Source organism: Morganella sp. B601 (assembly GCF_051172335.1).
GTDB lineage: Bacteria > Pseudomonadota > Gammaproteobacteria > Enterobacterales > Enterobacteriaceae > Morganella > Morganella morganii.
The window spans coordinates 173,014-288,356 of record NZ_JBPIZE010000004.1 but is presented as its reverse complement, the minus strand read 5'-3'; the positions used below and the strand labels follow the sequence as shown (position 1 = coordinate 288,356).

Here is a 115,343-nt window from a genome sequence, read left to right as displayed (position 1 = left end):
TTAATACCGCCATAATGGCAATCAGCAAAGGCCCCAGCCATTTAAACAAGGCCTGCAGCCGCTCTGCTTTTTTTATTTTCTCTGCAATATCTGCGGCATCTTTATCTGTTTTGGTCTGCAACGCCAACTGCTGTAATTGTGCCAAGTCCCGGTCATTTTCCAGTTTCTGCTGTGCTATTTTGTCACGCAAATCAGCTAGTTTTCCCATCAGAACCGCGAGTGAATTATTATACTCAAGCGTATTTTGATTATTCGAATTGACCAGCGATTGTGCCAAAGACAGACACTCTCTCGCTGAAGACAGTGTTTCAGCCGTATTTTGTAATATATTCAGCTCTGATTTTAGTAGCGCCAATTCCCGGGGATCAATTACCCACGCCTGATCTTTTGCTTTTGGCAGGCTGATAATATCATCAAGTAATTTTTTGATTAAATTTGTTTTATCCTTACAATCACCGGTATTCTCCGTCATAATTTCCCGGAGAGCATCCATACCCAGTTTTTTACAGAAAAAAACCAAAAATTCTTTTTTATCACTAATGGTGATATTTTCATCTCCGGTGAAAAAAAACCTGATGTTATCATTATCCTTACTCTTGTTATTAATAACGTCAAAGTAATAGTCTGATATTTTATCAATCCGTTCAGATAGCACATTGAAATAACTGACAATATTTTTATCTAACTCACATTCTTTACTTTGAGACCATATATTTTTTAAAAAATTACTATTAATGCCTGAGTTTACACCTGAATTTTTAATCTGCTCTTCAATAAGATCGTCAGAGAACCGTGCAAAAATTTCATTAATTGACATCTTTTTCGCTGATGCTTTTTCGTCATGTTGTTTTACTGCCTGATGTCCTTTAAGCTGCGGTTTTTCTTTTTTACTATTTTCCTTGTCATATCTGTCACTCAGCTCTTCAATGATTCTTTCAGAAAAAAATATCGCATCTTGTTGGCCAATAACATTATTTTTTCCTGCTTCATCAACCTCTCCCGGCAAAGTCCCCGAAGTGATTATTTTTGTTGTTTTAATGCCTGATACATCCATGTATTCACCTTTATTTCAAATCCGTAAAAAACCTTTCAATTCCTGAGTCAGTTCACTGATCATTGTGGTAATGACTCTGAGCATATTATCGTAATTACTATTGATAGAGTTATATCGCTGAGAAAATTCATCAAGAGTCATTTGCAGTTCTTTCTTAATCCCATCAATAATAGTATTATATGAATTAATTTTACCCTGATCTAACGACCATTCTTCATTTCTTCCTGATTCTGCTTTTTTAAAATAACTTGAACTTAATTTTTCTTTAAAAAAATCACTGGTTTTTTTTAATGCATCCTCATACAAAGAAGATACCAATGAGTAGTCATCATTAATATGATTAAAATTTTTTAATTTATCCATTGACTGATCAAAAAAAGAATTTATTTTATCAAAATCTTCTTTTTTGATAGAAAAATCAAGCCATCTAAATAATGCTTCGGGCATTACCATAACGTCAACCATTCCGGTTATTTTTACCAGATTACCGTCACGGTCTGTTTCTGTATTTATTTTTTTAATTACCCCAGTGCCTGATACCGGCTTTCTCATTACGGAAAAGAAATATTCCATTTTCTTTATAGCATCGCCATAAGTAACATTCGAATCAATGAGTTCGCCATCAACATAAATTGAACAGTTATTTACCCCATTCTTTGTATCTATTTCAAACCGCCCTTTATATATTGCGCAATCTTTTCCCGCATCGTTTTTTAAGTTACCTGTCACCGGATAAAATTTCATTAATACCATATGCAGATCATAGTAAAATGCATTTTGTCTGAACTTTGTTTTTTTACCGTCATCTATTACACCGGCAGAATACTCGCCATACGAGCTTAATAATTTTGATAGTGTTTTATAAAACTCCGTATACTGACTAAATCCATCCCGGTAACATTTAACACTTAAATCATGTCCATACTTAGATGCAATATCCATTTTGTCAACAAAATAACCAAAGGTGACCATCTCTTTTTTTATAAAGTAATACTCTATAGACTCCTGTATATCTTTTATTTTATATAAAATCTCACTTTCATGAGATAATATGAGTTCTGAAAATTCGGATCTTTTTATTAATTTATTATATTTATCCAACTCTTTTAGCGCTTGTTCTTCTGTTATCACCAGGTTTGACAAGATTATATTTATATTATTTAATTCATCATAAAAATATGAAAGCAATTCGATATCATTTGGCACTTCCGCTAACAGAGACTTCTCTCGTATATCGTAAATATGAGAATGTGTATCCTGTGCCACAGGTGAAACATTATGATGTTCAATTATATTCATTTATCATTCTCCAGCATTGAGATGTAATTTAATGATTTCTCTCTTTCATTTTCATCGCATGCCATTGAGAGACACTGTCTGAAACTCGATACAGCCAATTCTTTCGCCCCGGAAAACAAATAGCACTGGCCAATATAAAAATAACAGGATGCATCATCTTCATTCAGACTGATAGCCAGAGAATAGAGGTTGATAGCTTTCTGATATTGTTTCTGTACCTGCTTTACGGCTGCCAGCCCGAGTAAATAATTAATATTATTAAAATCATATAAACATAACGACCGGAAAATTTTTTCAGCCTGTTCAATTAACCCCTTATCATAATAATCACAGGCTAATGAATATACACCACTAAAATCACTGGGTTCCTGTGGTGAAAATATTGTTAATATAGTCCCGTTTTCAAGATGAGAAAAAATATTCTCTATCAATGATTTAATATCATTGTTTATATTATCATCCATAACAATACTCCTTAATAATATCCGATTATCAAGTCAGGCCATACTATCTGATTGCACTGATAATCACTTTCATAAAATACGCCTCAGCACCATCCTGCTGATACATATTAGTGCGGTTCACTATCGGCAAGTGCAGCCTGCTCTGCGTCATTCAGCCATAGTAAGAGATCGAGAAACTTATCCAGATCATCATCAATAATGGTGTCAAAGACATGGTATTTCCGGAATAATGTCCGCGCCAGACGGATGTCCCGGGCCACCGGTACTTTATGTTTTTCAGCATACCGGCGGATAGCCAGTGCGTATTCACCTTTCTCTTTCACGGTAATCAGCGGCATAACCCCATTTTCCGGATCAAGATAGATAGCAACGGCAATATGCGTCGGGTTAACCACCACGACATCCGAGTTCTTTATCAGTGCTTTGGTTTCCGCATTCAGTAATTCCCGGTGCTGCTGTTTGCGGGCTGATTTTATCTCCTGATTACCTTCGCTATTTTTATACTCTTGTTTAACTTCATGCTTTTCCATTTTCATTTCATTAAAAAAGAAAAAATATTCAACGATGTAATCAATCACCAGCAGTGGCATCAGCAGCAGGATAAAAATAAAGATATAGCGGCCGGTGAAATAGAGAAAGCTCTCACTAACCTCAGAGAAAGGTGCTGTAATTAACTGATAAATATCACCGGTATACAGAGAAATAAAGGTATAACCGGCAGATAAATATACAATGAGTGAAATCAGTGCTTTTACCAGATTTTTCAGGGATTTTTTGGTAAAAATCCGTTTGAATCCGGCAATGGGATCAATTTTCTTTAAATCAAATTTAATCGCTTCCGTCGCAACAGCAAAACGGGTCTGCATCAGAGAAACAAAGCTGACACTCAAACCACATAACATAATCAGCGGTAATACCATCTGAAAAAAAATCTCTGACAACATCTGTATATAGACAGAGAGTGACAAGTGATTCACATTACGTAATACCGTCTGATAAAAGCGGGAGAATGCTGACCAGTCAGCAACATAAAGCAGATACGCAATACCTGTCACATAGCCGGTCGTGGAGAGCAGTTCTTTATATTTGAACGTATTCCCTTTTTTTGATTCATCCTTCAGTTTTTTACTGGTGGGTTTTTCGGTTTTTTCAGCCATTATTTCCTCTCAAAAAGTGAGTCAGAGGGGAAGTATCAAACAGCACTGTCACATCCGTCATTGTTGTGCTGCGAAACAGCAGCAGCGCCAGCAGAAAGGCAATAATACTTTTTATTGAAAGTGATAAGGAAAACGGATTCAGTTGTGAATTGTACAGCGCCAGAATGCCCAGGCTGACTTCAGAAATAAATAAGATAATCAGTACCGGCATACAAAACAGCAAAGAGAGTGACAGGCTGTTTGTCAGCCAGTCAAAGACCGGCACATAATGTATTTCCGTCAGTAATGTGCCCGGCGGTAATAACCGGAAACTGTCCTGAACGGATGTCATCAGTAATACAAGGCCGTTATTGAGTAAAAAAAACGAGACAGAAAACAGATTCATAAAGGTGGAAAACGGTGACGCATCGGTCCCTGTTGTCGGATCAGCGGTATCACTGATATTCGCTCCGCGCTGGTTATCAATATATTCACCGAAGGCGGCAAAAATAAAAAACGGTGTGCTGTAAACCAATCCCATTACCGTGCCGGTAATGATTTCACTCAGCAGACTGACCACAGAGAACTCTGCCGCCGGGTAATGTTCATTTCCGCTGAGACACAGTGCCATAAGAAAAACAATAATGCCCCGCGTGCTCCGGCTGAGAATAAATTTATCATTCAGAAACGGCAGAAAAGCGAACGCCGCAAATAACCGCACACTGCTGAACAGCGCGCTCTGAAACAGGTCATGAAACCAGGAGAATAACGGCACCGGGAATTAACCTGCCGCTGTCGCGCTGAGCGCCAGCGAGAACATTTCGCGGGCATAACTGAGCATCGAATCCCCCAGCCAGCTGAGCTGCATCAGGATACAGACAAACACGGCAATCAATTTCAGCCCGAAGGGCAGTGTCTGCTCCTGGATCTGCGTGACAGTCTGCAGCAGGCCGACCGTCAGACCCACGACGGTCGCCACACTCACCGGCAACAGCGATAACATAATCACCAGATAAATCCCTTTATCTGCCGCATAAATCACATCCATGTTATATGTCCATAAGTTCGAGATACTGAGACACCAGACTGGTGGATAACAGCGACCAGCCATCAAGGGCAATAAATAAGATCAGTTTGATCGGCACCGAGAGCGTGACCGGGCTCATCATCATCATCCCCAGCGCCAGCAAAACACTGGACACCACGAGATCAATCACAATAAACGGCAGATAGAGATAGAAGCTGATCAGAAAGGCTGATTTGATTTCTCCCAGCGCATAGGCCGCCAGCAAGGGAAAAAATGCAATATCCCGGGCATTATTCAGTTCCGGATCGGTATCTTCATCAATATCTGTTTGCGCAAAAAAATACAGCAGAGGTTTATCGGCATAACGGAAGAGATAGTCCCGGTAATCCCGTAACCCCTCATCCGCAAAACGCGACAGTGATTCCGGCTGAGATAATTCCACCGGATTTTCATTAACATAAGCATAGGTTTTACTGACCAGCGGAAACATCACCACCATCGCCAGAATAAACGCAATCGCGTTGAGTACCATATTTGACGGCACCTGCTGAACCCCCAGAGCATTGCGTACCATCACAAAGACAATGGAGAATTTGAGGTAGCAGGTTCCGGCCGCCAGAATAAAGGGCAGAACGGATGCCGCAGCCAGCATCAGCATCATCGAAACAGCACTGTCAGTCATCATTCACCCTTATGAAAGATATGATGAATTTCCACGGCGTATTGTTCCCCGATACGTACCAGTTCCCCCTGTGCAAAACGCTGCCCGCTGATTTCCAGCGTGATCAGGTGATTATCCGCCGCCGGCAGCGGCAGTGTATCGCCCGGTTGCAGCGCCATCAGTTCCGATAACGGAAACACTCTGCGGTACTGCAGAAAATCCACCTGAACCGGAACCCGGCGGCTGTCAAAAACTGCCGTTTCCGCTGTGGTAACCGGCACTTCCGGAATAATTCCGCGTCCGGTGATAACCGTGTCGTCCTGCTCCTGTTTCAGTGTCATCTGAAAATAGCCTCCTGCTCTCAGAAATCGCTGGTTTTGTGTAATAAAAAGGATATCGCCTTCATTGATTTGCTGAATCACACCAGTGAATGTCCGGGTTGAGCCGATATAAATCCCGGCATTCACCGGAACAGAAAGATCCGGCGTCAGTGGCGGGCCATTAATATCAAACCGGCCCCGGGCGCCAATCAGAGTAAAATCAATATTTCCCTGACGGAAAGCAAGTTTATGGGTTGGATTAACAGCGATATTTTCCGTCCGGAACTCAGGAAAATAACTCTCTGCTGAAAAAAACGGCAGCCGAATCTCTTTCTTATTTTCATTTATCAGGTCAATAAGATAATTTTCAGGAACGATTTCCCAGGGGATCGTATTTTCACCAATCAGCTCAGAAAGAAAGGATTCAACATCAATTAAAACCTCCAATATGTTTTGAGTATTAATTAAATGACATTTAATCGCTCGTTTGGTATTTTCTTTTTTTTCCGGCAGATAACAGCTCAGATAGTCCATTATCTGATGGGTATCATAATGCATTTATTTCATCCGTTTATATTATATCAATATTATCAATTCCATTTATATTTACTGCTGATTTCAGACGTCGCCTCAGAGACTCTGAATCTGTTTCCAATTTAAATATTCCCGGATTATCTCTGTAAATATGAACCGGTTCCGGTGGCTGATATTTCTGTCTGAAATGGTAAGAGCAATAATAATCAGCTCTGCTGTACGCCGGAGATAACGCATTTTTCTCCGTATGGTAAACCATCAGCGGTATTTTTTCCCGGGTACCCCTTCCCTGCTCACAATGCCGCAACGGCTGATTTTTTACTTCCGTCTTTATCCCCGGCGGCGGATGGTTCAGAAAAAACGGTATTTCCGGTAACTCAATCGTTGCACTGCCTGCCGGTATCTTCTCTTCTGCTGAGATATCAGCACCTGAATAATCTTCCTCCTCTGCCGGAACGTTTTTTGGTTTATCCGCAGATAGCGTATTGTGTATGATATCACCGGAAGGTTCCGTGATAACATTATTCCTGAACATGCTGTTCTTTATTTTATTCTTTTCCGGACACACCAGCATAATATCATGAACTTTCCGGTGATTATTGTTATGACCTTTCATCATCACCCCGGAATTTAATATATCACCATAATAACATTTGTCATTATACGGACAGAACAGTGAATTAATCCCCGGGATAGCACTGACATGTTTATTTTCTTTTTTCTTTTTTGTCATTCCGGATAAAAAATCAGTCACCTGCTGATTAACATAACCTTCCGGAAAATCTTGCTCAGGTTCCCGGCAACAACGATTAATATTCATTACAGCATCCTGCTTATATTTAAAAAATAAATTCATTGTTTATTATATTGTTCAAACTTAATAAGTTTCTTTTTCAGATTATTTATTGTTTTATTACTCTCAGCAATATCATCCGAGATTTGCGCCAGCTGAAGGGATGATTCATCCACTCTGGCACGGACATCCGGGATCTGTTTACGGTAGATTGCCTGTTTGCGCCTGAGTTCATTCAGTGCGGTGTAAGATAATAATCCGCGGCATTCAAACTCAAGGATCTGCTGTTCTAATCCTTTGATTAACAACAATAGCTTATCTTTATTTTCCTGTTCCTGCCGGTAGCGCTGGTGCAGCTGTGCCAGTGCCGCCCGGACACTGCGCTCTTTCAGACTGAAATGCGCGATCAGTTGCTGTAATTCATTGTGTGAGCTGTTCAAGTAATCTGCCTGTTTCATCCGCCGCAACGGATTCCGCCGGTGACTGACACAAAAAATGGCGCATCGGCAGAGTGAGCTCAACCGCTTTATCACTCTCCGCATTCAGCCCGGGTTTATATTCCCCCAGCTCCACCAGCAGTTTCAGCTCATTCTGTTTCGCCAGCAGTGTCCGGAAACGCCCGGCAGCCGCCAGATGCTGCGGTGAAACAATCTGCGACATGACACGGCTGATACTGGCCGGGATATCAATCGCCGGATAGTGATTCTGCATCGCCAGCCGCCGGGAGAGATAAATATGTCCGTCGAGAATGGAACGGACTTCATCGCCAAAGCCGTCCGGCTCATTTTCACTATCAAGTAAAACAGTATAGAAAGCCGTGATCACACCGGTTTTCGTCGCCCCCGGGCGCTCCAGCAGTGCCGGTAACTGCTCAAATACCGATGCCGGATATCCCAGGCGGACAGGCACTTCCCCGGCACTCAGCGCCACATCCCGCAATGCTCTTCCGTAACGGGTCAGCGAATCGACAAAGAGGATCACCTCTTTTCCTTCATCACGGTAATATTCCGCCAGTGAGGTTGCCACCAGCGCCGCGTTACAGCGGTCAACCGCCGGTTTATCGGATGTCGAGCAGACCAGGATACATTTTGCCGCCTGCGGGCCGTTGCGCAGCTCATCAATCAGTTCGCTCACTTCCCGGCCACGCTCGCCAATCAGGGCTATCACAAAAATATCGGCTTGTGCATGCTCAATCAGCATATTCATCAGCACGGTTTTACCACACCCGGCACCGGCAAAAATCCCCAGCCGCTGGCCTTTTCCGCAGGTCAGCAGAGCATCAATGGCTTTCACGCCGGTCGGCAAAATCTCCGTGATACGCTGCCGGGAGAGCACATCCGGCGCCTCCCCGCTGACGGGGCGGATGATACTCCGGTTATCCGGCTCTGTTATCTCACTCAGACGGGCCAGGGTATTACCGGACGGATCAATCGCCGAGCCCGGAATTTGCGGTGTGAATGTCAGTGTTACGGCACTCCCCGTCGGCGCGATAACCGTTGTCAGTGTCAGCCCGGCGGCCTGTCCGATCAGACTCAGCAGCGTGTTGTGTTCATTAAAGCCCACCACCTGAGCCCGGCCGAGCAGTACGCGACAGGTAAGATCCTGCCATAACAGACAAATTTCACCGATAAAGACATCCGGCAGCGGCGCTTCCAGGTAATATCCGCGGATATGCACCGGAAATGCCCGCTGACTGAGCAGTGCATTCAGCATAGTCAGCCTCTGAGGATCAGTGTGTGACACTGCTGACTGAGGCGGACAAACTGATCCAGCGCCTGCACAAAAGGTTCCGCGCCGCTGACAGCATTGTGACTGAAACACCCGACCAGCTCCGCGCCGTTATCTGTCTGCCGCAGCGCCGGTGAGCCCGGATAAAACAGAGGGGCGGGTTCTTCTGTCAGGATATCCAGCAAACCGCCTTTTACCTCCGGCCGCAATGCCGGTAAATCAGTCTGCAACGGCATCCAGATAACCGGATATTCATCAACCACCGCAATATGAATGACCTGCTGTTCCCCCAGCGATAATGATATTGTTGAATGATTATCCAAAGCCGCTGTCTCCGGCACCAAATCGCCGCGTCCGATAAGCTTCATTCCTTCTGTAACCAGTGTTGCAAGATCCATCTTCAGTTTCCTTGTTATGACATTAAACAGAATCAATCACCGACACCTGTGCCGACGGAACAATTTCAGAAAATGACAGCACGGCAATACCCGGATAGTGCATTTCAGTCAGTTTCCGGACAAAGCGGCGGACATCCATTGCCGTCAGAAAAACAATATCCCGCCGGTGCCGCAGCGGCGTCATCACCACTGACATCGCATCATAAAAATGATCCAGCTGCGCCGGTTCGAGATTGATAAAAGTACCTCCGGCGGACTGGCGGATCCCCTGACGGATCATCTCCTCCAGCGGGTTTGACAGCACCACTGCCCGCAGAACCTGATCACAGGCAAAATGCGCTGAGATGTAACGGGCAAGGTGGCTGCGGACATGCTCAACCAGTACCAGCGGATCTTTTTCTTTCTGCCCCCACTGCACCAGTGCGCCGAGGATAATTTTGATATTACGGACAGAGATCTGCTCAGCGATAAGCCGCTGAAAGACATCCGCAATACGCTGAACAGATAAATAGCGGTAACACTCTTTCAGCAGCTCCGGATATTTATTTTCAATATTATCCAGCAATGTTTTGGTTTCCTGGATACCAAGCAATTCCTGAATATTTTGTGTCATTATCCGGCTGAATTCATTGAAAAATACCATAACACCGGGTTCTGTTCCCATCCCGGCGGCCCGGCATACCTCATCGTGTTTTTTATCCGTCCAGACGGTTTTTTCCCCGCCTTCAGGCTCAATCACGACCGGTTCAATATTCAGTGACTCAAAAGCATCATTTATTTCTGTCACTTTGTATTTATCCGGATAGCTGTAAATCACACCGGACTGAATCTCATTAATTAAGATCACCGATTTATTTTCCGGTATCTCACGGCTGTAATTGATAATGATACCGGGTAAAAAGAAACCGAAACGGAAGGCAAATTCCTCCTGCAACCATGCCGTCATCTTCTGTTTTTCAAACATAGCCTGATAACAGGTGTGGAGGGTGATAATCAACGGAATGGCTTCATTATTTTCTGCCGACAGTCCGCGCGGCGCAAAATCCCCCGCCGGTGATGCGGACGATGCAGCCACTGCAGAGCGATTGTCAGTGCCGGCTTTTCCGGTCCCTGATTTCTGCCTGTTCTGTCTGAGACGCATACCGTAAAACAACATCAGTCCGGCGGACAGCAGGCCGAAAACACCGGCCGGAAATCCCGGTAACATCCCCATACACAGCGCCAGGACAGCGGTCACTATCAGGGTAAAGTCATGAGAAAACAGCTCCCTGACAATATTGGCCCCTAAGTTCTGATTGGTGCCGCTGACCCGGGTGACAATAAACCCGGCGCTGATGGCAATCAGCAACGCCGGGATCTGCGCCACCAGGCCATCCCCGATGGTCAGCAGAGTATAAGTATTCAGCGCCTCACTGAACGGCATCGACATTTGCGCAACACCGATACCAATTCCGCCGGCAAAATTCACGAAAATGATGACAATTCCGGCGATTGCATCCCCTTTGATAAACTTCATCGCGCCGTCAAATGCACCGTACATCTGGCTCTCCTGCTCCAGTTCTTTACGGCGTTTGCGCACTTCTTCATTATCAATCAGGCCGGATTTCAGATCCGCATCAATACTCATCTGCTTGCCGGGCATACCGTCGAGGGAGAAACGTGCCGCCACTTCCGCCACGCGCTCCGATCCTTTGGTGATGACAATAAACTGCACCACTGTGACAATGGCGAAAATCACAAATCCGACCACAATATTTTCGCCGATAACAAATTCACCGAAGGACTGAATGATATTCCCGGCATCCGCATCCAGCAGGATCAGACGGCTGGTACTGATGGACAGCGCCAGCCGGAACAGTGTGGTGATCAGCAAAAGTGCCGGGAAAGAGGTAAACCCCAGAATCCGGGTGATATAGAAAGAGAGCAGTAACATCAGGATAGAAATAACGATGTTCAGCCCGATCAGAAAATCGACCAGCATTTTCGGCAGCGGAATGATCAGCATGGCGATCACCATCACCATAATCAGCAGTACTGCGATCTCCGGCCTGCTTTTGATCGCATTAATAAAAGTTGTCAGCATAGCAATCCATTGCCGGTGAAAGTTATAAGATATTAATAATTTTGCTCATAAGGGCTTTCAAAAAAGAAACTACCTGCTCTTTGCCTGCATCCTGCAGAAAAAGGACATCCGGTATCTCACCAAAAATCACAATCAGGCGCTGTAAAATAAATGGTCTGTTTTTGTCATTTTCTGCCGCCGCCAGCAACGATTCTGTTTCTGACTGAAATGCCTCCGGGTCACCCAGCCCGGAAATCAGCAGCTGGTTCAGCCGCTGCTCATCCGCCAGCACCGGTTCCGTACAGTTCAGGGAGGAAATTTTCTGATAAAACATATCATTCAGGGAAATCAGCTGATTCAGGGTATGCAGACGGGTTGTCAGTTCCCCGAACTCACTGTGATGGCTGCAACTGGGCAGTGCTGCCGCCATATCACATACCAGCGAGTCACGGACATAACACAGCAGGCTTCTGACCCGGCTTTTCCGGTACTGCTCCAGCCACACTTTCCACAGATACAGTATGTCGAATTTCCAGCTGATATAACTGCGGTATACCATTCTCAGTTGCGCACAATCCAGTTGTGTTACCGGCGCATACTGGCGGATTTTTAGTGCGATATTGATCCCTGCACGGGTTTCCTGTGCAAATTCTCCGTAGAGTAACTGCTCAATTTCCGCATCAATTTCGGCGGCTTCCTCCGCAGAAAACGGCAGTTTGCGCAACAGGGAACGCAATGCCATGACATAATCACTGGGATCCGGAAACAAATTGCGCACATAATCGAGAAACTCACGAACTGAGCGCCCGGAAGCAGCAAACCACTTAACGACCCGGCCCAGTTTTGTTTCCGCACCCTCAGCACTGTTTTTCTGCTCTGATGCCGGTAACTGGCTGATGTGATCCTCTTTTCCGTACTGCCGCCGGTTAAACTGCGACAGTGCCATGGCCATATCATCCATCACATCCATCATCTGCTCGGCATGGTTTTCCGTCTGGTTTTCCGCCGGGCGCTGCTCTGCTGCAGCATTATTCTGTTGTTTCTGTGGTGCCGCAGACGGACTGAACGCCGGTGCGCCGGGTAAACCATTTATCATATCAATAGTCCTGCTTCAGTTTTTGAATCATCTTAATACCTTGTTTATTCTTATAATTAAACGGAATATGTCCGGTAATTTCTGTGTCGCTGAAAAAATCCTGTTGCAGAATACGGGGCTGCAACAAAAAAAGCCGGACCATTTTTTCTGTCTTCACTGATTCAAACTGAAACAACCGCCCTGCCAGCGGGATATCGCCCAGCAGCGGAATTTTATCGTTATGGCGATGGGTATTTTCCCGCGTGTAGCCGCCAATCAGCAGTGTATTTCCCTGTGCGACCCTGGCTATTGTGCTGATATTCGTGCGGTTAATCACCGGCAGGGCATCTTCACCACCTGCTCCGTCAGCGTCCTTTTTCTGTGCGCCGTCTTCAAGCTCAATAATCATCTCCACGGATTTCCGCTGATTGGCAATCCGCGGTGTCACACTCACCTTTGTGCCGTAAGTGATGCTTTCCAGAGATGATGTTCTCTCGCCCTGTAACTTGCTGTAAAATGTGGTGTTATTATCAAAAATCGCCGGGGTGTTATCCTGAGTCAGAATAATCGGACGGGACACCATATTGGCTTGTCCCTTTGCGGACAATGCTCTGATCTTGCTGAAAAAAGAAAAACCGGTGAACTGATTAAGCTCACTGAAATTAAAAGCTACTTTCATTTTTCCTGTACCGTAATCTGCCTGCCAGTTGATCCCCAGCTGGTCAGCTTCATTTTTTGATACATCAATAATCCACAGTGATAACTCGATTTGCGGTTTGGCAGTATCCAGTTGCCTGATCAGCTGATTGATTAAGTGCAGTGCATTACGGTTCCCTTTTAACAACAGGCTGTTTTCCCCCTGCAGCGGCACAATCCGCACCCGCTCTCCGCCCAGCCAGACAGTTTCAGCCGGCTGAATATCGTCCTGTTCAGCGTCCTGCGGTACCAGTCCGGTTTTTGCCGCAGGTCCGGAATCCAGTAACTCCCGCAATGCGGACGCCACTCCCGGGAGTATCAGGCTTTTCCCCCGTGAGGTAATTTCCCGGTCCTGCACAAAACTATGTTCCAGCTTAACCAGCTGAATATGCTCATCTTCCGGCGTAATTCCCTGCTCCTGCACACTGTACTGTGCCTCCAGTGCGTCCGCCGCAGCACGGATCAGTGCCAGATAGCGCGGGGGAGCCATTACATACAAAATCCGCTGCTGCCGGTCAGATGTCAGCGGGTATTGCGCATCAAACAGCCCGGTTTGTTTCAGAAAAGCCGTCAGTTCATTGCGGGTTACCGCATTCAGCGTCAGCATGGAAGATTCAACTTCATTGCTGCTGTAAATATAGAGTGTGCGGTTTTCCCGGTATGACACCAGCGCCATGGTTTTCAGCATCTGCGACAGCGCCGCCTGCGGGTCGGATAAATCAAAAGTGCCGGAGATCTTCTTCTTTTTCACCGCATCAGACGAAATAATCATGACATCCAGCTTTCCTGCCAGCGCATCAAAAAAATGATCCAACCGTGTTTCTTTCGCCACATACTGCGCCTGTTGCGGTGGTTTTTTTTCGTATAACAGTGTTTGTTCCGCCATGACCGGCAAAGAAAACAGGCAGAAAAAAAGGCAGAACACCCCCCCGGTGCTATTTTTTAACCGCATGATTTAAATTCCTTATTTTCCGGGGAGACATACCAAATAATATTTTGATTTCATTTGAGAAATGCGATGCCGAGCAGTAACCGTTATCTGCCGCGATCCGGGTCAGTGAATGCTCTTTTACCAGGATATCCAGCACTGATGCCACGCCGCGCCAGTGACGTAACTGGTATTTACTCTGATTGCCGATATAGCGCTGGCACAGGCGTCTGAAGTGAGTGCCGGATAACCCGTAACGCTGACTGATATCCCTGATATTACTGTTTTTGCAATCCGCTGCGCTGATCAGGTGTTTCACCAGCCAGTAATGCTCAGAGTGGCGCAGTGTATTAAAAAATGTTTTTATTACACTATTTTCATTCAGCATTTCACAGACAATCCGGTATTCCGGATTGTCTGCATCCCCCTGAACCGGAAAAATAATCTCATAATCAGGACAAACCTTGTTATCCGCAACTTCATTATTATCTGCCCGGGATAAATGATAATGGCAATCTATAAATGCCAGCAGTTTTATACATTTCGATAGCGGAAAACAGTAGTCAGCCTGACTATTTTCTCTGCATCCATTCACTTTATATATATCATTATAAATATATATCTTCCTTTCCTTTTCCATATAAATTAAACCATCCTTGCATCAGCATAGATAATAACTATCTGTAAAACAGTAAACTGTTACTGAACGAACTAAAATTTAGTGATGAATTTAAGACATTACACTATCTTTTACTACCATTTTTTTATAAAACTAACTACCATTTGAATACCAAGAATACACTACAAAATTAAATTATTATACTTATGATTTAATAACCGGGATACTCTGATGCAAAACCTTTATACTCTGATAACAATTTCCGATGAGGAATCAAAGGAAGAAATAACCATTCCATCCGGAAGATACTGCATCAACAGTACAATTAATCATGACGACGACCTGATTAACCTGAATCTCACAGGTGCAGAATCACTACCTGAAAAAACAGAAGCAGAGCTATATGAAAACAATTATCACGTCTCTTTTAAAACCTGTGATGGTGAATTAGTAATACAAGAAATCAGTTACAACACCCCCTTTATTTTTCAGGGAAAAGCCTTTTTCGCCATAAAAAAACAGCAGGATAAATGGTGTAAAAACATCATGTTATATGAGAAAACAACAAGGCGCGCTGTCCCGCGCTATCTTCTGTCTGTAATACTTTTTTTATTTATCATACCGGTAACCGGATTTATGCTCTTTCAGTACGATAGCAATAAAAATGGAAATCCGGCTGCTATAGATAGCAAAAATATTATAAGTCAGTACATTAAAGACAATAATTACATCATTAACGGAAATGACATCCTTATTTTATCCTCTGATGAAAAATTAATTAATATCATCAGAAATAAAATGCCTGGCTATAAAATTCACATAATAAATAAATCAAAATTAAAAATAAATGATGGTGATATCATCCTGATTAATGTTCTTCATCATAAAAAAGAGATTACATATATACACCGTGATGATAAAAAAACGCTATTAACCATCCCGGATATATTCAGAAAAGACATTGCCATACAACATTTTTCACTCAATGATATAATCAAGTTAATAAATAACAGATTCAGCCATCTATTAATCAGATACTCTGTAGAAAAATCAGGTAACAACATTATCATTTATGGCGAAAAAAGGAGAGATAAGGAAACAGACAATATTATAAAGGATATCAACACCACGATATTCTCAGCGCCGGGAAACACGCTGGTACAGTACAGGGAAATACCATACCGTGATACACCGCCGGGAGTATATGGCTCAGTAAATTATATTCACCTGTCTGATAGTCATACACAATTCACCTCTGACTAATAAATAAGGATATTTATGCCTGATATAGCAAATAAAAATGATGCAATAACATTTACCACCCTGCTAAAACAATTCAAATCACCGATTCATGAAGATAATGTGAAATTGAATACGCTGATGAATAATTTACAGTCTGGCAATAAAGACACGGCCAATGCCTACGATATGGCAATACTGCAGGCCTGTTCCTCATCGCTGAATATAAAGTGCTCGGCACTTTCAGCAATGATCCGCCAGCATAAAGAAAACCTCTCAACACCAATCGGCAATATGCGCTGATTTATGACGTAAAAATGGCAGGTTACCCGCCTGCCATTAACCATAACAAGGATTGTATGATGTCATCATTTAACCGGATTTTACCTGTCACAACGATCACCGGGATCACTGAATTACTGGCTGATCTCAATGACCGTGAGCAGTCAGCTCATCAGAATTTGATATTACCGGGAACCGCAAAAAAAGACCTGCGCCGGAAAACACAAGCACTGAGCACGGGAAAAACAGCCCCGGCCACCAGTGATGTCATGATGATGCTGGAAAACCAGGCCGTAATGGCCAAATGGCATACCGAGATCAGTTTTTATTCCCGTATGCTGCATCTGACCCTGAATGCTGCAGATACCGTAATTAAGGGTCAGTGATGCACAAGATAATATTTATATTAATAATAAGCGGAATAAGTCTTCTGCTCGGCGGCTGTAAAGAAGGTACGATTCTGTCATCGCTGAATCAGCGTCAGTCGAATGAAGTGCTGGCTGCACTGCATAAACACCAGATTCAGGCAGTAAAAGTCCCGCAGGGAAAAGGGCTGTTTACCATTTCAGTACCGGAAGAGCAGAGCCGTCAGGCCATTCATATTTTGCAGGAATATCACCTGCCCAGTAATGAGCGGATTGAGATTGCCGGGATCTTTCCGTCAGATTCACTGATTGCCTCCCCGCAGTCAGAAAAAGCCCGCCTGATTTCGGCCATTGAACAACGGCTGGAGCAATCGCTGCTCTCATTTGATGCGGTTACCGGAGCCCGTGTTCACCTCAGTTATCCGCTGTCCGGCCCGGGAAGCCCCCGGAAAAAACCGGAAACACCCCGCGCCTCCGTGCTGATCTACCATTCCGGTATTGAAGATGAGACACAATTCACCAGGGATATTCAGACATTTGTGATGAATGCCTTTAACGGGCTGACGGAAGATACCGTTTCGGTGCTTCTGTATCCCGGGAAACCGGTTATTGAACTGCCGCCTCAGCCGGAAGCAGCCGGGCTGTCTCCGCTTTTTCTGCTGTTTCCGGCAGGAATAATGCTGGCAGCAGCCGGTTATTTCCGCCGCGCACAACTACGGGTATTTCTGATGCAGCGGAAGGCAAAACAGCATGAATAGCCGGTTTGATATACAAGGCGCGGTCACGCGGGTGATGTACCAGCCGGCGGATTATCTGCACAGCAGCCGCTTATTCAGCGGATTGCCGCCGGTAGCGCAATCGGCGTCTTATCGCAGAATGCAGAACGCAGCTATTATGGATCACTACCGGCTGCCGCGAGAGAGAGATTTTGACCTGCTCTCCCCGCTGATTATCCCGCTGATGCGCCACTGGCAGCAGCTTCCGGCCGTCAGCCGCTACCTGGATATGTTCATCCGCCATGCTTATGGCCTGCCGGATAATACCGTGCCGGATTTATCACAACAGGCATTTTTATCTCTGAGCCCCGTACTGCGACTGCCGGAGTGGCCGCAAGCACACAAACAGCCGGATATTCCGGCAGTCCTGCCCGGCCAGATTACCATGACACAGTTATTATCCGGTTTTTCTCCTGCGCTGGCAGCCCGCTTTCAGCTGATGACGGATGCATCCTTGTCACCGGCAGACATCCGGCTTCCGCATCTGCCCGATTCACTTTTACCTTTGGTATTACATTATGTGCCGTTCACTGCCTGATTCCCTGCTGTCACATATCAGACACGGTGTGCTGATTAAAGATCGCCATGTCTCTGCCCTCTGCCGCCTCAGTAACCTGACCCGGCAGGCAAACCAGCACGCGACCCGCCTGATAAAACAGGCGGAAGATACTGCTGAACAACATCGAAAAACCGGATTTGATGCCGGTTTCCGGCAGGGGCTGGCACAGGCAATGCCGGAACTGATGCGCGTGGTGAATGAGTATAAATCTGTCATTCACCAAAACCTCGCCGTTGCAGTTTCCGGTCTGGAAAAAGAGCTGACTGCATTTTTTGATGATACAAAAATACGTTTTCAGCTGATGCATCAGTTGCTTGAACAGTTTGCCGCGGAGAGTGAATGTGAATTAATCCTGCCGGCTGAGCTTAAAAAAGAAATGACTGAATATCCGGATTTCACTGTACCGGTTTCTTTTCATTTCAGTCGTAACATCATATTACGTACCGGAAAAAAATTACTTTATCTGACACCGGAAACGTTTGCCCGTGAAAAAATAACACAAATAAATGCCCGTGTTGTTCCGGATAGCCCGGCGGATATCTCCGGTGAATATTTATAATTATACAAAAAAGGACAATAAATATGAGAACAGAAATGACAACCGGAAAGGCGGATATTAACCCTGACGAAAATAATGAAAAAGCCAAACGATTGCATGACTGGCTTATGACTAATTATAATAAAAAGGAAGATATTTATCGGGGAATGGGGTTAGTAGGTATTGATGGCTACAATACCGGAAATAATATACAAGAAAAAATAAAGTTATTAATTGCTGTTGAAAATAAGTTAATTAAAAATCCGGAATATTCTGATACGGAAATGTGCAAATCAGTAAGCCAGGTTGGCGCCGAAGCTGTGAACTATTATGCCTTTTACCAACAATACCTTCTTAAGATGGTGAATCAAAAACAGCTGGGATTAGCACCGGATGTACTTTCCGCTGATTTTGACCAGAATAATAACAAAGATGACTGGCTTACTGCGTTTAGCTGATAATGCCTGTCGTATCAGAATTGATAACAACAGAAACAATATCTTGATTTAAATAAATTGTTTGCCGTTCAGTAATACTGTTTCTGCTCTGAACTGATTTGAACGCATCTGAATATGCGGTTCATGCGGATGTTCTGATGCTTCAGCTTTACCGCTGAGAAACCATTCGACCGGCGCATCCAATAATTCAGATAATTCAATAAGATGATGCAGACTGATTTTACTGACACCGCGTTCGTAACGGTTAAATTGCTGCTGACTGATATTCAGTTTTTGCGCTAATTTAACCGTAACAATCCCGAGTTCTTTACGTCTTGATTGGATTCTGTGGCCTAAGACTGCATAAAAATCGGAAGTTTCCATAATGTCTACCTATTTTCTCTATAAGTCGTGAATTCAATTAAGTAAAATTACTTAAAAGATATATTTTTTATGTATTAAAATTTCAAATAAAAGCAAAGTATTTCTCGCGAAATACTAAAAGTTATGAATAATTTAGTTTTAATTATGACGTAATATTTAAATTTAGTTTAATATCAAAGTCACACTTCACAAAAATTTCATTACATCTGTCAGGAATAAACAGATTTATCTGAACTTCAGTGAGAATACTTAACCAGGTTTATCTATTTAACTAATTAAAAAATTAAGCGCCACAGAAAAACGTGAGAATTTTTATTACGATATCAAAATTTAAAATCACTCTGCATATTTAAGACTATTCCCTAAACAAAATAAGACCGGGATTACTAACTAGCCACATAAAGATAAGTAATGTTTTAGTATAATTACTTAATCATTTTGTGATTAATTCGTCGCCCTGTCTTTTTTATGCTATCCGTAGCATCAGCCGAAATAATGAGAGAATGTAAATCAGGATGTCTGATTATATACTAATCCATCCGCTAACTATGATTCTTTGATCTAGCCACATAAAAAGTGAAATAGATCACATTCAACAAAATATCTTTCATTGCCTTACATCAATTCAGTGATATATATCGCAATTTAATCGCCATTATGCCTAAAACACCAGCTATATGACGAAAAAAGACTCAGCAACTGACCAATCCGCCATCCGAAGGATGAATTGATTGAAAAACCAGTAACAAATAATGGTATTTATAATTACCCATTTACACATTACTTAGTCACTTTCGTAATTATAATCATCTAATTATTTTTAGATAGGCATCAGTTATGCTGCCAGGAGAAAAAACCATTAAAATCTGACATTCACAGTGAGTAAGTGTTTCATGCTGCACCATGAATATTTTATTTTAATTTCAAGTTTTTATTCTCAACAAAAAAAGATATCCAGCATGATATTGCAGCTTCATTGTTGCATTTTGTAACCTATTTGTTGTATTTGTAATTTTTTATTTGTTAATTTTCACATCACTTTTCGCTTAAACCAGGATAACTTAAATCGGCACCCTTATACATCAATGTATTAGATAATAATTGACTTAAAACAATTAGTTGAAATGATTATAAATCCACATTGTGACAGGTGTCATTTATGTTTTTTCTATAAACCGCTTTATTGATTCAATCACTGTTTAATAATTAAAAACATTTTTGTTTAGCTGCTTATATATCATTGCAATGAAACTATTTAGGTTATGTCACTTTATTGCTGGCATAAAAAAAGCACCCGAAGGTGCTTTTTTTAGCGTCAGTAAAACTAACGACCGGCTTTCAGCTTCTGATAATAGCTTTCATAGAGCACGCTGGCGTCACCCACATCATCCTGCCACTGTCCTTTGCGGATAGTTTCCTCATCCGGATAAAGTGATTTGTCATTCACAATCTCAGCCGGGAGCAGTTTTTTCGCTGCCAGGTTCGGGGTCGGATACCCGATAGTCTGTGCAACCTGTGCTGCAATTTCCGGACGCAGCAGGAAATCAATCAGCTTATGTGCGCCTTCCGGGTTTTTCGCATTAGCAGGGATAGCCAGGCTGTCCATCCAGAAGATACCGCCTTCCTCAGGCCAGACAACATCAATATTCAGGCCGGACTGACGCGCCACATAAGCAGAGCCGTTCCAGATCATCCCGACATTCACCTCCCCTTCCATAAACGGGTTGGCCGGGTTATCGGAGTTAAACGCTAAAATATTCGGACGCAGTTTTTGCAGCTCTTTATAAGCCTGCTCAATTTCAGCCGGGTCGGTGGTATTTGCTGAATAACCCAGTTTGCTCAGGGCAATCTGGAATACTTCGCGGGCATCATCGGTCATCAGCAGGCTGTTTTTGTACTCTGGTTTCCACAGATCGGCCCAGGAGGTCACAGATGACGGATCTATCTCGTCACCGTTAATACCGATAGCAGTTGCACCCCAGATATACGGGATCGAATAATCATTTTCAGGATCGAACGGTTTGTGCAGCAGATTCGGATCCAGATTATCAAAGTGACTCAGCTTTGATTTATCGATCTTCTGCAGCATCCCCTCGTGGCGCATTTTGGCGACAAAATAGGTTGAAGGCACCACCAGGTCATAAGCCCCGTCTTTATAGGTCTTCAGTTTGGTGTACATGCTTTCGTTGGATTCATAGGTGGAGTAAATCACCTTGATTCCGGTCTCTTTGGTAAACTGCTCTAATAACCCCGGCGGAACATATTCCGTCCAGTTATAGAAATAGAGTGTTTTACTGTCATCTGCTGATGCTGAACTCAAGCCCGCTGCCAGAATGCCGGCACCAAGCAGTAAGGACCACTTTTTCATTTCAGTGTTTCCCTCAACCCGGGTTAATCAGTGAATATCACAGGCGGTAACGCCCCCTTTGTTAATTACGCAGAGCAATTATAAAAGCGGAAAAGCGGGGGGTAAAGCAACGATTACGTCATAAAACGGTAACAGAATTGAAAATTCTGCGGCAATGCAGGTTTATTCACAAAATAAACCGGCGGATCCGCTGAAGACCGCGCCGGTAACAGAAAGGTTACTGCTGTTTGTGTGAGCGGTCACGCAGCACAAGCTGACTGATGATGACCATAAACAGCGAAAGTGCCATTAAAATCGTGGCCAGCGCATTCACTTCCGGTGAAACCCCGACTTTTACCATCGAGTAGATTTTCAGCGGCAGAATTTCATAGCTCGGCCCGGTAACAAATGAGGACACCACCACGTCATCCATCGACAGGGTAAAGCTCAGCAGCCAGCCCGCAATCACCGCCGGTAACGCCAGCGGGAGAATAATCTTGCGCAGAATGGTGAATTCCCCGGCCCCCAGATCCCGTGCCGCTTCCAGCATTTTCACGTCAAAATCTTTCAGCCGCGAATAGACCGTGACCACCACAAACGGCAGGCAGAAGGTAATGTGCGAGAACAGCAGTGACCAGAAACCGAGCGACACCCCGAGGATCATAAACAGCACCAGCAGGGAGATTGCCATCACGATATCCGGTGACATCATCACCACAAACAGCATACCGCCGACAAAGGGCTTTCCTTTGAACCGGTAGCGGTACAGTGCCACCGCTGTCAGTGAACCGATAACCGTGGCAAATGTGGCAGACAGAATCGCCATCGTCAGTGAATGGCCCGCCGCCTGTAACAAGCTGTCATTATTGACCAGCGTGCTGTACCAGTCAGTCGTGAACCCCTGCCAGTTGATCCCGAAACGGGATGAGTTAAAGGAGTTCACAATCAGAATGACAATCGGGATGTATAAATAAGCATAGATGATGGTCATAAAACCACCGCGTAACAGGCGTCCTATCATTCCAGTTCACCCTTCTTATTTAACATTTTTGCCGCACGGTAATAGACATACAGCAGCAGCCCCATCGCTGCGGTCAGGAAAATGCTGGTTGCCGCGCCAAACGGCCAGTCACGGATGTTCAGGAACTGGCTTTTTATCACGTTCCCAATCAGCAGGTTTTTCGCCCCGCCCATCAGATCCGCCACATAGAACAGCCCCATCGCCGGTAACAGTACCAGCAGACAGCCGGCGATAATGCCCGGCATGGTCAGCGGCAGAATAATGCGGAAAAAGGTCTGACATTTATTTGCCCCCAGATCCCGCGCCGCTTCCAGATAAGATTTGTCGAGCTTTTCAATACTGGAATAGAGCGGCATCACCATAAATGGCAGCAGAATATAGATAAGCCCGAGCACCACTGCTTCAGATGTATACATCAGCTTAAAGGGTTTATCGATAAGTCCGGTCCATAATAAAAACTCATTCATATAGCCGCGCGTGCTGAGGAATATTTTCAGCCCGTAAATGCGGATAAGCGAGTTTGTCCAGAACGGAACTATCAGCAGGAATAACATCAGCGGCCGGTACTTCTGCGGCATCCTTGCAATAAACGCCGCAAAAGGATAGCCGATCAGCAGGCAGCAGACCGTGGCAATCACCGCCATATTGAACGAGTGCAGCATCACCTGTGCATACATCGGGTCAAATAAGCGGCGGTAATTATCGAGGGTAAAGACCATATCGACCAGATTCGCGTCATTGCGTGTCAGGAAACTGGTACCGATGATCATCAGATTGGGCAGGAAAACAAACAGCAGTAACCAGGCGACAATCCCCGTGATCACGATAGTCTGGAATGGTTTACGCGTCATTTTCATCGCCCAGCACCACCTCCCAGCTTTCAACCCATGTCACGGCGATTTTCTGATTCAGCGAGTGATCCACATCCGGATCATCCTCATTAAAGAACTCACTGACCATCACCCGTTTGCCGTTTTCCATCTCCACTTCGGAGTCCAGCGTCATTCCTTTATAGTTGCGCTCGCGGACATAGCCGATAAGCCCAGCAATCGGCTCATTATCATGGATCTCTTCAACGCGCAGATCCTCCGGACGCAGCAGCACATGAACCCGCTGCCCCGGTGTGACATCCAGGGTGGTGTAAATATCACACTCGTGCCCCTCGACATTTGCGCGGATCCGCTGTTCATCGATCCGGTGCAGAACATCCGCATCAAAGATATTTATCTCGCCGATAAACTGCGCCACAAACAGGTTTTTCGGCTCTTCGTAGATTTCACGCGGTGTGCCGTCCTGCTCGATCCTGCCGTCACGCATCACAATGATACGGTCAGACATGGTCAGCGCCTCTTCCTGGTCATGGGTGACAAACACAAACGTGATCCCCAGCTGACGCTGAAGGGCTTTCAGTTCACTCTGCATCTGTTTGCGCAGTTTGTAATCCAGCGCGGAGAGGGATTCATCCAGCAGCAGCACTTCCGGTTTATTCACCACCGCACGGGCAATGGCAACACGCTGCTGTTGTCCGCCGGAAAGGTGGCCCGGTTTGCGCCCGGCGAAATCTTCCAGCTGCACCATTTTCAGGGCTTCTTCCACGCGCTGTGTGATTTCATTTTCCGGGGTTTTCTGCATGCGCAGCCCGAACGCGACGTTTTCAAAGACCGTCATGTGCGGAAACAGGGCATAACTCTGGAAAACAGTGTTGATATGGCGCTGTTCAGCGGGGATATGGGTAATATCCTGGTCGCCGAGCATAATAGTGCCTTCATCCGCATCCTCAAGCCCGGCGATTAACCGTAAAACCGTGGTTTTACCGCACCCGGACGGACCCAGAATGGTGACGAACTCACCATGATTAATTGTGAGGTCGAAATGCTTAATTATGTTCTTGTCATCAAAGCTTTTGCTCAGCCCTTTCAGGGTGACAAGTGGTGTCAGAGAGGTTGTCTCAGTCATTTATGCTATTCACTCTATCCCGGAGGTCATGCAGATAGAACCGTAACTGAAAAAAGACTGTTAAAGCAGATTGGTCTACTTATGGCCAATGCCCAAAACCAGTTACGCCGTCAAAAAAAGAAGAGGGCATAATAAACACAGCGACCTTAAAATGAAAGCTGAAACGTCATCACGCCACTAATTTTTTGTTCATCTTTATTCATACATATCTTAACAATCATCCCCCTGATTGAATGCATTTTCAAACAGGAATGCGATCTTATTGTCCGTGCGCAATATCTGCCGTTTTGGCGCTGTAAGCTATTAAAATAAACCCATCGTTAGATAAAACCTATCACATCGATAGCAGCAAGCCATTGGCCTCCCGGCACCGCTTCCCGTATTGTTATTTTCAACGAAACAGGAGGAATCATCTATGTCTTTAATTAATACCCCAATCAAACCTTTCAAAAACATGGCATTCAAAAACGGTGAATTCGTTGAAGTCACCGAAAAAGACACCGAAGGCAAATGGAGCATTTTCTTCTTTTATCCTGCTGACTTCACCTTTGTCTGCCCGACTGAGTTAGGCGACCTGGCTGACCATTACGACGAATTCCAGAAAATGGGCGTGGACATCTACTCTGTCTCCACTGACACCCATTTCACCCACAAAGCATGGTACAGCAGCTCAGAAACTATCGGCAAAATCAAATATGCCATGATCGGCGACCCGACCGGCGCACTGACCCGTAACTTCGAAAACATGCGTGAACTGGAAGGTCTGGCTGACCGCGGTACATTCGTTGTTGACCCGCAGGGTATCATCCAGGCGATTGAAATCACCGCTGAAGGTATCGGCCGTGACGCATCTGACCTGCTGCGTAAAGTAAAAGCGGCTCAGTATGTTGCCAGCCATCCGGGTGAAGTCTGTCCTGCAAAATGGAAAGAAGGTGAAGCGACTCTGTCTCCGTCACTGGACCTGGTCGGTAAAATTTAAGACCCCCTCTCCGTCTTCTTTCTTATTTACTGTTATCGGGTGCATTGCACCCGATTTTTTAAGGGAATAATCATGCTCGATAACACAATGAAAGCGCAGCTTAAAGCGTATCTCGAAAAATTAACCCGTCCGGTTGAGCTGGTATCAACCCTTGACGACAGTGCTAAGTCCGGTGAAATCAGAACATTATTACAGGAAATCGCTGAGTTATCGCCGAAGATTACTGTTCGCGAAGATAACAGCGCGTCTGCACGCAAGCCGTCATTCCTGATTGTAAATCCGGGACAGACTCAGGGTATCCGTTTTGCCGGTTCCCCGCTGGGTCATGAATTCACCTCACTGGTGTTAGCACTGTTACAAGTCGGCGGTCATCCGTCGAAAGAAGCACAGGAATTACTGGATCAGGTGCGTAATCTGGAAGGTGAATTCCATTTTGAGACCTATTATTCACTTTCATGCCATAACTGCCCGGATGTGGTGCAGGCACTGAACCTGATGGCGGTGCTTAATCCGGATATCACACACACGGCCATTGACGGCGGTCTGTTTCAGAATGAGATCACCGAACGCAATATCATGGGCGTGCCGGCGGTTTTCCTGAATGGCAACGAGTTCGGTCAGGGCCGTATGACACTGGCGGAAATCGTCAATAAAGTGGACAGCAACGCCGGTAAACGCGCAGCCGATGCGCTGAATCAGCAGGCGCCGTATGAAGTGCTGATTGTCGGCAGCGGCCCTGCCGGGGCATCCGCTGCCGTGTATGCCGCCCGTAAAGGGATCCGTACCGGACTTATCGGTGAGCGTTTCGGCGGCCAGGTGCTGGATACCGTGGATATTGAAAACTATATCTCCGTACCAAAAACCGAAGGCGCGAAACTGGCGGCGGCACTGAAAGTGCATGTGGAAGATTACACTGCAGATGTGATTGATAACCAAAGCATCACAGCGCTGATCCCGGCCACGGAACAAGGCGGCCTGCATCAGTTACAGACCGCGTCCGGTGCAACGCTGAAAGCGCGCAGTGTCATTATCAGTACCGGTGCCCGCTGGCGTAACATGGGTGTTCCGGGCGAGCAGGAATACCGCACCAAAGGGGTGACTTACTGCCCGCACTGTGACGGCCCGCTGTTCAAAGGAAAATCTGTGGCGGTGATCGGCGGCGGTAACTCCGGCGCGGAAGCGGCTATCGACCTGGCCGGTGTGGTGGAACACGTCACCCTGCTGGAATTTGCCCCGGAACTGAAAGCCGATGCGGTGTTACAGCAGAAATTACGCAGCCTGGCAAACGTGGATATTATTGTGAATGCCCAAACCACCGAAGTGCTCGGCGACGGCAGCAAAGTAACCGGCTTACAGTACAAAGATCGCGTATCCGGTGAACTTCACACACTGACACTGGCGGGGATTTTCGTTCAGATTGGCCTGCTGCCGAATACGCAGTGGCTGAAAGGAACACTGGATCTGAACCCGATGGGTGAGATTGTGGTCGATGCCCGTAACGAAACCAGCATTAAAGGGGTGTTCGGTGCCGGTGACTGTACCACCGTTCCGTACAAACAAATTATTATCGCGGCAGGCGAAGGGGCCAAAGCATCACTCAGTGCCTTTGATTACCTGATCCGCACCAGTACCAGAACCGCTGAATAGCCCGCTGTTCAGTTGTTGTACCCAAAGGCATCCGGGGGCGGATGCCTTTTTTTATTCCCCGGTAAATGCCTTCATACACCGGCGGATACATCAGCACAATCCATAAACTAAAAATCACATATTTAAGTATCACACTATCCCCGTCAGAAAGTCATCTGCGGGATTGTAACTATCTGTTTTTCCTTACCCTACTGATGATTGGTAAAAGGCTGTTTTCCGTTTTGGAAAAGACTGTTTCCTGTCGCGACATAACAGAGCACGGCGGGAAAATATTTTTTATTTACTCAACAGCAAAATACCGGTTATATATATACTATGATGCTTATTATCACTCTTATAAAGTGTATGTAATTATATCCTCTGCACCCGGCATTACTTATATTGCGTCACGAAAAATTTAATAACAAAAAATATAACTACCGGTATATTTATCGCCAAAACACCCAATGAAAACACGATAATATTATGTTTATTTCGTCACACTCTATTCATATACAAACACCGCAGACATACTTTAATGTATAGCCCTCTCTGTTCTTAAAATCAGATAAAATATATACCCGCCAGAGGAGTTATCATGAGTTTTAAAACATTAATTCTGATTTCGGGATTACTGACCACATTGTCCGGCTGTACCACCCCATCACGGCAAATGTCCTCTCAGCCCGCACAACCTGAGGTCGTTCCGGTAAAACTGCTCCCTGCTCCGGCACAGAATTCCACCAGCGACAGCTGTATTGATGATATGTATCTGCTGCGTAAAACGAATGCCAATGATTACCGTGTATTATCCGGAAAATACAGTGAAGTGATGAATGAGTTTAATTTCCTGCGGGAAAATGAAAGCATCATGGACAATGATATTAAAGTTTATATGAAAAACAGCCTGACGATAAAACTCGGAAAGGTATGCAGTGATATCAAACTGAGCGCATTCCGCTCAATCAAGAAAAAATCCAGCCTGAATGCCGGTTCATAAATAAAAAAGGCTTGCAGTTAATACAAGCCTTTTTCGCCTCTGTTTATTATCAGTCAGGATTCTGTTCAATAATATCCAGGCAATACCCGGAAAGCAGATTAAGAAATGCAAAATAGTTCTTTTCATTATAATACTGAAGTGCCAAAAAACGTTTTGCATCTGAATCGCCTTTTCCGGCCGCAATAAGCAAATAATACTTTCCCTTTTCAATATCTTTGTTCACACCATAACGCCCGGTGAGATACAACGTTCCCAATAAAAACTGAGCATTTGTCTCTCCCTGTCCTGCTTTGATACTCAGCAGCTCAACATTTTGCGGCGGCGTCCCCGCAGAACAAAGTAACGGGATAAAAAGCAGCACTATCAAAATCCGGGAATATATTTTCATTTTTCCTTTATCCGTTAACAGTGTGCCGGGGTAAAGATTATTTTTGATTTATTGTCTTTTCTTTACCGGCAACAACGATATCAGGGTTTACTTTATTACTCTTATAAGGTTCGGACTGGCCGGTAAAACGCCCGCCGGTAATAATGGAAAATGCTTCAGCGCGGCACACGCCATTAAGTTCGCCCTTTTGTAAAATTTCCGTATTTTTAGCACAGCAGGTGCCCATCATAAGACCATTGATTGAAACATGCTCCGCAGTCACATCGCCTTCAATAACGCCTTTTTCCATAACGGAAACTTTAAAAGCACCGGCATTGATATTCCCTTTTACTTTTCCGTATATTTCAATATTCCCCCCGGGAGTCATATCGCCGGTTATTTCACAGCCGGTTCCCACAATAGTAATACTTTTACCGGCGGGTTCATTTTTTACCGGCTCTGCTTTTACCGGTTCCGCTTTCACGGTTTCTGCTTTATCTTTTTTATCGTCTTGTCTGAATAATGCCATAAAAAAACGCCTTCCTGTTGTGATGAAAAATAATACAAAGAGAAGCAAAAAATAGATGCTCATATGAAAATACAATTTTCTCCCGGAAGAGATAATCGCTATCAGTACTCCTCCCCAGAGAAACCAGAGACTGTATAAATACAAATGTATTTTCATTCGTTCAGCGTCTTTATGCTTACTGGTATACCGGCACATCACTGATACAATTTATATTGATCTGGATATGCACACCATTCTCTTCATCGATATAAAACACGACGTTATCACCGTCATAGTGATATTTAATATCACAATCCTGTTTAACAAATTTTTTCATTATATTTGCCAAATCAGTTTTCATATCATCAAAAATCATAGTTCCTCCTGATGTTCAGGTTTAAAGTGGCAACAAATACATCTGAACAGAACTGCATAAGATAAAGCTATGGTTTTTCATCATAGATAACCATATAACTGCTGGTATTTAATAAGTTATTTTTTTGATTATTTTTCAGATCTTTTTCCAGGTCACCGCCGAATCCGGTTTGTACATCGTACCCGTTATTATCGAAGAATGCCTGCCAGGCACCGGCGATCTCATCCGAGTAAAACTGATCACCGGATTCATCGCGCTGCACCGGAACCGCCGGTAATGTACTGAACACATCACTGTGCGGGATCCGGCTGCCGGGCGGCAGTTTTCCGGCTGGTTCCGGCAGTGTGGTCAGATCCATCGGAAACGGCATGCCCCGTCTGCCGGATAAAAAGCGGTTTCTGAGATCATCCGGAGACACGGCGACAACTGCCCCGATACCCTCTATTGTTTCCGATATTACCGGCTCAGATTGTCTGACCACCGGTTTTGATGCAGAGGATACTGCGACTGAAACCGGAAAAATAAATGGTAAGGAAAACAGCAGATATAATCTTATTTTTTTCATATTAAATTTTTTATATGACATAAACATAAATATGTCCCGGTCCCGGATTTTCAGAGTTAATGATGATAAAATAATTTATCAATAAGTACCGACGATATCCCCATCATAATGGTTTTATGCATTATTTCTGTATAAATATACTTTATTATTGTTTAAATCATTTTCCGTAATCATTATAGTACGATTGTTCTATTCTTCCTTCATGCTCTCCGACCTTATGATGGTAATAGCTTCCTAATACCGAAAATAAATTATTAACATCGTTTGGTGTCATTTGAAGAGCAGCAAAATAGCGCATAAGCATATCCAGGTTAAAACAATTCACGCCTCTTTCATAACGGGAGATCTGTTGCTGACTGATACTTAAGATTTTTGAAAGTTCAATACCGGATAACCCGAGCTGTCGGCGTTTATTTTTAAGAGCCTGGCCTATTACGCTGGAAATAGGATGAATATTTTTAATCACAAATCCTCCTGACGACTACATTACACTCTGACTACTATTTATTATAAATAAAACAATATACATTCTGTTTTATATGCCATGTGAAATAATGATAATCACTGAAAAGATAACCTAATATACTGCATTCCTGTTTAAGACACCCCCTTCTTCAGTTAAAAAAGATAAGCATGATAATACATTTTCACTCCACGCGAGAGTAAAAATGTTATTCTCAGCATTCATTTTGTTAAGTAGTTAACTATTTTATTGATAACAATATCAGAGCGGCAGAGATTAATGCTCTCTGCTATCCCGTGTACGGATAAACATTATCGTCACTGATATGTCAGCTGTATTTCTTTTTCTTATCGCCGGGAAAATTGGTATTACAAGACGATCACAAAGATCATTTTGTCGCCATTTACCTGTTATCGTTAATAACCTTCTTTATATAAGTTATTTTATTTTCATGTAAAGAGTAAATGACTTATGGCGGTGTGTGCAAATTTTTATTCACCTCTCCATTCAAATCTAACAATAGATTAAACCTATCAATAAAAATTTATTCATACCCGAAAAATAGCATAATAAGTCAAATTTACTAATTACATCAGTAAGTTAAATTGAAGTGACTGTTTTTACACAATAAATACGATTTATCCTAAATATTCCCCCCACTCCTCTCGCGATTACGTTTGAAGCACTCTGTTACAAAATAAGCATTTTTTATTACCTTTACACCAAAACAGAACACTAATTAATAACATATTTTTAAAATTTTATCCCTTAAAATAATACTAAATCAGACGACAAAACCAGACGATTATTCAAATATATTAACCATACCCAACATTATTAACCATAATCATAGTGTTATTGCAAAATAAAGAAGCCACAGACATTTCTGCCTGTGGCTTTTATTATTGTTACTAATTAATAGTAACCTTTCTTATTTAATTAGGTTGATTTGCATCTACTGTTCCTCTGGTAACCACCTGCACCTCATTATTACTGTCAACAATGATATCAAACACAATCCATTGCGCTTTGGTATCGACGACTAAGTCCGGTGCACTGAAACTCATTGTTCTGGATGTTCCCGGTTTCAGTGTCAAATCCTTATTCAGGAAGATTTGCACCTTCGCAGTTGACAATTTAGCATTCGGACCGGCGAAGTTCTGTACATAATAGGTATAAGTTCCCTTATGTGACTTCGTCATCGTGATCGTTTCAATACCCGGAGCTGTTGTCTGATCCTTATCAAGGGAGGCATCTGCACCTGACGGTGTTTTGTTCTGATAGTTAACCTTAATTCTGCTGCCGCTGCCTGATGCTGGCGGAACAAGCAGGTAAGAGTCCAGATCTCTCGGGTTTTCACTCCACTGCAGAATAATACGACCGAACTCTGTGCCCAGCGCCGGAGATAACGCAAACTTAAAGTTGGTATCCGCGCCGCTCTTCACGTCCATAAAGTCATCGTAGTCGTCGTAATTATTCGCCGTGATCTTAACTGCGTACTTCCCGCCAACCAGATCAACCTTAAACTTACCGGTTGCATCCGTTGTTGTCTCATACAGCAGTTCTGATCCGTCTTCCGAGAAGATCTTAACGTGTGCGCCGTTAACCGGCTTATCTCCGGCTGCAATCGCGTCAATAACCAGCACTGACGTTGAGAACAGCTCTTCAAAGGAGACTTTCTTATCAGCATTAACCGCAGCCTGACTTCCCTGTGCGGCACTGACCACAATGTCATAGACCGGTGTTTTGGTACTGGTCAGTTTGACAGTCGCGTTACCCGCTGCATCTGTCTGCTTTGAAGTCGCAGATAATACAGCTGCACTACCGGCAGTACTGGTCCAGTTAGTCGTCACACCACTGACCGGGTTACCGTTCGCGTCACGGACTTCGGCAATAAATTCAAAAGAATCCGTACCGTTGGCAATCTTCCGTGCCAGCGCACCGTTGAGCTTCACATTCGTGATAGTCGCTGTTGCGGCATCACCTGTCAGCGTGACGGTCACACCCGCAACCGGCAGTTCAGTTCCGTTAACGGTTACTGTCAGCGGAGCATCACCGGCGGTTTTCCCTTTCAGGGTCGCGGTATAAGTACCGTCCTGGTTATCCGTCACGCCACTGAAGGTGGTACCACCGAGCGTGGTACTGAACAGCACGGTCTGTCCGGCAACCGGGTTATCGTTGGCATCTTTCAGGGTCAGCTTCAGTGCTGAAGTCGCCGTGTTATTTGCCACGATAGTCAGCGGTGTTGCTGTCAGCACGGATTTATCCTTATCCAGATTACTGCTGTCTGCCGTCAGTTTCACCGTAACCGGTGCCACTTCCAGTGCATTACCGCCCACAGTGACTTTAATCTCTGCATCACCGGCAGTTTTACCTTTCAGGGTTGCGGTATAGGTACCGTCATGATTATCCGTCACCGTACCGAACGTGGTGTTGGCCAGCGTGGTGCTGAACAGCACGGTCTGTCCGGAAACCGGGTTGTCATAGGCATCCTTCAGGGTCAGCTTCACCTCAGAGGTCGTGGTATTGTTTGCCACGATAGTCAGCGGTGTTGCTGTCAGTGAGGATTTATCCTTGTCCAGATTACTGCTGTCCGCTGTCAGTTTCACCGTGACCGGAGCCACCTCCAGCACAGTCCCGTTGACGGTCACTTTCAGTAACGCATCGCCGGCTTTGGTTCCTTTCAGGGTTGCCGTATAAGTACCGTCATGATTATCCGTCACCGTACCAAACGTGGTGTTGGCCAGCTCAGTACTGAACAGCACGGTCTGTCCGGAAACCAGGTTACCGTTGGCATCTTTCAGGGTCAGTTTCAGCGCGGACGTTGCGGTGTTGTTTGCCACAATAGTCAGCGGATCTGCTGTCAGTGCCGATTTATCCTTGTCCAGATTACTGCTGTCTGCAGTCAGTTTCACCGTTACCGGTGCCACTTCCAGCACAGTCCCGTTGACAGTCACTTTCAGTAACGCATCACCGGATTTAGTGCCTTTCAGAGTCCCTGTATAGGTACCGTCCAGGTTATCCGTCACCGTACTGAAAGTTGTATCAGCCAGACCGGTACTGAACAGCACGGTCTGTCCTGTAACCGGGTTGTCATTGACATCTTTCAGTGTCAGTGTCAGCACGGACTCTGTAGCACCATCCGCCACGATAGTCAGCGGTACTGCGGTCAGCGAGGATTTATCCTTATCCAGTTTGCTGCTGTCCGCTGTCAGGGTAACCGTTACCGGTGCCACCTCCAGCGCATTACCACCGACAGTCACTTTGATAACAGCGGCCCCGGCTGTTTTACCCTGCAGGGTTGCCGTATAGGTGCCGTCCTGATTATCGGTTACCGTACCGAACGTGGTGTTGGCCAGTGTGGTACTGAACAGCACCGTCTGCCCGGTCACAGGGTTATCGTTGATATCCTTCAGGGTCAGTTTCACCAGAGACGTCGTGGTATTGTTTGCCACGATAGTCAGCGGATCAGCCGTCAGTGCTGACTTATCTTTGTCCAGGTTATCCTGGTCGCCGATCAGTTTCACTGTCACTGGTGCAACAGCCAGTTCAGCACTGTTCACCGTCACTTTCAGTAACGCATTCCCGGATTTGGTTCCTTTCAGGGTCGCGGTATAAGTACCGTCCTGATTATCCGTCACGCCACTGAAGGTAGTATCAGCCAGGCCGGTACTGAACAGCACGGTCTGTCCCGGAACCAGGTTACCGTTGACGTCTTTCAGTGTCAGTGTCAGCGCGGACTCTGTTGCACCATCCGCCACGATAGTCAGCGGTACTGCGGTCAGCGAGGATTTATCCTTATCCAGTTTGCTGCTGTCCGGTGTCAGGGTGACAGTGACTGATGTCACTTCCAGCGCATTACCGCCCACTGTCACTTTAATCTCCGCAGCCCCGGCAGTTTTACCTTTCAGGGTCGCGGTATAGGTGCCGTCCTGATTATCTTTCACTGTACCGAAAGTCGTGTTGGCCAGTGTGGTACTGAACAGCACGGTCTGACCGGAGACCAGGTTACCGTTGACATCTTTCAGTGTCAGTTTCACCGTGGATTCCGTTGCGTTATCCGCCACAATACTCAGCGGCGCTGCTTCCAGGACAGATTTATCTTTATCCAGGTTTGAGCTGTCCGCTGTCAGTTTCACCGTAACCGGCGCAACTTCCAGTGCATTACCGCCCACAGTGACTTTAATCACTGCATCACCGGCAGTTTTCCCTTTCAGGGTCGCGGTATAGGTACCGTCCTGATTGTCGTTCACTGTACCGAATGTGGTGTTAGCCAGTGTGGTACTGAACAGCACGGTCTGACCGGAAACTAGGTTACCGTTGGCATCCTTCAGGGTCAGTTTCACCTCAGAGGTCGTGGTATTGTTTGCCACGATAGTCAGCGGTGCCGCTGTCAGTGAGGATTTGTCCTTGTCCAGATTACTGCTGTCCGCCGTCAGGGTGACAGTGACCGGCGCCACTTCCAGTACTGCACCATTGACAGTGACTTTCAGTAATGCGTCACCGGCTTTGGTCCCTTTCAGTGTTGCGGTATAAGTGCCGTCCTGATTATCTTTCACCGTAGTGAAGGTGGTGTCTGCCAGGTCAGTGCTGAACAGCACAGTCTGACCGATCACCGGGTTGTTATTCACATCTTTCAGTGTCAGCGTCAGTGACGAGGTCGCGGTGTTGTTTGCCACGATGCTCAGCGGTGCCGCTGTCAGTGAAGATTTATCCTCATCAAGATGATCCTTATCCCCGATCAGTTTCACGCTCACCGGTGCCACTGCCAGTTCCGTACCGTTTACAGTCACTTTCAGTGCCGCTGTACCGGATTTGGTCCCTTTCAGTGTTGCGGTATAGGTACCGTCATGATTATCCGTCACGCCACTGAAGGTCGTATTTTCCAGATCAGTGCTGAACAGCACAGTCTGTCCCGGAATCAGGTTACCGTAAGTATCTTTCAGGGTCAGTTTCAGTGAAGACGTTGTGGTATTGTCCGCCACGATGGTCAGCGGAGACGCAGTCAGTACTGACTTATCTTTATCCGGATTAGCGCTGTCCGGTGTCAGAGTAACCGTTACCGGTGCCACTGCCAGTCCGGTACCGTTAACAATAACCGTCAGCGGTGCAGCACCGGATTTAGTGCCTTTCAGGGTCGCGCTATAGGTGCCGTCCTGATTATCCGTCACGCCACTGAAGGTGGTATCTGCCAGTGTGGTGGTGAACTGCACAGTCTGTCCGGAAACGAGGTTACCGTTGACGTCTTTCAGCGTCAGCTTCAGAGTGGATTCCGCCGTACCATTCGCCACAATACTCAGCGGCGCCGCTTCCAGGACAGATTTATCTTTATCCAGGTTGCCGTTATCCGCTGTCAGGGTGACAGTCACCGGTGCCACTTCCAGCACCGCACCATTGACGGTGACTTTCAGTAATGCATCACCGGCCGTTTTCCCTTTCAGGGTCGCGGTATAGGTACCGTCATGATTATCCGTCACGCCACTGAAGGTGGTGCCGCCGAGCGTGGTGCTGAACAGCACGGTCTGTCCCGGAACCAGGTTACCGTTGGCATCTTTCAGGATCAGTTTCAGATCCGATGCGGAGGCATTATCCGCCACAATACTCAGCGGTACTGCCGTCAGCGAGGATTTGTCTTTATCCAGATTGGTGCTGTCCGGTGTCAGAGTAACCGTTACCGGTGCCACATCCAGCGGATTACCGCCGACAGTGACTTTAATCTCTGCATCACCGGCAGTTTTCCCTTTCAGGGTCGCGGTATAGGTACCGTCCTGATTGTCCGTTACGCCACTGAAGGTGGTACCGCCAAGCGTGGTACTGAACAGTACTGTCTGTCCGGACACCAGGTTACCGTTGACATCTTTCAGCGTCAGTTTCAGCGCTGAAGTCGTGGTGTTGTTTGCCACGATGGTCAGCGGAGATGCTTCCAGGACAGATTTATCCTTATCCAGGTTACCGCTGTCCGCTGTCAGTTTCACTGTTACCGGTGCAACCGCCAGCTCCGTGCCGTTCACGGTGACTTTCAGTAATGCATCACCGGCAGTTCTGCCTTTCAGCGTTGCGGTATAAGTACCGTCCTGATTATCCGTCACGCCGCTGAAGGTGGTGCCGCCGAGCGTGGTGCTGAACAGCACGGTCTGTCCCGGAACCAGGTTACCGTTGGCATCTTTCAGGATCAGTTTCAGATCCGATACTGAGGCATCATCCGCCACAATACTCAGCGGTGCTGCAGTCAGCGAGGATTTATCTTTATCCAGATTGGTGCTGTCCGGTGTCAGGGTGACGGTGACCGGTGCCACATTCAGCGCATTACCGCCAACGGTCACTTTGATCTCCGCAGCCCCGGCCGTTTTCCCTTTCAGGGTCGCAGTATAGGTACCATCCTGATTATCCGTTACGCCACTGAAGGTAGTGCCGCCAAGCGTGGTGCTGAACAATACTGTCTGTCCGGACACCAGGTTGCCGTTGGCATCTTTCAGTGTCAGTTTCAGCGCTGAAGTCGTGGTGTTGTTTGCCACGATGGTCAGCGGAGATGCTTCCAGGACAGATTTATCCTTATCCAGGTTGCCGCTGTCCGCTGTCAGTTTCACTGTTACCGGTGCAACCGCCAGCACAGCGCCGTTCACGGTCACTTTCAGTGCCGCATCACCGGCGGTTTTCCCTTTCAGGGTTGCAGTATAAGTACCATCCCGGTTATCCGTCACGCCACTGAAAGTAGTACCGCCCAGTGTGGTACTGAACAGCACCGTCTGCCCCGGAACCGGGTTATCGTTCCCGTCTTTCAGGGTCAGCGTCAGTGATGAGGTCGCAGTGTCGTTTGCCACAATACTCAGCGGCGCTGCGGTCAGTGAAGATTTGTCCTTATCCAGATTGCTGCTGTCCGCTGTCAGTCTGACTGTCACCGGTGCGACGGCAAAAGCCTTACCGTTCAGCGTAACGCTGATTTGTGCATTACCGGATTTGGTTCCTTTCAGAGTCGCAGTATAGGTACCGTCCTGATTATCCGTTACGCCACTGAAGGTGGTGTCTTTCAGCGTTGTACTGAACAATGCAGTCTGCCCCGCAACCGGGTTGTTATTCACATCCCGCAGCGTCAGGGTGATTGCGGATGTCGTGTTACCGTCCGCCACGATGGTGTCCGGTACAGCGGTCAGGGACGATTTATCTTTATCCAGTTTGCTGCTGTCTGCGGTCAGTTTTACACTCACCTCAGTGACGGCCAGCACAGCATTATTCACGGTGACTTTGATTTTTGCAGTCCCGGCTTTAGTGCCTTTCAGCGTGGCAGTATAAGTACCGTCTGCATTATCTCTTACCGTACCGAATACGGTATCTGCCAGCGTGGTGCTGAATACGACCTCCTGTCCGCTCACGGCATTATCGTTCACGTCTTTCAGGCTCAGAGTCAGCGTTGAAGACGTCTTGCCATCAGCCACAATGGTGTCAGGAACAGCAGTCAGTTTTGATTTATCGCCGCTCAGGTTACCGTTATCCGCCGTCAGTTTTACGGTGACCGGTGTAACCGCAAACGCTTTTCCGTTCAGCGTGATGCTGACCTTCGCATCCCCGGCTTTAACACCTTTCAGTGTCGCGGTGTAAGTACCATCCGGATTTTCGGTAGTACCGCTCACCGTTGTTCCCGCCAGCGCAGTTCCGAAGACCACAGTCTGGCCCGGGATCAGGTTCCCCTGACGATCTTTTAAGATGAAATGCAGCGTTGATGTTGTCTGCCCGTCTGCCACGATCGTCATCGGATCAGCTGTCAGCGAGGATTTCTGAGCATCAGGGTTCGCACTGTCTGCCTTAAAGGTGACAGTGACAGAAGGTTCACTGGTGTTAATCTTCGCTTTAACCGCAACCTGTACCGCACGGGTACTGGTCAGGCTGAAGGTTACCTCACCCTGCTCATTAGTCAGCAGTGATTGTGAAGCCGGAGACGCACCATTATCCGCAGTGAAAAGAACGGCCACATACGGCACAACGTTACCCTGTGCATCGGTGACAATCGCTTTCACACTGTTAACGGATGAGCCATCCGCCGCGCTGTTATCTGCGGTTATCGTCAGGTTCGATGCCAGAATTTCCGCTGTCGAGCTGTCCGCTGTAAACATCACAGTTTTTGATGCGGATTTGGTATTAACCTGTGCGGTGACTTTGGTATTACCGGCACGGGTATTTGTCAGTTCAAACAGTGCATTACCGTCAGCATCCGTATTGATCTGCATCTGAGACGGAAGTGCGCCGTGATCGGTGACAAACTGCACCGCGATCCCCGGAACCGGGTTATTGTAAGCATCAACAATAGTCGCTCTTACACTGTTTGCTGCCGCACCATCTGCTTTCTGATTATTGGTGACGATAACCAGGCTGGCGTCCGTAATGGTTGCCGTGGTTTCATCCGCCACAAATTTCAGTGCACGTACCGCATCATCGCCGTTAATGCTGAAGGTATAGTTATCAGAACCGGCTTTGGTATTGCTGATACTGACACGCAACTGACCGCGGCTGTCTGTCAGACCACTGACCGGCTGGGTCTGATAACGGGCGGTTCCCGGCACTTTGATGGTGACCGGTGCACCGGCTAACGGGTTATTGCGGCTGTCCGTGACAGTCACCAGAACCTCGTTTTTCGCTTTACCGTCTGCTTTCGCCCCATCCTGAGTCACGACCGCACTCTGGATCTTCGCGGTACTGATATCCGCGATAAACTGTGCAGTCACACTCTTCGAGGTGCCTGTTCCTTCAACCACCAGTTTGGAATCCCCGGCCGTTTCACTGCTGAAGCGGATAGTGACCAGGCCGTTGCTGTCAGTCTGCTGGTTCGGATCAATAACTGTTGCGCCGTTATCTGCTCTGGCTGTTAACGGGAAGTTTTCCACCAGGTTATCGAACTGGTCAGTCACTGTTGCCACGGCGATGTTTTTCGCCTGGCCGTCAGCCACTGCTTTGTTATTGGTTAATTCGAGCGTTTTGATTTTTGCGGTACTGAGATCCGCAATATAGGTGATCGCTTCGGTACGGCTGTTACCGTTACGCATTTTGGCTTTCAGCAATCCTTTACCGGCGGATTTACTGATGATTTTCACGGTCGCCGTGCCGTCCGGCCCGGAGATCACGGTCAGTGTCTGGCCGCTGTTGCCGTCCGCATCATAAATGGTGACACCTTCCGGATTTTTCAGGCCGGAAACACTGAAGGTCACTGCTTTATTCGGCAGTACTTCGCCCTTGTCATTCTGTAACAGCGCCACAGCGGTAAACTGGTCGCTGTTGTTGGCGATTAAGGATTGGTTCGGCGTGACGGTCAATTTGGTGATGGTTTCCACTGACGGAATAACATTCACCCACATTTCTGCGGTGTTGGACGGGTTACCCTCGTTATCTTCACCGACAGCTGTCACACGGTAGCCCTGCGGCCCGCCGTTACGATCCATAAAAATATATTCCGGCAGAGTAATATCCGCCGTGGTCAGCCCGGTCTGTTTGATTTCACCGCCGTTTGCCAGCAGTTCAGGCGCTGACCAGCGCAGAGATTTCAGGCCGTATTTGGCTTTCAGCACACTGACCGTTACCGGCAGTGTCTGTGCCGCTTCACCGTTGAGTGTCGGCGGCAGGGCAATCCGCAGCAGTTCCTGCTTACGGTACTGCATCACAATGTTGTAGTTTCTGTCGACGAAGTCGTAACGGTTACCCGCCAGGTTGCGCATCAGGTCAACATTGTCGGTATCCAGCTGCTGTGACAGCGGCACGCCGAAACGGTAGGAAAGCTCCATACCAATCTGGCTGTCGTTGGAATCACCACGGGATGTCTGACCTTTAAACGTGATCAGCGGGAACGGGGTGTAACTGAGCCCGATGGTGGAGACCGACGGGTTACTTTTCAGTTCACCGGAAGAGGTGGTACTGGCCAGGCTGACGCCGTCGCCGAAGTACTGTTCATATTTTGCAAATGCGCCTAACTGCGGATAATCAGGCAGATAGCCCTCCGCACGGATATCAAACCCGTTAGCCGGGCGTTCGTCGTAATCGCGCATTTCATGCAATTTTGACTGGTGCCAGTCTGTTACCCTGAAGTAGCCGTTGGCCGCAAACTTCAGGTAGTTGGCCCATAACTCACCGCCGACACCGACCCGCGAGTTACTGCCGGTGATATCGTAGTCATAAAAGCTGTTCACACCCCACATCCAGCCGTCTTCATACTGACGATAGCCCAGACCGAGGTTGGTGGTGGTACGTTCTTCATTAGCGCGAAGCCCGATCTGTGAGAAGAACAGGCTGTTCGGATTATCGATTAACGGTACCAGTACATCGGCGTCGCCGGTTTTATTGCTGCCGAACTGAATGCGGGCGTGGCCCACCTGGTTCAGCCAGTCATTCACCTGCTGGTTAAGCAGGTTTTCACCGATACCGCGCACATAACCGAGAGATGCATCCACCGCATCCTCACTGGAGAGGATCTGCCCCGCCTGTGAAGCATTGCCTGCCCAGCGGGCTTCATTCTTTGCGGCTTCATCTTCCGGAGAAATATCCGGCAGACCGAGGGTCGGTAAGGCACTGAAGATATCATCGGTCCGCACGGTATTATCGCGCGGTGCCGGGTTCGCCGGGTCAGGCAGCGTGCTGACACTCATCGGGAACGGCATGCCGTTCTGACCGGAGATAAAACCGTTGTCCGAACCGGCCGGCATCACGCCGTATTCACTGCCGGACGGCATCTCAACGGTAAATCCCTCGCCGCTCAGCTTACTGCCGGAGGTGGTTTTTCCGTCCTGCGGTTTCGGAGGCGGAGCCTGAGATGTATCCATCAGCGCATTAAGTCCGTCAAATGTCTCTGACATGATTAATGCATCGTTTTGCTCTGCCGCCTGCGCAACAGATAATGTTGCCGTCGACACCGGAAAAAATAACTGCAAAAAGAGCAACAGATATGCTGTTACCCTTTTTGTTTTTGAGTAATACGAAGTCACAGGCATGAATACATCCCCGAAAGTAAGATTAAAGCCATAAATTAATAATCAGAAAACACTCTTTCATTATTTCCGCTAATAAGTTCAATCACCGGACACGTTATAAAAATATGTTATTTTTTACTCCCTCTGAATGTTTACATATCACAGGCGTATTTATTTCCTGTTACGTTATTCAACCCGGACGTTATTGCGGCACAAATACACATATCTGCCACCTATTTAAAGCAGCAGATAACAAGAACATCGCCTTGCCGGATTTAATATCAGCAATCCATTTAAATACTTATTATTGGAGTTATATGCACATCATTAAAAGTAAACAATAAGACATACTTTTACATTATCACACAGTATATACAGGGCTCAGAAACAGGTCAAAAACAGAAAATAATATATAACAATCAATGAATTAAATAAAACAACGGCAAATATAACCCCGAATTACTCCTTCAATAGATTTTTATTTAATTATTTTTTACAAAAAAAAGTAAATACAGACACCCTCAGGAGTAGATATCATTAAGAAATAGCAAATAAAATTATCATTACTTATTATCAGAGTTGATGTTACATTTTATTAAAACATAACAACTCACAAATACCAGTTAAAGGCGTTTAAGTTAATGGTGACTAACTGAGGAAATAAAAAGAAAACACCGTTACCTGATACGGACGAGCACTAATACAGTGATACTCATTTAGTGTCCGTCCGTACAGCTGAGTTATTGCACTGATTCTTCCGGGGTTATTATTTAATCTCTGTTGATAACGGGAAGTTGCAGTCAAATGAAACCGATGTTTGCGCACTTCCTGAAGGTGATGAGACATAAAATCCCAGAAATGCTTCCGGAATTTTAAAATTCTCGTCCTTCGTCGAGAATCCCTGAATAGTCATCTTATTCGTTGATGATGACGGTGATGTTGTTCCGGCATTATTACCGAATAATTTACAGGTCAGCTGAGTGTCGCCATCAGCCGCTGTTTTATCCAGAACCTCATACTTCAGCGTGACATCTTTTGATATTGCGGTTGAAAGCCAGTTAACACAGTCAACCGACACATTATCCACATCATAGTTATAAGGCAGTATTTTCTGATTGGCTGCACCATCATACAAATACAGATTATCCTCAGATAATGACGTTTTAACCGATATGTCTTTGCTGGTAAATTCACAGGCAACCTGTAAATCTTTCATCGTCGTAAAATCTAATGTGTTATTGGTATAACCTGACTCTGCATAATCTTTACAGGTTGACGGCGAATCTGCATTGCAAACGCGCCCCGCCGATGACGTATCGACTGTATATCTGTTGTTGCCGCCGGTCAATGACGTAATATCTTCACGCGGAATCTCAACAAGCTGCGTTAAATCAACACCATGAGCCTCTGCCACCCGTAATGCATTATAATGAGATGTCGCACTCATCAGTTCCTGATCAAAACTGCCGTCTCCCCGCAAATCAACAAAGCCGGTTTTAATTACTTTACTATTACCGCCGGATGTCACTTTATAATTCAGCACACAGGATTCCAGCTTGTTATTTGTATAAGTGCTTCTGCATGTATTTTGATGAAACTCATGACTGGCCAGATATTTATGAACCAGTTCAAATGAAAATATCCTGGTGGTCGTTTTTACATTTTCGACCACATAATGTGCATACGCATTGCCCGACAACACAACCAATGCCATGGCAATTATTTTATTTTTCATTGCATTACCCTTATAAAAACAGAGCTGAATTGCCGGTATAAATATTGTACCGGCAATTCAGTAACGGATTAATTGGTTACGATGGCTGACTTCAGAGTAAATTTCACCAGGTCAAATATCAGTGCATAATCTTCAGTGATATCGATTCCGCCTGCATCTTTTGCCGATACAGATAAACTGACATTCTGAATTTTACTTCTGACGCCCGGTTTAAATACCCCGTCCGCACCGGTAACACCTTCCGCATTGTCTATCATCACCATTGCAGGCTGTGTTTTTTCGGTAACTTTGATATTCACACCACTAATCGGGTTATCATTGGCATCAACAACTTTTATCTCTAAGTTATTGACCGATACCGTATCGGCAACCGCATGTTTATCCGTATTTAAGTTCGTGATAATCATTTTTGCCGTACTCTTATCCGCGATCAGTTTCACCGTTTTTGATGCAACGCCGAAATCTGCACCATTCACTTTCACTTTGATCTCCGCATTACCGGCTGTTTTCCCTTTCAGCACAGCATTGTACGAACCCTGCGGTGCTTCCGGTTTAGCGGTGATAGTGGTATTGGCTAACGCAGTACTGAATTCAACTGTCTGTCCGGTGATCAGGTTATTGTTAACATCGCGCAGAATCAGTTTCAGTGCTGACGTATCTGTATCATCAGCGGTAATCGTCTCCGGTGTTACCACCAGCTCTGATTTACTGCTGTCCGGATTGTTCTTGTCTCCGATCAGTGTGACATCTTTGGTCAGCCCCGCCAGTTCCGTTCCGTTAACTGTCACAGTGACAGTCGCCGTTCCGGCTTTTGTACCTTTCAGGGTTGCGGTATAGACACCATCCTGATCCCCCGGTGTCATAGTGATCACTGTATTTTCCAGCGCGGTTTTGAGCTCAACTGTCTGTCCGGAGATCAGGTTACCGTTGACATCACGCAGAGTCAGTTTCAGTACTGATTCATCCGTATTATTTGCCACGATCGTCTCCGGAGCTGCCGTCAGTTCGGATTTACCGCTGTCCGGATTATCCTTATCTGCTGTCAGAGTGACCTCTGCCGCAGTGATCGTCAGTGCGGTACCATTGACCGTCACACCGATCGTTGCCTTACCGGATGTCGTCCCTGTCAGGCTGGCGGTATATGTCCCGCCGGTATTTTCAGATGTACCGCCGACCGTGGTATTTTCCAGCGTTGATGTGAAAATGACTTCCTGGCCGGTGATCAGGTTACCGTTGATATCGCGCAGAATCAGTTTCAGTTTTGATTCAGCAGTACCGTTGGCCACAATCGTATCCGGTAATGCCGTCAGTTCCGATTTAGTCCCGTCCGGATTATTTTTGTCACCAATCAGTATCACGTCAGCGCTGATACCCGTCAGTTCAGTACCGTTTACCTTCACTTTAATCGTGGCTGTACCGGCAGTTGTCCCTTTCAGTGTCGCGGTATAAACGCCATCCTGAGGTTCGTCATTATCCGTTATTGCCGTATTTCCCAGCGCGGTAATGAACTCCACGGTCTGGCCCGGCAGCAGGTTGTTATTGACATCGCGCAGGATAAGCTTCAGTACTGCCCCGTCCTTGCCGTCAGCCACAATCTGGCCCGGTAATGCGGTCAGCTCAGATTTCGTGCTGTCCGGATTGTTTTTATCACCAATCAGTTTTACATCAGTGGTAATACCTGCCAGTTCAGTCCCGTTTAAGCTGACTTTGATGGTGGCCGTACCGGCCGTCGTGCCTTTCAGCGTCGCGGTATAGGTACCGCCCTGTGCTTCCGCATCATCCGTTATTGCGGTATTTCCGAGCGCCGTGCTGAACAGAACGGTCTGCCCGGTGATCAGGTTACCGTTGACATCGCGCAGAATGAGTTTCAGTGCTGATCCGTCGTTACCGTCTGCCACGATCGTATCCGGTGTGGCGGTCAGTTCAGATTTGGTGATATCAGGGTTAGTTTTATCACCAATCAGTGTCACATCTTTGGTCAGCCCGGTCAGTTCAGTCCCGTTTAAGCTGACTTTGATGGTCGCTGTTCCGGCCGTTGTTCCCTTCAGCGTTGCGGTATAGGTACCGCCCTGTGCTTCCGCATTGTCCGTTATTGCGGTATTTCCGAGCGCCGTGCTGAACAGGACGGTCTGCCCGGTGATCAGGTTGCCGTTAACATCACGCAGGATGAGTTTCAGTGCCGAGCCGTCTTTACCGTCAGCCACGATCGTCTCCGGAGTGGCTGTCAGTTCTGATTTACTGATATCCGGATGCGTTTTATCACCGATGAGTGTCACATTCACCGAGGTTGCAGGCAGTTCAGTACCATTGACTTTGACCTTCACAGCCACAACACCCGCCTGAGTTCCTTTGAGCTCAGCTGTATATGTTCCGCCGGTGTTCTCTGCTGCCGGGGTGACGGAGACATTAGCCGGGTCGGTAACGAACACCACATCCTGTCCGGTGATCAGGTTATCGTTGGCATCACGCAGGATCAGTTTCAGTACCGATTTGTCAGCGCCGTCCGCGACAATGGTGTCCGGTGTTGCTGTCAGCTCAGACTTACCGTTGTCCGGATTCGTGCTGTCTGCGGTCAGTGTGACGGTGGTTCCTGTCACGTTGAATGCATTACCGTTTAGTGTGACGGTAATATGTGCATCTCCGGATTTGGTTCCTTTCAGTGTTGCGGTATAGATACCTGCGGTATCTTCACCGGTGCCGCTGATAACGGTACCGTTCAGATCCGATTTGAACAGGACAGTCTGCCCCGGGATCAGGTTGCCGTTGACATCACGCAGGGTCAGTGTGAGTACTGATTCCTTTGTATTATCAGCCACGATAGTCGCAGGTGCGGCTTCCAGGACTGACTTACCGCTGTCCGGTTTTGAACTGTCTGCTGTCAGTTCAACACTCACTGCATTTACCGCCAGTTCAGTACCGCCGACAAACACCTTAACCGGTGCCGTACCGGCAATAGTACCTTTCAGGTTTGCGGTATAAATACCGTCCTGATCCTCTGCCGTACCGGAGATAGTCACACCATTCAGTACAGTGGTAAATGTCACTGTCTGGCCGGAAATCAGGTTATCGTTAGCATCCCGCAGGATCAGTTTCAGTACCGATTCCTGTGAATTATTCGCCACAATCGTTGCCGGCGCGGCGCTCATCGCTGATTTGCCGCCATCCGGATTCGTGCTGTCGGCAGTCAGTTTTACAATAACCGGTGCAACCGCAAACGCTTTACCGTTCAGTACAATCGTGATTTTAGCGTTACCGGATTTGGTTCCCGTCAGTGTTGCACTGTAAGTTCCGTCCGGATTTTCCGTCGTTGTACTTACTGTGCTACCCGTCAGGTCAGATTTAAATTCCACACCCTGAGAAGGGATATTGTTGCCGAATTTATCTTTCAGAATAAGCGTCAGTGCTGACTCAGTGCTGCCGTCCGCCACAATGACCATCGGATTTGCCGACAGCGATGATTTACCGGCATCCGGATTAGTGGTATCTGCCTTAAACGTCACCACCGCACTCATCTCACTGGTGTTCACTTTCGCAGTCACATTGACCTGCGTGGCCACGGTATTGGTCATACTGAATAAGATTTTACCGTTCTCATCTGTCATCAGTGACTGTGATGGCGGCTGTGCGCTGTTATCTGCGGTGAAAAGAACCGCCACAAACGGCACGATGTTACCGGAAGCATCCGTTACGGTAACTTCCACCGCGTTTTTCGCTTCGCCGTTTGCCGGCATGCCATCCGCCGTGACAGTCATATCCGCAATTTTTGCGGTGGCGCTGTCAGCGGTGAATGTCACATTAACGGATGCCGTTTTACCGTTCACCTGTGCAGTGACCTTCGTTTTACCGGATTTGGTATTCGTCAGATCAAAAATGGTTTCACCGTTGCCGTCCGTTGTCAGCTGAGCCTGTGACGGCTGGGCATTGTTGTCAGTAATGAACTGTACGGTGTAGCCCGGGATACGGTTACCATAAGCATCCAGAACAGTCGCCTGCACCCGGTTTACCGATGTGCCGTCAGCTTTCTGACCGTCAGCCACGATTTTCAGTTGCGAGTCAGTAATGGTGGCAGTGGATTCATCCGGCTTAAACAACAGCTGTTTAGTGACACTGCTGTTATTAATGCTGAAGGTGTAATCCTCAGAACCGGCTTTGGTATTGGTGATATAGACACGCAGACGCCCCTGGTTATCCGTCATTCCGCTTGCCGGCTGAGTCTGGTAACGGGCAGTTCCCGGGACACTTATGGTGACCGGTGCACCCGCCAGCGGGTTGTTCCGGTTATCAGTTACTGTCACCAGCACACTGTTCTTCGCCTGTCCGTTTGCCACCGCACCGTCATTTTCAGTAGTCACACTCTGAATTTGTGCGGTGCTCATATCCGCGACAAACTGTGCGGTCACACTCTTCGAAGTACCCGTTCCTTCAACCACCAGTTTGGAATCCCCGGCGGTCTCACTGCTGAAGCGGATAGTGACCTGGCCGTTATCGTCAGTCTGCTGGTTCGGATCAACGACTGTTGCACCGTTATCCGCTCTGGCCGTTAACGGGAAGTTTTCCACCTGGTTATCAAACTGGTCAGTCACTGTTGCCACGGCGATGTTTTTCGCCTGGCCGTCAGCCACTGCTTTGTTATTGGTTAACTCAAGGGTTTTGATTTTTGCGGTACTGAGATCCGCAATATAGATGATCGATTCCGAACGGCTGTTACCGTTACGCATCTTCGCCTGCAGTGATGCTTTACCGGCGGACTTACTGATGATTTTCACGGTCGCCGTGCCGTCCGGCCCGGAGATCACGGTCAGTGTCTGGCCGTTGTTGCCGTCCGCATCATAAATGGTGACACCTTCCGGATTTTTCAGGCCGGAAACACTGAAGGTCACTGCTTTATTCGGCAGTACTTCGCCCTTGTCATTCTGTAACAGCGCCACAGCGGTGAACTGATCACGGTTATTCGCCACCAGTGACTGGTTCGGCGTAACGGTCAGTTTAGTAATAGTTTCCACAGACGGAATAACATTCACCCACATTTCTGCGGTGTTGGAAGGGTTACCCTCGTTATCTTCACCGACGGCTGTCACGCGGTAGCCCTGTGGTTCGCCGCTGCGGTTAGCAAAGATATAAGCCGGCAGCGTAATATCCGCCGTGGTCAGCCCGGTCTGTTTGATCTCACCGCCGTTTGCCAGTAGTTCAGGCGCTGACCAGCGCAGAGATTTCAGGCCGTATTTGGCTTTCAGCACACTGACCGTTACCGGCACTGTCTGTGCTGCTTCAGCGCGCAGTGTCGGCGGCAGGGCAATCCGCAGCAGTTCCTGCTTACGGTACTGCATTACAATGTTGTAGTTTCTGTCGACGAAATCGTAACGGTTACCTGCCAGGTTACGCATCAGGTCAACATTATCGGTATCCAGCTGTTGTGATAACGGCACGCCGAAACGGTAGGAAAGCTCCATACCGACCTGGCTGTCATTGGAATCACCACGGGATGTCTGACCTTTGAACGTGATCAGCGGGAACGGGGTGTAACTGAGCCCGATGGTGGAGACAGACGGGTTACTTTTCAGTTCACCGGAAGAGGTGGTACTGGCCAGGCTGACGCCGTCGCCGAAGTACTGTTCATATTTTGCAAATGCACCTAACTGCGGATAATCAGGCAGATAGCCTTCTGCGCGGATATCAAACCCGTTTGCCGGGCGTTCGTCGTAATCGCGCATTTCATGCAGTTTTGACTGATGCCAGTCCGTTACCCTGAAATAGCCGTTGGCCGCAAGTTTCAGGTAATCAGCCCATAATTCACCGCCGACACCGACCCGCGAGTTACTGCCGGTGATATCGTAGTCATAAAAGCTGTTCACGCCCCACATCCAGCCGTCTTCATACTGACGATAGCCCAGACCAAGGTTGGTGGTGGTACGTTCTTCATTGGCGCGAAGCCCGATCTGTGAGAAGAACAGGCTGTTCGGATTATCGATTAACGGTACCAGTACATCGGCGTCGCCGGTTTTATTGCTGCCGAACTGAATGCGGGCATGGCCCACCTGGTTCAGCCAGTCATTCACCTGCTGATTAAGCAGGTTTTCACCGATACCGCGCACATAGCCGAGAGAAGCGTCAACGGCATCCTCACTGGAGAGGATCTGCCCCGCCTGTGAAGCATTGCCTGCCCAGCGGGCTTCATTCTTTGCCGCGTCATCTTCCGGAGAGGTATCCGGCAGACCGAGGGTCGGCAAGGCACTGAAAACATCATCTGTCCGCACGGTATTATCGCGCGGTGCAGGGTTCGCCGGATCCGGCAGCGTGCTGACACTCATCGGGAACGGCATGCCGTTCTGACCGGAGATAAAGCCGCTGTCTGAACCGGCCGGCATCACGCCGTATTCACTGCCGGACGGCATTTCAACGGTAAATCCCTCACCGCTGAAAGAACTGCCGGAGGTGGTTTTTCCGCCCTGAGGATTCGGAGGCGGTTCCGGGGATGTATCCATCAGTGCATTAAGTCCGTCAAATGTCTCTGACATAATTAATGCGTCATTTTGTTCTGCCGCGTAAGCAACAGATAATGTTGCCGTCGACACCGGAAAAAATAACTGCAAAAAGAGCAACAGATATGCCGTTACCCTCTTTGTTTTTGAGTAATACGAAGTAACAGGCATGAATACATCCCCGAAATGAGATTAAAAAACTATAAAAAATTAAATGTCAGAAAGTGCTTTTATTTTATCCTTCACACCAATGAAACCTGCGTACTGAACTTTGGTACATAAAGTGTCCAGTTTTTTATTCAGCGTCATGGATAACACTTCACGGGAGTCTTTATCCATAATCTCTTTATTGACGTTTAAGAAGGTATAGTTCTGATTAATACGTCCGTAGCTTGATGAGAAATCATTAAATTCAGCCTGGTTTACACCTTTAAGGAAATTAAATCCGTCCACACAGGCGTTATTGGTAGATGCAATAACAATCCCCTGAGATGCCATTTGTTTACTTCCCACATACGCCTGTGCCGCGTTATTACCGGTCACATTAGGTGTCGCAGAACGGGTTTGCTGTTTTACCGGCGGGTTTTTAACTGCTGCCGTGTTTTTCTTTGCCGGTGATGTTGAGCAGGCAGAAATAACCAGTGAAAGCCCGGCTACAACGAGTGCTTTTTTGTTAATCATCATTTTCATTCATTCCTATTTATAAAATTAACTCTTACAGAGAGAAATTACAGGTTTAATAAAAACACCTGTCTGCTGATGATATGAAGTTAATGCAACATATTATTAACAGCATTCAGATGTCATCAGACAGAAAAAGGTTGGTGATATTAAATACACGCGTAAAGGGAGAGTCATAACAGTTGGATAGTCAGCATTACGGGTTATCAGTGTCATCTGTATCTTCCGGTCCGGAAATAACAGACTGATAATGGGTGCTGATAATGGAGAAAAGTTCGCTGATCTCACGCTCCGTCATTCCCAGCGCCGCACAATACCTGAGCATGACATCCGGACTGAGCACCGACAGCCCGCGTTCATAGCGGGATATCTGCTGCTGACTGATATTCAGTTTCTCAGCCACTTCCGAACCTGTTAATCCCTGACTTTTTCGCCTTCTTTTTAAGAAAAAACCAACTTCTTTCAATAGAGATATATTATTATCACACATAGCAAAACCTGATTTACCCGGGATATTTAACTCCTTTTAGGTTTATCCGGAATAATTAACGATAGTAATAAACATAAAAATCCCGTTATTACGCACTATATCCACCGGAGAATCAGACCGGAAAGGTAACAATCCCTGTTAATTACTGCATCCTTTATCGGAAAAGAAGCCAGCCACTGCCTTTTATTTTCAGTTGATATTATTCAGCCAAATACAAATTAAGTGAGTTTAATTCCGGTTATTCAGCAGCAATAAAATCACTGATAACAAAATAATACCGATAAATCATCACTATCAGATCGGGTAAAGAATAAGTGAATCCGGAGCAGTCATGCAAATAATCATTCCTCTTTCGTTGCCTTAAGAACAATTGGTGAAATCTATCTGTGAGTAACCACAAATAGTAATAACAGGGAAAATAGTCATGTAATTTCAGTTCATTATATAAAAACAAACAGGATGGGTAATGATAGTATGAGAAAAAGGATATTTGAGATAACTCCCTGTATGATTAAATCTGTATTACTTTGTTACAGTTTTTATCCTCTTTTCGTTCATCTGATAATAATAAAAAGAATTTTATTATGATTTATTAAATATAACTCCAATAACTTGTATTTTTGCCTGCCAAAATAAAAACACCGGCCTGTCGGAAGAGGCCGGTGTAATACTGATGCAATATAGCATTAAGAAAAACGATTTTCGTCCCTGTATATTGCAGGGTTATCCGTTATCAGCATTCCCACTCCCCAGTCCGCATAATGCGCGACCAGCTCCGGATAATTCGGTGTATAGCAAAAGACCTGATAACCGGCCTTTCTCAGCGATTTCGCCGTTTCTTCCCGCAGAAACAGCCAGTCACAATGCACACTGAACGCGTCAATCTCCTGAAGCAGTGTCAGAGGCTGCGGCGGAATTTTTTCCCAGAGCTGTCCGCGCCGGATGTGCGGCATCCGTTTGTGCATATGGCGCAGTGTGCGGGTATCAAAGCCGGAAAACAGAATCCGCTCTGCCGGGAAATTCTGCATTTCAAGTACCGCTGCGGTGGCTTCACACAACTGGGCAATTGCGTGGTCGCTGTCTGTCAGCTCGGTTTTCAGTTCCAGGTTCAGATGCAGTCCGGATTCTTCCGCCAGCACCAGCAGGTCGGTCAGCAGCGGAATTTTTTCGCCCCGGTACACCTCCCCCGCCCATAACCCGGCATCCAGTGCCCGCAGTTCGCGTAAGGTCAGATCCGTCACTTTCCCGCTGCCGTTAGTGGTGCGGTTCACCGTTTCATCGTGGATCAGCACCGGCACGCCGTCAGCGCTGAGCTGAACATCGGTTTCAATCCACAGACAGCCGAACTCCGCCGCCTGCCGGAATGCCGCCATCGTATTTTCCGGTGCACGGGCGGCAAAACCGCGGTGTGCTGCAATAATCATAATCTGTTCCTTTATACAGAGAGGCCGGATAGATACCGGTACTATTTGTTCTGCAACACCCATACCGCTGCTTCCACCCGTGATTTTACCTTCATCTTTTTCATCAGGTTTTTCACATGCACTTTTACCGTACTTTCCGTGATATCCAGTTTACGGGCGATCATTTTATTCGGCTGCCCCTGAGCAATCAGTTTCAGTATATCGCGTTCACGCGGGGTAAGGCTGTTGATATCCGGCTCATCATCACTGCGCACTTCACGCAGCGCGCCTGCCAGCACTTCGGTCAGTGCCGGGGAGACCACCATTTTACCGGCGGCCGCCTGACGCAGTGCCACCAGCAATTCTTCCGGTTCCATATCTTTGAGCAGATAGCCGTCCGCCCCGCGGCGCAGTGCCGTAATCAGGTCTTCCCGGTAGTTGGACACACTGAACACCACCACCCGGCCGGAGAGCGGTTTGCGCCGCAGAATATCCAGGGTTTCAAAGCCATTCATTTCCGGCATATTCAGATCCAGCAGAATCAGATCCGGATCGAGTGATTCCGCCAGCGCAATGCCATCGCGGCCATTCCCGGCTTCACCGGCCACGGTCAGTGACGGCTCCATACTGATTAACTGCCTGACGCCGTTACGCAGCATCGGGTGATCGTCTATCAGCAGGATCGTGGAGGGAGAGGCCGGGTCAGCGGCTTCATCCGGGTCACTGAGTATAATCTCTCCGGCCGAAAGTATTCTGTTCGTCATTGTTTACCTTGCTCCTGAATCGTCTTCATTTATTCTTATAGTTGTATTCGCGGGAAAGCTTATCAGCACCTGAGTGCCGCCCTGTTCCCGTGTGGTTATCCGGCAGGTTCCGTGCAGTGTGGCTGCCCGTTCCCGCATGATGGATAACCCGTAATGGTTATTTTTTTCCGGATGTTCCGGGATACCTTCCCCGTTATCTTCCACGCTGATATAAATCATCTGGTCTTCTGACCGGCACACCACCTGCGCCCTCGACGCATTGGCATGCTGGAGAATGTTGCTCAGCGCCTCACGGACAATCTGCACCACATGAATGGTCTGGTGCGCGGAGACCTGGCGCCCGGAGAGCTGAAAATCAAAACCGATGCGGTAACCCATCCGCTGCTCAAACTCCTCCAGCGTGCTCTGTAACGCTGCAAGCAGCCCGGGCTCAGTCAGTTTCAGGCGGAAAGTGGTCAGAAGCTCACGCAGCTGATGATAAGCGCCGTTCACTTCCTGGCGCATTTCGGTCAGCAGTGTCTGACAATTTTCCGGGATCTGCGCGGAATGCATCTGTAGATAGCTTATCTGAATTTTCAGACAGGATAACGACTGCGCGATAGAATCGTGAAGTTCGCGGGCAATCACTGAGCGTTCATCCATCAGAATCAGCTGCTGCTGCTGCTCATGCTGATAAGCCAGCGCAAAGGCCGAAATAATTTGTTTGCTCAGCATCTGCATCATATTCTGCTGCTCGCTGTTCAGCTGCTGTCCGGCCGGTAACAGGAGCGTTAATACCCCGTAACGGTTAATCGGTCCGCTCAGATTCCAGGTCAGCTGTTCCTGTGTCTGTGACGGCAGGCAGCCGCAGTCACCGATTTCAGTAAAACGGGTGGCGTTATTATCCTCAAAAATCCGCAGGCACAGCGCACCTTCCGGTATGATCTGATGCAGGTCACGCAGAATATCTGTCAGTTGTGTGGTCAGGTCGTTGGTGTTATTCAGCCGCTGCCCGCTCTTATATAAGAAGGCCAGCATCTGGTTTTTTTCCTGCAAATCCTGTGTTTTGACCGCCACCCGCGATTCCAGCTCCCCGTAGAGTGCGGACAACTCCTCTGCTGTGCGGTTGAGAGTATTGCCGATCATGGTGATTTCGTCGCGGTGGTCATAATCCGCAAAGCGCGGCTGAAAATTCCCCTGCCCCATCGCATCCGCCTGCGCCAGCAGCCGCTGCCACGGATGGAGGATCCGGCGGCGGAAATGCCGCGCCGACAACAGCAACAGTAAAATCATCAGCGCGATAAAGACCAGCTGAATGGCCGCCACCAGCCGGATGGTGGATTCAGTCTGGTGGTCAATGGCAGACACCAGGCTGTCAATCTGACTGACAAACGCAGCCACCAGCGCACGGGCCTCTTCCGGCTGTTTTGCCGCTTCCAGTGCCGGACGCAGCTTTTGCCGCCAGGTCTGTTCCACAGAGAGAAACTGCTGCTGTATTTTGGCCGGACTCACTGCTTTCATCCCGGCAAGCAGGGTTAAATCGGATTCGAAATCATCAAGATACTGCTGTGAATGCGCGGTCAGGGGGATCTCAGACAGGAAACGGTAACTCTGCATCCGCAATGTGCCGGATTTATTAATCGCGTGCGCATTGCCCTGCACACTTTCCGTGATCTGATTGGTCAGCCCCATGCCGATCACCGCAAACACGGTAAGCAGCACCATAAAACCGGTGATTTGGGTAAGAATGGATGTGTGTTTCAGCATGCACTGATGCTCCTCTGAACTGACCGGTTATTCTCTCCGATTTCTCCGAAAAAACACTTACCACCAAAGTAGTACCCCTTAAAACCTTGAGGGATTAGCTGTTATAACCCACACTAATCATACTGATACTAACCGTTTGATTTTACGTATTTTCATTAGATTAACAACCGTACCCCTAAAGTAGAATGACGGTTTTGCGCTTAAAAATCAATCGGTTCACCCTTTGATTAAGATCAGTATCAGCACCTTATAACCCACGTAAAACGCCTTTAATTTCAGCATAATTTTGAGGTGTATTATGGCTCAGATCTCCGAAGGCAAGGCATCAGCGGGCGTCATTACCGACTGGCGCCCGGAAGATGAAAAATTCTGGGCAGAGAGCGGGCACCGGGTTGCATCACGCAACCTGTGGATCTCCGTTCCCTGCCTGTTACTGGCATTCTGTGTATGGATGCTGTTCAGCGCCGTTGCCGTCAATCTCCCGAAAGTCGGCTTTAACTTTACCACCGATCAGCTGTTTATGCTGACCGCGCTGCCGTCTGTTTCCGGGGCACTCCTGCGGGTTCCTTACTCCTTTGTGATTCCGATTTTCGGCGGCCGCCGCTGGACTGCGTTCAGTACCCTGATCCTGATTGTGCCGTGTGTGTGGCTCGGATTCGCGGTGCAGAACCCGTCAACGCCGTATGCGGTGTTTGTGATTATCGCCCTGCTGTGCGGTTTTGCCGGGGCAAACTTTGCCTCCAGTATGGGGAATATCAGTTTCTTCTTCCCGAAAGCAAAACAGGGCGGAGCACTGGGTATCAACGGCGGGCTGGGTAACCTCGGCGTGAGTGTGATGCAGCTGGTCGCACCGTTTATTGTGACATTCGGTGTGTTCAGCTTTATGGGCGGCACCGGCGTGACCCAGCCGGACGGTTCTGAGCTGTGGTTACAGAATGCTGCGTGGATCTGGGTGCCGTTCCTGCTGCTGTTTACCGCTGCGGCCTGGCTGGGGATGAACGACCTTTCTGCCAACAAAGCCTCGTTAAAAGAGCAGTTACCGGTTCTGAAACGCAAACATCTGTGGATCCTGAGCTTCCTCTATCTCTCCACGTTCGGCTCATTTATCGGATTTTCCGCCGGGTTTGCCATGCTGTCGAAAACCCAGTTCCCGGATATCGTTATCCTGAAATTTGCCTTCTTCGGCCCGTTACTGGGTGCGCTGGCCCGTCCGCTGGGCGGCTTCCTTTCCGATAAATTCGGCGGTATCCGCGTAACCTTTATTAACTTCGTGGTGATGGCGGTATTTGCATTCCTGCTGTTCTTCACACTGCCGGGCAAAAATGATGCCGGTTCATTTGCCGCCTTCTTCGGCGTCTTTATGGTGCTGTTTTTCACTGCCGGTCTCGGCAGCGGCTCTACTTTCCAGATGATTGCGGTAGTGTTCCGCAAAATCACCACTGAGCGCGTGCTGGCACAGGGCGGTACCGAAAAAGAAGCTCAGCATGAAGCTATCACCGAAAGTGCTGCCGCACTCGGTTTTATCTCTGCCATCGGCGCTATCGGCGGGTTCTTTATCCCGAATGCCTTTGGTATTTCACTGACACTGACCGGCTCGCCTGCCGGTGCAATGAAAGTGTTCGTTGTCTTTTATGTGGTCTGCATTCTGACCACATGGCTGGTATACGGCCGTAAAAAATAATTAATTCAATTCTGATAATCAGAGCAATGTGAGCGCCCGGCGCTTATCGGGGGATTACCGAATGAGCAAGTTTTTAGACAGATTCCGTTATTTTAAGCAGCGCGGGGAAACCTTCTCCGGCAACCACGGACAAGAGCTGAACGTCAACCGCGACTGGGAAGATGGTTACCGCAGCCGCTGGCAGCATGACAAAATTGTCCGTTCCACCCACGGCGTGAACTGTACCGGTTCATGCAGCTGGAAAATTTACGTGAAAAACGGGCTGGTAACCTGGGAGACGCAGCAGACGGACTACCCGCGTACCCGTCCTGATCTGCCTGACCACGAGCCGCGCGGCTGTCCGCGTGGTGCCAGCTATTCCTGGTATCTGTACAGCGCAAACCGCGTGAAGTATCCGATGGTGCGCAAGCGCCTGATCAAACTGTGGCGTGAAGCCAAAGCTCAGCACGCGGACCCGGTCGATGCGTGGGCATCCATTATTAATGATGAGGCAAAAGCCAAAAGCTACAAACAGGCACGCGGCCGCGGCGGGTTTGTCCGCTCCGACTGGCAGGAAGTGAATGAAATGATTGCGGCAGCCAATATTGTGACTGCCAAACAGTTCGGCCCTGACCGTATTATCGGCTTCTCGCCGATCCCGGCGATGTCGATGGTCTCCTATGCTTCCGGTGCCCGTTATCTATCCCTGATCGGCGGTGCCTGCCTGAGTTTCTATGACTGGTACTGCGACTTACCGCCGGCCTCCCCGCAAACCTGGGGTGAGCAGACTGACGTGCCGGAATCAGCAGACTGGTATAACTCCTCTTATCTGATTGCCTGGGGTTCCAACGTCCCGCAGACCCGTACCCCGGATGCGCACTTCTTTACTGAAGTCCGCTATAAAGGCACCAAAACTGTCGCGATCACGCCCGATTATGCTGAAATCGCCAAACTGTGTGACCAGTGGCTGAACCCGAAACAGGGCACAGACAGCGCCGTTGCACTGGCGATGGGGCATGTGATCCTCAATGAGTTCCACGCGAAGCGTCAGGCGGAATACTTCACCAATTATGTCCGCACTTACAGCGACATGCCGATGCTGGTAATGCTGGATCCGCGTGCGGAAGGCGGCTATGTGCCGGGCCGTATGCTGCGGGCATCTGATCTGGTGGATTCTCTCGGCGAGAAAGAAAATGCTGAGTGGAAAACCATCGCTATTGATGAAAACAGTCAGCAACTGGTGGCACCACAGGGCTCTATCGGGTTCCGCTGGGATAAATCCCGCAAATGGAACCTGGAGCCGCGTGACGGCAAGAGCGGTGATGAGATCACTATGCAGCTGAGCCTGCTGGATAAGCACGATGAAGTTGCTGATGTCGCTTTCCCGTATTTCGGCGGCATTGAAAATGAATTCTTTGAAGGTGTGGCACTGGATGAAGTGCTGATGCACAAACTGCCGGTGAAAGTGGTACGTCTGGCAGACGGCAGTGAAGTCCGTGTGGCAAGTGTCTTCGATTTGACCCTCGCCAACTACGGTATCGACCGCGGTCTGAACGATGTGAACTGCGCGGCGGATTACAGCGAAATCAAGGCCTATACCCCGGCCTGGGCAGAGAAAGTGACCGGCGTCAGCCAGCATCATATCTCCCGCATTGCCCGTGAGTTTGCCGATAACGCCGAGAAAACTCACGGCCGTTCAATGGTGATTGTCGGTGCCGGTATCAACCACTGGTATCACATGGACATGACCTACCGCGGTATCATCAATATGCTGGTGTTCTGCGGCTGCGTCGGCCAGAGCGGCGGCGGCTGGTCCCACTATGTAGGCCAGGAAAAACTGCGTCCGCAGACCGGCTGGTTACCGCTGGCGTTCGGGCTTGACTGGTCACGTCCGCCGCGTCATATGAACAGCACCTCGTTCTTCTATAACCACTCAAGCCAATGGCGTTATGAAACTGTTCAGCCGCAGGAGCTTCTCTCCCCGCTGGCGGACAAATCCCGCTTCAGCGGCAGCCTGCTGGACTTCAACATCCGCGCTGAGCGCATGGGCTGGCTGCCGTCCGCACCGCAGCTGAACGTGAACCCGCTGACTATCGCGGCGAGAGCAAAAGAAGCCGGTCAGGATCCGCAGGCTTACACCGCAGAAGCCCTGAAGAACGGTGCAATCCGCTTTGCGGCGGAACAACCGGATAATCCGCAGAACTTCCCGCGTAACCTGTTTATCTGGCGCTCCAACCTGCTCGGCTCCGCCGGTAAAGGTCATGAGTATCTGCTGAAATACCTGCTCGGTACCGAAAACGGTCTGCTGGGTAAAGATCTCGGCGAACAGGGCAGCGTGAAACCGGAAGAAGCGGAATGGGTGGATAATGCCCCGGAAGGGAAAGTTGATCTGGTGGTGACACTCGATTTCCGTATGTCCAGCACCTGTCTGTTCTCGGATATCGTGCTGCCGACCGCTACCTGGTATGAAAAAGATGATATGAACACTTCGGATATGCATCCGTTCATTCATCCGCTGACTGCCGCTGTTGACCCGGCCTGGGAATCCAAAACCGACTGGGAAATCTACAAAGGGATCGCCAAATCCTTCTCTGAACTCTGCCCGGGCCACCTGGGTAAAGAGACGGATATTGTCACTCTGCCAATCCAGCATGACTCCGCCGCCGAAATGGCGCAGCCGTTTGATGTGAAGGACTGGAAAAAAGGCGAATGTGACCTGATCCCGGGGAAAACCGCACCGCACCTGATGGTGGTGGAGCGCGATTATCCGAACACCTATGCCCGCTTTACCTCGCTGGGACCGCTGATGGATAAACTCGGTAACGGCGGCAAAGGTATCAGCTGGAATACTCAGGAAGAAGTCGATTTCCTGAAAAAACTTAACCGCACCCGCACTGAAGGCGCGGCGGAAGGCCGTCCGGCGATTGAAACCGCGATTGATGCGGCAGAAGTCGTGCTGTCACTGGCACCGGAAACCAACGGCCATGTGGCGGTGAAAGCCTGGGATGCGCTCGGTAAAGTGACCGGCCGCGACCATACGCATCTTGCCATCCATAAAGAAGATGAAAAAATCCGCTTCCGCGACATCGTGGCGCAGCCGCGCAAAATCATCTCCAGCCCGACCTGGTCCGGCCTCGAAGATGAGCATGTCTCTTATAACGCGGGTTACACCAACGTTCACGAGATGATCCCGTGGCGTACCCTGAGCGGCCGTCAGCAGTTGTATCAGGATCATGAATGGATGCGTGCATTCGGTGAGGCACTTGTGGTGTACCGTCCGCCGGTCGATACCCGTGCGGCACAACCGCTGCTGGGCGCGAAACCAAACGGCTATCCGGAGAAAGCCCTGAACTTCCTGACCCCGCACCAGAAATGGGGTATTCACTCCACCTACAGCGACAACCAGCTGATGCTGACCCTCGGCCGTGGTGGTCCGGTGGTATGGCTGAGTGAGGACGATGCCCGCTCGCTGGGAATTGAGGATAACGACTGGATCGAAGCCTTCAACAGCAACGGCGCACTGACTGCCCGTGCGATTGTCAGCCAGCGTATCCCGGACGGCATGATCTTTATGTATCACGCCCAGGAGCGTCAGATTAACCTGCCGGGCTCGGAAGTGACCGGTATGCGAGGCGGTATTCATAACTCCGTCACCCGTGTCTGTCCGAAACCGACCCATATGATCGGCGGCTACAGCCACCTGGCATACAGCTTTAACTATTACGGCACTGTCGGCTCCAACCGCGACGAGTTTGTGGTGGTCCGCAAAATGAAAAATGTGGACTGGCTCGACGGTGAGCAGGATGGTTATCAACAGACCCTGAGCGGGCAGGAGAAAGCATAATGAAGATACGTTCCCAAGTCGGCATGGTATTGAACCTGGATAAATGTATCGGTTGCCATACCTGCTCTGTCACCTGTAAAAACGTCTGGACCAGCCGCGAAGGTGTGGAATACGCGTGGTTCAACAACGTCGAAACCAAACCCGGTCTGGGCTACCCGCATAACTGGGAAGACCAGGAAAAATGGAAAGGCGGCTGGATCAAAAACATCCGCGGCAAACTGGTGCCACGTATGGGTAACAAAATCAGCCTGCTGTCAAAAATCTTCGCCAACCCCGACCAGCCGGAGCTGGATGATTATTACGAGCCGTTCACTTACGACTATGATCATCTGAAAAATGCCCCGGAAGGCAATCTGCCGACCGCCCGTCCGCGCTCACTGATCACCGGTCAGCGCATGACAAAAATCGAAAACGGCCCGAACTGGGAAGATGACCTCGGCGGTGAGTTCAGCCGCCGCAGCGCAGACAAAAACTTCGCCGACATGCAGAAAGAGATGTACGGCCAGTTTGAGCAGACTTTTATGATGTATCTGCCGCGTCTGTGTGAACACTGTCTGAACCCGGCCTGTGTCGCGACCTGTCCGAGCGGCGCTATCTACAAACGTGCGGAAGACGGCATCGTCCTTATCGATCAGGACAAATGCCGCGGCTGGCGTATGTGCCTGACCGGTTGTCCGTACAAAAAAATCTACTTCAACTGGAAGAGCGGCAAATCCGAGAAATGTATTTTCTGCTATCCGCGTATCGAAGCCGGTCAGCCGACCGTCTGTTCGGAAACCTGTGTGGGTCGTATCCGTTACCTCGGTGTACTGCTCTATGATGCGGATCGCATTGAAGAAGCGGCCAGCGCGGATAACGAAAAAGATCTGTATGAGCGTCAGCTCGGGATCTTCCTCGACCCGAATGACCCGGAAGTGATCAGCCAGGCGCAGAAAGACGGCATTCCGCTGAGTGTGATTGACGCGGCACAGAAATCGCCGGTCTACAAAATGGCAATGGAGTGGAAACTCGCGCTGCCGCTGCACCCGGAATACCGCACCCTGCCTATGGTCTGGTATGTGCCGCCTCTGTCACCGATTCAGTCTGTCAGCGATGCGGGTATGCTGCCGCACAGCGGCGTACTGCCGGATGTGGAAAGTCTGCGCATCCCGGTTCAGTATCTCGCCAACCTGCTGACCGCCGGGGATACCGCGCCGGTACTGCGTGCCCTGAAACGGATGCTGGCCATGCGTCACTACAAACGTGCGGAAACCGTGGATAAAACCCGCGATATCAGTGCGTTGGAAGAAGTGGGTCTGACAGAAGCCCAGGCACAGGAAATGTACCGCTATCTGGCTATCGCGAATTATGAGGATCGCTTTGTGATCCCGTCCTCACACCGCGAACTGGCCCGTGAGGCATTCCCTGAGCGTAACGGTTGCGGATTCAGCTTCGGTGACGGCTGCCACGGCAGCGATACCAAATTTAACCTGTTTAACAGCCGCCGTATCGATGCCATTGATATCACGCAGAAAACACCGGCAGATGCGCCAATTTCAGAGAGGCATTCATCATGATCAGCTTAAAAATTATCGGCTGCCTGCTGGATTACCCGAATGAGGAGCTCTGGGCACACCGCGACGAACTGATTGCAGAGATTGAACAGGCGCACGAGCTGCGCCTGACTCAGGCCGCCGCACTGATGTACTTCGTCGCTGAACTGACCTCAGAGCCGCTGCTCGACAGCCAGGCTCGTTACAGTGAACTGTTTGATCGCGGCAGAGCCACCTCTCTGCTGCTGTTTGAACACGTTTACGGTGAATCGCGCGATCGCGGCCAGGCAATGGTGTCCCTGCTGGAGCAGTATGAGCAGGCCGGGATCACACTCAGCAGCCGCGAACTGCCGGATTACCTGCCGGTTTATCTGGAATATCTCTCTGTTATGCCGCCGGAACAGGCCTGTCAGGGGCTGAAAGACATCGCGCCGATCCTCGCCCTGCTCGGTGAGCGGCTGCGTCAGCGCGAAAGTCATTACCATGAACTGTTCAGCCTGCTGCTGACCATGGCGGACAGCGACCTGACACTCAGCTCACTGACCCGTCAGGTGGACGGTGAAGCCCGTGATGACACCCCGGCTGCGCTGGATGCGGTCTGGGAAGAAGAACAGGTGACATTCCTGGCCGATAAAGGCTGTGACAATTCTGTTCTGACACAGCATGAGCGTCGTTTTTCACAGAGTGTCGCCCCGAATTACATTCAGGTGGGTGACGCGCCGGTTCCCCCTGCGGCGAAAGGAGTAACTCCATGAATTTCCTGAATACGTTTTTCTTTGATATCTATCCGTATATCGCGGGCGCGGTGTTTATCATCGGCAGCTGGCTGCGTTATGACTACGGACAATACACCTGGCGTGCCGGTTCCAGTCAGATGCTGGATAAAAAAGGGATGCGTCTGGCTTCCAACCTGTTCCACGTCGGGATCCTCGGTATCTTCTTCGGGCATTTCGTCGGCATGCTGACGCCGCACTGGATGTATGAGCCGTTTATCACTGTGGCGCAGAAACAGATGCTGGCGATGGTGGCGGGCGGCACCTGCGGGGTGATGACGCTGATCGGCGGCGGTCTGCTGCTCAAACGCCGTCTGACCAACCCGCGTGTCCGTGCTACATCATCTGCGGGTGATATCCTGATTATCACCCTGCTGGTGATCCAGGTAATTCTGGGCCTGGGCACCATTCCGTTCTCCGCGCAGCACACTGACGGCAGCGAGATGATGAAACTGGTCGGCTGGGCACAGTCTGTCGTGACATTTCAGGGGGGGGCATCAGAGCATCTGGAAGGGGTTGCCTTTATCTTCCGCATGCACCTGGTGCTGGGTATGACACTGTTCCTGATCTTCCCGTTCTGCCGTCTGGTGCATATCTGGAGTGCGCCGGTTGAATACATTACGCGCCGCTACCAGTTAGTGCGCAACCGTCATTAATTAACAACAACAGTCTCGTCCTTTAAATGCACAGTTTTGGGTGGCTCCGGCCACCCTTTTTTTTATCACCGTGTGATCCTTTCAAAAAAAGTTGAAACAGATAACCTGTTCAGAGGAAAAACAGCCGGTTTCTCTGCCGCTGTAACGTGTCACTAACATTTTCAACATCTTTTCGCTGATTAAAAAATTCTGTTAAATCAATTCAGTAAATAACAGACAGCAGAAACATACTGTTTTATCTCGGTTCTGATGTTCACTTCTGCTATTTTTCACTGCTTTTTTGTTATTAAAATGATTTTGTAATCATTAAAAAATAGTTGAATTTAATGTTGACCCACATCACAAAACTGGTATCATACCTCCATCGAAGCAAAACACGCTTACTCAACTAATTCAAAGCAGGAGTTCATTATGAAAAGTATCAAAACTTTCTTCTCTAATCTGACCCGTGCTGCTGCTATCATTGCAAAATACAGCAAAGCATTCTGATTAATCAGACAGATACAAAAAAAGCGCCTTTAAGGCGCTTTTTTTATGTCCGCAGTTTTTTCACCAGATAATCAATAAACACCATCATATGCGGCGGCTGATAACGCGACGGCGGATAAAGCAGCCAGGCATCCCCGCTGTAACGGGTTTTAAAGGTCCAGTCCGGCAGAACCTGCACAATCTCCCCGCTTTCCAGCGATTTACGCGCCGTAAACACCGGCAGCCCGCCAATCCCGAGATGTGATTTCACCCCGCCGAGCCGCACCCCGCTGTGGTTTGATGAATAACGCCCGTGCACATTCACAGACACCACTTTATTCCCCTGCTGAAAACGCCAGCGGGTATCTGCCGCTTCCTCACTGAGAAACAGGCAACTGTGCTCCTTCAGCTCCTGCGGATGAGAAGGGGTACCGTGCTCCGCCAGATATTGTGGCGTGGCACATAAAATATGACTGACCGTAAACAGCCGCTTACCGATAAGCCCCGGCGGCGGTTCATTGGTAATCCGGATGGCGAGATCGATCTCCTCATCAATCAGATCCATATAGCGATCTTCCAGGCGCAGCATCACATTCACACCGGAATTCATGGCGAGGAATTCATTGATAAGCGGATGCACCATAAAGTAACCCAGTGCTTTCGGGGCGCCCAGACGCACCAGCCCGGACGGTATTTCACTGAACTGCCCGCTGGCACTCATCACCGCTCCCGCAGAATTGACCAGCGCCTGACAATGCTGATACACCGCCTTGCCGCTCTCATTCAGACGCAATTTGCGGGTCGTGCGCTGCAATAACCGGGTATTCAGTGCGCGCTCCAGCCGCGAGACCGCACGGCTGATCGCAGACGGTGTCGCGCCGAGTTGCCGGGCTGCTTCCGAGAAACTGCCGGTTTCCACCACTTTGGCAAATACCGCCATTTCCTCGAGTAATGCGAGGGTTTCATTTGTGATCACAGGGAATAAATCCTTTGCATTTTTGCCGTATTATCATATGACAGTGCCTGCAATACAATGTCAGACAACACGACACAATAATAATGAGGCACACATCACCATGACAGAAAAATGCTATCTGACCAGCCGCGCCTTACAGGGTACCGCCACTGTCCTGGAATGCCGTCCGGCAGAGAACGGGCGCTATGCAGTTATTCTCGATAAAACCCTGTTTCATCCGCAGGGCGGCGGACAACCGGGTGACACCGGCACGCTTGGTGATGCCACTGTTATTCACACCGCTTTTATGCCGGAAGGTATCATTCATTACACAGATATACCGGTCGCCCCCGGTGAAGTTCAGATGAATGTCGATGCAGAGAAACGTCAGTTGCACTCGCGGCTGCATACCGGCGGACACCTGCTCTCTCATGTGATGGAAACTTTCGGCTGGAAACCGACCAAAGGACATCACTGGCCGGATGAAGGACGGATCCAGTATATTCCTGCCGGTTCCCCGGTGATCGTGGATCCGGAAGATGTCCGCCGTCACTGCCAGGCGCTGATCGACGCTGATCACCTCTGCCATCACTATCAGGGTGAGGACGGCATGTTTCAGATCCGGTTTGCGGATTTTGAGCCTTACTCCTGCGGCGGCACGCATGTGCAGTCACTCGGCGAGATCGGCACACTGGTGCTGAAATCCGTAAAAACCAAAAAGGGCGTTCTGTCCGTTCAGTACGACGTCATCTGACGGAGCCTGTCTCTCTGCGGCGGCACTCCCGCCGCCCCTGCTAATCTGCTGAGGTTATGATGAATCTGTTCAACCAGAGTGAATTTCTGGCGCTTGCGCTCGTCCATTTTTTCATTGTTGTCTCGCCGGGACCGGACTTTGCCGTGACGCTGCGCCAGAGTATTTATCACGGACGCAAAGCCGGGCTGATGACAGCACTCGGCATTGGTGCCGGGATTTCCGTGCATGTGGTGTACACGCTGGCTGGTGTCACGGCACTGATGCAGGCCACACCGTGGCTGATGGATACCGCAAAATACATTGGTGCGGCTTATCTTATCTGGCTGGGCATTCAGTTTCTGCGCAGCAAAGGCGCAAGTGCCGCTATCACCCCGGAGAGCCCGGATACCTGCCCGGCACAAACGGCCGGAAAGGCATTTTGGATGGGATTTCTGACCAACGCCACCAACCCGAAAGCGATGCTGTTTTTCCTGGCCATGTTCACCACACTGGTCAGCCCGTCCACGCCGGTGACGGTCAAACTGTTCTACGGCGTGTGGATGTGCGGCGTAAATGCGGCCTGGTTTATGGCCGTCTCCGTTCTGTTCTCACACCAGCGTATCCGTGAGCGGTTCCTCGCACACAGCCGGTTGTTCGACAATGTCATCGGCACTGTCCTGCTGCTGTTTGCCGGGCGGCTTTTGCTGGCGCTCTGATTTTTGGTAATTAATGCTGCCTTTTGCAGTTATAGCCAAATTCATTGCCACGTTAATAGTTTGATATGGTAATGTTTAATGACGTTAATAAATACGTGCAGTTACGTTCTCATGTATTTACGCCTTGTTGTCCCGATGAGGCCGTTCCGGCGCTCATCAGTCACCCGGACAGAACGGAGAAGATAATGATTAAACTGAAAGATATAGAACAGGCTCTGCGTCCTCAGCCATCCTACAAAATGCTGATTAACGGCCAGTGGGTCGAAAGCAGTGATCACGCCAAAAGCCAGACATTTAACCCCGCAACCGGTGAATTACTGGCAGATTATCCGGCCGGTACCGCGCAGGATGTCAACACCGCGGTTGCTGCCGCCAAAAAGACCTTTGAAACCTGGCGCCATACCTCCCCAGTTGAACGTCAGCAACTGTTACTGAAAATTGCCGACCGCCTGGAAGCCGAAAAAGAGCGCTTCGCCACCCTGGAATCCCTCGATAACGGTAAGCCGTATAATGAGGCTATTTCCATCGATTTACCGGCCGCAATTGACCATTTCCGCTACTTTGCAGGGGCTATCCGCGCCCATTCCGACCAGGCCGATGTGCTGGATGAAAACACCCTGAGTCTGGTGATCCGCGAGCCGCTGGGCGTTGTCGGTCAGATTATCCCGTGGAACTTCCCGCTGCTGATGGCAGCCTGGAAACTGGCGCCGGTCATTGCTGCCGGGGATACCGTGGTGATCAACCCGGCCAGCCTGACCCCGCTGACCCTGCTGGAACTGGGCCGCATCCTGAATGATGTGCTGCCTGCCGGGGTGATTAATATTGTCACCGGTCGCGGCTCTGTGGTCGGCCAGGCGATTCTTGACCATCCGGATGTGGATAAAGTGGCGTTCACCGGCTCCACCAGCGTTGGTTACACTGTTGCTGCCGCTGCCGCGAAAAAACTGATCCCGGCAACTCTGGAACTGGGTGGTAAATCGGCGAATATCGTGTTCCCGGATGCCAATATGGAAAAAGCCGTCAAATATGCGGCTATCGCGATCCTGATGAACCAGGGTCAGGCCTGTGAATCCGGCTCACGCCTGTTCCTGCACAAAGATATCCACGATGAATTCCTGAAAAAACTGAAAGCCCGTTTTGAATCTGTCAAAGTCGGTGATCCGATGGCGAAAGACACCCAGATGGGCAGCCAGGTCAGTCAGGGACAGCTCGATACCATCCTCAGCTATGTGGAACTGGCGAAAAAAGAGGGTGCCACCATCCTCACCGGCGGTGAACGCCTGACCAGTGACGGGCTGGATGCCGGGTTCTTTATGAAGCCGACGATTATCACCAATGTCACCAACCAGATGCGGGTTGCGCGCGAAGAAATTTTCGGACCGGTACTGGTGGTGATCCCGTTCAGTGATGAAGATGAAGTTGTCGCGATGGCAAATGATTCCGAGTACGGACTGGGTGGTGCTGTCTGGACACAGGATATCAACCGCGCACTGCGTGTGGCGAAAGCAGTCAGAACCGGCCGTATGTGGGTGAATACCTATCATGAGCTGCCTGCGCATGCCCCGTTCGGCGGTTATAAAAACTCCGGGCTGGGACGGGAAACCCATAAAATGATGCTGGATGCCTATACCGAAGTGAAAAACATCTATATCAGCACCAAAGAGTCATAATTAACGTAAATGCCCGGCGACGCCGGGCATTTTTTTACTTATTTATTGCTTTTCGCTTCAGGTGGCGGGTTTTTCCCGGCTGATCGCGCAATACTGTACATCTGCTGCATCATCATCTGATCCGCAGTTTCCGCCACAATAATCACATAGCGCCGCTCTTTCTGGTCATAGCGGAAATAGGTGCATTCCGGCTTACCCCAGCGGTTGTAATAGATCGCGCCGTTATCTTCCTGATAGATAATGCCTTTCTGCTGATTCAGCCATTCATCAAAACGCCAGCGGTATTTCGGGACTTTTACCAGATGAATGATACCTTCCGCGTCACTGAGCGGATCGCGGAAGCGGTAAATCTCCGTATTATCATCATCGCTTTCAATATGAAGGCCGCCGATATCGCGGACATAATCGCCGCCCTCCTGCTTTTTCAGGTCGATAGCCATTGTTTCCGGCAGAGTAACTGAGATATTTTCTGTCATTCTGATGGTGTCACCGGGAACCGGCGGGAAGCCGTTCTCTTTGTAATACTGACGCTGTGTTTCCAGATAAGCTTCATAGGAGGCGGCTCTGACATCAGACACCGCTTTCATTCCGGCCAGTTTTTCGGAGGTGTGATCGGCGCGGGAAAGGGTCATTTTCAGGGTGCAGTTAAAGAAGCCGCACGCGCCCTCTTTTTCCGTGGTCAGATAGACGGTTTGTCCGCTGTCCGGTGATGTCCAGGTCGTCTGTATATTATTCAGATCAAAGGTATCGCCATGAATATCACTGTCAAAACGGTTGCCGCTGTTATCCACCGTGACTCTGCCCGGCTCAAACCAGAAGAATGTGGAGTCTTTCAGGCTGATCATGGTGTCGCGGATGGCGGCTTTGACATTTTTTTCCGGATCACTGTTCTCCGGCGCATTATCCGCCGGGTTATCATACGTGACAGTAATATCATCAATCACATAATATCCGTCCGGTGCAGGCGGCGGGGTTTCCTTACATCCGGCCAGCAATGCAATCACCACAGATAAAAATACGCCCCTTTTCATGACTCATCCTTTATTTAATCACCGGAAACCCGTTGTGATCATAGCGCAAAAAATGAGAAATCCTGACCGGAATTATCCTTAAGTGTATTTATCTGTCCGCCATGGGGTATGATAACTCCCCTGTTTGTTCCGGCCCGGGGAAAGGACAATGGCCATTATCACAACACTGATCACAGGCGCCTTAACCGGGCTGATTATCAGCACCACCGGTGTCGGCGGCGGAGTGATAGTGCTGCCAATCCTGACGTATCTCTACGGCATGAATGCCCTGATGGCCGTCGCCACCGCTAATCTTCTCTCCATGCTGATGAAGGTCGCCTCCTCCTGGCTGCATTATAAACTCGGCAATATTCCGCTCCGGCGCGCCATGATTGTGCTGGGGATTATGCTGCCCGCCACCTTCGGCGCCAGTCTGCTGGTGACATGGCTTGCCTCGGTACCGGCCTGGCAGGCGATCACAGAAAAGAGTATTAATCTGCTGGTCGTGGCGGCGATCCTGTTTTCACTGTGGCTGTTTATTCAGCGGATGTTTTTCCCGCCTCCGTTACCGGCGGATACGGCTGAAATTCCCATGTCAGTAAGGGAGTTGCTGCTGCCGGGGATCACTGCCGGTGTGGTGCTGGGGGCAACGGGTGTCGGCGGCGGGATTGTGGTGCTGCCGATGCTGCTGCGCTATGCAAAGATGGATATCCGTCAGGCTATCGGCACCTCTATTTTTGTCACCACCCTGCTCTCCGGCTCTTCCGCTATTGCCTATATGCAGGACGGGCACACGGATGTCCGCCTCGCGTTGTGGCTGTTTGCCGGTTCCCTGCTCAGTATGCCGCTGACCAAAATTCTGCTCACGCGGATGCCGGATCGCGCTTTTCAGTATGCCACGCTGATCCTTATCCTGTGCAGCGCCGTGATGATGACACTGAATCTGTTTTAAACCGTGACCACGCCCTGTGCCTGTAACGCCTCCGCGAGGCGGCGGATGCCGTCGGTGAGTTTCTCCGCCGGATAGGCGGCAAACCCGAACAACACCCCTTCCTGCGGTGCATCCGGACGGCAGTAACGGGCCAGCGGCTGCATGCCCATGCCGCACTGCCGTCCCGCCTGAATCACCGTCTGTGCCGGAACACCGTTTTTCATCCTGCATAACAGGTGGATCCCCGAGTCACTCGGGACAATCGTCAGCAGCGCGGGGAGATACTGACTGATGGCATCCGCCACCGCCTGCCGCCGCTCATAACAGGCTTTGCGCACCCGGCGCACATGCCGTGCATAGTGCCCTTCGTTAATAAACCGGGTCAGCGTGGCCTGCTCCAGATAGCCGCAGCCGGTATCGGCATAATATTTTGTCACCTCAAAGGCAGGGAGCAGCGCTTTCGGCACGACCAGAAATCCCAGCCGGAAGGCCGGATAGAGCATTTTGGAAAATGTTCCCGCATAAATCACCCGCTGATGCCTGTCCAGCCCCTGCAATGCCTGAAGCGGACGATCGGCATAACGGAACTCACCGTTATAATCATCCTCGAGGATCCAGACATGGTGCTTTGCCGCCCAGGAGAGCAGCGCCGATCGCCGCGCCAGACTGAGTGTACCGCCGCCCGGAAACTGATGTGACGGCGCGGTGAACACCAGTTTCGCGTCCGGCCAGCGGCGCAGGCCGTCATACACATCCATGCCCTCTTCATCCGCCCGTACCGGACGCACTGTCAGCCGCTGTGATAAAAACGCCCCGCGCGCACCGTCATACCCCGGATCATCCAGCCAGACCTCATCCCCGGGCTGTAACAGCGTCTGCACCGTCAGGTTAATCGCCTGCTGGGTGCCGTTGACAATCAGGATCTGATCCTCATCGCACTGCAATCCGCGGGTGGCCCGGACATAATGACAGATTGCCCGGCGCAGCGGCGGGTAGCCGTGCGGCTCACTGTGCGCATGCAGCGCATAACGGGACTGACGCCAGACACGGCCGAGCAGCCGCCCCCAGACATCATGCGGAAACAGATCCACACATCCGGTGCCGACCATAAACAGTGCATCGGACGGCACACCGGATGCAACACGCTGTGACTGCAATATTTCTGCCAGCGGACTGATATTGGCGGTCACCTGCTCCCCGGCCTCATCCGCCGGAAATGCCACCGGTCCGCTGATGGCGTGATCCGGCAGATTATCCGCCACAAAGGTCCCCGCACCGCGCCGGGTGATGAGATAGCCCTCATCCTGCAACCGCTCAAACCCGGCAATGACTGAGTTACGGGAGATACCCATCATCTCCGCCAGCGCCCGTCCGGACGGCACTTTGCTTCCCGCATGCAGGCGGCCGCTGAGGATAGCCTCACGCAGAGCGTGATACACCTGATCTTTGATGATCCCGTTACCGGTCAGTAATTCGGGAAACGCTGCCGCACCGGATTTTCGCATAGTGACCTAAAGTGGATCTGTTAAAAATATAAAAAGTGTATCTTATAAAGAACCAAAATAACACGTACTCTTCACATCACGGAAAACGCGCGTTTTCTTCACAACAGCAGAATGCAGAATAATGAGGGAAACACCATGAACAATACAATGACATCATCCGTACCGGATCTGGTGACAGTGGCGCCTGCCACACAGAATGATTATGCGGGCTGGCTGCCGCACTGGCTGGCCTATCAGGAATTTTATAAAGTCAGCTTTCCGGAAGAAGTCACACTGACCAGCTGGTCACGTTTCTTTGATGAAAAAGAGCCGGTGTTCTGCGCCGTGGCGCGGATGAACGGCAAAGTCATAGGGTTCGTGCATTATCTCTATCACCGCTCCACCTGGGCGGAAAAAGAGTTTTGTTACCTGGAAGACCTGTATGTGGATCCGTCTGTGCGCGGTCAGTATATCGGCAAACAGCTGATTGAGTTTGTACAGCAGCAGGCGCTGGCACGTCCATGCGGCCGTCTCTACTGGCACACCCATAAAGATAATACCCGTGGCCAGCGTCTGTATGACTGGGTGGCAAATAAATCCGGTGCTATCGAATATATTATGCCGCTGAAGTAATGGCAGTAATATCCTATAAAAAAGGCCCGTTTCCGGGCCTTCAGGGGGATGATCAGTTCTTAAAGGAACTGATAAACGAGAGGTACTCTTCTTTACTCATCAGCGGCTTATATTCCGCCATCAGAGCTTCCGCACCGGCGGCATCATCAAACAGCAAATCAATAATTGTCATTGCCATCATCTGAGCCGGGCGGATATAGGCCATATCGTCATCAAAAACGACATAATCTTTGCCGTGCAACCCGCCGCGCACTGAACCAATCCACGGATGGCTGACCGGCATGATGTGGGACAGATCCCCGGTGTCAGTACTGCCGGTCATATGCTCGGCAACCCAGACATTTTCATCACCAATCAGACCTTCCGCATTCTGCTGTAACAGATCATTCAGTACGTCATTGTTGTACAGCGGCAGATAGCCCGGTAAATCTTTCACTTCCACTTCGGCACCGACAGACATGGCACCGGCCACCAGCGCACGGGTAATACGCTCGTTGGCATCGATCATCGCCGGTACGTTTGAGGCACGGACATAACTTTCCATGCGCACATCACTCGGGGTCACGTTCACCAGATCACCGCCCTGGGTGATGATCGGGTGGAAACGGATATAATCCTTCTCCTGAAAGGTTTCACGGATAGCATTCACACCCATGATACCCATCATTGCCGCATTCAGGGCGTTAATCCCCATATGCGGTGCCGCCGCAGCATGTGCCGGTTTGCCTTTGTAATTAATCAGCTTGCCGATAAAGCCGTTGGTGGTGGTGGAGATTTCAATAAATCCGTTGTCACGCTCCGGTTTGACGCTGGTCAGGTGGATTTGCATCGCCATATCCACATCATCAAACTCACCGAGGGAAATCAGCTCCGGCTTACCGCCGATATAACTGATTTTACCCTGTTCGATAAGCTTGTTGCGGTACGCGAGTTCCACATATTCCTCGGCCGGAACGGCGAAGGGCACCACGTCCCCCGCCAGATATTCCATCGCCCCGGAATCCACCAGCCCCATGGTGACCGCCATCATATTGGCGATCTGCGCATTGTGACCGCAGCAGTGTGCCGCGCCGGTCTGGTCATCCGCATCAGGGTGTTCAGCACAGATAATGGCATCCAGCTCACCGATTACCGCGACACTGCGTTTACTGCCTTTTCCGCCTTTCAGGCGGGCTTTGACCCCGGTGAGCGCCAGCTGATTACGGTAGCTGACACCCAGAGAATCAAATGCCGCTTCGACCTTCTTCGCTGTGCGGGTCTCTTTATAACCCAGCTCCGGCTCTGCCCAGATATTCTCTGCCAGTTTTTTAATGTCACCCTTGCGGGCGGCAATCGCTTCGCAGACTTTGGCTTTCAGTTGTTCTTTGGTCATTGTCATGCTGAGTATTCCCCTCTGATCAGATAACGCCACTCCATGTGAGCGTCAGTTGGCCGATAAGTGCGGCAAATAAGAATGTCCCGGAGAATACCGCCAGTGACACCGGGATAATGCGCCATGAAATCGCTTTGAATTTATCGATATCTTTACCCAGTGAAAGACCCGCGAAGGCCAGTACTGTGGTACTGATAACCGCGATAGAGACTTTACCGGTCATGGCAATCATTTCTTTGTCATACGGGAACAGCGGTGAACACAGACCGGCGGCGATCAGGGAAACCCAGAAGATCACCGGCAGTTTGCCTAACGGCGGGATCATCGCGATCAGGTATGCCGCGAAGGACATACCGCCCAGCAGTGTCATCGCCAGCAGTGTATCGCTGAACACCTGTCCGAACTCGCCACGGCCGTACATTGACCCGCCGACTGCATCGCCGAGCGCGGTAAAGAACACCACCAGAACCAGGATTATGGCTATTTCTGTCATCTTTTTCATGATTAGTTATCCTTATTCAGTATCCGCAGACGCCGTTGCACGTTTTCTTTTCAGTTTGTTGTACAGATAAGACGCAAACGGTAAGGAGAAGAAAATATAGATGTACAGACCTAACACAGAAGACATCAGGTTCGCGGAAGACGAGAACGCCTGAATATCCGCAGCCTGGTCAGGATAGAGTTCCAGCAGAGGGGCAACCGCTGCCGCCAGCATCGAGCCGCTGCCGACACCCGCACCCATTGCCAGGGCAAGCGGACTGAGAATGTCCAGACCGGCGATCACACTCGCGAGGATCCCCATCCAGACAGCACCGTACAGCGTACCGCAGATATACATTGCCATGACACCGCGGCCTTCCGGTGAACTTAAGCCGTATTTGGCTTCGATGATGGCGATGTTCGGCTCACGGCCGACAGAATAGGTGGCACCGACCGCTTCACGGCCCATACCTAACATAATCGCCAGCGGCAGACCCAGCATGATGGTACCGATAAAGTGGCCCACTTCCTGCAGAACCAGCGCACCACCGGCCTGAATGATTTTTTCCCAGGAGGCCCCGACGGAAGTACTCAGCTTGGCGATCAGGATCACCAGTGCCACACTCATGATAGAGGTCGCATGCGCCATGTTCTTTTCGTTGAGGATTTTAAATTTCGGAAAGCTGATAATACCACCCATCAGCATGGAGTAGAGCATCGGAAAAACCATCACCAGACTGATTTTAATTTGCCCTATCGCTTCCGCAAGAAGAATGATAAATAAGCTAACCAAAAGCAACTTACTATCTTTTAATATATCCATAGTGTTACCTTTATAGGAATTGTTATTGAGAATTACTCGTGTGTATTTATATAAAAAACGTACCCTTTCCATATTCATACTACCTGCGGGACTGTTTTCCTGACAATATTCCGAAAATTCCTCAGCCATGCCTTTTGGGCATGTCATAAATTAATAAATTAATATTTATTGATTAACCCTGTCTCAGCTACTTATTTCGGGTTACTAATTAATAAATAATTCTTTGAATTTCAATATGATATAAAATGCTATGATTTTGTAAAAAACATTATTCGATAAGTGATATTGGTTTTTATTAAAATAAAAAGAGTAATATTCAAATAAGTCAATAATGTGAAGCGGCTCCTGTTTTTTTAATTTTCCGGCCCGCTGATTTTAATGAGAATGATTTTATATAATGATGAAAACCCCGTTTTAATACTGAATTTATTCAGGTGCTACCGGGATGAACATCTTATTACACCTTCCAATCACCGTTATGGCAAAATATTTGACTGGCAGTAAAAAATCGCCATTGTAACGGATAACATGAATAAATCAGATGCAGATCACACTATTTTATCAATATGGACACAGGTCACAATATTGACTATTAACCCGGCCCTCAGCACAGAAATCCGGAAAACTGCGTTGCACTGAACGGCTTTCATCCGCCGGTATACCTCCGGCAGGCTATTTTTCACACAAACACAGAAAACCCCGGTAAACACAGCAGAATTGATCGCTGAGCGCCTCATTACGTTGCTTAATTGTTACCGGATTGTGGATTTTTTTTCTGTCCGTAAATCTGTTTCATCAGGTCTCAGAAATATTTAGCATTCGCTCACGCATAATTACTTAAAAAATACATCGGTATCAGAGTATACCCGTATGTAAACACTGCGGATAATAAATAAAAATTTCTTAACTGTGATACAAGCCGCAATATCTGAAACCACGGATAATGCCTTGCATCTTAAGATAAGCATGTCGTGTGACTGACATCACCGTTGCTATAATTATAAATAAAACTGCATTATTTATTTTCGGCTGTAATCCATTTTTCTCCCTAATTAATTATTGCGATAAAACTAAACAATAAAACTAATCACTTTTGTATATGATTCAAATCAAACACTTTTTGTAAATAGTGATTATGTCCTGTGATGAGCATATTAAGATTGGGATTAGTGGTTAAATGCATGACCATTAGTTAACTAATTACATTTAATCACTATAAATATGACTTAATGTGAAATATGAAAAAAGCAAACAGGAAATGACACCAAACAATCCGCTATTTTTTAGTCAGTTTCCGTGAAAGAGTTTTGTTCATATGCAATATATAATTTCATTTCTTACCCGGGTAATAATATTTAAATTTAAATGTTATCGCGATATAAAAAATAGCAGTATTTACATGACAATTGACACTCTAATAAACAATTATGATAATACTGCGGCATTCAAAGAATATTGCTCAGAATTATTATTAAATTATCCCGACTTGAGCCTCACTGGATTATTTATTTAATAATATAAATAAAACAGATTATTCTTAAATATTGACGAATATCCCTGATAAAGGAAATAACATGAAACTTCAGAAAGTATTACTCTCAGTAGTTCTGGGATCTTTATTTGCTGCGGGTACTGCTATGGCAGAAGATCCTGTGCAACCACCAGAAGTAAAAAGCAGTCTCGGTACCGTGCATTTTAAAGGCTTCATTAATAACGTGCCTTGCTCTATCGACAGTAAATTCCTGGATCAGACAGTGGATTTCGGTGAAATCAGCCGTAACGAACTGACTACCGGCACTTACCGTACAGATAGCAAAACATTCAATATCGAACTGAAAAACTGTGATACCACCACGTATAAAACTGCGCAGATTCAATTCACTGCACCAACAGTTGAACTGAAAGACGGTACTGCAACATCCAAATATGTTGGTCTGGGTTCAATCCAGAATGCCGGTATCGCACTGACAGACAGCGGCGGTAAAGCTATCGAACTGGGTTCACGTTTCCCTGCCGAAAAATACACCCTGAACGGTGGCCGTGATCAAATCACTCCGCTGAACTTTGCAGCGTATGTGAAAGGTAACCAGTCTGCAGTTGCCGGTGAACAGGCTACTACCGGTCACTTCGATACCCCGGTTAACTTCCAGATTTTCTATCAATAACAGGATAGTTACTGAATAGTTCTTTTTAATATATGCAGTGGTCTGCAAGGACAGCTCCCGCCACTGCATAATAGATTAGCGGTGACTGATATATCTCATGAAGCTCAGAACAACAATTAAAATATTTACAGCTTCTGTGGTTGCAGCTATTCAGATAAATGCCGCATTTGCTGAAGAAGCCGTTAACTTTAATACATCATTTTTAGACTCAGACAGTCAGGAAATTGATTTTTCAAAATTCAGCCGGGCTAATTATGTTATGCCGGGTACTTATCTTCTGGCCACTAAACTTAATAATAGTGTTATTACCAGTGATGAAAATATCCTTTTTTATATCCCTGAATATGATCCGGAAATAACAGTCCCCTGTATTACTCCTGAATTATTTGCACAACTTGCCATGAAAGAAGAGTGGCAGAATAAAGTCAGCTGGACAGCACAGGATAAATTGCAGTGCCTTGATATCCGTACCATTCCTGATATGCAGGCAACGGGTGATATTGCGGATAATAAACTCAATATCCGGATCCCTCAGGCCTATATGGTCTACAGCGATCCGTCATGGGATCCGCCGGAGCGATGGGATGACGGTATAGCCGGATTTTTATTCGACTATAACGCCACCGCCACGCACAGCAAATACCAGCCGGGCAGTGATAACGATAAAAGCAGCAAGACGGATGTAGTCAGCTACGGTGATACCGGCGTTAACCTCGGTGCATGGCGTGTGCGTGCGGAATGGCAGGCGACCGGCGGCGACAGCGCGGAACACTCAAAACGCTGGCGCTGGAACCAGATCTACGCTTACCGGGCACTCCGGGATCTCAGCGCCCGTCTGATGTTCGGTGAACAGTATCTGACCTCCGAACTGTTTGAAAGCTTCCGCTACATCGGCCTGAGCATGGAAACAGATGAAAATATGTTCCCGCCGCTGCTGCGCGGTTATGCGCCGGAAGTCGCCGGGGTTGCCCGCACCAACGCCACCGTGATCATCCGCCAGGGTGAACGTATCATTTATCAGGAGCAGGTCAGTAAAGGACCGTTCCGTATCCGTGATATGAACTACATCGGCGACGGTACGCTGAATGTCACTATTAAAGAGCAGGATGGCAGCGAACAGCATTTCACCATCGAAACATCCCGCCTGTCGATGCTGACCCGCCCCGGCCAGTTCCTGTTTAAACTGGCGGCCGGTAAACCGCTGTCAGACGATCACAAAACCGAAGGCCCGGAATTCGGTACAGGGAGTTTCTCCTGGGGAATGAGCAACAACACCACGCTGTTCGGCGGGGTACTGGCGGCAACGGATTACCAGAACGTATCTGTCGGGATAGGCCGGGATATCGCACCGTTCGGGGTATTTTCCGCAAAAGTCTCCTACTCCCGGGCAAACATGGGTGATTTTGCAGATAAACAGAATAAAACCGGCGGCTCTTACAGCATCACCTATTCCAAGGAATTCGATGCCATTAACAGTCAGCTGACCTTCGCCGGTTACCGCTTCTCAGAGCGGGATTACATGACCATGAACCAGTTTGTCGATCTGCGTTACCGCGGCGGTAATACCGACAACAGCAAAGAGATGTATAACATCATCTTTAACAAGGTGTTCCCGTCTCTGCGCATAAACGTCTATCTGAACTACAGCCATCAGACATTCTGGAATAAAGCGAGCATCAATAACTACAGCATGACCCTCTCCCGCAACTTTGACTGGGGAGAGAAAAAGAACCTCAGCATGAGTATGTCAGCCTACCGGACAGAATCGGATTCAACGAAAGATAACGGCATCTACGCCAGCCTCTCTGTTCCGCTCGGTGACAATAAAGGCATGTTCAGCTACAGCGGTAGTTACAATAAGAACTCTCACAGTAATAACGTTAACTATTACACCGATATTGATAACTCGAGTAACTATTCACTGTCTGCCGGTGAAGGCGACGGCAAAGTCAACCTGGCCGGTTTCTATACCAATGAAGGGGGAAATAACTACCTTTCACTGAGCGGAACCTATATTCAGGATAACGTTCTTACGGTATCCGGTCAGTCACGCGGCGGCTTTACCCTGACCCGTGAAGGTGCGGCATTCCACCGCAGCGGCAACAGTATGGCACCGCGCATTCTGGTGGATACCAGCGGCACACCGGACATTGATGTGCGCGGTACCGGCAAAGCGGTGCGGAGCAACGCCTTCGGGAAAGCGATTATCCCGACCGCGACGGCCTACTCACGCGGCCAGCTGTCTCTTGATCTCGATGCCATGCCGGATAATGCCGAAGCCCTGACATCCGTGCAGCAGGCAACACTGACCTCCGGCGCGATCGGTTACCGGAAATTTAATGTTGTCGAAGGCTATAAAATCATGGGTATTATTGCTATGAATGATAATACTCATCCGCCATTCGGCGCCTCTGTCATGAATGACAAAAATGCGGAGATCGGCATTGTGGCCGATAACGGATCGGCTTATCTGACCGGGATACAACCGGGCCAGAAGCTGACTGTAGCCTGGAACGGGCAGACACAATGTACTGTCCGGATCCCGGAAACAAAGGATGATAACGTTCAGTTTAATATGCTGCTGCCATGCCAGTAAATCCGGCGGCACCGGTATGTATTTTACAGAATTAACAGATGAATCCGTAAGGAACCTTAACATGAGAAAAGTGACCACCTTATTCTGCGCCGCACTGACTACCCTGGCCGCCATTCCGGTAACCGCCGGAGCCGCCATCGCACTCGACAGAACCCGTGTTATTTATAACGAAGGTGATAAAGCTGTGCCGCTGACGGTCACCAATGAGCACCTCAGCAAACCGTATCTGGCGCAGTCCTGGATTGAGAACAGTACCGGGCAGAAAATCACATCACCGGTATTTGTCACTCCGCCGGTGCAGCGGATTGAGCCTGACCGCAAAAGCCAGATTAAAGTGCAGCTCTCTCCGGAAGCCGCCTCATTACCGGCTGACCGCGAATCGGTCTTTTATCTGAATGTCCGTGAAATTCCGCCGGCCGTTGAGAAAAGTAACGTGCTGCAGATTGCCCTGCAAACCAAGATCAAACTGTTCTACCGCCCGAAAGCGATTCAGGTTCAGGAGCGGATGGAAAAAATCGCCGGTGCGGATGGCATCCGTCTGTCGCAGAACGGCGGGCAGTACACCATTGAAAACACCACGCCGTACCATCTTTCAGTTACCCGTCTGGATGCCACCGGCGGAAAAGAAGTGAAATTTGAGCCGGTGATGGTATCACCAAAAGCCTCCGCGTCTTTCAGTGCTCCGGCGCTGGGTAATGCGCCGGTTGTTTATTACGTCAATGACTACGGTGATACCAAACCACTGAAATTCAGCTGTGCCGGCAGCAGCTGTACCGTGCAGTCAGACAGTAAATAATTAACAGGAGGAACCGCCGATGACACTGACCATGCTTTTCCGTACCGGCTGCGCGGCACTGTTGTGCCTGCCGCTGATGGTCTCCGGCGGTTCTTACACTTATATCGATGTGTATGTCCGGGGGGAGATATTTATCGCGCCCTGCAAAATTAATCAGGGCAATAATATCCTGATTGATTTCAAAGATGTCACCACCACCCGGATAGACAACGATAATTACCGTGAAAAACTGGATTACCGGATCGAGTGCCAGGATAACCGCGCCCGGGCCATGAAGCTGTATATCACCGGCACCTCATCCTCCGTCGATTCGCGCTATCTTTCCACCAGCGTCAGTGACCTCGCGGTGAAATTCCTGGCAGATAACAAACTGATGCCGCTGAATGAAAAGATGACCATTCAGTATCCGGTACAACCCGAAATTATGGTGATTCTGGCAAAAAAACCGTCGGTGAAACTGCCTGCCGGTGAATTCAATGCCACGGCCACCATCCATATCGATTATGAATAAGGAATTGTGATGCGACATTTAATCACAGCCCTGATGCTGTCCTGTTTTGCTCTGCCGGTGTATGCCGGTACAGGGGTAGCACACAGTTCCGCCAATATCCGGATCACCGGAAAGCTTCAGCCGCCACCGCCCTGTAAAGTGAATAACAACGAGGAAATCCTGGTCGATTTTCAGCGCATCCAGATAAAAACGCTGGAAAAATCAGATATCCGCAGAGATGTGGATATCCCCTTTGTCTGTGAGCAGGACTCAGAGAATTTCAAATATTTCCTCACCGTTGACGGGCCGCGGGCACAGTTCAATAACAAACTGGTGAAAACCAACCAGAACAACCTGGGCTTTAATATTGAACTCGCCGGGGTAAGACTGAATTTGGGCAAGGCACAGCTGGTGAACAGCCACCATCTGACATTGACCATTGTGCTGACCAAAAACCCGGACGGGGAAGTCACGCCCGGCTCCTTCAGCGGCACCGGCACTGTGACAATGGAGTATTTCTGATGAACCACCCTGCTGATTTCAGTCTGTTATTCAGCGCTGCACTGATATTCACCGCTGCCTTTATTCCGGCGGGACATGCCGCCGATAACCTGCGCGTGATCGGCGAACTGTACAATGACCCCTGCACGCTGTTACCGGAAAATAAAGATCTGGTGGTGGATTTCAGTGATGTTTCCCTGCCGGATTTGTATGAGGGGGTTGAGGTCCGCAAATCATTCTCTCTGATCCTGTCTGACTGCGATATCACGGATATGAACCGGTTTAAGATTAAATTCACCGGGACCGGGACCCCGGATATGCCGTCCTATCTGGCGCTGGATCCGTCCAGTGACGCAGGCGGGTTTGCCATCGGAGTGCGGACAGATAATATTCCGCTGATCCCGCTGAATCAGTTTTCCAACGCCATTACTATCGCCGGAAACGGTGAGAACAACATCCGTTTTACCGCTTTTTTGCAGGTTGATCCGAAAGCAAAAACCGGTAAAACCATTAAGTACGGCGCGTTTAATTCCACCGCGTTTCTGACTATCGACTATTTCTGAGGCCGGTATGACCAAGATCCTCCGTTATCTCACTGTGCTGACCACTCTCCTTTTATTTGTGCTGCCTGCACAGGCAACACTGTACAGCTATATTACCCGCTCTGAAGGTAAACCGGCAGATATCGATTATTACTACCGGATTACTGCCTGGACTCCGCCGCCGGCAGGCAGCGTGCATCCTTGTGTGAAAGTCGGTCTGACAAAAAAATGCTACGCCAATATTAATCACCGCCACACAAACGCAGACCGGGGTGGGGTATCCTCCCGTAATAACAGCGAATTTGAGGGGCGCTGCCGGAATATGAACCTGATGACACTGCCGGATGCCACAGCTGTTTATAACTATATTTATAATAACTGTTTTGGCGGACTGCCGTTTGAGGGGCAGACCAATCACAAAGGTGACGCTATCCGTAACGAATGTGTGACCCTCTTTTTAACCAGCAGCCCGACCGGTGGTAACGGTTATATGTATCCGGATTCTGTCTGCGGCGTAGCTCCCCCGCCGGGCGGAATTTGCAGTTTTACGGCTGACTATCCGAGCGCCATTCTCGATCATGGCCGGATACCGGATAATGAAATTAACGGCAATCAGGCCAGCCAGTATCTGAGAATGAAATGCAGCAAAGATGCCACTGTCCGGATCTACTCCGTGAGTGATACGGAATCCCGGCTGAGACTGAAAAACAATCTCTACAGCAGACTGACACTGAACGGCTATCCGCTGAACTCGTCCGGCGGTGGTGTACCGGTTTATGTACGCGGGGATTATGAAGCAAACGCACTGCTGAAAAGCACACTGGAAACCACCGGGCCGGTGGAAGCCGGGCCTTTTATCGGTAATATATCCATTATTATGACCATTGACTGACTCTGCTTGTGCGCCGGTGCCTCTGTACCGGCGCTTTTCCTCCCGCCGCCCTTTTCGTGTAGAATAGCCGTACTTTTCGCCACCACCGCAGGGCTTCCATGAAGAATGTCGATTATAAATCACTGAGATTGCTGGATCTGATTATCAAAGAGCAGGGATTCGAGAAAGCCTCAGCGAAACTCTTTATCACGCAGTCTGCGGTGTCCCAGCGGGTAAAACAGCTGGAAAATCAGGTGGGTTCCCTGCTGCTGACACGCACCGTGCCGCCGAAACCGACCGAACTCGGACAAAAGCTGCTGGGCCTTCTGTATCATGTTGATTTGATTGAGCATGATGCCTTTGATAATGAAAGCGGCAACCATGTGGTCACCATCCCTATCTCCATTAACGCCGACTCCCTCGCGACCTGGTTTTTATCCGCTATCAAGCCGATACTGGATGACCGCGCCATTCGTCTGGATATTAAAGTGGATGATGAAAGCCGGACACTCGACTACCTGCTCAAAGGGGAAGCGGTCGGGGCAATCAGTATGCAGCCGCTGCCTGCTGTCGGCGGAACCTGTGATTATCTGGGGGCGATGGATTATATTTTTGTCTCGAGCCCGGCCTTTGCGGAAAAATATTTCAGCAAAGGAGTGACCAAAGAGACCCTGCTGCGGGCACCGGTGGTGTCATTTAACCACTCGTCAGATATGCACCATATCTTTTTGCAGGAGTATTTCCGTTTAACGCCGGGAAGCCTGAACAGCCATATAGTGCCTTCTTCGGAAGCCTATATTCAGCTGGTACTGCAAAACTCCGCCTGCTGTATGATTGCGGAACATCAGATTAAACATGAACTTGAATCCGGACGGATGATCAATCTGGTGCCGGAACTGGTGCAGCAAAAACAGCTTTACTGGCACCGTTACCAGCCGGAATCCGGCACATTACAGCGGATTTCAGAAGCGATTATTAATAATGCCAAAGATTATCTGACCCAATCCCCGGTGACCGCCTGAGCGGCGGCCACCGCAGGATCTGACAGGGTTACAGAGACTGCCCGGCTGAGCCGAACAGACGCATCCGCTCTTCCACCCGCTCAGCGACCGGCTGTAATCCTTTCATAATCACTTTGCGCGGGTCGTTGATATCATGCGCGCCCTGCTGTTCAAACTGCTCTTTCACGGACAGGCACCACGCATACATATTTTCCGTATTAACGTTGATTTTCGCCGTACCGAGTGAAATAGCTTTCTTCATATCCTCGTCTGAAATACCGGTTCCGCCGTGCAGTACCAGCGGCACTTTCACCAGTTGCGCGATATGCTGCATTTCCGCAAAACCGAGCTTCGCCTTGCCTTTATACAGCCCGTGAGTCGAGCCGAGCGCCGCCGCCAGACAATCCACCCCGGTTTCTTCCACCAGCTTCTGACACTCTGCCGGGTCCGCATAAATCACGTGAGAATTCACAATTCCGTCCTCACTGCCCGCGATGGTACCCAGCTCTGCTTCCACAGACACACCACGGCGGTGCGCGTAAGTCACCAGACGTTTGGTGATTGCCAGGTTTTCGGCAAACGGCATATGTGATCCGTCGAACATCACGGAGCTGAAACCGGCTTTAATTGCCGCTTCACAGGCTTCATAAGACTGACCGTGATCCAAATGCAGCGCCACCGGCACATCTATTTCCAGAAACTCCATCGCATTCACCACAATATCGTGAATACATTTGAGCCCGAGCATATGTTTTATGGTTCCGCCGGAGACACCTAAAATAACCGGGGAACGCAGTTGCTGTGCAACTTTTAATACCGTTCCGGTCCATTCCAGGTTATTAATATTAAACTGGCCGACGGCGTACTGGCGTGCAAAGGCACGATTGAGCATATTCTCCATCGAAACTAACATCGGATTTCCCCTTGTTGGCGTATAACTGGAATTTAATCAAAAACCAGAATTAATCAAAATCAGAATTTAATCAAAATAGTGTTTCAGATTTCTTTCGTATTTATTCACCGCATTATGGACATCCGCCAAATCCGGCATTGATTCGCGCACCCCTTTTTTCTCAATTGAGATAGCGGCTGACAGACTGGCAAATAAAATAATATTCTCAATATGCCAGTTATAATGAACCCCGTACGTAAATGCACCGTGGAATATATCACCGGCACCGGTTGTATCAATCGCATTACAGATAAATGCTGGTGATATTGTCAGCATTCCGTTTTGCAGATACGCACAGCCTTTCTCACCCAGCGTAATAAATGCCTCACCCCGGGCCAGTTTATTCAGTTCTGTTAATGCCGTTTTTAACTGAATATCGGTGGTGAATTTATCAATCTCAATCAGATCACGGGCAAAGTTTTCACTGGCGACCAGATAATCGGTATATTTCGCCAGATTTAAATTGCTTTCCCGCAGTGACCCCGCGTCCATCACGACGCGGGCATCAGGCAGACGGGTCAGAATATATTCACTCAGCTCCGGTTCATGACCATCAATTAATACCGTGATGACTTCCCCTTTATCCTCCTGTGTCAGGCGGGCAATCAGCTCATCAATTTTCAGTTTCTCTTCAAATGTCATACGCGGCGGAGAGACCAGCTTGCGCGTAATAATTGTCCGGGAACCATTTAACTGATTCACTAATACAGATGCCAGCGGTGTGATCATTTCATCGTTAAAAATAACGTAATCGGTATTCACACCCACATCATGAAACTCATCAATAATTTTCTGACCGTAGATATCGTGGTTGAGATGTCCGGTAAAATAAATATCCTCTCCCCACAATCCCAGTAACCATGCCGCATTGGCACAGGGTCCGCCGCCGCTTTCAATAAAATCGCCGGAGAAATTTTTGGTATTCTCCTCCGGCCAGCGGTTAAGAAAGAAGAACTGGTCGAAGCAGGATAAACCGACAGAAATTACTGCCATAACAACTCCTTAAAACCTTTCGTCAGTATCATATTTACTTATGTGCGCGGTCTTTTTCCATTAATTCGTCATAGCTCAGGGTATCCCCCACCACTTTGACTGATTTAAAGGCAAACGGCGCCAGTAATGCCAGAACCAGAACAAAACAAATCAGGTAAATCGCAATCTGACCGAAGTGGGTAAAGGCTTCACCGATAACAATGCCCCACACCGCGAAGTCAAAGTCTGCAAAGGTACTGTTTTCAAAGCCCAGGTTGCCCAGCGCCGGTAACAGCATGGCCGGTAAGAATGCGAGGAAAATACCGCCGATAAAGGAGGCGATAATACAGCCCTTTTTGCCGCCCAGTTTGTCTGCGAATACACCGGATGTACCGCCGCAGAAGAAGTGCGGCACCATGCCCGGGATAATCAGCGCCATACCCAGACCGCCCAGCATCAGCATGCCGACAAGGCCGCCGATAAAGGAGCTGATAAAACCTATTACCACCGCAGTCGGGCTGAAGGTAAAGAAGACAGCACAGTCAACCGCCGGAATCGAGTTCGGGATCAGTTTCTGGCTGATACCCTGGAACGCAGGTACCAGGTCACCCAGGATTAAACGCACACCGCTGTAGACAATCGCCACACCCACCGCGAACTGCAGACCGGTCAGGATGGAGAAGATCACCATATTCTGCTCAGTGATGGTGCTGATATAAGCTGAACCGGCAACAATGCTGCACACCAGATAAATCACGACCATCACAATACCGGTCGTTACTGTGGTATCGCGCAGGAAGCCCCATTTTTCGGAGATTTCAGTATCCGCAAATGAGTTTTCCGCTTTACCGACTTTCGCCGCAATCCAGGCAGACAGGTAATAACCGAGGGAACCAAAGTGCCCCATGGCAATACCGCCATCTTCGGTTACGCGCTTGGTATAACGCTGTCCGATTGCCGGTGAAATGGCTGACCATGCACCCAGCAGGAAACCGCCGATAATAACCATTTCCCAGCCTTTGAAATTCGCGGCCTGTAATACCGCCGAGAATAAACAGGCTAAAAAGAAAGAGTGGTGACCGGTTAAAAAGATATATTTATATTTGGTGAAACGGGCAATTGCCAGGTTGAAAATAAATCCGAGCAATAAAATACTCATTGTTTCCACACCCAGTAATTTCTGGGCAACAGAAACAATCGCTTCGTTATTCGGAATAACACCCCGGATATTAAAACCGGCTTCAATAATACCACCGAGCGGATTCAGGTTTGCCACGATAACACCGGCACCTGCACTCAGCATTAAATAACCGAGGATCGGTTTTAATGTCCCGGTTAATAATTTATTGACCGGTGACCGTAATGCCAGTAACCCCACCAGGGAGATAATCCCCATAAGAAAGGCAGGCTGACTGAATATCTCAGTCAGGAATGAGAGAATATAAGCCATAATTTAATTCCTGTAAAAAGAATGAACTATCAGGATTGACTCAGTTTCAGTAAAGCGTCTTTAATATCTTCCGCAATTTTGGCTTTATGCACATAACTGCGGATCACGGCAACTTCACACTGCGGCGGAAATTGTGATGCCAACTCTTTAATCGTGACATACAGATCCGCTTTCTCACCCACGGCATTCGCAAAATCCACTGAAGCCACATCGGCTTTTATGCCCATCTCCTCACAAATTTTCTTCACGTTATTGGCGGCCATTAATGAGCTGCCGATACCATTGCCGCACACTGTTCTTATTTTAATCATGCTGTCCTCTCTATCGACGTCCGGATAAACTGTAAAATCTGTTCTTTGTTATTCTCTTTTACAAACTCAGTAATATTATTTTCAATCAGATCAGCCACGGTCTGAATCAGATGAATATGGGTATCTGAATCTGTCGCGCTGATAGCAATAATGACATTGACCGGATCAAACTCCTCATGATGAAATACCAGCGGTGTGCCGGTCACCACCACGGAGAATGCGGTTTTTAATGCCCCTTTTTCCGGTCTCGCATGGGGCATCGCCACCCCGGTATCCAGCACAATCACCGGGCCGAACTCATGATATACGCGGATCATTTCCTCAATATAATCAGGGGTACATGCGCCTGATTTTTGCAGCAACTCACCGGCATAGCGGATGCCCTCTTCCGGAGTTGCAAAATCCTGATTCAGGGATAACAGCCCGCTCTCAAAATGAATATCCAAAACCGAACTCCTGATGTGATTTTTTCTTATTTTAAAGATGGCTTATTTACGCCTAAATAAATAGCGACGAAGATCACATTCCGGTTTTAAGAATGTGAAGCTGATCTCGTTTGCCTGAAATAACGCTTTATCGTGTAAAGCAAAAAATAATCCAGTTAATTCATATAATTACTTTTTACTTAAAATTTCTCTGTTTTTATTTCCCGGGCTGAATATGTGGCCTGAGTCATATTTTCACTGGTGAAAATAAGATGTTCATCACATTTTTGAGGGTATTGAGTCGTCACTTTGCGGGACGGATCAAATTGAGGGGTAAAATTGATTTATTTTTAACCGGTGATAAAAAAAGAAGCCCGGCAACACTGTTTTCTGTGCCGGGCTTCCGTGCTATTTCTGCTGATAAACGGATGATTACTGCATCGTCACCCAGAACGTTCCGGCACCACTGATCGCTGTAAACCGCTGATGGAATGACACCATTTCCGCCTGCGGATTCAGGTCACTGAATGCCTGCGGATGGAAAAATGCAGCCAGTGCTTCGGCGGCAAAAATATTCAGAGGGCTGTTGTAGAAATTATGGTAAACCGCCATCACACGCTGAGATTTCACCGCCTCCAGCGAAGCTAATCCCTGCCGGTTCATCAGCGCATTCATCTCTTTTTGCGCCGGTTCTGCCGGTGCACCGTACCCGAGCGTGACCGCCTCTGAACGGCGGTTATACTGTTTCCAGTCCGCACCGGTCAGCACATAGAACTGCGGGTTGAGATGCAGAATATTTTCAATGCTGCTTTCCGCGCCGTTTGCCGGCATCGTGTCGCACACCAGGTTATCACCACCCGCAATCTCCGCCAGTTCGCCGAATCCGGTACGTCCGTATAAACGGCAGCAGTCATTGCCGAATAATCCGGCGTTGCTTTCAATCAGCACAGACGGTTTTTGCTCCGGCAGACGCTGACGCAGTGCCGCCAGTTTAAGCCGGTAGTATTCCGAAAACTCCGCTGCCCGCCCTTCGGTTTCAAAAAGTGTGCCAATAAGCTGAATACTTTTCGGGGTGTTTTCTGTCATGTCACTGCGGAAATCGATAAAAAGCACCGGAATACCCGCCGCTTCCAGTTGCGGCAGCAGGTTCGTGCTTTTCATCAGCCCGTAGGAGGATTTGTGCATCAGTACCGCATCCGGTGACAGCGCCAGCAGGTTTTCTGTTGTGAAAGTACCGTCTTTGCTTTTCGGCAGAACCGGTAACCGCGCCAGTTCCGGCGCGGCCTCCAGATATGCTGCTTCCAGATCCGGCGCATAATGCGCCAGGGTATCACTCCATCCGCTGAGAGAGGAAAAATGGGTTTTCCCCGCCGCAATATCCACCGCCAGAATGTCACGGGCATCCGCAAGAAACAGCCGCTTGACCGGCGTATTCACCGCTACGGACCGTCCCTGTAAATCGGTGACAATTTGCGTCTGAGCACGGACTCCCATGCTCAGCAGCAGCGTCATCATTACTATGAATATGCGCATAAAACGGGCCTCAGAATGTCACCAGATAATTCAGTGCGAATGTGCGGCCGCGACCTTTATAGCTGTATAAGTCCGGTGCGCCGTACGCCGGGCTGTACAGGATAGGTGCGCGCTGTCCCCACACGGTGGTGTAATCTTTATCCAGCAGATTTTCGACCGCAAAGCTGACTTTACCCACCGGTAACTGATAGCTGCCGAGGAAATCGACGGTGTTATATCCGTCCAGTTTCTCCCCGTCCGCATCGGTCAGACTGAAAGATTGCTGGCTTTGCAGACGCAGTGTCCAGTCTGACGGCTCCCACGCCACATACGCGGTGACTTTTGACGGGCTGGCAAACTTCACGCTCCATTTTTCCCACTGATCGCCCGCTTTTGTCTCGGATTTAATCAGGTTGAAATTGGTGCCGACACGCCAGTCAGTATCTGCGATAGCATAATCCGCCGCCCCTTCCACGCCGTAGATCCGGCGTTTGTCATCTTTCAGGAAGATAGTCATATCTTTCTTATTGATGTCGTAGCTGCTGTCAGACAGTGAATAGTACGCCGCCAGCTGGGTTTGCAGGCTGTCCCCGGTGTAACGCCAGCCCAGTTCGAAGGAGCTGACTTTGATACCTTTTACCCGCGTATCATTGATATTCACACTGTTGAGCAGCGGATAATGACCACTGACCGGTGAACCGTAAGTGCCGGTACCATAGAATTTGGCAATATCCGGGATTTCAAAGCCCTGGGAAAAATTAAACCAGGTCTGTTGTGTGTCGGTCAGGTTGAGCAGCACTCCGGCATTAAATAACAGGTTGTTGTAATCCGTTTCCCCGCCCGGTACCGCATCCGCTGAAGTGGCTTTGCCTTCCGCAATCAGCTGTTGCTGCTGATAACCGACAAAATCATCCACTTTGTTTTTCGTGTACTGATAACGCATACCGCCGCTCAGGGTCACCAGCGGGTTGATGTCATAACTGCTTTGCAGAAACGCCGCCATCGTGGTGGTGGTATAGCCCGGATAACGCCCGGTATTGTAGGCGGAATCGAGTGTCAGTCCGTTGCTTTCCTTCGCTTTCTGCAGATTAAAGAACTTCTGGTTGGCACTGAATTTTTCATGCTCGGCATCCGCGCCGTACGTCAGTGTCAGGTTATCCAGCGGTTTGCTGTTAAAGGTGACTTTACCACCGTAGAAATCGGTTTTCTGCTCTGATGCACTGATGCTGCTGACCACATAATCCGGCTTTTTACCGCCCAGCGCCGGGAACGGATAGAAGGTCTGGGTTTCGTCACGGTAATACGCCTGCGCCACCAGATCCTGTCCCAGCAGATCACTGTTGCTGTACTGCAGGTTCACCATATGGCGTTTGGTGCCGGGGATCCGGTCAGAATCCAGTTTGTCGCTGTTATGCGCGGTGCCTTTTCCCAGCACCGCCGCAAAGTCTTTGCCCAGATCGATCCCGTGTTTACCGTCAGATTCACTGTTGTAATACTGCGCCATCAGCTCCAGCGACTGATGATCATCAATCGTCAGTGTTCCGGAGCCCATAACATCCAGGCGGTCAGAATACTGAAGCCCGGTCTGGGTGTTATCGATCAGGATTTCGCGGCCTTTGCCGTCATACCAGCCGCCGTAACGCTGATAAGCCACAGATAAGCGTCCGTAAGCCTGATCATTACCACCGCTGACCGCGGCAGCCACGTTTTCATCATGATCCGAACCGTTGCGGAACCCGCTTTTGCCGCCGATCTGAACCTCAACCTGTTTTTCTTCCTGACCTTTTTTGGTCACGATATTAATCAGACCACCGCTGCTGCCGCCGCCGTACAGGGAGGTCGCACCGGAAATCACTTCAATATGATTGATATTGAACGGATCAATCGAATCCAGCTGGCGGCTGTCACTGCGTGATGAATTCAGGCGCACACCGTCCACCATCACAATCATAGAGCGCCCGCGCATATTCATGCCGTAGTTTGTCCGCCCCTGGCCGCTGACACTCATCCCCGGGATCAGCTGCGCCAGGATATCTTTCAGCTCTTTTCCGCCTTCCGCCTGCTGCGCGATATCCGCATTATCAATGACCCAGGTGGTCTGGGCCATTTCAGAAACTGTCCGGTAGCTGCGCGAAGCAGAGACCACAATCGGTTCGCCGGAATCGGCAGAAGTTGCCGCCAGGACATCCGGTGTGATTAACAGGGTCAGGCAGGGTGTCAGAAGACAGAGAGAGCGGATGCGCATTGGTATCTTTCCTGTGGAGATCAAAAAAGTTCATTATCAGGTTGCTGATAATATTGACTGAGAATGATTATCACAAGAATAAATATTCTCCACTTGCTTTTTATATTTGATTTCCGGGGAGTGACTATTCACTGTGGTATAATCGGAACCGGATATCTTCCTCTTAACTCACTGATTTTCAGATAAGGAATCCCATGCGACCTGCGGACTATCTGCGGCTTACCCTGCTGGCGGCCATCTGGGGTGCCAGCTTTCTTTTTATGCGGGTGGCCTCCCCGCAGTTCGGCGCGGTTAACACGGCCTTTCTGCGTGTCTTTTTCGGCTGTGCCGGACTTCTGGTGATCCTCCTTGTCATGCACCGCACCTTCCGGTTTGACGGAAAATTAAAACCGGCATTATTGCTGGGCGTGATTAACTCCGGTATTCCCTTTTTTATGTACTGTCTGGCCGCGCAGTGGCTGCCGGCCGGTTACTCCGCCATTCTCAACGCCACCACGCCGCTGATGGGGGCCCTTATCGGCTTTGCTTTCTTTGCAGAAACCCTGACCACCCGCAAATGGCTGGGTGTAATGATGGGACTGGCCGGGATTGTGGTGATCACCACGGTCGGGGAAAGTCAGTCTTCCGCCCATTTATTATGGGGCGTGGCCGCCTGTCTGCTTGCCACCGCCTGTTACGGGCTGGCGGGATTCCTGACGCGGCGCTGGATCAGTGAAAAAGGCGGTCTGGATGCCCGTCTGGTTGCGTTCGGCAGCCAGCTCGGTGCCACGCTGTTCCTGCTGCCGTTTTTCGGTTTCAGTGTCACGACCGGCCCGGCGGTTAACTGGGCACAGCCGATGGTCTGGGGCAGTGTGATTGCAGTGGGGCTGCTCTGTACGGCAGTGGCGTATATTCTCTATTTCCGCCTGATTGCGGATATCGGCCCGATGCGCTCACTGACAGTGACCTTTCTGATCCCGCCGTTCGGTATTTTGTGGGGTTATCTTGTGCTTGATGAAACACTCAGCCCGAACTTCTTCCTCGGTGCGCTGATTGTCTGTGTGGCAGTCTGGCTGCTGGTCAGCCGGGGCAAACAGCCCGCAGCGGTAAAATAATTCACCGGGCGGCATCCGCCCGGATGCCGCCGTTTTGCCGGGATAACTTACACCGGCTCTGCCAGTCTCAGTATCACCGTATCCAGCAGCACCTGCGCGCCGCGGATCAGATCAGCATCTTCGGTATATTCCGCCGGGTTATGGCTGATACCGTTCTTACTCGGTACAAAAATCATCGCTGCCGGCGCTATCCGCGCAATCATCTGCGCATCATGTCCGGCACCGGACGGCATACGACGGTATGCACTCCCGGCGGCTCTGGCCGCATTCTCCACACAGCTGACCAGGGTTTTATCAAACACCACCGGCTGAAAACGCGCCAGCTGACGGGCTGAGACCGTAACCCCTTCCTGCTCTGATAACACCGCCAGATAATCGCGGATCTGCCCTTCCGCCCATTGCAGGCGCTCTTCGTCCGGATCCCGCATATCAATGGTGAAGGTTGCCGATCCCGGGATTACGTTAACCGCATTCGGTTCAAAAGCAATCGTCCCCACCGTAGTTAATGTGGCCCCGTTTTTCTGAGAAATGCCTTCACGCAGAAAGGTGATCAGCTTCGCTGCCGCATATCCGGCATCATGACGCAGTCGTGTCGGTGTGGTTCCTGCATGGTTTGCTGTACCGGTGATGGTGATTTTCTGCCATGAGATCCCCTGCAAGCTCTCCACCACCCCGATCTGTAACCCTTCCGCTTCCAGCACCGGGCCCTGCTCAATATGCAGTTCCAGATACTCGTGCGGCAGTATGCTGCCCGGCACCATACTGCCCGCATAACCGGCGCGTTCCAGCTCATCACGCAGCACTGCACCGTCAGTGGCCACCGCATTCAGGGCATCCTCCAGCGGATAACCGCCCGCATACACCAGCGAGCCCATCATATCCGGATGAAAACGCACACCTTCTTCGTTGGTGAATGCCGCCACCGTGATCGGACGGGACGGCAGCACACCGGCTTCCCGGAAGGCCCGGACTACCGCCAGGCCGCTGAGCACGCCGTAGCAGCCATCCAGCGCCCCTGCGTTAATCACCGTATCAATATGTGACCCTATCATCAGCGGCGCAGTATCACTATTTCCGGAAACTGACGGCAGCGTGCCGAAAATGTTTCCGATCTGGTCAATACGGATCACCAGATCCAGCGCTTTCATCCAGCCGACCACCAGGTCACGCCCCTGCTTTTCCGCATCGGTCAGCGCTGTCCGCGTCCGGCCGCCCTTCACCGGGTCCGCCCCGGTATTCCCCAGTTCCTGCAAATGATTCAGTAAGGTCTTTCCGTCTATCTTCAGTACATCGGATTTGTGATTCATGATCACCTCATTATTGTTATTGTGGCTGTATGGTTATTAATTATGCTGCAAAATCATCCTACCGGTGATAGTCACTGCCTGTTATGCAAAAACAGCATAGGGTATGAAACAGAAAAATACTGCCGCTGCTACGGTTTCCCGGAGCCCCGGGCAGTGATATAGTGCCGGGATAAAACCGGCGCACTGCCCGGCGGCTGTTTCCCGAACCGGAGATGATTTTGAAAAAACACCCAGAGGATGCCCCTTTCCGGCAGTCACCCGAGGATAATTGCAGATTCACTTTTATCGATCTTTTTGCCGGCATCGGCGGGATCCGCCTGCCCTTTCAGCAACAGGGCGGTCGTTGTGTGTTTACCTCTGAGTGGGATAAATTCGCCCAGCGCACCTATTTTGCCAATTTCGGTGAGATGCCTGACGGCGACATCACCCGGATCGCGGCAAAAGATATTCCGGATCACGATATTCTTCTCGGCGGTTTTCCGTGCCAGGCATTTTCACAGGCAGGCGCGCGTCAGGGCTTTAACGACACCCGCGGTACCATGTTCTTTGAAGTCCAGCGCATCATGACAGAAAAACGGCCGAAGGCGTTTCTGCTGGAGAACGTCAAACAGTTGCGCGGCCACGACGGCGGCCGGACATTACAGACTATCCTCGATATTCTGCGCGGAGAGTATGAACAGACTGTGCCGGATAATATTCCGCTGAGTGAAGAGACCCGCAGCGCGTTGTCGCAAAAACTGAACTATTGGGTTGATTTCCGCGTGCTGCGTGCCGCCGATTTCGGTATTCCGCAGAACCGTGAGCGTATTTTTATTATCGGTTTTGATCGCGACCAGTTTCCGGATGCGGATTTTGACACCTTATTTTCCTGGCCGGAACCGACTCATGAGCCTACCTGTCTCGGTGATATTCTCCAGAGCAAAAAAGCGCTGGCGGAAGATGCGGTGCGCTATAAAAAAGATCGTTTTACCATCTCCGATAAATTATGGGCCGGCCATCAGAAACGCAAAAGAGAACATAAAGCCAGAGGTAACGGCTTCGGATATTGTCTGTTTAATAAAAACAGTGAATATACCAATACCCTGAGCGCCCGCTATTATAAAGACGGCTCTGAGATTCTGATTGACCAGTCGCGGGACGGTAAAAACCCGCGCAAACTCACCCCGCGTGAATGTGCGAATCTTCAGGGTTTTCCGGAAAATTATATTACTGATGCTGTTTCCCAGGGGCAGATTTATAAACAGTTCGGCAATTCTGTCTGTATGACTGTTGTCGAAGCAATAGCTGAACAACTCACAGCGGCATTAGTACGGGCCGGTGCATTACCCCGGTAAAATAATCTTCCGGCGGTACGGCGCATATTTTCCCGGCGAAATAGGGTAATCTGGGTTTATTACTGAAATCAGCGGCTGAAAATCCGATGGATGTACATGACAAAGAAACCCGCTCCCGGAATATGCGCGCCATCCGCAACCGGGATACCAGACCGGAGCATCATGTCAGAAAGCTGTTGCATCATAACGGCTTCCGTTTCCGGTTATATCCGGCAGATTTGCCCGGCAAACCCGATATATGGATGGCAAAATGGCGGACGGCTATCTTTATTCACGGCTGTTTCTGGCATATGCACGATTGTGAGAAATTCCGGCTTCCCGCCACGCGGACCGCATTCTGGCAGAAAAAATTATCAGAGAATAAAATCCGCGATGAAAAATATATCGCAGAGCTGCACCGCATGGGGTTACGCACATTAATTATCTGGGAATGTGCCCTGACCGGGAAAACCAAACTGCCTGATCCGATGCTGCTGACATTAATAAAAACCTGGCTGATAAGCAGTGCTGTTTCAGGCAGTATTACGGACTCCGGATTATCTATCACGCCAGGCTGATACCTTATGACACGCACCCAACGCTTACTCACCTTATTACAGATCCTGAAAGAGAACCGTTATCCGGTCACGGCGGACTCCCTCGCCTCACAATTACAAATCAGTGTGCGTTCCGTTTACCGGGATATTGAAACCCTGCGCTGCCAGGGTGCCGAAATTACCGGTGAAGCTGGTCTCGGTTATCAGATGAAATCAGGATTACTGCTGCCGCCGATGATATTTGATGTCAATGAACTGGAAGCCTTAATTCTCGGACTGCGCTGGGTACAGAGTAATGCGGATGATGAACTGAAAGCCTCCGCTGCCCGCGCGGCAAATAAAATTAATGCTGTGGTGGAACATGAATCCCGTGCTGTATTCAGTGACAGTACATTATTTGTGCCCGCCTCACAGCTGACACAGGTCGATAATATCATTGCCGGGGAATTGCGCCGCAGTCTGCGCGAAGAGCTGAAAATCAAACTGCATTATCAGGATAAAGAGGCACAGACCAGCAACAGGATTATCTGGCCGATTGCCATCGGTTATATGAAAGAGGTGCAGGTGCTGGCCGCCTGGTGTGAATTACGTCAGAGCTACCGGCATTTCCGGCTCGACAGAATTCAATCCTGTGAAGTATTAACCGACAAACTGCCGTACCCGAAAAAATACCTGCTCGACCGCTGGCGCAAAGAAGTCCTCTGCATCCCTCCTGACAGATTCTGACACTCCCCTCACCTATGATGATGCCTCAACACACTAAACAGGAGAGCATCATGAGCGGACTGACACTTTATACCAATGCAATGTCACGCGGGAATACCGTCGATTTATTTCTGAAAATTCTGGATGTGCCGTATCAGCGCGTAGAACTTGATTATGGTGCGGATATGCATACCCCGGAATATCTGGCTATCAACCCGATGGGTAAAGTACCGGCATTAACCGACGGAGACCGTGTTATTACGGAAACAGCCGCCATCTGCATGTATCTTGCCGATAAATTCATTGAAAAAGGCTTTGCACCAGCGATTGATGCTCCGGAACGCGGCACCTATTACCGCTGGTTCCTGTTCACCGCCGGTCCGGTTGAAGCCGCTTTCACCGCCAAAGAGATGGGCCAGGTACTGACAGAAGAAGAACAGAAAATGTCAGGGTTCGGCTCCTTTGACCGCGTGATGGCCTGCCTGGAAACCGGACTGGCTGATGCAGCACCGTATTTATGCGGTAAAACCATGACCGCCGTTGATGTTTACACCGGCTATTTCCTGATGTTCCTGGCCAAACACGACTTAATTGCCATCTCTCCGGTCATGAAAGCGTATTTAGACAGCCTGACGTTAAACCCGGCATTTGCCGCGGCCTTCTCCGGAGAATAACAGCAACCCTCCCTGCCATAAGGCGGATGCAAAAATACAGCATCCGCCATTTATGCACTTTCTTTTACCGTTTATCCGCAGTACAGTTTCCTTATTAATATCTTTACGGTAACTTACCGGCAGAGGAAATAATGATAATGAACACCCTCAAAATAATCGCATTCCCGGTTCTGCTTTTTATTTCGGCTTCCGGTTTTGCACAAACGGTTACCGCCTGGGGTGATACATTATCTGATGCGGAAGCTAAAATAGCCCGCCAGGCAGAAAAAGCCGGGACCGGATATCAGATAACCAGCGCCAGAGTCGGCTGGGTTACTTATGTTACAGCCACACTGACACCATTACCGGAAGATACACGCAATATTTCACCTGACGAAAACCAAACTCAGAATAATGCATTACCACAAACGGAGAATACCCGTAACCACTGGCTGACAGAAAAATAAATATACCAGTAAATATCTTTACGGGACGTAACAGAGACGGATGCATTGAACTCCCGTTAAATAAATAAAATATTAACAGGGATAAAAAAACACTGTATACCTGTATTACAATCACACTGCGATCACACCACTCCCGCTATTATTTTCTTCAAAAAAAACGCATTTCAAATCTGTCAGAAAACACAATAAAACCCGTATTTTATTGTTATTAATCTGCCGGTAAAAACAAAATTCCCCTGACGAACAAATACAGCGATAAATACGGATTTCAGGCTATGAAAAGCATAAGAAACCGGATTCCGCTCCGCCATAGTGAAGAATGTCGCCTGTCGCTATATAAAAAGCCAATAACGCCGGGAAAAACACGCCATACGGTAAACATCAGACAAATGATCTGCCAAATCTGAAAAGAAAAGTGTAAGTATTTATGTGAAAAGTATCACACTTTTACGAGTACGATCCGGAAAACCCGAACCATGATGTTTCCTTCTTTTCATTTCAGCCAAAATGACAGATATCAATGTAATGAATTGAATAAAATACAAAAAACAGAAAATGACAAGTGCGATGCAAGGACATTTACTTACTCAGCCAATATGTAAAGAATCGCTAAAACCGATCAATAATCAATTGATGATAGATTTTACCTATCATAAGTGAAATATCGATCGTTAATAACAATTTTTTATGTTTTCACATGTCTTGTATATTTCATTACCAGATGGTAATTATTTATACGCAGCAGACGGGTAACTGCAATTAATATTATTACATCCGGATTTGTAATAATTTATTACAGGATATTACGATTTTTGTTTTCGCGTTAATTAATATTTCTCCCTGCTTAATCAGCACCGCTGTCATATAAGTAAACACATCACACCTGAATCCTGTTACGGCCCGGGGAGTGGAATCTATTATGAAAAATAATCAGATATTACTGCATGATGTAGGCGCGCTGATCCGAAAGTTACGTAAAGAAAAAAGAATGAGCGGCGTTGATCTTGGCGCAGAACTGGGAATCAGCCAGCAACAGATTTCCCGCTATGAAAATGCCACGAGTGAAATATCGGTATCAACACTCATTAATATACTTGCTGTATTTAATATAACACCCGCTGAATTTTTTACCCGTATCTCTGATACGAAGCATGACTTTTTCAGCAAATACACCACCGGGAACTGGTAAATACCAGCCAATTAGTCCGTTAATTATTGTTGTTATGCATCAGGAAGATACATCCTGTTTCCTGCCTCACATCAATAATAATGATAATAAAAATATCTTATTTACATAATTTTTATGTGCTTTTGGAAAATAAAAATTATGAAAAGGAATGTTATGAATATTAACCTGTTTATCAGGGGATATCAGCGATCCCCTAATTCTGGCTATACCGCCCTCTCACTGCGTGGCTCGTTAGCAGCGGCCGGGCTTCTCAGCCTGAGTACTGCGGTCTGTTTACAGACAGCACAAGCTGCGGATATCGGCAGCCAGAGCGGTACCAATATTACGGTTAACGACGGTGACCGGATCACCGGCGATACCGGCGATGCATCCGGAAACCGCTATGGTGTCCTGAACTCCTATAACAACGGTGCCGGAACCATCAATCTCGGCAATAACGTGACTGTGAATGTGACAGACACGGACAAATACGCCAAAGGCGTGGTTATTCAGGGAAATAACAGTGTATTAAACGCCAATGGCTTATCCGTGGATGTAAACGGTAAAAGCGCCATTGGTATTGACCTGTCCGGTAAAAAAGCAGAGGCCAATCTGGGAACCGGCAGCAGTGTGAAAGTGGAAGGAACCGGTAACGGCATGGCAAGCGGTGTTGTGGTCAGCAACGCCTCCACCCTGACCGCTGACCGTCTCTCTATTGAAACCAAAGGTAACAGCGGTACAGGCCTGTCTATCGCAGACTACGGCAGTAACGTCAATCTGGGCAGCGGCAGTACGATTAAAACCAACGGTACCGGAAGCTATGGTATCCGTATCGACGGCCTGAACGGCACCGCATCCAATGGCCCCGCCTATTTTACTGCCACTAATCTGACTATCGATGCACAGGGTTCAAGTGCATACGGCATGAATATCCAGAGAAACTCCATTGTTGATCTGGGTACTGACAGCAAAATTATGACCAACGGCGATAACGCCCACGGTATCTGGAGCTTTGGTGACATCAAAGCAGATGCCCTGACAATTATCGCCCGCGGAAGCAATGCCAACGCGCTGGAAGTTCGCGGCGGAACCGCCAATATCGGTGCCGGCAGCCATATGTATTCTGAACTGGGCGGTGGTCTGGTCACCAACGGCTCAGGTACGACCATCAACTTTACCGGTACGGCGGATAACCGTAATACTATTTTCTCCGGTGGTTCTTACGGTGCGTCTGCTCAGTTTTCCGGTGCTAAAATCAACCTGGCAAACACCGATATTACGATTGACCGCAACGGAAGCCTGGGTCTGGGACTGTGGGCGCTCGGCGGCGGTGTCATGACCGGTGATAATATCTCGGTAACAGGTGCCGCAGGCACCCGTGGTGTCTATGCCATGACCAACAGCCAGATTGATCTGACCGGCGACCTGACCATTAACATGGCAACCGCAGATCAGATAGCCATTGCCACCCAGCACAATGACGGCTATGCCGCCAGCCGGATTAATGCAACGGGCAAAATGCTGATCAACGGCGGTATTCAGTCACGGGGCGGCCTGATCAATGTGGATATGGCTTCTGGCTCACAATGGACCGGGAACGCCTACAGCGATAACGTCAACGGCGGCTTGCTGAATGTCACTATGGACAACAGCCGCTGGAATGTCACAGATGATTCCAACCTGGATAATCTGACACTGAATAATACCACCGTCGATTTATCGCACAGATTATCCGACACCGGTTACTCAACACTGAGTATCGCCAACCTCAGCGGCAACGGCGCATTCACGCTGCGGACTGATATTGTCGGTGACGGTGATGGTGTCAACAACGCCGGTGACAAACTGGTGGTAACCGGTACCAGCGCCGGTGATTATTCATTAACAGTCTTAAACCGCGGCAGCCTGGCCACAACCGGGAATGAAATTCTGACCGTCGTGGAAACCGCAGACGGCGCAGCCAGCTTTACTTCAACGTCTGAAGTCGAGTTAGGCGGCTATCTGTATGACGTGCGCAAGAACGGCAATAACTGGGAACTGTACTCATCAGGTGCCTATGTTCCGCCGCCGGTAGTCCCGGATCCTGATCCGGAACCAGAGCCTGAACCGGAAAAACCAAAACCACCGATCACCACCACGGCAGATGCAGGCGGTAATTTCCTTAACGTGGGCTATCTGATTAACTACGCAGAGACCCAGACACTGATGCAGCGCATGGGTGATCTGCGTCAGAACGGCGGGGATAATAACGCATGGCTGAGAGGCTTCGGCGGTAAATTCAACTCCTTTGCCGGCGGCAAAATGAGCGAATTTGACATGACCTACGGCGGTACACAGCTGGGCTTTGATAAACGTATCTCACCGGACACACCGCTGTATATCGGTACCTTTGCGGGCTTAACCCATGGCTCACCGGACTATCGCGGCGGGGACGGCACTGTCCGCTCATACCATCTGGGGCTTTACACCACCTATATGGCGGACAACGGTTTCTATGTTGACGGTATTGCCAAGGTCTCCCGGCTGAAAAATAAATTCAGCGTATCGGACAGCCAGAACAATAATGTCAGCGGCGACGGCAGCTCAACGGGGGTCAGTGTGTCGGCGGAAGCAGGCCGGAAATTCAGCCTGAGCCGGGCCGGTAATGGATTCTATATCGAACCGCAGGCACAGCTGACCTACAGCCATCAGGATTCAACCGGTATTCACGCCAGCAACGGCCTGAAAATCGACCTCGGCAGCTACGATTCCACCATTGGACGCGCCGGTACACTGATCGGCTATGAAACCACCACCGGTGACAGCCAGATTAACGTTTACCTGAAAACCGGTTTTGTCAGAGAGTTTCAGGGCAACACAGACTATAAACTTAACGGCTCCCGCGAAGCACACAGCTTCAAAGGAAACTGGTGGAACAACGGATTGGGCATCAGCGCCAATATCAGCAAAAAACATACCCTGTATGCAGAGGCTGACAGCTCAACCGGCAACCGGTTTGATCAATACCAGATTAACGGCGGATACCGTTTCAGCTTTTAATCTGTGAGGTGCTGTAAGTAAAAAGACGAAGAGGGATCTTCGTCTTTTTTTGTTTTCAGGGAAGTCTGGTTTACAGCAGATATCAATGCGGTAAATATAATTAATATTATATTGAAATCATTATAGTTTCTATAACAGTTAGCGCTATGAATATATTGAAAATTTTCAATTTTTGAGTATGTTAAGGATGACAACGGGATAATAATCATCAGGGAGAAATGATATTGGTCGATGCTATTTTTTCTGTCTATAAATACATTGATATCACAGTGATTTTTATCGCCTCTCTGTTCATCCTCTGGCTTTCATCCATCTGTAGTGGTCCACTAAAACTGGCCACGGTTTTAGAGTTTTTTCGGTATCGGTTTTCCGATTCGCTTGGTGGTAATCCACCGTTATATTCGTGCGGCCTGAGTTCGCTATAATACCCGACGATATAATCCGTTATTGCATGAGCAGCTTCACTGAAGCTGGTGTAACCGGTCACCGGCATCCACTCGCTTTTCAGGCTCCTGAAGAAGCGCTCCATCGGACTGTTATCCCAGCAGTTTCCGCACCTGCTCATACTTTGCCTGATCCGGTATCGCCACAGTAACTGCCTGAACTGCCTGCTTGTATAGTGACTACCCTGATCACTGTGGAACATGACCCCGGATGGCTTACTGCGTCTTTCCCATGCCATTTCCAGTGCTTTGGTGGTCAGCCTGCTGTCCGGAGAGAACGACATTGCCCACCCCACGGGTTTCCGCGCAAACAGATCGAGTACCACAGCAAGGTAAGCCCAGCGTTTACCCGTCCAGATATACGTCACATCGCCGCACCATACCTGGTCAGGCTCTGTCACTGCAAACTGACGTCCGAGGTGATTCGGGATAGCAATATGCTCGTGTCCCCTACGTTTATATCGGTGAACAGGCTGCTGACAACTTACCAGCCCCAGCTCCTTCATGAGACGGCCGGCAAGCCATCGCCCCATCCGGAAGCCCCTGAGTGTGGCCATCGTGGCGATACTTCTTGCACCAGCAGAGCCATGACTGAGACCGTGCAATTCCTGAACCTGACTACGTAATACGGCTCGCCTGCTATCTGGCTTGTCAGGGCGGTTTTTCCGGTATTTATAGCTGCTGCGGTGAATCCCGAACACATGGCAAAGCGTGGCCACAGGATAATGCGCTCTGAGTTTCCCGATTATCGAGAATTGTTCAGGGAATCTGACATCAGGAGCGCGGTAGCCTTTTTTAATATTTCATTTTCCATTTCAATACGTTGGAGTTTTTTTCTTCAGCTCACGTATCTCAATTTGCTCCGGCGTGACAGGGGAGGCTTTAGGTGTTTTGCCGGCACGTTCATCCCGTAACTGCTTTACCCACTGGGTCATAGTGGAAAGTCCGACATTCATGGCGTTTGCGGCATCTGCAACCGTATAGTTCTGATCCAACACTAACTGAGAGGATTCACGTCTGAATTCTGCACTGAAATTTCGTTTTTTCATTAAAGCACCTGTGTTGTCCTGAGGTGAGCATATCACCTCTGTTCGGGTGGCCAAATTTATTAAACCACTACAAAGTGAGTTCAACCGCCAGTCGGGTTAGGGTGAACCAGCAAAATCATGCCTTCACTGCGAGTAAGTTTATAGGCTTTTGCTTCAGGCTTAGCCGAACGAACCTTCACATCACTCAGAGCCATGATGAGTATCCTTTCAAGGGTTCTGTGTGGGTACAAACATTATCGAACCGGGATATACCCGCAGTTGTATCCATATCAGTAAGTTGATGTAGATTGAATCAGGTTGACTTAGGTTGAGTGAAAAAGCGAGGAAAGCCTTGCCAATACTGGATTTCAGGCACAAAAAAAGCCACCTTGCGGTAGCTTGATTTCACTTAAGAATGCGAAGGCCGCACCGCGATTTACGCCATAACCAATTGAAATAAATGAGCTAATAAAAACAAGTGATCACAATGTATACTCACATGTATACTCAACGCGATTCCCTGTGAATACAGCTAGCTAAAAACTACTCTTCATCTTCTTCCACAGGCTCCAGCACGTCAAGTACGACTCGCACCATAGCAATAGAACCAATACGGATAAAAGCATCTTCTCCATCTTCGTCGGTTAGCATATAACGATCTGTCGTTTCAGGCTCGCAATCCAGCGTGTCAAAGAACGCATTCAACTGACCGATATCATCCGTCTCTTCGTTTTGCGGCGCATCAGGCTCAACACTCAGTGGAATCACTGGTCCGCCGTTTACCAGCGTGAGATGGACATTAAAATAATCGTCTTCGTAGGCATCATCCTCTTCGCTCACGATGGGGGCAAAGCCATCAGACAGAAACTGATGAAATATCACTTCACGCATATTTAACGCATAACGATACTCGGAAGAATCAAAAACGAAGAAGCGTTCTGTGTTTGGGGTGTTTTGTTCCTGAAAATAATAATAAAACCTCCGCTTATCCGCTGCTGAAATGGGCAACAGCAAATAGTCCTGCTGCCCCTGTAGCCAAAGTTTTACGGTCCAGAGACCGCTATCCATTTCAATACCGCTTGTGGCTATCGCCTCAAGATCTTCATCGGTTTTACGATGCTTCTTGCGGAAGTCGTTTATCAACCGATCGCTTTCCGGGAACACTACGTTTAGAGGTTTATCCAGGGCATTGCATATTGCCTGTGCAAGACTCAGCTTTGCCGCAACCTTCCCAGTTTCGATACGCTGAATTTGTTGCTGGCTGGTGCCGACCATAAATGCCAGCTCGCGCTGAGTGATAGATAGCTGGGTACGGAGCTGTCTGATGTTGTTCTGTAACATGGCATCCATCCTTCAGAAGGAGTAGAAAGTGCCATTAAAACACAGAATTGAGTAAAAAACACAAATCTGTGTTTTTTACTCATTCATCAACACTCATGGACGAAAAGAAAATCGTTTCATCGTTCTTCTTTGGTATGCCAGAGATCCACGATATAGATGTCACTATCGCGAAGTTCGTAGTGAACCTCGTAATCATCGAATAATACTTTTCGGACCTCACGAGGTTCATACCGAGTCTGCTGTATGCCAATTGCCGGATTCGCTGTAAGACCAGCACAACCAGTCATCAGGCGATCCAAAACGTCATCGGCGTGCTGGCGGCTGTACTGAAGGGCAAAACGGTAGATACGCTCCAGGTCATCCTGAGCTTTAAGCGTCCAATAAACTTCCATTTATCAGGATTTCTTTAAGCGATTAGCAAAATCCACCATGTCCGAGTGGCTCACCACGCGACCAGCATCCACATCGGCAAGACCGGCCTGAATGCTCTGATGACGCCGTTCTCTTTCGGCCAGCATACTGGTCAACGCTTCTTTAATAATCCAGCTCTTAGAACGGTCCAACTCAATTGCCAGATTTTCAACAGCAGCAGCCAACTCAACAGGTATCTGTGCGCTAATGGTTTGTTTAGTAAGCGAACCCATAGGGATTACCTCGTTTAATAACATTTAATAACTCCTATTAAGATTAGCATAGAGGTGCCTATAAAAACATCACATCTCATTTCGCAGGCAACATTCCCGGAAAGTGCTTCGCTACGATGTCATTCATCTTCTCCACCAGATCCAAGCGTTTAAAAGTGATATGTCCACTGCCCTTCTGAAAGTAGCGAATAGTGAACAACTCATCTTCGAAAATCTGCTGATGCGGATTATCGCGCACAAAATCCATAAACCGGATGGAGACATCACGCCGGTTATCGGGAATGGTCTTCCCATCCAGCAGGTAGAACATCCGTTCCAGATCGGCAAGCTGATCGCGCCGCCAGCCCCAATTCAGGCTGTAGCCCCATCGGTCGTGCTTCACCAGATTGTTGATGATGATCTTCTTGCCGAAACAACAGGGATTGTTGGTTTTATAGTCCCAGCTTAGTCCTTTGAATACGTTAATAATCCCACGTTCGAAAACATCCTGTTTATTGTGGTGGAGTTGTTCAAAGGTACTCAGGATGTTGGTTTCACTGATGGTCGGAAGATCGCCCTCCTCTAGGTTTTTAGCCCACTGGCTGCGGGCTTCGGCATCCATCAAGGTCAACATCCCGGACTTCAGCATGAGATCGCGCCAGATACTGCGATCGATATTGCGGGTAATCACCGGCATCGCTTTATCTACTGGTTGCATCAGCCAGCAGTCAAAGGAATGGCCCTGTCGCATCGCCCAATGCTCCGCCACATCACCACCGATGCTGGAGGTTAGCCGCGAGATATCATCAAGCTTATGGATCAGGATTTCTATCAGGCTCAGCGCAGCATCACGTCCTGTAACAATGCGTTCAATACTGGTTGAACAAATCAGCTCATTATGGTCGGTTAAAACTTCAGCTTCTGTTTGCATGATTTTTGTCCGTATAAAAGCAAACGCGCCTGCCGGGAGTGGCAGGCGCATTATGCAATGAGTAAATAAGGAAGACAGATCGGGAATGTAATTCGGGAAGGAGGCTCGCAAGATTCAGCGCGTCGAAGGATGATGACTTCGCCGCAACAGACCCGTTGCCTGTCGCGCCCGCAAAATGTCTACAGCCCGCAGATAAGGCGATTGTTCCTGCCTGCTAAATCCTCTGCGATCGATACGAACCAGTTCGTACTTTTCCACCAGAAAGTTAACGGCATCAGCCAGCGTAATACCGGCGTTGATATGCTCCTGAATAACGTTCTCATCACTGAACGGCGTGTCGTTCAGCGTCAGGCCATAGTGTTGCCCCAGCAGGCGCGTAAGTAGCGTTTGCCAGACAACTACGGGCGTCGGGCATGGCTTAGCCGCCCGCAGAGTTGATGCAGGTAAAGTTTTCATGGGGTTGTTCTCGTTAAGGGTGAGGCTAAAATCGGTCAGCGTTGAGTAGGGTAAATGACGATGTAGACGTAACCATAAGAGCCAAGCGTGTCAGCTTCACAGGTAAATCCATCATGGTACAGGGTGACACAGTGCGCATAACGGGGGTTTAGTTCCCCGGAGAGTAGCATTAACTCCATCTGCTCCACGAAATGCGGAAATGCTGCATTCAGTTTGCGGCTCTCAGCTTCATTAAAAATGCCGGTGACACCGGCCCGGTCAGCCAGGTAATGCAATTGATTTCTTTCCTGTACCAGCCGTGCTCCTACACGCGGCGTGATATCGCGTCGAAGCCCCCATTCGATGGGATCGTTTTTCTCCATCATTTCCTCCTGTTTTATATCCGTTAAGTAGGTGAAATTTCTCGCTACAGCCAGCCCCGTTCAGCAAAAGACAATATTTCGCCATTACCGATAATGAAATGGTCCAACACCCGAACCTCGACCAGACCCAGAGCGTTTACGATTTGGGCGGTGATGGTTCTGTCTGCCTTACTTGCATCCGTAATCCCTGACGGATGGTTATGGGCGACTATCACCGCTGCTGCGTTATGGCGCAGTGCAGATTTTACAATTTCACGGGGATGAACTTCGGTATGGCTGATCGTGCCGAGAAATAGAGTTTCGTGTTCCAGCAGGCGATGTTGATTATCGAGGTAGAGTACGATAAAGACTTCTCGTTCCTGTCGCGCCAGATGCAGTTGTAGCCAGGTTTTCGTACAATTCGCGGCAAGAAACTGTTCACCAGGCTGGCGCAGGTATTTCTCCAGCAGGCACATGGCGCGGCGGATAATACGCTGTTCATTCACCGGCAAAGTCGGGGGTAAAATCAGTTCAGGCATGGAGGTTCCTTTAAAGCAAAAGCCCCCGCAACCGGGAGTTACAGGGCTATCAACAAACTCGAATAAGCGATTCATGATGCAAGTTGCAGCATATTTTCAGCCATCACCCACAACGCGCGATTGAGCTTTACATCGCCGTCGATTCCTTTCACAGCACGAGTATGGGTGCGCTTTCCTTTGGTCGTTCGTCCCGACAGGCCGCCTTTAATCAGGTTTTCCTGAATACGCTGGTAAGTGGTCCACAGGTCGTCGCTTTCGTCCTGCCAGCGGCGTGGAGAGAGTGTCTGCGATTCCGTCACCGGCTGGTGATCTTTGCCATAACGATACGTCAGCGCTGCTTTTGCCAGTGCCTGCTGTGCCGGTGGAGGTAACATCAGCGACTGCATGGCGTCGCGTTTCTCTTCCACGCGGTCAAATATCCCCAACACTTCGTAAGCCCCTTCAATAACCTTCTCTACTACGTTGCCTTTATGCGGCACACGCACCTCGCCAAAACTCTCACCGCAAATCAGCCCATTCTGACAAACCGATCTGAATAATCCCGGTAACATCTGGTAAGAACTGGAGCCATCATGACTGTTAAGCAGGATGATTTCCGGCACCTGTTTACCCGTGATTTGTCCTGCGCGGCGAAGGCGCAACATGTGTTTGGTGTGTTCTCGCTTACTCTGGTCCCTCACTCGAGTCTGGCAGGCAAAGAACGGCTGGAAGCCTTCCTGTTGCAAGTTATCGAGTAAAGTGATGGTTGGAATGTAGGTGTAGCGATCGCTACGGGATTCATGCTTCTCTTCGCTGAAAACGCTGGGTACGTAATGGGCCAGTTCGTCGCGGGTTAACGGGCGGTCGCGGCGAACGAGATTGGCCGCACCGAAGCGGCTAGCTAAACGGGTCATAGCTATTCCTTATTTAGAGATTAAAAACGAAAAGGCCATGCTTCCCGAAGGAGGCATGGCCTGATGTGTAGTGAGGTGTTGTGCTAAGTTGGGACTTGGCAGAATCAAATCTAAGCCAGTTATGATGCCTTCTTCCCGGCAACCGATACTGACAGTGGCTGGTAATACTGTGGGTCGAAAATGGACAGTGGCAGCCTGACCTGGTAGCCGTTGCGCTCTTCAGTCGCCTTTATGATTTCAACAGTGCTGACGTTTTCGACACATTCATGCTCCAGAAAAGCGTCCTGAGAACGAGTGGCATCACTGTCACCAAAGGGGGCAACATCCATGGTTCCCGTAGCCAGCGTGTTGCCCGACTTATCTTTCAGCCGCAGCGAAACAGCCAATGGGCCAAAACCCATACCACTACCGCCGTTATCCAGGCGGAACTGATACGAACAGATATTACCGGGAGTCCACACCGTATCGGTGTTGCGGATGCTGATATAGCGCTGTTCATCTGCGTAAGCGGAGGATGGAAGGCACAACATTAAACCGACAATGAGAGATAAAACTTTAGCAGTTCGATTAACGAGTGGCAGGATATTGTTGCAATCTGGCTTCGCAAATATCTTTAACATTATGGTGAAAGGCATAACAATAACCTTCTGATAATCTTGGTCCATCATTCTTTTCCTTTGATAGTTATTGCGAAGAAATTAGCAGTTGCCTGTGCGACGACACAATTCCGCCAGGCTTTGCTGCGCCACCCATTGCTGTAGCTTCCGATCCTCTTCCGAGCGCTTAGCCGCCAATGCGGCCTGTTGTTGTTTATTTACGCAGTTATCCGGAATGACCGTAACTACTTGTGGGCTGAATTTCTCCCTGACTTTAGCCAGTTCGTTATCAATATTATCGACCTTAGGATAGCTGTATAGAACACTTTGCTCCGCTTCGTATCTGGCTGAGGACTGGTTATCTATAATGGCGAAGTAGCAGCCTTCCCCTTTATCATCTCCCTGATAAACCGTTTCAATATCATTGTAGGTTTCACCGACAGGACTCAGTTTTAGTTGACGAATGGTGTGGGTTTTCTTATCGGCCAGGAAAATTGCACCACCACCACGGACACGTAGCAGAAACTGCTTCGTCCATGGGTAGTTATCAATCACGCTGGCCTGATAGAGCATGTTGTGCAGCGTGTTGTCATCCATACCATCGGCGGATCTCCAGCCGTCGGCCTGCATGTATTGCCAGGCTTTAACAGTGCCGACGGTGTTTCCAGCGTCAGCCGAAAAAACAGTACCGAGGCAAAGGCTGGCGGCCAGCACTGTAGTGGTAAGCAATTTCATTGTGATTATTCCTTCTGAGGTATAAGCCCGTCGTCAGTTGCGACAAGCAATGAATGGAAAAAGCGAAAGTGTGGTAAAGCCTGAAGAAAATCCGGGCGAGAGAGGATGTCGCGCACTATTACATCTGGGCTAAAGCTATCCTTGTGTAGCGTGACCGCCCGAATATCGGTCAGGGGAAAGACGGCAATCCGTGCCTGATGCTCGCCTGTCAGATACCACTTGCCTTCGCGCAAAACCAGCCGATAGGGAGCAAGGCCTGTACACCGGCAACCGTTACCGAGCAGCGTCACCTTTCGATGTTCCGATACGGCACTTACTAACCGAGTGAATATGCCTGAGTCCGGGGATGAAACCTGGGCTGTTCCCTGCCAGATAAGGCAAGGAGACTCCCCTGATCCGCTCAACAGTGAACTGACCAGATGGTTATCCATATCAGGAAACAGTGCTTCAACGCCTGACTGGCGGGCAAATGTCATTACCGCGAGTTCTCTTTGGCGGCTACCGGATAACAAACGGCACCGGCCTTTGCGATACTCCAGGTCCAGATACATCAGCCGTTCCCGAAAGTCCCGGCGTAGGGTTCGAACCGACACACCAAATTCCATTGCCAGCGCTCGCAAATCCAGTGTTTCGCCAGCCACCAGACGGCTGATAATCAACGACAGCCTGACGGCAAGCCGGTCATGGCGGCGTTCAGCCTGAGTCATGAGACAAGTTCTCCAGTGGGATAATTTGCTGATAATAAAACGGTTATTTTAACTAGGGGGTAGGACAGGGAATGGACACAAGAAGACGTATTTTTTACAGTTGCCAAAATCAGTCGTGACGGGGCGTAAAGGGGAAACCGCCGAAATTCAGCAGATTATAAAACGTCAGAACGGACAGGGTATGTCCCGAAGATAATGGCAGGTAAGCCAGCTCAGAAGAAAATCCAGTCCCAAACGGCACGGGCAACGGATGCTACGGCATCGCGGACTGTACGAATGACCGCTTTTAGTGGCGCGGCAATAAATGATGCCGCTTCCGCAGAATCAAACACCTCACCTACTGCGCTGCCGAAACTCTCACGTGCCTGCTTTTTTACCGGTTCATTGCATAGCCTCCCATGCAATTGCGTCGCCACTGGGCTGGTGGCACGATCCGGAAGGCAACGCATCATGGTTTCTATCATTGATGGCAGATTCCAGCTTGTTCGGGCTGAGACAACGCACACCGGATGGGACGCTGAAAATAGCTGGCAAATGGACTCCAGCCTGGCCTTGATATTAGCCGACTGCTTAGGTGAAGGAGTATTGCTGGCAGAGTTCCATTCATGGCATGGCTCGATTTTGTCAGCCTGGTTAACGACAAACAGTATTCGCTGTTGGTAACCCGTCATCACTCGTCGGTAGAAGCGCTCATCCACAGAGAAAGCGCGATCATCGGCTTTGATAACCCACAGGATGAGATCCAGCTCAGGGAGGATACGACGATACAAAGATTCATATTCTTTATCCCGTTGCTCACTCTCACCGACACCGGGTAGATCTACAAGTATCAGACTATGTTCACCGCTGCTCAGACGCAATCGCAGCACTTCACGAGTGCAGGCATCGACTTCACTGACGGGCGTGACCTCACTCCGGAACAACGCATTGCAGAGCGACGATTTTCCCGCACCTGTTTTGCCCATGATGCCGATGACCGGTTCGTAGTAAGTGAGCTTGTAAATATGGTCAAGAATGTGTTTGCCGAAAGCATGGGGGAGTGACGCCAACGGTTTCTCGATGGCTTGCAAACCTTCTGATTTTTTCATGAAACGACCTCAGCCAGAAAATAAAACCCCCGAGTCAGAATGGCTTCGGGGGCATTCAATGAAATAATATCTGTCTGAATTTTTTTAAAATGTTATCACTGCTTTGATCTTTTATTTTTGTATGCAGCCATAATTGCATGTTCAACTACCTTATCGTTTGATATGCATTCATCTAAGGCTAACGTCCTTAACATCCGATGAGCATCTTCTGAAATGTAGATATTCAGTGGCTTTAGCTTTTTATATACTTTGTTTTTCAACCTATTCTTTTGTGTTGCCCATGCACTTTTGAACTTAATTTTAAATAAGCTCACTGTATCAGGTGACCCTGAGTTTTTCTTTCTCCATTCGAAGTATAGTGCGTAGCACCATGCAAGAGTTTCGTCTCTGGAATTACCACAAACACGCACACCTAAAGACGGAATATGTTTGTCTAGATAACCTTTTAACCAACCAGAAACATCATTTTCTTGAGAGGAAAAATCACTAAAAAGATCTTCATGCTCAATTAATTTAGCCCATTCTATTGCTTTAGATTTCATAAACTCCTTAGGTGTTATACTCAGCGGCCAGCTGTAAATTACCTTCCTGATATTCTGTATCCTGACAAGATGATCGGGCGGTAAAGAATCTGGAGACAAAATATCAAGAACCCCCGTTCCTAACGTCATTCCTTGTGTTTCAGAATATAATTCACATGCCAACCACAGGCTCGCACGAGCATCACTTTTAAACCATCCAAGATCAACTTCCGTAGGGAAGGAAAATGATTGATAGCTTTCCACCTCAGCGAAGAAAGTGTCTAAATCCTGCTCGTTATGACCAAGAGACTGGCAGTGTTTTCTGACACGTTCGAGGTAGGTGCGATAATTCTTATCACCTGCATGTGATGGGCAATTAATATTGTATCGCTGTAGTGCATTTTCCAGGATTTTTATCATTTCACCATCATTACGAACTACCCGAACCATTTTCAATCTCTCACGCCAATAAAATCACTTAGTGATTTACAGTAATTTTAAGTTGCATATCATCTTGTTTTACATGTACTTCACATTGATTTCAAGTGAAAAAATTCTAAGTTATCATGGTCAAATGTTACGTATTCACTGGATGCATTGGTATCTGAGTGGTGATTCTATTACAAAAATTTAGAGGCAGGAACGTCTATCAGGGCGTGGAACAGTTCAAGGATAAAGCAGTCATATCCACAAATTCGGGATACCTCAAAAGTTAGTGATAGCAAAACTGCGGTACTGTTACTTTTAGGGGGCATTTCGGTCTATGATTTGGTCGCCAATTCGTACTCCCCGTCGAGGATGGTTTTCCATCATCCTCGATTATCACCTCAGAAAACGGGTTATGCTTTAAAAAACCACAACAGAGAATTAAGGTTAATTAGTATTATTAAAAGAAGTACATACAATTATCATATCCAACATGAGTAAAAGATGATGAGCATCTACTAGATAGCCCTATCGATTTATACTCGTATAAATTTTACAGAACCACCTCTTCCTTTGAATCACTACTGAGGAAGAAAAATGAAACGACCATATAACGCCAACCCAAAGTATAAAATGGATGGGCTATTGCTGACTGATATCAATACGCATATGGAGGCTATGTTCCAGCGATTTTCAAAATTACTACCTTTCAGGATCGACTTTGCCTATAAAAAGAACTCAGCAAGCTTTGGGCATGCCTGCAAACATTCAATGTATAACGAAGTCCAAATAATGATTAAAGAGTTCGAAAAATCCCTTCCGATTGTGGGCTATTACTGGGTGATAGAGTACACGAAGAGAAAAGGACTGCATGTCCATTTTGTTTGCTATCTGAATGGGCAGTTTCAGAACTGTCATTATCCTGTGTCCCGAGCAATGGGGAATATTTGGAAACAAGTGACAAATCATGATGGATATCATCACCTTTGCGTCCCCAAAGATATTTACGAAGTCAAAATTGGCAAGGTTATCCGGCATTTTGATACGGACGAGATCGATGATCTGCGTTATGTCATTAGCTATCTGGCTAAATGTGAGCAAAAGGAAAATGGCATCATCGCGGGTAAAAGCGTGATACCGGTAAGAAGCAACCGAGGTAGACCACGCATACGCTGAACAACCTTCACTGACTTTTTACAGATTCACCGGTTGGTATGTCGGAGCTGGCATAAGTAATCATTAACCACGACTCCGGCTAACCCAATGCTACCGGAGAACTCAATCATGACCATCAAACCTTCCTTACTTGAAGACCAATTTGTCGATATGGCTTTCATTACCCGTCTATTAAGCGTCAGTGATAAGTGGATATACCGACTCATCAAAGATGGTGTCTTTCCGAAACCCATCAAGCTAGGGCGCAGTTCCCGCTGGCTACAAAGCGAAATAGAGTCCTGGTTGCAGGAGCGCATCAGCCAGTCCCGTCAGTAATCACCTTTGCGAAAACCATCAGCGTCATCTCCCCAAAGCCAATATGACGCCAGTTTGAATACAGCACATACGGATAATCCCCCCATGCAAGATACAATCGCTCGCTATAATTTTTTACTCAAAACCTACCAAAGCTGGCTTACCGATCTGACTAAACTGACTGTCAGGCATGGAATATGCCATCAGAATATTTATCCCAGCCATTACCTTACGCTGTCGACACTCTACTTCCCGGATACCGGCCCTGTTCCTGGGATCGTACCACAGTGCCTGTACCGAATGATCTATAACAAAACCAAGCCAGAACCGCTGAGTATTCAAAATGATTTACGTCTTAGCCTGGAGACTGACGGGCAATTGCTTTTTACTCACGGAGGCCTTGAAGGTGTATTGCTTAGCGAGTGTGTCAGGCTCAAGCAACGCTCACTTGCCAATAAACTGATAAGCCTGCTTCAGCAGTTCAATAACGTGGAGTATCGCCATAAGCTTGTTTGGCTTTTCTGGTATGATCGTATGCTCGGAGCGCCTCTCGACGACTGGCTGGAGAACCTTAAGAAAATGAATGATGAAGAGTTCTGCTTTTGGCTGTTACAGCGTCAGGAAGAAAACTCAAAGCTAACCCATCTAATGGATGAATATGTGAATTTTACGCACCACTGAAGTTATCCTGCCCCGTACCACGTGTTCATTCTTCAGTGCCCTGAAGATGTACAAGCTCACTTTGTTTGCCAAATTAGTGTGATATTCTTTTCAGAAATGCTGTTGTATCCACGACATAAGGCGATGATTGATGAAGCAGTCTCTCAATTTTGAAATGTTGCGCAGCCAGTGGCCGGAACTGGCAGAACTCGCGTGTATGGCGGAACGCTATGTTCACTCCGATCCGGAAAGCTGTCTGGTCAAGCTGCGCAACTACACCGAATTGATGGTGCGTTGGTTATACCGTCAGGAACGGCTGCCTGAAGGCATCAAAGCAAATCTGTACGATTTAATGAACGCCGATGTGTTTACCAGCATGATGCCGGAAGCCATCATCATGAAAATGGATGCGCTGCGTATCCACGGCAACCGCGCCGCGCACGGTGGACGTATCAAAGCCAAAGATACCTACTGGCTGCTTAAGGAAGCGTATTTATTAGGTGTCTGGCTATATGTTCGTTACGCCCACGGTAATGTTGATAACTGCCCCAAATTTTCTCTCCCTCCGTTAACGCAATCTTCAGGTCGTGCAGATGAAAAACGTCTGGAGGATGCAATCAGGGCTCAGGATGAAAGCCGTGAGCGCGAACTGGCGTTACAACGCGCACTTCAGCAAGAGCAGGAAAAAGCCGAACACCTCACCCAGCGCCTGAATGAAGCCAGAGCTCGCAACCAGCATGTTGCCGACATCCTCTCTATTGATGAAGCGGAAACCCGCCGCCGCCTGATTGACTCCCGCCTGCTTGCTGCTGACTGGAATGTAGGCGAAGAACTTAAAAATACCGAT

101 protein-coding genes and 1 pseudogene (2 of these 102 only partly in view) are annotated in these 115,343 nt (G+C 48.6%); 40 read left to right on the top strand and 62 right to left on the bottom strand.

What is annotated here, in order from left to right:
- The 16 genes from sctE to ACSBQN_RS12805 form a co-directional block, all read right to left on the bottom strand.
- Positions 1–1,054, bottom strand: partial view of a type III secretion system translocon subunit SctE gene (gene sctE / locus ACSBQN_RS12880; protein WP_354633116.1) — the 5' portion only. 665 nt of this gene lie to the left of the window's left edge; only the first 1,054 of its 1,719 coding nucleotides appear in the window; its start codon is at positions 1,052–1,054; its stop codon lies beyond the left edge, outside the window.
- A 15-nt stretch (positions 1,055–1,069) separates the two neighbouring features.
- On the bottom strand, positions 1,070–2,353 hold the full coding sequence (locus ACSBQN_RS12875; RefSeq protein ID WP_354633117.1) for a hypothetical protein: 1,284 nt from the start codon (positions 2,351–2,353) through the stop codon (positions 1,070–1,072).
- Entirely contained in the window at positions 2,350–2,817 is a 468-nt protein-coding gene (locus ACSBQN_RS12870) for a tetratricopeptide repeat protein (RefSeq protein WP_024474373.1), read from the bottom strand. Before ACSBQN_RS12870 ends, ACSBQN_RS12875 begins: the two co-directional genes overlap by 4 nt.
- 107 nt (positions 2,818–2,924) lie before the next feature.
- On the bottom strand, positions 2,925–3,974 hold the full coding sequence (locus ACSBQN_RS12865; protein WP_201893803.1) for an EscU/YscU/HrcU family type III secretion system export apparatus switch protein: 1,050 nt from the start codon (positions 3,972–3,974) through the stop codon (positions 2,925–2,927).
- Positions 3,967–4,728, bottom strand: coding sequence for a type III secretion system export apparatus subunit SctT (sctT, locus tag ACSBQN_RS12860; RefSeq protein WP_024474371.1), 762 nt, complete (start codon positions 4,726–4,728; stop codon positions 3,967–3,969). Before sctT ends, ACSBQN_RS12865 begins: the two co-directional genes overlap by 8 nt.
- A gap of 6 nt (positions 4,729–4,734) precedes the next feature.
- Positions 4,735–5,001, bottom strand: coding sequence for a type III secretion system export apparatus subunit SctS (sctS, locus tag ACSBQN_RS12855; protein WP_004234819.1), 267 nt, complete (start codon positions 4,999–5,001; stop codon positions 4,735–4,737).
- 1 nt (position 5,002) lies between these two features.
- Positions 5,003–5,641 carry an EscR/YscR/HrcR family type III secretion system export apparatus protein gene (locus tag ACSBQN_RS12850; RefSeq protein ID WP_373369092.1) on the bottom strand — a complete coding sequence of 213 codons (639 nt, stop codon included), beginning with the start codon at positions 5,639–5,641 and terminating at the stop codon, positions 5,003–5,005.
- Between the two features lie 20 nt (positions 5,642–5,661).
- Positions 5,662–6,519: a FliM/FliN family flagellar motor switch protein gene (locus ACSBQN_RS12845; protein WP_024474369.1), complete on the bottom strand. Its 858-nt coding sequence runs from the start codon at positions 6,517–6,519 to the stop codon at positions 5,662–5,664.
- Positions 6,520–6,532: 13 nt separating this feature from the next.
- Positions 6,533–7,351: a hypothetical protein gene (locus tag ACSBQN_RS12840; RefSeq protein WP_024474368.1), complete on the bottom strand. Its 819-nt coding sequence runs from the start codon at positions 7,349–7,351 to the stop codon at positions 6,533–6,535.
- On the bottom strand, positions 7,348–7,728 hold the full coding sequence (locus tag ACSBQN_RS12835; protein WP_227989203.1) for a hypothetical protein: 381 nt from the start codon (positions 7,726–7,728) through the stop codon (positions 7,348–7,350). The genes ACSBQN_RS12840 and ACSBQN_RS12835 overlap by 4 nt, the downstream gene beginning before the upstream one ends.
- Entirely contained in the window at positions 7,709–9,001 is a 1,293-nt protein-coding gene (gene sctN, locus ACSBQN_RS12830) for a type III secretion system ATPase SctN (protein ID WP_024474366.1), read from the bottom strand. Before sctN ends, ACSBQN_RS12835 begins: the two co-directional genes overlap by 20 nt.
- Positions 9,002–9,003: 2 nt before the next feature.
- The gene (locus tag ACSBQN_RS12825) at positions 9,004–9,414 is read right to left on the bottom strand and encodes a type III secretion system protein BsaR (RefSeq protein ID WP_004241203.1); all 411 of its coding nucleotides are present in this window, start codon (positions 9,412–9,414) and stop codon (positions 9,004–9,006) included.
- A gap of 22 nt (positions 9,415–9,436) precedes the next feature.
- Complete coding sequence (locus ACSBQN_RS12820; RefSeq protein ID WP_024474365.1) at positions 9,437–11,497, bottom strand: EscV/YscV/HrcV family type III secretion system export apparatus protein; 2,061 nt, start codon at positions 11,495–11,497, stop codon at positions 9,437–9,439.
- A 22-nt stretch (positions 11,498–11,519) separates the two neighbouring features.
- Positions 11,520–12,572, bottom strand: coding sequence for a type III secretion system gatekeeper subunit SctW (gene sctW / locus ACSBQN_RS12815; protein ID WP_201893781.1), 1,053 nt, complete (start codon positions 12,570–12,572; stop codon positions 11,520–11,522).
- Between the two features lies 1 nt (position 12,573).
- Positions 12,574–14,133 (bottom strand): type III secretion system outer membrane ring subunit SctC, encoded by a 1,560-nt coding sequence (sctC, locus tag ACSBQN_RS12810; protein WP_434991681.1) that lies wholly within the window; start codon positions 14,131–14,133, stop codon positions 12,574–12,576.
- A gap of 49 nt (positions 14,134–14,182) precedes the next feature.
- Positions 14,183–14,563 carry a helix-turn-helix domain-containing protein gene (locus tag ACSBQN_RS12805; protein WP_227989201.1) on the bottom strand — a complete coding sequence of 127 codons (381 nt, stop codon included), beginning with the start codon at positions 14,561–14,563 and terminating at the stop codon, positions 14,183–14,185.
- Between the two features lie 462 nt (positions 14,564–15,025).
- Between ACSBQN_RS12805 and ACSBQN_RS12800 the strand changes: the two genes are divergently transcribed.
- From ACSBQN_RS12800 to ACSBQN_RS12770, 7 genes are read left to right on the top strand one after another with little or no spacing between them, the layout of a single operon-like run.
- Entirely contained in the window at positions 15,026–16,057 is a 1,032-nt protein-coding gene (locus tag ACSBQN_RS12800) for a hypothetical protein (RefSeq protein WP_354633118.1), read from the top strand.
- A 15-nt stretch (positions 16,058–16,072) separates the two neighbouring features.
- Positions 16,073–16,336, top strand: a complete 264-nt coding sequence (locus ACSBQN_RS12795) for a hypothetical protein (protein ID WP_024474361.1) — start codon at positions 16,073–16,075, stop codon at positions 16,334–16,336.
- Between the two features lie 56 nt (positions 16,337–16,392).
- Complete coding sequence (locus tag ACSBQN_RS12790) at positions 16,393–16,701, top strand: hypothetical protein (RefSeq protein WP_123805108.1); 309 nt, start codon at positions 16,393–16,395, stop codon at positions 16,699–16,701.
- On the top strand, positions 16,701–17,438 hold the full coding sequence (gene sctJ, locus ACSBQN_RS12785; protein WP_024474360.1) for a type III secretion system inner membrane ring lipoprotein SctJ: 738 nt from the start codon (positions 16,701–16,703) through the stop codon (positions 17,436–17,438). The genes ACSBQN_RS12790 and sctJ overlap by 1 nt, the downstream gene beginning before the upstream one ends.
- A complete protein-coding gene (locus tag ACSBQN_RS12780) occupies positions 17,431–17,994 on the top strand; it encodes a hypothetical protein (RefSeq protein WP_354633120.1) in 564 nt (187 codons plus the stop codon). Before sctJ ends, ACSBQN_RS12780 begins: the two co-directional genes overlap by 8 nt.
- The gene (locus ACSBQN_RS12775; RefSeq protein ID WP_036408235.1) at positions 17,975–18,574 is read left to right on the top strand and encodes a hypothetical protein; all 600 of its coding nucleotides are present in this window, start codon (positions 17,975–17,977) and stop codon (positions 18,572–18,574) included. The genes ACSBQN_RS12780 and ACSBQN_RS12775 overlap by 20 nt, the downstream gene beginning before the upstream one ends.
- Positions 18,575–18,597: 23 nt before the next feature.
- Positions 18,598–19,011 carry a hypothetical protein gene (locus ACSBQN_RS12770; RefSeq protein WP_036408233.1) on the top strand — a complete coding sequence of 138 codons (414 nt, stop codon included), beginning with the start codon at positions 18,598–18,600 and terminating at the stop codon, positions 19,009–19,011.
- A 48-nt stretch (positions 19,012–19,059) separates the two neighbouring features.
- Here the strand turns inward: ACSBQN_RS12770 and ACSBQN_RS12765 are convergent, their stop codons facing one another.
- The 5 genes from ACSBQN_RS12765 to potA form a co-directional block, all read right to left on the bottom strand.
- Positions 19,060–19,374, bottom strand: coding sequence for a helix-turn-helix domain-containing protein (locus tag ACSBQN_RS12765; protein WP_024474356.1), 315 nt, complete (start codon positions 19,372–19,374; stop codon positions 19,060–19,062).
- A gap of 1,324 nt (positions 19,375–20,698) precedes the next feature.
- Positions 20,699–21,742 carry a spermidine/putrescine ABC transporter substrate-binding protein PotD gene (potD, locus tag ACSBQN_RS12760; RefSeq protein WP_004234795.1) on the bottom strand — a complete coding sequence of 348 codons (1,044 nt, stop codon included), beginning with the start codon at positions 21,740–21,742 and terminating at the stop codon, positions 20,699–20,701.
- Positions 21,743–21,959: 217 nt separating this feature from the next.
- On the bottom strand, positions 21,960–22,742 hold the full coding sequence (potC, locus tag ACSBQN_RS12755; RefSeq protein ID WP_004234794.1) for a spermidine/putrescine ABC transporter permease PotC: 783 nt from the start codon (positions 22,740–22,742) through the stop codon (positions 21,960–21,962).
- Complete coding sequence (gene potB, locus ACSBQN_RS12750; RefSeq protein WP_004241187.1) at positions 22,739–23,599, bottom strand: spermidine/putrescine ABC transporter permease PotB; 861 nt, start codon at positions 23,597–23,599, stop codon at positions 22,739–22,741. Before potB ends, potC begins: the two co-directional genes overlap by 4 nt.
- Positions 23,583–24,698, bottom strand: coding sequence for a spermidine/putrescine ABC transporter ATP-binding protein PotA (gene potA / locus ACSBQN_RS12745; protein WP_004234784.1), 1,116 nt, complete (start codon positions 24,696–24,698; stop codon positions 23,583–23,585). Before potA ends, potB begins: the two co-directional genes overlap by 17 nt.
- A gap of 415 nt (positions 24,699–25,113) precedes the next feature.
- Here potA and ahpC point away from each other — a divergent pair, with 415 nt between their 5' ends.
- From ahpC to ACSBQN_RS12730, 3 genes are all read left to right on the top strand, one after another.
- On the top strand, positions 25,114–25,677 hold the full coding sequence (ahpC, locus tag ACSBQN_RS12740) for an alkyl hydroperoxide reductase subunit C (RefSeq protein WP_354633121.1): 564 nt from the start codon (positions 25,114–25,116) through the stop codon (positions 25,675–25,677).
- 72 nt (positions 25,678–25,749) lie between these two features.
- Complete coding sequence (gene ahpF, locus ACSBQN_RS12735; RefSeq protein ID WP_024474354.1) at positions 25,750–27,324, top strand: alkyl hydroperoxide reductase subunit F; 1,575 nt, start codon at positions 25,750–25,752, stop codon at positions 27,322–27,324.
- Between the two features lie 577 nt (positions 27,325–27,901).
- Positions 27,902–28,303 (top strand): hypothetical protein, encoded by a 402-nt coding sequence (locus ACSBQN_RS12730; protein ID WP_354633122.1) that lies wholly within the window; start codon positions 27,902–27,904, stop codon positions 28,301–28,303.
- A gap of 49 nt (positions 28,304–28,352) precedes the next feature.
- Here the strand turns inward: ACSBQN_RS12730 and ACSBQN_RS12725 are convergent, their stop codons facing one another.
- The 13 genes from ACSBQN_RS12725 to narX all read right to left on the bottom strand — a co-directional run bounded on the left by ACSBQN_RS12725 (position 28,353) and on the right by narX (position 54,826).
- The gene (locus tag ACSBQN_RS12725; protein ID WP_236595603.1) at positions 28,353–28,664 is read right to left on the bottom strand and encodes a sel1 repeat family protein; all 312 of its coding nucleotides are present in this window, start codon (positions 28,662–28,664) and stop codon (positions 28,353–28,355) included.
- Between the two features lie 64 nt (positions 28,665–28,728).
- Positions 28,729–29,199 (bottom strand): bactofilin family protein, encoded by a 471-nt coding sequence (locus ACSBQN_RS12720; RefSeq protein WP_024474351.1) that lies wholly within the window; start codon positions 29,197–29,199, stop codon positions 28,729–28,731.
- 175 nt (positions 29,200–29,374) lie between these two features.
- Complete coding sequence (locus ACSBQN_RS12715) at positions 29,375–29,554, bottom strand: hypothetical protein (protein WP_004241178.1); 180 nt, start codon at positions 29,552–29,554, stop codon at positions 29,375–29,377.
- Positions 29,555–29,621: 67 nt separating this feature from the next.
- Positions 29,622–30,035, bottom strand: coding sequence for a hypothetical protein (locus ACSBQN_RS12710; RefSeq protein WP_420744433.1), 414 nt, complete (start codon positions 30,033–30,035; stop codon positions 29,622–29,624).
- A gap of 241 nt (positions 30,036–30,276) precedes the next feature.
- On the bottom strand, positions 30,277–30,585 hold the full coding sequence (locus tag ACSBQN_RS12705; protein ID WP_004241177.1) for a helix-turn-helix domain-containing protein: 309 nt from the start codon (positions 30,583–30,585) through the stop codon (positions 30,277–30,279).
- A 932-nt stretch (positions 30,586–31,517) separates the two neighbouring features.
- The gene (locus tag ACSBQN_RS12700) at positions 31,518–41,471 is read right to left on the bottom strand and encodes an invasin domain 3-containing protein (RefSeq protein ID WP_434991680.1); all 9,954 of its coding nucleotides are present in this window, start codon (positions 41,469–41,471) and stop codon (positions 31,518–31,520) included.
- A gap of 823 nt (positions 41,472–42,294) precedes the next feature.
- Positions 42,295–43,263: a hypothetical protein gene (locus ACSBQN_RS12695; RefSeq protein WP_052116634.1), complete on the bottom strand. Its 969-nt coding sequence runs from the start codon at positions 43,261–43,263 to the stop codon at positions 42,295–42,297.
- A gap of 68 nt (positions 43,264–43,331) precedes the next feature.
- The gene (locus ACSBQN_RS12690; protein ID WP_354633124.1) at positions 43,332–49,778 is read right to left on the bottom strand and encodes an Ig-like domain-containing protein; all 6,447 of its coding nucleotides are present in this window, start codon (positions 49,776–49,778) and stop codon (positions 43,332–43,334) included.
- A 174-nt stretch (positions 49,779–49,952) separates the two neighbouring features.
- On the bottom strand, positions 49,953–50,426 hold the full coding sequence (locus ACSBQN_RS12685; protein WP_223302423.1) for a hypothetical protein: 474 nt from the start codon (positions 50,424–50,426) through the stop codon (positions 49,953–49,955).
- A 193-nt stretch (positions 50,427–50,619) separates the two neighbouring features.
- A complete protein-coding gene (locus tag ACSBQN_RS12680; protein ID WP_051456253.1) occupies positions 50,620–50,826 on the bottom strand; it encodes a helix-turn-helix domain-containing protein in 207 nt (68 codons plus the stop codon).
- Positions 50,827–51,599: 773 nt separating this feature from the next.
- Complete coding sequence (locus ACSBQN_RS12675; protein ID WP_024474344.1) at positions 51,600–52,337, bottom strand: glycerophosphoryl diester phosphodiesterase; 738 nt, start codon at positions 52,335–52,337, stop codon at positions 51,600–51,602.
- A gap of 41 nt (positions 52,338–52,378) precedes the next feature.
- Positions 52,379–53,080, bottom strand: coding sequence for a two-component system response regulator NarL (gene narL, locus ACSBQN_RS12670; RefSeq protein ID WP_004234744.1), 702 nt, complete (start codon positions 53,078–53,080; stop codon positions 52,379–52,381).
- Positions 53,081–53,083: 3 nt separating this feature from the next.
- Positions 53,084–54,826 (bottom strand): nitrate/nitrite two-component system sensor histidine kinase NarX, encoded by a 1,743-nt coding sequence (narX, locus tag ACSBQN_RS12665; RefSeq protein WP_024474343.1) that lies wholly within the window; start codon positions 54,824–54,826, stop codon positions 53,084–53,086.
- A gap of 298 nt (positions 54,827–55,124) precedes the next feature.
- On the opposite strand from narX, the gene ACSBQN_RS12660 reads away from it, so the two are divergent.
- The 5 genes from ACSBQN_RS12660 to narI all read left to right on the top strand — a co-directional run bounded on the left by ACSBQN_RS12660 (position 55,125) and on the right by narI (position 63,291).
- Entirely contained in the window at positions 55,125–56,507 is a 1,383-nt protein-coding gene (locus ACSBQN_RS12660; RefSeq protein ID WP_036408230.1) for a NarK family nitrate/nitrite MFS transporter, read from the top strand.
- Positions 56,508–56,568: 61 nt separating this feature from the next.
- Positions 56,569–60,330, top strand: a complete 3,762-nt coding sequence (locus tag ACSBQN_RS12655) for a nitrate reductase subunit alpha (protein ID WP_036408229.1) — start codon at positions 56,569–56,571, stop codon at positions 60,328–60,330.
- The gene (narH, locus tag ACSBQN_RS12650) at positions 60,330–61,886 is read left to right on the top strand and encodes a nitrate reductase subunit beta (RefSeq protein ID WP_036408228.1); all 1,557 of its coding nucleotides are present in this window, start codon (positions 60,330–60,332) and stop codon (positions 61,884–61,886) included. Before ACSBQN_RS12655 ends, narH begins: the two co-directional genes overlap by 1 nt.
- Positions 61,883–62,617, top strand: a complete 735-nt coding sequence (narJ, locus tag ACSBQN_RS12645) for a nitrate reductase molybdenum cofactor assembly chaperone (RefSeq protein ID WP_024474339.1) — start codon at positions 61,883–61,885, stop codon at positions 62,615–62,617. Before narH ends, narJ begins: the two co-directional genes overlap by 4 nt.
- Positions 62,614–63,291, top strand: a complete 678-nt coding sequence (gene narI / locus ACSBQN_RS12640; RefSeq protein ID WP_004234733.1) for a respiratory nitrate reductase subunit gamma — start codon at positions 62,614–62,616, stop codon at positions 63,289–63,291. Before narJ ends, narI begins: the two co-directional genes overlap by 4 nt.
- Before the next feature lie 532 nt (positions 63,292–63,823).
- Here the strand turns inward: narI and ACSBQN_RS12635 are convergent.
- Positions 63,824–64,735, bottom strand: a complete 912-nt coding sequence (locus ACSBQN_RS12635; protein WP_024474338.1) for a LysR family transcriptional regulator — start codon at positions 64,733–64,735, stop codon at positions 63,824–63,826.
- Positions 64,736–64,835: 100 nt separating this feature from the next.
- Here ACSBQN_RS12635 and ACSBQN_RS12630 point away from each other — a divergent pair, with 100 nt between their 5' ends.
- The 3 genes from ACSBQN_RS12630 to ACSBQN_RS12620 all read left to right on the top strand — a co-directional run bounded on the left by ACSBQN_RS12630 (position 64,836) and on the right by ACSBQN_RS12620 (position 67,833).
- Positions 64,836–65,468: a metal-dependent hydrolase gene (locus ACSBQN_RS12630; RefSeq protein ID WP_214167198.1), complete on the top strand. Its 633-nt coding sequence runs from the start codon at positions 64,836–64,838 to the stop codon at positions 65,466–65,468.
- 56 nt (positions 65,469–65,524) lie between these two features.
- Complete coding sequence (locus ACSBQN_RS12625; RefSeq protein ID WP_193376686.1) at positions 65,525–66,163, top strand: LysE family translocator; 639 nt, start codon at positions 65,525–65,527, stop codon at positions 66,161–66,163.
- 185 nt (positions 66,164–66,348) lie between these two features.
- Positions 66,349–67,833: an aldehyde dehydrogenase family protein gene (locus tag ACSBQN_RS12620; RefSeq protein WP_024474335.1), complete on the top strand. Its 1,485-nt coding sequence runs from the start codon at positions 66,349–66,351 to the stop codon at positions 67,831–67,833.
- A gap of 38 nt (positions 67,834–67,871) precedes the next feature.
- Here ACSBQN_RS12620 and ACSBQN_RS12615 read toward each other — a convergent pair whose 3' ends face one another.
- On the bottom strand, positions 67,872–68,864 hold the full coding sequence (locus ACSBQN_RS12615; RefSeq protein ID WP_024474334.1) for a hypothetical protein: 993 nt from the start codon (positions 68,862–68,864) through the stop codon (positions 67,872–67,874).
- 148 nt (positions 68,865–69,012) lie between these two features.
- Between ACSBQN_RS12615 and ACSBQN_RS12610 the strand changes: the two genes are divergently transcribed.
- Complete coding sequence (locus tag ACSBQN_RS12610; RefSeq protein ID WP_024474333.1) at positions 69,013–69,795, top strand: sulfite exporter TauE/SafE family protein; 783 nt, start codon at positions 69,013–69,015, stop codon at positions 69,793–69,795.
- On the opposite strand, the gene ACSBQN_RS12605 is transcribed toward ACSBQN_RS12610, so the two are convergent.
- Positions 69,792–71,279, bottom strand: a complete 1,488-nt coding sequence (locus ACSBQN_RS12605; RefSeq protein WP_036410501.1) for a PLP-dependent aminotransferase family protein — start codon at positions 71,277–71,279, stop codon at positions 69,792–69,794. The genes ACSBQN_RS12610 and ACSBQN_RS12605 overlap by 4 nt on opposite strands.
- A gap of 135 nt (positions 71,280–71,414) precedes the next feature.
- Here ACSBQN_RS12605 and ACSBQN_RS12600 point away from each other — a divergent pair, with 135 nt between their 5' ends.
- Positions 71,415–71,891, top strand: coding sequence for a GNAT family N-acetyltransferase (locus ACSBQN_RS12600; protein ID WP_024474331.1), 477 nt, complete (start codon positions 71,415–71,417; stop codon positions 71,889–71,891).
- 52 nt (positions 71,892–71,943) lie between these two features.
- Here the strand turns inward: ACSBQN_RS12600 and ACSBQN_RS12595 are convergent, their stop codons facing one another.
- The 3 genes from ACSBQN_RS12595 to ACSBQN_RS12585 are packed head-to-tail and all read right to left on the bottom strand — an operon-like array spanning position 71,944 to position 74,566.
- Positions 71,944–73,269 carry an amidohydrolase gene (locus tag ACSBQN_RS12595; RefSeq protein WP_072144573.1) on the bottom strand — a complete coding sequence of 442 codons (1,326 nt, stop codon included), beginning with the start codon at positions 73,267–73,269 and terminating at the stop codon, positions 71,944–71,946.
- Positions 73,270–73,288: 19 nt separating this feature from the next.
- Positions 73,289–73,765, bottom strand: a complete 477-nt coding sequence (locus tag ACSBQN_RS12590) for a hypothetical protein (protein WP_004234713.1) — start codon at positions 73,763–73,765, stop codon at positions 73,289–73,291.
- 12 nt (positions 73,766–73,777) lie between these two features.
- Positions 73,778–74,566, bottom strand: coding sequence for a DUF3100 domain-containing protein (locus ACSBQN_RS12585; protein ID WP_004241147.1), 789 nt, complete (start codon positions 74,564–74,566; stop codon positions 73,778–73,780).
- A gap of 1,574 nt (positions 74,567–76,140) precedes the next feature.
- Between ACSBQN_RS12585 and ACSBQN_RS12580 the strand changes: the two genes are divergently transcribed.
- The 8 genes from ACSBQN_RS12580 to ACSBQN_RS12545 all read left to right on the top strand — a co-directional run bounded on the left by ACSBQN_RS12580 (position 76,141) and on the right by ACSBQN_RS12545 (position 83,549).
- Positions 76,141–76,731, top strand: a complete 591-nt coding sequence (locus ACSBQN_RS12580) for a fimbrial protein (protein ID WP_201893758.1) — start codon at positions 76,141–76,143, stop codon at positions 76,729–76,731.
- Between the two features lie 97 nt (positions 76,732–76,828).
- Positions 76,829–79,327, top strand: a complete 2,499-nt coding sequence (locus tag ACSBQN_RS12575; protein ID WP_337137134.1) for a fimbria/pilus outer membrane usher protein — start codon at positions 76,829–76,831, stop codon at positions 79,325–79,327.
- A 61-nt stretch (positions 79,328–79,388) separates the two neighbouring features.
- Positions 79,389–80,123 (top strand): fimbrial biogenesis chaperone, encoded by a 735-nt coding sequence (locus ACSBQN_RS12570; RefSeq protein WP_004234702.1) that lies wholly within the window; start codon positions 79,389–79,391, stop codon positions 80,121–80,123.
- Positions 80,124–80,142: 19 nt separating this feature from the next.
- Positions 80,143–80,634, top strand: coding sequence for a fimbrial protein (locus ACSBQN_RS12565; protein WP_024474327.1), 492 nt, complete (start codon positions 80,143–80,145; stop codon positions 80,632–80,634).
- Between the two features lie 9 nt (positions 80,635–80,643).
- Positions 80,644–81,135, top strand: a complete 492-nt coding sequence (locus ACSBQN_RS12560; protein WP_024474326.1) for a fimbrial protein — start codon at positions 80,644–80,646, stop codon at positions 81,133–81,135.
- Positions 81,135–81,677: a fimbrial protein gene (locus ACSBQN_RS12555; protein WP_152696593.1), complete on the top strand. Its 543-nt coding sequence runs from the start codon at positions 81,135–81,137 to the stop codon at positions 81,675–81,677. The genes ACSBQN_RS12560 and ACSBQN_RS12555 overlap by 1 nt, the downstream gene beginning before the upstream one ends.
- 7 nt (positions 81,678–81,684) lie before the next feature.
- Positions 81,685–82,548, top strand: coding sequence for an MrpH family fimbial adhesin (locus ACSBQN_RS12550; RefSeq protein ID WP_036410145.1), 864 nt, complete (start codon positions 81,685–81,687; stop codon positions 82,546–82,548).
- Between the two features lie 98 nt (positions 82,549–82,646).
- Positions 82,647–83,549 carry a LysR family transcriptional regulator ArgP gene (locus ACSBQN_RS12545; protein ID WP_004234693.1) on the top strand — a complete coding sequence of 301 codons (903 nt, stop codon included), beginning with the start codon at positions 82,647–82,649 and terminating at the stop codon, positions 83,547–83,549.
- 28 nt (positions 83,550–83,577) lie between these two features.
- On the opposite strand, the gene fba is transcribed toward ACSBQN_RS12545, so the two are convergent.
- The 7 genes from fba to ACSBQN_RS12510 all read right to left on the bottom strand — a co-directional run bounded on the left by fba (position 83,578) and on the right by ACSBQN_RS12510 (position 91,395).
- Positions 83,578–84,441, bottom strand: a complete 864-nt coding sequence (fba, locus tag ACSBQN_RS12540; protein WP_004241136.1) for a class II fructose-1,6-bisphosphate aldolase — start codon at positions 84,439–84,441, stop codon at positions 83,578–83,580.
- A gap of 66 nt (positions 84,442–84,507) precedes the next feature.
- Positions 84,508–85,473, bottom strand: coding sequence for a carbohydrate kinase family protein (locus ACSBQN_RS12535; RefSeq protein WP_024474323.1), 966 nt, complete (start codon positions 85,471–85,473; stop codon positions 84,508–84,510).
- A 34-nt stretch (positions 85,474–85,507) separates the two neighbouring features.
- Complete coding sequence (locus tag ACSBQN_RS12530) at positions 85,508–86,902, bottom strand: PTS ascorbate transporter subunit IIC (RefSeq protein ID WP_004234688.1); 1,395 nt, start codon at positions 86,900–86,902, stop codon at positions 85,508–85,510.
- Between the two features lie 29 nt (positions 86,903–86,931).
- On the bottom strand, positions 86,932–87,213 hold the full coding sequence (locus tag ACSBQN_RS12525; protein WP_004234686.1) for a PTS sugar transporter subunit IIB: 282 nt from the start codon (positions 87,211–87,213) through the stop codon (positions 86,932–86,934).
- Complete coding sequence (locus tag ACSBQN_RS12520; protein WP_004241134.1) at positions 87,210–87,659, bottom strand: PTS sugar transporter subunit IIA; 450 nt, start codon at positions 87,657–87,659, stop codon at positions 87,210–87,212. Before ACSBQN_RS12520 ends, ACSBQN_RS12525 begins: the two co-directional genes overlap by 4 nt.
- 411 nt (positions 87,660–88,070) lie before the next feature.
- Entirely contained in the window at positions 88,071–89,171 is a 1,101-nt protein-coding gene (locus ACSBQN_RS12515) for an ABC transporter substrate-binding protein (protein WP_354633128.1), read from the bottom strand.
- Between the two features lie 10 nt (positions 89,172–89,181).
- Positions 89,182–91,395, bottom strand: coding sequence for a TonB-dependent siderophore receptor (locus ACSBQN_RS12510; protein WP_024474321.1), 2,214 nt, complete (start codon positions 91,393–91,395; stop codon positions 89,182–89,184).
- Positions 91,396–91,589: 194 nt separating this feature from the next.
- Between ACSBQN_RS12510 and ACSBQN_RS12505 the strand changes: the two genes are divergently transcribed.
- Positions 91,590–92,489, top strand: a complete 900-nt coding sequence (locus tag ACSBQN_RS12505) for a DMT family transporter (protein ID WP_337137136.1) — start codon at positions 91,590–91,592, stop codon at positions 92,487–92,489.
- A 47-nt stretch (positions 92,490–92,536) separates the two neighbouring features.
- On the opposite strand, the gene ACSBQN_RS12500 is transcribed toward ACSBQN_RS12505, so the two are convergent.
- Positions 92,537–93,796 carry a Zn-dependent hydrolase gene (locus tag ACSBQN_RS12500; protein WP_214167205.1) on the bottom strand — a complete coding sequence of 420 codons (1,260 nt, stop codon included), beginning with the start codon at positions 93,794–93,796 and terminating at the stop codon, positions 92,537–92,539.
- Between the two features lie 218 nt (positions 93,797–94,014).
- On the opposite strand from ACSBQN_RS12500, the gene ACSBQN_RS12495 reads away from it, so the two are divergent.
- The 7 genes from ACSBQN_RS12495 to ACSBQN_RS12465 all read left to right on the top strand — a co-directional run bounded on the left by ACSBQN_RS12495 (position 94,015) and on the right by ACSBQN_RS12465 (position 101,698).
- Positions 94,015–95,130: a DNA cytosine methyltransferase gene (locus ACSBQN_RS12495; protein ID WP_024474318.1), complete on the top strand. Its 1,116-nt coding sequence runs from the start codon at positions 94,015–94,017 to the stop codon at positions 95,128–95,130.
- Positions 95,131–95,216: 86 nt separating this feature from the next.
- Complete coding sequence (locus tag ACSBQN_RS12490; RefSeq protein ID WP_024474317.1) at positions 95,217–95,687, top strand: very short patch repair endonuclease; 471 nt, start codon at positions 95,217–95,219, stop codon at positions 95,685–95,687.
- A 6-nt stretch (positions 95,688–95,693) separates the two neighbouring features.
- Positions 95,694–96,392 carry a helix-turn-helix transcriptional regulator gene (locus tag ACSBQN_RS12485; protein ID WP_024474316.1) on the top strand — a complete coding sequence of 233 codons (699 nt, stop codon included), beginning with the start codon at positions 95,694–95,696 and terminating at the stop codon, positions 96,390–96,392.
- Between the two features lie 50 nt (positions 96,393–96,442).
- Positions 96,443–97,045 (top strand): glutathione S-transferase family protein, encoded by a 603-nt coding sequence (locus ACSBQN_RS12480; protein WP_036410150.1) that lies wholly within the window; start codon positions 96,443–96,445, stop codon positions 97,043–97,045.
- 137 nt (positions 97,046–97,182) lie between these two features.
- On the top strand, positions 97,183–97,491 hold the full coding sequence (locus ACSBQN_RS12475; protein WP_036410152.1) for a DUF1471 domain-containing protein: 309 nt from the start codon (positions 97,183–97,185) through the stop codon (positions 97,489–97,491).
- A gap of 919 nt (positions 97,492–98,410) precedes the next feature.
- On the top strand, positions 98,411–98,680 hold the full coding sequence (locus ACSBQN_RS12470) for a helix-turn-helix domain-containing protein (protein ID WP_004234664.1): 270 nt from the start codon (positions 98,411–98,413) through the stop codon (positions 98,678–98,680).
- Between the two features lie 153 nt (positions 98,681–98,833).
- Complete coding sequence (locus ACSBQN_RS12465; RefSeq protein ID WP_337137139.1) at positions 98,834–101,698, top strand: autotransporter outer membrane beta-barrel domain-containing protein; 2,865 nt, start codon at positions 98,834–98,836, stop codon at positions 101,696–101,698.
- Positions 101,699–102,023: 325 nt separating this feature from the next.
- Here the strand turns inward: ACSBQN_RS12465 and ACSBQN_RS12460 are convergent.
- The 14 genes and pseudogenes from ACSBQN_RS12460 to ACSBQN_RS12395 all read right to left on the bottom strand — a co-directional run.
- A pseudogene (locus ACSBQN_RS12460) lies at positions 102,024–103,190 on the bottom strand (IS3 family transposase); the annotation flags it as partial.
- Between the two features lie 522 nt (positions 103,191–103,712).
- Positions 103,713–104,510, bottom strand: a complete 798-nt coding sequence (locus ACSBQN_RS12455) for a helix-turn-helix transcriptional regulator (RefSeq protein WP_024474311.1) — start codon at positions 104,508–104,510, stop codon at positions 103,713–103,715.
- Between the two features lie 116 nt (positions 104,511–104,626).
- Positions 104,627–104,902, bottom strand: coding sequence for a type II toxin-antitoxin system RelE/ParE family toxin (locus tag ACSBQN_RS12450; protein WP_024474310.1), 276 nt, complete (start codon positions 104,900–104,902; stop codon positions 104,627–104,629).
- Positions 104,903–104,905: 3 nt separating this feature from the next.
- Positions 104,906–105,154: a CopG family ribbon-helix-helix protein gene (locus ACSBQN_RS12445; protein WP_000535213.1), complete on the bottom strand. Its 249-nt coding sequence runs from the start codon at positions 105,152–105,154 to the stop codon at positions 104,906–104,908.
- Between the two features lie 76 nt (positions 105,155–105,230).
- Positions 105,231–106,064, bottom strand: a complete 834-nt coding sequence (locus ACSBQN_RS12440; protein ID WP_024474309.1) for a DUF4942 domain-containing protein — start codon at positions 106,062–106,064, stop codon at positions 105,231–105,233.
- A gap of 114 nt (positions 106,065–106,178) precedes the next feature.
- On the bottom strand, positions 106,179–106,520 hold the full coding sequence (locus ACSBQN_RS12435; RefSeq protein WP_289648771.1) for a TA system toxin CbtA family protein: 342 nt from the start codon (positions 106,518–106,520) through the stop codon (positions 106,179–106,181).
- 35 nt (positions 106,521–106,555) lie between these two features.
- The gene (locus tag ACSBQN_RS12430; protein ID WP_024474307.1) at positions 106,556–106,882 is read right to left on the bottom strand and encodes a type IV toxin-antitoxin system YeeU family antitoxin; all 327 of its coding nucleotides are present in this window, start codon (positions 106,880–106,882) and stop codon (positions 106,556–106,558) included.
- A 44-nt stretch (positions 106,883–106,926) separates the two neighbouring features.
- Positions 106,927–107,400, bottom strand: a complete 474-nt coding sequence (gene radC, locus ACSBQN_RS12425; protein WP_024474306.1) for a RadC family protein — start codon at positions 107,398–107,400, stop codon at positions 106,927–106,929.
- Positions 107,401–107,471: 71 nt separating this feature from the next.
- Positions 107,472–108,293 (bottom strand): DUF932 domain-containing protein, encoded by an 822-nt coding sequence (locus ACSBQN_RS12420; protein WP_024474305.1) that lies wholly within the window; start codon positions 108,291–108,293, stop codon positions 107,472–107,474.
- A gap of 119 nt (positions 108,294–108,412) precedes the next feature.
- Complete coding sequence (locus tag ACSBQN_RS12415; RefSeq protein WP_154902787.1) at positions 108,413–108,823, bottom strand: IrmA family protein; 411 nt, start codon at positions 108,821–108,823, stop codon at positions 108,413–108,415.
- Positions 108,824–108,991: 168 nt separating this feature from the next.
- A complete protein-coding gene (locus tag ACSBQN_RS12410) occupies positions 108,992–109,624 on the bottom strand; it encodes a hypothetical protein (RefSeq protein WP_337137140.1) in 633 nt (210 codons plus the stop codon).
- 5 nt (positions 109,625–109,629) lie between these two features.
- Entirely contained in the window at positions 109,630–110,331 is a 702-nt protein-coding gene (locus ACSBQN_RS12405; RefSeq protein WP_024474302.1) for a WYL domain-containing protein, read from the bottom strand.
- A gap of 212 nt (positions 110,332–110,543) precedes the next feature.
- Positions 110,544–111,419: a GTPase family protein gene (locus tag ACSBQN_RS12400; RefSeq protein WP_024474301.1), complete on the bottom strand. Its 876-nt coding sequence runs from the start codon at positions 111,417–111,419 to the stop codon at positions 110,544–110,546.
- A gap of 95 nt (positions 111,420–111,514) precedes the next feature.
- Complete coding sequence (locus ACSBQN_RS12395; RefSeq protein ID WP_024474300.1) at positions 111,515–112,390, bottom strand: hypothetical protein; 876 nt, start codon at positions 112,388–112,390, stop codon at positions 111,515–111,517.
- Between the two features lie 573 nt (positions 112,391–112,963).
- Here ACSBQN_RS12395 and ACSBQN_RS12390 point away from each other — a divergent pair.
- The 4 genes from ACSBQN_RS12390 to ACSBQN_RS12375 all read left to right on the top strand — a co-directional run.
- Entirely contained in the window at positions 112,964–113,542 is a 579-nt protein-coding gene (locus tag ACSBQN_RS12390) for a rolling circle replication-associated protein (RefSeq protein WP_170921895.1), read from the top strand.
- 108 nt (positions 113,543–113,650) lie between these two features.
- Positions 113,651–113,857, top strand: coding sequence for a helix-turn-helix transcriptional regulator (locus tag ACSBQN_RS12385; RefSeq protein ID WP_024474298.1), 207 nt, complete (start codon positions 113,651–113,653; stop codon positions 113,855–113,857).
- A gap of 84 nt (positions 113,858–113,941) precedes the next feature.
- Positions 113,942–114,517: a hypothetical protein gene (locus ACSBQN_RS12380; protein WP_024474297.1), complete on the top strand. Its 576-nt coding sequence runs from the start codon at positions 113,942–113,944 to the stop codon at positions 114,515–114,517.
- 130 nt (positions 114,518–114,647) lie between these two features.
- Positions 114,648–115,343: the 5' end (the start) of a DEAD/DEAH box helicase family protein gene (locus ACSBQN_RS12375; RefSeq protein WP_289648769.1), read on the top strand. The gene runs 2,718 nt beyond the window's last position; only the first 696 of its 3,414 coding nucleotides appear in the window; the start codon lies at positions 114,648–114,650; its stop codon lies off the right edge, out of view.

Coding starts and splice junctions, on each gene's coding strand:
- ACSBQN_RS12875 (WP_354633117.1), bottom strand. CDS start 2,353: ATGAATATAATTGAACATCATAATGTTTCACCTGTGGCACAGGATACA.
- ACSBQN_RS12870 (WP_024474373.1), bottom strand. CDS start 2,817: ATGGATGATAATATAAACAATGATATTAAATCATTGATAGAGAATATT.
- ACSBQN_RS12865 (WP_201893803.1), bottom strand. CDS start 3,974: ATGGCTGAAAAAACCGAAAAACCCACCAGTAAAAAACTGAAGGATGAA.
- sctS (WP_004234819.1), bottom strand. CDS start 5,001: ATGGATGTGATTTATGCGGCAGATAAAGGGATTTATCTGGTGATTATG.
- ACSBQN_RS12850 (WP_373369092.1), bottom strand. CDS start 5,641: ATGATGCTGATGCTGGCTGCGGCATCCGTTCTGCCCTTTATTCTGGCG.
- ACSBQN_RS12845 (WP_024474369.1), bottom strand. CDS start 6,519: ATGCATTATGATACCCATCAGATAATGGACTATCTGAGCTGTTATCTG.
- ACSBQN_RS12840 (WP_024474368.1), bottom strand. CDS start 7,351: ATGAATTTATTTTTTAAATATAAGCAGGATGCTGTAATGAATATTAAT.
- sctN (WP_024474366.1), bottom strand. CDS start 9,001: ATGCTGAATGCACTGCTCAGTCAGCGGGCATTTCCGGTGCATATCCGC.
- ACSBQN_RS12825 (WP_004241203.1), bottom strand. CDS start 9,414: ATGGATCTTGCAACACTGGTTACAGAAGGAATGAAGCTTATCGGACGC.
- ACSBQN_RS12820 (WP_024474365.1), bottom strand. CDS start 11,497: ATGCTGACAACTTTTATTAATGCGATCAAAAGCAGGCCGGAGATCGCA.
- sctW (WP_201893781.1), bottom strand. CDS start 12,572: ATGATAAATGGTTTACCCGGCGCACCGGCGTTCAGTCCGTCTGCGGCA.
- sctC (WP_434991681.1), bottom strand. CDS start 14,133: ATGGCGGAACAAACACTGTTATACGAAAAAAAACCACCGCAACAGGCG.
- ACSBQN_RS12805 (WP_227989201.1), bottom strand. CDS start 14,563: ATGCTGAATGAAAATAGTGTAATAAAAACATTTTTTAATACACTGCGC.
- ACSBQN_RS12800 (WP_354633118.1), top strand. CDS start 15,026: ATGCAAAACCTTTATACTCTGATAACAATTTCCGATGAGGAATCAAAG.
- ACSBQN_RS12795 (WP_024474361.1), top strand. CDS start 16,073: ATGCCTGATATAGCAAATAAAAATGATGCAATAACATTTACCACCCTG.
- ACSBQN_RS12790 (WP_123805108.1), top strand. CDS start 16,393: ATGATGTCATCATTTAACCGGATTTTACCTGTCACAACGATCACCGGG.
- sctJ (WP_024474360.1), top strand. CDS start 16,701: ATGCACAAGATAATATTTATATTAATAATAAGCGGAATAAGTCTTCTG.
- ACSBQN_RS12780 (WP_354633120.1), top strand. CDS start 17,431: ATGAATAGCCGGTTTGATATACAAGGCGCGGTCACGCGGGTGATGTAC.
- ACSBQN_RS12775 (WP_036408235.1), top strand. CDS start 17,975: ATGTGCCGTTCACTGCCTGATTCCCTGCTGTCACATATCAGACACGGT.
- ACSBQN_RS12770 (WP_036408233.1), top strand. CDS start 18,598: ATGAGAACAGAAATGACAACCGGAAAGGCGGATATTAACCCTGACGAA.
- ACSBQN_RS12765 (WP_024474356.1), bottom strand. CDS start 19,374: ATGGAAACTTCCGATTTTTATGCAGTCTTAGGCCACAGAATCCAATCA.
- potD (WP_004234795.1), bottom strand. CDS start 21,742: ATGAAAAAGTGGTCCTTACTGCTTGGTGCCGGCATTCTGGCAGCGGGC.
- potC (WP_004234794.1), bottom strand. CDS start 22,742: ATGATAGGACGCCTGTTACGCGGTGGTTTTATGACCATCATCTATGCT.
- potB (WP_004241187.1), bottom strand. CDS start 23,599: ATGAAAATGACGCGTAAACCATTCCAGACTATCGTGATCACGGGGATT.
- potA (WP_004234784.1), bottom strand. CDS start 24,698: ATGACTGAGACAACCTCTCTGACACCACTTGTCACCCTGAAAGGGCTG.
- ahpC (WP_354633121.1), top strand. CDS start 25,114: ATGTCTTTAATTAATACCCCAATCAAACCTTTCAAAAACATGGCATTC.
- ahpF (WP_024474354.1), top strand. CDS start 25,750: ATGCTCGATAACACAATGAAAGCGCAGCTTAAAGCGTATCTCGAAAAA.
- ACSBQN_RS12730 (WP_354633122.1), top strand. CDS start 27,902: ATGAGTTTTAAAACATTAATTCTGATTTCGGGATTACTGACCACATTG.
- ACSBQN_RS12720 (WP_024474351.1), bottom strand. CDS start 29,199: ATGGCATTATTCAGACAAGACGATAAAAAAGATAAAGCAGAAACCGTG.
- ACSBQN_RS12715 (WP_004241178.1), bottom strand. CDS start 29,554: ATGATTTTTGATGATATGAAAACTGATTTGGCAAATATAATGAAAAAA.
- ACSBQN_RS12695 (WP_052116634.1), bottom strand. CDS start 43,263: ATGAAAAATAAAATAATTGCCATGGCATTGGTTGTGTTGTCGGGCAAT.
- ACSBQN_RS12690 (WP_354633124.1), bottom strand. CDS start 49,778: ATGTCAGAGACATTTGACGGACTTAATGCACTGATGGATACATCCCCG.
- ACSBQN_RS12685 (WP_223302423.1), bottom strand. CDS start 50,426: ATGATGATTAACAAAAAAGCACTCGTTGTAGCCGGGCTTTCACTGGTT.
- ACSBQN_RS12675 (WP_024474344.1), bottom strand. CDS start 52,337: ATGATTATTGCAGCACACCGCGGTTTTGCCGCCCGTGCACCGGAAAAT.
- narL (WP_004234744.1), bottom strand. CDS start 53,080: ATGACGAACAGAATACTTTCGGCCGGAGAGATTATACTCAGTGACCCG.
- narX (WP_024474343.1), bottom strand. CDS start 54,826: ATGCTGAAACACACATCCATTCTTACCCAAATCACCGGTTTTATGGTG.
- ACSBQN_RS12660 (WP_036408230.1), top strand. CDS start 55,125: ATGGCTCAGATCTCCGAAGGCAAGGCATCAGCGGGCGTCATTACCGAC.
- ACSBQN_RS12655 (WP_036408229.1), top strand. CDS start 56,569: ATGAGCAAGTTTTTAGACAGATTCCGTTATTTTAAGCAGCGCGGGGAA.
- narH (WP_036408228.1), top strand. CDS start 60,330: ATGAAGATACGTTCCCAAGTCGGCATGGTATTGAACCTGGATAAATGT.
- narJ (WP_024474339.1), top strand. CDS start 61,883: ATGATCAGCTTAAAAATTATCGGCTGCCTGCTGGATTACCCGAATGAG.
- narI (WP_004234733.1), top strand. CDS start 62,614: ATGAATTTCCTGAATACGTTTTTCTTTGATATCTATCCGTATATCGCG.
- ACSBQN_RS12630 (WP_214167198.1), top strand. CDS start 64,836: ATGACAGAAAAATGCTATCTGACCAGCCGCGCCTTACAGGGTACCGCC.
- ACSBQN_RS12625 (WP_193376686.1), top strand. CDS start 65,525: ATGATGAATCTGTTCAACCAGAGTGAATTTCTGGCGCTTGCGCTCGTC.
- ACSBQN_RS12620 (WP_024474335.1), top strand. CDS start 66,349: ATGATTAAACTGAAAGATATAGAACAGGCTCTGCGTCCTCAGCCATCC.
- ACSBQN_RS12615 (WP_024474334.1), bottom strand. CDS start 68,864: ATGAAAAGGGGCGTATTTTTATCTGTGGTGATTGCATTGCTGGCCGGA.
- ACSBQN_RS12610 (WP_024474333.1), top strand. CDS start 69,013: ATGGCCATTATCACAACACTGATCACAGGCGCCTTAACCGGGCTGATT.
- ACSBQN_RS12605 (WP_036410501.1), bottom strand. CDS start 71,279: ATGCGAAAATCCGGTGCGGCAGCGTTTCCCGAATTACTGACCGGTAAC.
- ACSBQN_RS12600 (WP_024474331.1), top strand. CDS start 71,415: ATGAACAATACAATGACATCATCCGTACCGGATCTGGTGACAGTGGCG.
- ACSBQN_RS12595 (WP_072144573.1), bottom strand. CDS start 73,269: ATGACAATGACCAAAGAACAACTGAAAGCCAAAGTCTGCGAAGCGATT.
- ACSBQN_RS12590 (WP_004234713.1), bottom strand. CDS start 73,765: ATGAAAAAGATGACAGAAATAGCCATAATCCTGGTTCTGGTGGTGTTC.
- ACSBQN_RS12585 (WP_004241147.1), bottom strand. CDS start 74,566: ATGGATATATTAAAAGATAGTAAGTTGCTTTTGGTTAGCTTATTTATC.
- ACSBQN_RS12580 (WP_201893758.1), top strand. CDS start 76,141: ATGAAACTTCAGAAAGTATTACTCTCAGTAGTTCTGGGATCTTTATTT.
- ACSBQN_RS12575 (WP_337137134.1), top strand. CDS start 76,829: ATGAAGCTCAGAACAACAATTAAAATATTTACAGCTTCTGTGGTTGCA.
- ACSBQN_RS12570 (WP_004234702.1), top strand. CDS start 79,389: ATGAGAAAAGTGACCACCTTATTCTGCGCCGCACTGACTACCCTGGCC.
- ACSBQN_RS12565 (WP_024474327.1), top strand. CDS start 80,143: ATGACACTGACCATGCTTTTCCGTACCGGCTGCGCGGCACTGTTGTGC.
- ACSBQN_RS12560 (WP_024474326.1), top strand. CDS start 80,644: ATGCGACATTTAATCACAGCCCTGATGCTGTCCTGTTTTGCTCTGCCG.
- ACSBQN_RS12555 (WP_152696593.1), top strand. CDS start 81,135: ATGAACCACCCTGCTGATTTCAGTCTGTTATTCAGCGCTGCACTGATA.
- ACSBQN_RS12550 (WP_036410145.1), top strand. CDS start 81,685: ATGACCAAGATCCTCCGTTATCTCACTGTGCTGACCACTCTCCTTTTA.
- ACSBQN_RS12545 (WP_004234693.1), top strand. CDS start 82,647: ATGAAGAATGTCGATTATAAATCACTGAGATTGCTGGATCTGATTATC.
- fba (WP_004241136.1), bottom strand. CDS start 84,441: ATGTTAGTTTCGATGGAGAATATGCTCAATCGTGCCTTTGCACGCCAG.
- ACSBQN_RS12535 (WP_024474323.1), bottom strand. CDS start 85,473: ATGGCAGTAATTTCTGTCGGTTTATCCTGCTTCGACCAGTTCTTCTTT.
- ACSBQN_RS12530 (WP_004234688.1), bottom strand. CDS start 86,902: ATGGCTTATATTCTCTCATTCCTGACTGAGATATTCAGTCAGCCTGCC.
- ACSBQN_RS12525 (WP_004234686.1), bottom strand. CDS start 87,213: ATGATTAAAATAAGAACAGTGTGCGGCAATGGTATCGGCAGCTCATTA.
- ACSBQN_RS12515 (WP_354633128.1), bottom strand. CDS start 89,171: ATGCGCATATTCATAGTAATGATGACGCTGCTGCTGAGCATGGGAGTC.
- ACSBQN_RS12510 (WP_024474321.1), bottom strand. CDS start 91,395: ATGCGCATCCGCTCTCTCTGTCTTCTGACACCCTGCCTGACCCTGTTA.
- ACSBQN_RS12505 (WP_337137136.1), top strand. CDS start 91,590: ATGCGACCTGCGGACTATCTGCGGCTTACCCTGCTGGCGGCCATCTGG.
- ACSBQN_RS12500 (WP_214167205.1), bottom strand. CDS start 93,796: ATGAATCACAAATCCGATGTACTGAAGATAGACGGAAAGACCTTACTG.
- ACSBQN_RS12490 (WP_024474317.1), top strand. CDS start 95,217: ATGGATGTACATGACAAAGAAACCCGCTCCCGGAATATGCGCGCCATC.
- ACSBQN_RS12485 (WP_024474316.1), top strand. CDS start 95,694: ATGACACGCACCCAACGCTTACTCACCTTATTACAGATCCTGAAAGAG.
- ACSBQN_RS12480 (WP_036410150.1), top strand. CDS start 96,443: ATGAGCGGACTGACACTTTATACCAATGCAATGTCACGCGGGAATACC.
- ACSBQN_RS12475 (WP_036410152.1), top strand. CDS start 97,183: ATGAACACCCTCAAAATAATCGCATTCCCGGTTCTGCTTTTTATTTCG.
- ACSBQN_RS12470 (WP_004234664.1), top strand. CDS start 98,411: ATGAAAAATAATCAGATATTACTGCATGATGTAGGCGCGCTGATCCGA.
- ACSBQN_RS12465 (WP_337137139.1), top strand. CDS start 98,834: ATGAATATTAACCTGTTTATCAGGGGATATCAGCGATCCCCTAATTCT.
- ACSBQN_RS12455 (WP_024474311.1), bottom strand. CDS start 104,510: ATGTTACAGAACAACATCAGACAGCTCCGTACCCAGCTATCTATCACT.
- ACSBQN_RS12450 (WP_024474310.1), bottom strand. CDS start 104,902: ATGGAAGTTTATTGGACGCTTAAAGCTCAGGATGACCTGGAGCGTATC.
- ACSBQN_RS12445 (WP_000535213.1), bottom strand. CDS start 105,154: ATGGGTTCGCTTACTAAACAAACCATTAGCGCACAGATACCTGTTGAG.
- ACSBQN_RS12440 (WP_024474309.1), bottom strand. CDS start 106,064: ATGCAAACAGAAGCTGAAGTTTTAACCGACCATAATGAGCTGATTTGT.
- ACSBQN_RS12435 (WP_289648771.1), bottom strand. CDS start 106,520: ATGAAAACTTTACCTGCATCAACTCTGCGGGCGGCTAAGCCATGCCCG.
- ACSBQN_RS12430 (WP_024474307.1), bottom strand. CDS start 106,882: ATGGAGAAAAACGATCCCATCGAATGGGGGCTTCGACGCGATATCACG.
- radC (WP_024474306.1), bottom strand. CDS start 107,400: ATGCCTGAACTGATTTTACCCCCGACTTTGCCGGTGAATGAACAGCGT.
- ACSBQN_RS12420 (WP_024474305.1), bottom strand. CDS start 108,293: ATGACCCGTTTAGCTAGCCGCTTCGGTGCGGCCAATCTCGTTCGCCGC.
- ACSBQN_RS12415 (WP_154902787.1), bottom strand. CDS start 108,823: ATGTTGTGCCTTCCATCCTCCGCTTACGCAGATGAACAGCGCTATATC.
- ACSBQN_RS12410 (WP_337137140.1), bottom strand. CDS start 109,624: ATGAAATTGCTTACCACTACAGTGCTGGCCGCCAGCCTTTGCCTCGGT.
- ACSBQN_RS12405 (WP_024474302.1), bottom strand. CDS start 110,331: ATGACTCAGGCTGAACGCCGCCATGACCGGCTTGCCGTCAGGCTGTCG.
- ACSBQN_RS12400 (WP_024474301.1), bottom strand. CDS start 111,419: ATGAAAAAATCAGAAGGTTTGCAAGCCATCGAGAAACCGTTGGCGTCA.
- ACSBQN_RS12395 (WP_024474300.1), bottom strand. CDS start 112,390: ATGGTTCGGGTAGTTCGTAATGATGGTGAAATGATAAAAATCCTGGAA.
- ACSBQN_RS12390 (WP_170921895.1), top strand. CDS start 112,964: ATGAAACGACCATATAACGCCAACCCAAAGTATAAAATGGATGGGCTA.
- ACSBQN_RS12385 (WP_024474298.1), top strand. CDS start 113,651: ATGACCATCAAACCTTCCTTACTTGAAGACCAATTTGTCGATATGGCT.
- ACSBQN_RS12380 (WP_024474297.1), top strand. CDS start 113,942: ATGCAAGATACAATCGCTCGCTATAATTTTTTACTCAAAACCTACCAA.